102 protein-coding genes and 3 tRNA genes are annotated in these 113784 nt (G+C 65.6%); 42 read left to right on the forward strand and 63 right to left on the reverse strand.

The features are described from left to right. Positions 1-449 (forward strand): 4Fe-4S dicluster domain-containing protein (locus tag FAZ69_RS28830; protein ID WP_169708795.1); only part of this gene is annotated, 449 nt, incomplete at its 5' end. Between the two features lie 122 nt (positions 450-571). Here the strand turns inward: FAZ69_RS28830 and aroC are convergent. The 3 genes from aroC to FAZ69_RS28845 all read right to left on the reverse strand — a co-directional run bounded on the left by aroC (position 572) and on the right by FAZ69_RS28845 (position 4413). Further along, positions 572-1681, reverse strand: coding sequence for a chorismate synthase (aroC, locus tag FAZ69_RS28835; protein WP_136898503.1), 1110 nt, complete (start codon positions 1679-1681; stop codon positions 572-574). Between the two features lie 96 nt (positions 1682-1777). Beyond that, entirely contained in the window at positions 1778-3715 is a 1938-nt protein-coding gene (locus tag FAZ69_RS28840) for an MFS transporter (RefSeq protein WP_136898504.1), read from the reverse strand. A gap of 236 nt (positions 3716-3951) precedes the next feature. Next, positions 3952-4413, reverse strand: coding sequence for a CBS domain-containing protein (locus tag FAZ69_RS28845; RefSeq protein WP_136898505.1), 462 nt, complete (start codon positions 4411-4413; stop codon positions 3952-3954). Between the two features lie 192 nt (positions 4414-4605). Between FAZ69_RS28845 and FAZ69_RS28850 the strand changes: the two genes are divergently transcribed. From FAZ69_RS28850 to FAZ69_RS28860, 3 genes are all read left to right on the forward strand, one after another. Further along, positions 4606-5928: an O-acetylhomoserine aminocarboxypropyltransferase gene (locus tag FAZ69_RS28850; protein WP_136898506.1), complete on the forward strand. Its 1323-nt coding sequence runs from the start codon at positions 4606-4608 to the stop codon at positions 5926-5928. Beyond that, positions 5925-6779 (forward strand): alpha/beta fold hydrolase, encoded by an 855-nt coding sequence (locus FAZ69_RS28855; RefSeq protein WP_136898507.1) that lies wholly within the window; start codon positions 5925-5927, stop codon positions 6777-6779. Before FAZ69_RS28850 ends, FAZ69_RS28855 begins: the two co-directional genes overlap by 4 nt. 174 nt (positions 6780-6953) lie before the next feature. Next, positions 6954-7274, forward strand: a complete 321-nt coding sequence (locus tag FAZ69_RS28860; RefSeq protein ID WP_136898508.1) for an Mpo1-like protein — start codon at positions 6954-6956, stop codon at positions 7272-7274. A 34-nt stretch (positions 7275-7308) separates the two neighbouring features. Here FAZ69_RS28860 and FAZ69_RS28865 read toward each other — a convergent pair whose 3' ends face one another. After that, on the reverse strand, positions 7309-8625 hold the full coding sequence (locus FAZ69_RS28865) for a YihY family inner membrane protein (protein ID WP_240702509.1): 1317 nt from the start codon (positions 8623-8625) through the stop codon (positions 7309-7311). Between the two features lie 125 nt (positions 8626-8750). Here FAZ69_RS28865 and wrbA point away from each other — a divergent pair, with 125 nt between their 5' ends. The 4 genes from wrbA to FAZ69_RS28885 are packed head-to-tail and all read left to right on the forward strand — an operon-like array spanning position 8751 to position 12077. Further along, a complete protein-coding gene (gene wrbA / locus FAZ69_RS28870; protein WP_136898509.1) occupies positions 8751-9353 on the forward strand; it encodes an NAD(P)H:quinone oxidoreductase in 603 nt (200 codons plus the stop codon). An 8-nt stretch (positions 9354-9361) separates the two neighbouring features. Then, entirely contained in the window at positions 9362-9766 is a 405-nt protein-coding gene (locus FAZ69_RS28875) for a DUF2069 domain-containing protein (protein ID WP_136898510.1), read from the forward strand. Between the two features lie 26 nt (positions 9767-9792). Then, positions 9793-11229, forward strand: coding sequence for an FAD-binding oxidoreductase (locus FAZ69_RS28880; RefSeq protein WP_136898511.1), 1437 nt, complete (start codon positions 9793-9795; stop codon positions 11227-11229). Positions 11230-11261: 32 nt separating this feature from the next. Beyond that, positions 11262-12077: a metallophosphoesterase gene (locus tag FAZ69_RS28885; protein ID WP_136898512.1), complete on the forward strand. Its 816-nt coding sequence runs from the start codon at positions 11262-11264 to the stop codon at positions 12075-12077. Positions 12078-12081: 4 nt separating this feature from the next. Here the strand turns inward: FAZ69_RS28885 and FAZ69_RS33460 are convergent, their stop codons facing one another. Together FAZ69_RS33460 and FAZ69_RS28890 are read right to left on the reverse strand one after the other, a co-directional pair. Continuing rightward, complete coding sequence (locus FAZ69_RS33460) at positions 12082-12234, reverse strand: hypothetical protein (RefSeq protein WP_169708796.1); 153 nt, start codon at positions 12232-12234, stop codon at positions 12082-12084. Between the two features lie 168 nt (positions 12235-12402). Next, positions 12403-13341: a LysR family transcriptional regulator gene (locus FAZ69_RS28890; RefSeq protein ID WP_136898513.1), complete on the reverse strand. Its 939-nt coding sequence runs from the start codon at positions 13339-13341 to the stop codon at positions 12403-12405. A gap of 158 nt (positions 13342-13499) precedes the next feature. Between FAZ69_RS28890 and FAZ69_RS28895 the strand changes: the two genes are divergently transcribed. Genes FAZ69_RS28895 through FAZ69_RS28910 form a run of 4 tightly spaced genes read left to right on the forward strand, consistent with a single transcriptional unit; the run spans position 13500 to position 18426 of the window. Next, positions 13500-15119, forward strand: a complete 1620-nt coding sequence (locus tag FAZ69_RS28895; protein WP_136898514.1) for an efflux transporter outer membrane subunit — start codon at positions 13500-13502, stop codon at positions 15117-15119. A 12-nt stretch (positions 15120-15131) separates the two neighbouring features. Then, on the forward strand, positions 15132-17351 hold the full coding sequence (locus tag FAZ69_RS28900) for an FUSC family protein (protein WP_136898515.1): 2220 nt from the start codon (positions 15132-15134) through the stop codon (positions 17349-17351). Continuing rightward, complete coding sequence (locus tag FAZ69_RS28905; protein WP_169708801.1) at positions 17338-17541, forward strand: DUF1656 domain-containing protein; 204 nt, start codon at positions 17338-17340, stop codon at positions 17539-17541. Before FAZ69_RS28900 ends, FAZ69_RS28905 begins: the two co-directional genes overlap by 14 nt. Positions 17542-17565: 24 nt before the next feature. Beyond that, positions 17566-18426: an efflux RND transporter periplasmic adaptor subunit gene (locus FAZ69_RS28910; RefSeq protein WP_136898517.1), complete on the forward strand. Its 861-nt coding sequence runs from the start codon at positions 17566-17568 to the stop codon at positions 18424-18426. 87 nt (positions 18427-18513) lie between these two features. On the opposite strand, the gene FAZ69_RS28915 is transcribed toward FAZ69_RS28910, so the two are convergent. Next, complete coding sequence (locus FAZ69_RS28915) at positions 18514-20190, reverse strand: methyl-accepting chemotaxis protein (protein ID WP_136898518.1); 1677 nt, start codon at positions 20188-20190, stop codon at positions 18514-18516. A gap of 351 nt (positions 20191-20541) precedes the next feature. Between FAZ69_RS28915 and FAZ69_RS28920 the strand changes: the two genes are divergently transcribed. Then, positions 20542-21801, forward strand: coding sequence for an MFS transporter (locus FAZ69_RS28920; RefSeq protein ID WP_136898519.1), 1260 nt, complete (start codon positions 20542-20544; stop codon positions 21799-21801). A 265-nt stretch (positions 21802-22066) separates the two neighbouring features. After that, complete coding sequence (locus FAZ69_RS28925) at positions 22067-23965, forward strand: propionate--CoA ligase (RefSeq protein WP_136898520.1); 1899 nt, start codon at positions 22067-22069, stop codon at positions 23963-23965. Between the two features lie 44 nt (positions 23966-24009). On the opposite strand, the gene FAZ69_RS28930 is transcribed toward FAZ69_RS28925, so the two are convergent. Together FAZ69_RS28930 and FAZ69_RS28935 are read right to left on the reverse strand one after the other, a co-directional pair. After that, positions 24010-24792 carry a 5'-methylthioadenosine/adenosylhomocysteine nucleosidase gene (locus tag FAZ69_RS28930; protein ID WP_439654811.1) on the reverse strand — a complete coding sequence of 261 codons (783 nt, stop codon included), beginning with the start codon at positions 24790-24792 and terminating at the stop codon, positions 24010-24012. 2 nt (positions 24793-24794) lie between these two features. Continuing rightward, positions 24795-27161: a UvrD-helicase domain-containing protein gene (locus FAZ69_RS28935; RefSeq protein WP_136898522.1), complete on the reverse strand. Its 2367-nt coding sequence runs from the start codon at positions 27159-27161 to the stop codon at positions 24795-24797. Between the two features lie 255 nt (positions 27162-27416). On the opposite strand from FAZ69_RS28935, the gene FAZ69_RS28940 reads away from it, so the two are divergent. Then, positions 27417-30293, forward strand: a complete 2877-nt coding sequence (locus FAZ69_RS28940) for a valine--tRNA ligase (protein WP_136898523.1) — start codon at positions 27417-27419, stop codon at positions 30291-30293. A gap of 51 nt (positions 30294-30344) precedes the next feature. After that, positions 30345-31226 carry a UTP--glucose-1-phosphate uridylyltransferase GalU gene (gene galU / locus FAZ69_RS28945; RefSeq protein WP_136898524.1) on the forward strand — a complete coding sequence of 294 codons (882 nt, stop codon included), beginning with the start codon at positions 30345-30347 and terminating at the stop codon, positions 31224-31226. Positions 31227-31372: 146 nt separating this feature from the next. Here the strand turns inward: galU and FAZ69_RS28950 are convergent, their stop codons facing one another. The 5 genes from FAZ69_RS28950 to FAZ69_RS28970 form a co-directional block, all read right to left on the reverse strand. Then, positions 31373-32026 carry a hypothetical protein gene (locus FAZ69_RS28950; RefSeq protein ID WP_136898525.1) on the reverse strand — a complete coding sequence of 218 codons (654 nt, stop codon included), beginning with the start codon at positions 32024-32026 and terminating at the stop codon, positions 31373-31375. 321 nt (positions 32027-32347) lie between these two features. Next, on the reverse strand, positions 32348-32575 hold the full coding sequence (locus tag FAZ69_RS28955; RefSeq protein WP_136898526.1) for a sulfurtransferase TusA family protein: 228 nt from the start codon (positions 32573-32575) through the stop codon (positions 32348-32350). Positions 32576-32767: 192 nt separating this feature from the next. Continuing rightward, a complete protein-coding gene (locus FAZ69_RS28960; RefSeq protein ID WP_136898527.1) occupies positions 32768-33802 on the reverse strand; it encodes a Gfo/Idh/MocA family oxidoreductase in 1035 nt (344 codons plus the stop codon). 20 nt (positions 33803-33822) lie between these two features. Next, a complete protein-coding gene (gene iolG / locus FAZ69_RS28965; RefSeq protein WP_136898528.1) occupies positions 33823-34857 on the reverse strand; it encodes an inositol 2-dehydrogenase in 1035 nt (344 codons plus the stop codon). After that, on the reverse strand, positions 34850-35731 hold the full coding sequence (locus FAZ69_RS28970; RefSeq protein ID WP_136898529.1) for a MurR/RpiR family transcriptional regulator: 882 nt from the start codon (positions 35729-35731) through the stop codon (positions 34850-34852). Before FAZ69_RS28970 ends, iolG begins: the two co-directional genes overlap by 8 nt. 297 nt (positions 35732-36028) lie before the next feature. Here FAZ69_RS28970 and FAZ69_RS28975 point away from each other — a divergent pair, with 297 nt between their 5' ends. From FAZ69_RS28975 to iolB, 7 genes are all read left to right on the forward strand, one after another. Further along, positions 36029-37081 (forward strand): sugar ABC transporter substrate-binding protein, encoded by a 1053-nt coding sequence (locus tag FAZ69_RS28975; protein ID WP_136898530.1) that lies wholly within the window; start codon positions 36029-36031, stop codon positions 37079-37081. Between the two features lie 171 nt (positions 37082-37252). Further along, a complete protein-coding gene (locus FAZ69_RS28980) occupies positions 37253-38413 on the forward strand; it encodes an ABC transporter permease (RefSeq protein ID WP_136898531.1) in 1161 nt (386 codons plus the stop codon). Between the two features lie 12 nt (positions 38414-38425). Beyond that, complete coding sequence (locus tag FAZ69_RS28985) at positions 38426-39232, forward strand: ATP-binding cassette domain-containing protein (RefSeq protein ID WP_136898532.1); 807 nt, start codon at positions 38426-38428, stop codon at positions 39230-39232. 44 nt (positions 39233-39276) lie between these two features. Continuing rightward, entirely contained in the window at positions 39277-41292 is a 2016-nt protein-coding gene (locus FAZ69_RS28990) for a bifunctional 5-dehydro-2-deoxygluconokinase/5-dehydro-2-deoxyphosphogluconate aldolase (RefSeq protein ID WP_136898533.1), read from the forward strand. Continuing rightward, positions 41289-43256 (forward strand): 3D-(3,5/4)-trihydroxycyclohexane-1,2-dione acylhydrolase (decyclizing), encoded by a 1968-nt coding sequence (gene iolD, locus FAZ69_RS28995; RefSeq protein ID WP_136898534.1) that lies wholly within the window; start codon positions 41289-41291, stop codon positions 43254-43256. Before FAZ69_RS28990 ends, iolD begins: the two co-directional genes overlap by 4 nt. Positions 43257-43345: 89 nt before the next feature. Then, a complete protein-coding gene (gene iolE / locus FAZ69_RS29000; RefSeq protein WP_136898535.1) occupies positions 43346-44260 on the forward strand; it encodes a myo-inosose-2 dehydratase in 915 nt (304 codons plus the stop codon). Beyond that, on the forward strand, positions 44257-45063 hold the full coding sequence (gene iolB / locus FAZ69_RS29005) for a 5-deoxy-glucuronate isomerase (RefSeq protein ID WP_136898536.1): 807 nt from the start codon (positions 44257-44259) through the stop codon (positions 45061-45063). Before iolE ends, iolB begins: the two co-directional genes overlap by 4 nt. A gap of 120 nt (positions 45064-45183) precedes the next feature. Here iolB and FAZ69_RS29010 read toward each other — a convergent pair whose 3' ends face one another. From FAZ69_RS29010 to FAZ69_RS29050, 9 genes are all read right to left on the reverse strand, one after another. Then, on the reverse strand, positions 45184-45891 hold the full coding sequence (locus FAZ69_RS29010; RefSeq protein ID WP_136898537.1) for an ABC transporter ATP-binding protein: 708 nt from the start codon (positions 45889-45891) through the stop codon (positions 45184-45186). Further along, positions 45888-46640 (reverse strand): ABC transporter ATP-binding protein, encoded by a 753-nt coding sequence (locus tag FAZ69_RS29015; protein ID WP_136898538.1) that lies wholly within the window; start codon positions 46638-46640, stop codon positions 45888-45890. Before FAZ69_RS29015 ends, FAZ69_RS29010 begins: the two co-directional genes overlap by 4 nt. Beyond that, entirely contained in the window at positions 46637-47986 is a 1350-nt protein-coding gene (locus FAZ69_RS29020; protein ID WP_136898539.1) for a branched-chain amino acid ABC transporter permease, read from the reverse strand. Before FAZ69_RS29020 ends, FAZ69_RS29015 begins: the two co-directional genes overlap by 4 nt. Next, a complete protein-coding gene (locus FAZ69_RS29025) occupies positions 47979-48917 on the reverse strand; it encodes a branched-chain amino acid ABC transporter permease (RefSeq protein ID WP_136898540.1) in 939 nt (312 codons plus the stop codon). The genes FAZ69_RS29020 and FAZ69_RS29025 overlap by 8 nt, the downstream gene beginning before the upstream one ends. Positions 48918-48920: 3 nt before the next feature. Then, positions 48921-49382, reverse strand: coding sequence for an acyl-CoA thioesterase (locus FAZ69_RS29030; protein ID WP_136898541.1), 462 nt, complete (start codon positions 49380-49382; stop codon positions 48921-48923). Between the two features lie 48 nt (positions 49383-49430). Continuing rightward, positions 49431-50579 carry a 4-hydroxybutyrate dehydrogenase gene (gbd, locus tag FAZ69_RS29035; RefSeq protein ID WP_136898542.1) on the reverse strand — a complete coding sequence of 383 codons (1149 nt, stop codon included), beginning with the start codon at positions 50577-50579 and terminating at the stop codon, positions 49431-49433. 78 nt (positions 50580-50657) lie between these two features. Then, a complete protein-coding gene (locus FAZ69_RS29040; protein ID WP_136898543.1) occupies positions 50658-51188 on the reverse strand; it encodes an NUDIX domain-containing protein in 531 nt (176 codons plus the stop codon). A gap of 235 nt (positions 51189-51423) precedes the next feature. Next, the gene (alaS, locus tag FAZ69_RS29045) at positions 51424-54048 is read right to left on the reverse strand and encodes an alanine--tRNA ligase (RefSeq protein ID WP_136898544.1); all 2625 of its coding nucleotides are present in this window, start codon (positions 54046-54048) and stop codon (positions 51424-51426) included. Between the two features lie 131 nt (positions 54049-54179). Continuing rightward, positions 54180-54731: an RBBP9/YdeN family alpha/beta hydrolase gene (locus tag FAZ69_RS29050; protein ID WP_136898545.1), complete on the reverse strand. Its 552-nt coding sequence runs from the start codon at positions 54729-54731 to the stop codon at positions 54180-54182. Positions 54732-54923: 192 nt separating this feature from the next. On the opposite strand from FAZ69_RS29050, the gene FAZ69_RS29055 reads away from it, so the two are divergent. Together FAZ69_RS29055 and FAZ69_RS29060 are read left to right on the forward strand one after the other, a co-directional pair. After that, positions 54924-56633 (forward strand): glutamine--tRNA ligase/YqeY domain fusion protein, encoded by a 1710-nt coding sequence (locus FAZ69_RS29055; protein ID WP_136898546.1) that lies wholly within the window; start codon positions 54924-54926, stop codon positions 56631-56633. 77 nt (positions 56634-56710) lie between these two features. Then, positions 56711-57628 (forward strand): transporter substrate-binding domain-containing protein, encoded by a 918-nt coding sequence (locus tag FAZ69_RS29060; protein WP_136898547.1) that lies wholly within the window; start codon positions 56711-56713, stop codon positions 57626-57628. Between the two features lie 14 nt (positions 57629-57642). Here the strand turns inward: FAZ69_RS29060 and FAZ69_RS29065 are convergent, their stop codons facing one another. Genes FAZ69_RS29065 through FAZ69_RS29075 form a run of 3 tightly spaced genes read right to left on the reverse strand, consistent with a single transcriptional unit; the run spans position 57643 to position 59920 of the window. Further along, entirely contained in the window at positions 57643-58092 is a 450-nt protein-coding gene (locus FAZ69_RS29065) for an NUDIX hydrolase (RefSeq protein WP_136898593.1), read from the reverse strand. 5 nt (positions 58093-58097) lie between these two features. After that, a complete protein-coding gene (locus tag FAZ69_RS29070) occupies positions 58098-58487 on the reverse strand; it encodes an RT0821/Lpp0805 family surface protein (RefSeq protein WP_136898548.1) in 390 nt (129 codons plus the stop codon). A gap of 41 nt (positions 58488-58528) precedes the next feature. Next, the gene (locus tag FAZ69_RS29075; protein ID WP_136898549.1) at positions 58529-59920 is read right to left on the reverse strand and encodes a cytochrome-c peroxidase; all 1392 of its coding nucleotides are present in this window, start codon (positions 59918-59920) and stop codon (positions 58529-58531) included. 217 nt (positions 59921-60137) lie between these two features. Between FAZ69_RS29075 and FAZ69_RS29080 the strand changes: the two genes are divergently transcribed. After that, positions 60138-61727, forward strand: a complete 1590-nt coding sequence (locus FAZ69_RS29080) for an acid phosphatase (protein WP_136898550.1) — start codon at positions 60138-60140, stop codon at positions 61725-61727. Between the two features lie 168 nt (positions 61728-61895). Further along, positions 61896-62165 carry a hypothetical protein gene (locus FAZ69_RS29085; protein ID WP_136898551.1) on the forward strand — a complete coding sequence of 90 codons (270 nt, stop codon included), beginning with the start codon at positions 61896-61898 and terminating at the stop codon, positions 62163-62165. Positions 62166-62177: 12 nt separating this feature from the next. On the opposite strand, the gene FAZ69_RS29090 is transcribed toward FAZ69_RS29085, so the two are convergent. Together FAZ69_RS29090 and FAZ69_RS29095 are read right to left on the reverse strand one after the other, a co-directional pair. Beyond that, positions 62178-62252 (reverse strand) — tRNA-Arg (locus tag FAZ69_RS29090). A 115-nt stretch (positions 62253-62367) separates the two neighbouring features. Continuing rightward, the gene (locus tag FAZ69_RS29095; protein ID WP_136898552.1) at positions 62368-63198 is read right to left on the reverse strand and encodes an undecaprenyl-diphosphate phosphatase; all 831 of its coding nucleotides are present in this window, start codon (positions 63196-63198) and stop codon (positions 62368-62370) included. A gap of 632 nt (positions 63199-63830) precedes the next feature. Here FAZ69_RS29095 and FAZ69_RS29105 point away from each other — a divergent pair. Next, the gene (locus tag FAZ69_RS29105; protein WP_136898554.1) at positions 63831-64748 is read left to right on the forward strand and encodes an aldose epimerase family protein; all 918 of its coding nucleotides are present in this window, start codon (positions 63831-63833) and stop codon (positions 64746-64748) included. A gap of 162 nt (positions 64749-64910) precedes the next feature. Next, complete coding sequence (locus tag FAZ69_RS29110) at positions 64911-65642, forward strand: peptidoglycan DD-metalloendopeptidase family protein (RefSeq protein WP_169708797.1); 732 nt, start codon at positions 64911-64913, stop codon at positions 65640-65642. Here the strand turns inward: FAZ69_RS29110 and FAZ69_RS29115 are convergent. Beyond that, the gene (locus tag FAZ69_RS29115) at positions 65624-65917 is read right to left on the reverse strand and encodes a hypothetical protein (protein WP_136898556.1); all 294 of its coding nucleotides are present in this window, start codon (positions 65915-65917) and stop codon (positions 65624-65626) included. The genes FAZ69_RS29110 and FAZ69_RS29115 overlap by 19 nt on opposite strands. Positions 65918-66471: 554 nt before the next feature. Between FAZ69_RS29115 and FAZ69_RS29120 the strand changes: the two genes are divergently transcribed. The 3 genes from FAZ69_RS29120 to FAZ69_RS29130 are packed head-to-tail and all read left to right on the forward strand — an operon-like array spanning position 66472 to position 69943. Beyond that, a complete protein-coding gene (locus FAZ69_RS29120; protein WP_136898557.1) occupies positions 66472-68112 on the forward strand; it encodes an acyl-CoA synthetase in 1641 nt (546 codons plus the stop codon). Between the two features lie 56 nt (positions 68113-68168). Next, entirely contained in the window at positions 68169-68489 is a 321-nt protein-coding gene (locus tag FAZ69_RS29125) for a DUF2288 domain-containing protein (RefSeq protein WP_136898558.1), read from the forward strand. A 23-nt stretch (positions 68490-68512) separates the two neighbouring features. Continuing rightward, on the forward strand, positions 68513-69943 hold the full coding sequence (locus FAZ69_RS29130; RefSeq protein ID WP_169708802.1) for an MATE family efflux transporter: 1431 nt from the start codon (positions 68513-68515) through the stop codon (positions 69941-69943). A gap of 5 nt (positions 69944-69948) precedes the next feature. On the opposite strand, the gene FAZ69_RS33465 is transcribed toward FAZ69_RS29130, so the two are convergent. Continuing rightward, positions 69949-70110: a hypothetical protein gene (locus FAZ69_RS33465; RefSeq protein ID WP_169708798.1), complete on the reverse strand. Its 162-nt coding sequence runs from the start codon at positions 70108-70110 to the stop codon at positions 69949-69951. A gap of 200 nt (positions 70111-70310) precedes the next feature. On the opposite strand from FAZ69_RS33465, the gene FAZ69_RS33470 reads away from it, so the two are divergent. Next, on the forward strand, positions 70311-70481 hold the full coding sequence (locus FAZ69_RS33470) for a hypothetical protein (protein ID WP_169708799.1): 171 nt from the start codon (positions 70311-70313) through the stop codon (positions 70479-70481). 271 nt (positions 70482-70752) lie between these two features. After that, on the forward strand, positions 70753-71742 hold the full coding sequence (locus FAZ69_RS29135; protein WP_136898560.1) for a sulfonate ABC transporter substrate-binding protein: 990 nt from the start codon (positions 70753-70755) through the stop codon (positions 71740-71742). 95 nt (positions 71743-71837) lie between these two features. Here FAZ69_RS29135 and FAZ69_RS29140 read toward each other — a convergent pair whose 3' ends face one another. The 4 genes from FAZ69_RS29140 to FAZ69_RS29155 all read right to left on the reverse strand — a co-directional run bounded on the left by FAZ69_RS29140 (position 71838) and on the right by FAZ69_RS29155 (position 74798). Further along, positions 71838-72128: a hypothetical protein gene (locus FAZ69_RS29140; protein ID WP_136898561.1), complete on the reverse strand. Its 291-nt coding sequence runs from the start codon at positions 72126-72128 to the stop codon at positions 71838-71840. A gap of 182 nt (positions 72129-72310) precedes the next feature. Continuing rightward, positions 72311-73750: a glycosyltransferase family 2 protein gene (locus FAZ69_RS29145; RefSeq protein ID WP_136898594.1), complete on the reverse strand. Its 1440-nt coding sequence runs from the start codon at positions 73748-73750 to the stop codon at positions 72311-72313. Between the two features lie 74 nt (positions 73751-73824). Continuing rightward, positions 73825-74436: a cytochrome b gene (locus FAZ69_RS29150; protein WP_136898562.1), complete on the reverse strand. Its 612-nt coding sequence runs from the start codon at positions 74434-74436 to the stop codon at positions 73825-73827. Between the two features lie 285 nt (positions 74437-74721). Then, positions 74722-74798, reverse strand: a tRNA-Pro gene (locus tag FAZ69_RS29155). Positions 74799-74951: 153 nt separating this feature from the next. Between FAZ69_RS29155 and FAZ69_RS29160 the strand changes: the two genes are divergently transcribed. Continuing rightward, a complete protein-coding gene (locus FAZ69_RS29160; RefSeq protein WP_169708803.1) occupies positions 74952-75413 on the forward strand; it encodes a SixA phosphatase family protein in 462 nt (153 codons plus the stop codon). Positions 75414-75534: 121 nt separating this feature from the next. Continuing rightward, positions 75535-76356, forward strand: a complete 822-nt coding sequence (locus tag FAZ69_RS29165; RefSeq protein WP_136898564.1) for a GNAT family N-acetyltransferase — start codon at positions 75535-75537, stop codon at positions 76354-76356. Between the two features lie 109 nt (positions 76357-76465). Here FAZ69_RS29165 and ppx read toward each other — a convergent pair whose 3' ends face one another. After that, positions 76466-78055: an exopolyphosphatase gene (ppx, locus tag FAZ69_RS29170; protein ID WP_136898565.1), complete on the reverse strand. Its 1590-nt coding sequence runs from the start codon at positions 78053-78055 to the stop codon at positions 76466-76468. Between the two features lie 200 nt (positions 78056-78255). Between ppx and ppk1 the strand changes: the two genes are divergently transcribed. Continuing rightward, on the forward strand, positions 78256-80319 hold the full coding sequence (gene ppk1, locus FAZ69_RS29175) for a polyphosphate kinase 1 (RefSeq protein ID WP_136898566.1): 2064 nt from the start codon (positions 78256-78258) through the stop codon (positions 80317-80319). Positions 80320-80350: 31 nt separating this feature from the next. Here ppk1 and phoR read toward each other — a convergent pair whose 3' ends face one another. From phoR to FAZ69_RS29235, 11 genes are all read right to left on the reverse strand, one after another. After that, complete coding sequence (phoR, locus tag FAZ69_RS29180; RefSeq protein WP_136898567.1) at positions 80351-81667, reverse strand: phosphate regulon sensor histidine kinase PhoR; 1317 nt, start codon at positions 81665-81667, stop codon at positions 80351-80353. 120 nt (positions 81668-81787) lie between these two features. After that, positions 81788-82489 (reverse strand): phosphate regulon transcriptional regulator PhoB, encoded by a 702-nt coding sequence (gene phoB / locus FAZ69_RS29185; RefSeq protein ID WP_136898568.1) that lies wholly within the window; start codon positions 82487-82489, stop codon positions 81788-81790. Between the two features lie 18 nt (positions 82490-82507). Next, on the reverse strand, positions 82508-83212 hold the full coding sequence (gene phoU / locus FAZ69_RS29190) for a phosphate signaling complex protein PhoU (protein WP_136898569.1): 705 nt from the start codon (positions 83210-83212) through the stop codon (positions 82508-82510). 28 nt (positions 83213-83240) lie between these two features. Then, positions 83241-84089: a phosphate ABC transporter ATP-binding protein PstB gene (pstB, locus tag FAZ69_RS29195; RefSeq protein ID WP_136898570.1), complete on the reverse strand. Its 849-nt coding sequence runs from the start codon at positions 84087-84089 to the stop codon at positions 83241-83243. Between the two features lie 15 nt (positions 84090-84104). Then, positions 84105-85001 carry a phosphate ABC transporter permease PstA gene (pstA, locus tag FAZ69_RS29200; protein ID WP_136898571.1) on the reverse strand — a complete coding sequence of 299 codons (897 nt, stop codon included), beginning with the start codon at positions 84999-85001 and terminating at the stop codon, positions 84105-84107. Beyond that, the gene (pstC, locus tag FAZ69_RS29205; protein ID WP_136898572.1) at positions 85001-85987 is read right to left on the reverse strand and encodes a phosphate ABC transporter permease PstC; all 987 of its coding nucleotides are present in this window, start codon (positions 85985-85987) and stop codon (positions 85001-85003) included. Before pstC ends, pstA begins: the two co-directional genes overlap by 1 nt. A 138-nt stretch (positions 85988-86125) precedes the next feature. Continuing rightward, positions 86126-87157 carry a phosphate ABC transporter substrate-binding protein PstS gene (gene pstS, locus FAZ69_RS29210; protein WP_136898573.1) on the reverse strand — a complete coding sequence of 344 codons (1032 nt, stop codon included), beginning with the start codon at positions 87155-87157 and terminating at the stop codon, positions 86126-86128. 400 nt (positions 87158-87557) lie between these two features. Next, positions 87558-88916 carry a phosphoglucosamine mutase gene (gene glmM, locus FAZ69_RS29220; protein WP_136898574.1) on the reverse strand — a complete coding sequence of 453 codons (1359 nt, stop codon included), beginning with the start codon at positions 88914-88916 and terminating at the stop codon, positions 87558-87560. Positions 88917-88943: 27 nt separating this feature from the next. Further along, positions 88944-89837 carry a dihydropteroate synthase gene (gene folP / locus FAZ69_RS29225; RefSeq protein WP_240702511.1) on the reverse strand — a complete coding sequence of 298 codons (894 nt, stop codon included), beginning with the start codon at positions 89835-89837 and terminating at the stop codon, positions 88944-88946. An 88-nt stretch (positions 89838-89925) separates the two neighbouring features. Continuing rightward, complete coding sequence (gene ftsH / locus FAZ69_RS29230) at positions 89926-91815, reverse strand: ATP-dependent zinc metalloprotease FtsH (RefSeq protein ID WP_136898575.1); 1890 nt, start codon at positions 91813-91815, stop codon at positions 89926-89928. A gap of 179 nt (positions 91816-91994) precedes the next feature. Further along, positions 91995-92666 carry an RlmE family RNA methyltransferase gene (locus FAZ69_RS29235; RefSeq protein ID WP_136898576.1) on the reverse strand — a complete coding sequence of 224 codons (672 nt, stop codon included), beginning with the start codon at positions 92664-92666 and terminating at the stop codon, positions 91995-91997. Positions 92667-92866: 200 nt separating this feature from the next. Between FAZ69_RS29235 and FAZ69_RS29240 the strand changes: the two genes are divergently transcribed. Then, positions 92867-93394 (forward strand): YhbY family RNA-binding protein, encoded by a 528-nt coding sequence (locus FAZ69_RS29240; RefSeq protein ID WP_136898596.1) that lies wholly within the window; start codon positions 92867-92869, stop codon positions 93392-93394. 119 nt (positions 93395-93513) lie between these two features. On the opposite strand, the gene FAZ69_RS29245 is transcribed toward FAZ69_RS29240, so the two are convergent. The 6 genes from FAZ69_RS29245 to gloB form a co-directional block, all read right to left on the reverse strand. After that, entirely contained in the window at positions 93514-93987 is a 474-nt protein-coding gene (locus FAZ69_RS29245; RefSeq protein ID WP_136898597.1) for a DUF4149 domain-containing protein, read from the reverse strand. 51 nt (positions 93988-94038) lie between these two features. Continuing rightward, the gene (gene greA, locus FAZ69_RS29250; protein ID WP_136898577.1) at positions 94039-94515 is read right to left on the reverse strand and encodes a transcription elongation factor GreA; all 477 of its coding nucleotides are present in this window, start codon (positions 94513-94515) and stop codon (positions 94039-94041) included. A 141-nt stretch (positions 94516-94656) separates the two neighbouring features. After that, positions 94657-97911: a carbamoyl-phosphate synthase large subunit gene (gene carB / locus FAZ69_RS29255; RefSeq protein WP_136898578.1), complete on the reverse strand. Its 3255-nt coding sequence runs from the start codon at positions 97909-97911 to the stop codon at positions 94657-94659. A 172-nt stretch (positions 97912-98083) separates the two neighbouring features. Next, positions 98084-99238: a glutamine-hydrolyzing carbamoyl-phosphate synthase small subunit gene (gene carA, locus FAZ69_RS29260; protein WP_136898579.1), complete on the reverse strand. Its 1155-nt coding sequence runs from the start codon at positions 99236-99238 to the stop codon at positions 98084-98086. 533 nt (positions 99239-99771) lie between these two features. Further along, entirely contained in the window at positions 99772-101442 is a 1671-nt protein-coding gene (locus FAZ69_RS29265; protein WP_136898580.1) for a transglycosylase SLT domain-containing protein, read from the reverse strand. Between the two features lie 159 nt (positions 101443-101601). Further along, positions 101602-102405: a hydroxyacylglutathione hydrolase gene (gene gloB / locus FAZ69_RS29270; protein WP_136898581.1), complete on the reverse strand. Its 804-nt coding sequence runs from the start codon at positions 102403-102405 to the stop codon at positions 101602-101604. A gap of 18 nt (positions 102406-102423) precedes the next feature. Between gloB and FAZ69_RS29275 the strand changes: the two genes are divergently transcribed. The 4 genes from FAZ69_RS29275 (at position 102424) to FAZ69_RS29290 (ending at position 104651) form a co-directional block, all read left to right on the forward strand. Next, a complete protein-coding gene (locus FAZ69_RS29275; protein ID WP_136898582.1) occupies positions 102424-103269 on the forward strand; it encodes a class I SAM-dependent methyltransferase in 846 nt (281 codons plus the stop codon). Then, complete coding sequence (gene rnhA / locus FAZ69_RS29280) at positions 103259-103705, forward strand: ribonuclease HI (RefSeq protein ID WP_136898583.1); 447 nt, start codon at positions 103259-103261, stop codon at positions 103703-103705. Before FAZ69_RS29275 ends, rnhA begins: the two co-directional genes overlap by 11 nt. Before the next feature lie 60 nt (positions 103706-103765). Further along, positions 103766-104503, forward strand: coding sequence for a DNA polymerase III subunit epsilon (gene dnaQ, locus FAZ69_RS29285; RefSeq protein WP_136898584.1), 738 nt, complete (start codon positions 103766-103768; stop codon positions 104501-104503). A gap of 73 nt (positions 104504-104576) precedes the next feature. Beyond that, positions 104577-104651, forward strand: a tRNA-Val gene (locus FAZ69_RS29290). Between the two features lie 140 nt (positions 104652-104791). Here FAZ69_RS29290 and FAZ69_RS29295 read toward each other — a convergent pair. From FAZ69_RS29295 to FAZ69_RS29340, 11 genes are all read right to left on the reverse strand, one after another. After that, positions 104792-105076 carry a hypothetical protein gene (locus tag FAZ69_RS29295; RefSeq protein ID WP_240702513.1) on the reverse strand — a complete coding sequence of 95 codons (285 nt, stop codon included), beginning with the start codon at positions 105074-105076 and terminating at the stop codon, positions 104792-104794. Beyond that, the gene (locus FAZ69_RS29300; RefSeq protein WP_136898598.1) at positions 105073-105555 is read right to left on the reverse strand and encodes a DUF2778 domain-containing protein; all 483 of its coding nucleotides are present in this window, start codon (positions 105553-105555) and stop codon (positions 105073-105075) included. Before FAZ69_RS29300 ends, FAZ69_RS29295 begins: the two co-directional genes overlap by 4 nt. 136 nt (positions 105556-105691) lie before the next feature. Next, positions 105692-105970, reverse strand: coding sequence for an H-NS histone family protein (locus tag FAZ69_RS29305; protein WP_136898585.1), 279 nt, complete (start codon positions 105968-105970; stop codon positions 105692-105694). Positions 105971-106114: 144 nt separating this feature from the next. After that, positions 106115-106969, reverse strand: coding sequence for a tyrosine-type recombinase/integrase (locus FAZ69_RS29310; protein WP_136898586.1), 855 nt, complete (start codon positions 106967-106969; stop codon positions 106115-106117). A gap of 83 nt (positions 106970-107052) precedes the next feature. Next, complete coding sequence (locus FAZ69_RS29315; RefSeq protein ID WP_439654812.1) at positions 107053-107970, reverse strand: rolling circle replication-associated protein; 918 nt, start codon at positions 107968-107970, stop codon at positions 107053-107055. A gap of 948 nt (positions 107971-108918) precedes the next feature. Further along, positions 108919-109251 carry a hypothetical protein gene (locus FAZ69_RS29320; protein WP_136897471.1) on the reverse strand — a complete coding sequence of 111 codons (333 nt, stop codon included), beginning with the start codon at positions 109249-109251 and terminating at the stop codon, positions 108919-108921. An 8-nt stretch (positions 109252-109259) separates the two neighbouring features. Further along, positions 109260-110627, reverse strand: a complete 1368-nt coding sequence (locus tag FAZ69_RS29325; RefSeq protein ID WP_136898588.1) for a type II secretion system protein GspD — start codon at positions 110625-110627, stop codon at positions 109260-109262. Then, positions 110624-111568: a zonular occludens toxin domain-containing protein gene (locus tag FAZ69_RS29330; protein WP_136898589.1), complete on the reverse strand. Its 945-nt coding sequence runs from the start codon at positions 111566-111568 to the stop codon at positions 110624-110626. Before FAZ69_RS29330 ends, FAZ69_RS29325 begins: the two co-directional genes overlap by 4 nt. Before the next feature lie 8 nt (positions 111569-111576). Continuing rightward, positions 111577-111855 carry a DUF2523 family protein gene (locus tag FAZ69_RS29335; protein WP_136898590.1) on the reverse strand — a complete coding sequence of 93 codons (279 nt, stop codon included), beginning with the start codon at positions 111853-111855 and terminating at the stop codon, positions 111577-111579. Positions 111856-111979: 124 nt separating this feature from the next. Then, positions 111980-112108, reverse strand: coding sequence for a hypothetical protein (locus FAZ69_RS34280; protein ID WP_255451588.1), 129 nt, complete (start codon positions 112106-112108; stop codon positions 111980-111982). Further along, on the reverse strand, positions 112105-113559 hold the full coding sequence (locus FAZ69_RS29340; RefSeq protein WP_169708800.1) for a virulence factor TspB C-terminal domain-related protein: 1455 nt from the start codon (positions 113557-113559) through the stop codon (positions 112105-112107). Before FAZ69_RS29340 ends, FAZ69_RS34280 begins: the two co-directional genes overlap by 4 nt. Positions 113560-113784: the final 225 nt, after the last annotated feature.

Raw genomic sequence — 113784 nt, forward strand, 5'->3', positions numbered from 1 at the left:
CGCTGATGGTGGGCATCGAGCAGAAGCTGTTGGGCGGCAACGTGCCGTGGACGCTGCACCACCAGCACTGGGACCACGAGATGCTCAAGCCCGCCTCGCAATGCAAGCCGATCGCGTATCCGAAGCCGGACGGCAAGCTGACGTTCGACCGTTTGTCCTCGGTGTTCATCTCGAACACGAACCACGAGGAGAACCAGCCGGCGCATCTGACGCTCAAGGACGCGTCAGTGCCGGTGAGCGTGAACCTGCGCACCTATGCGGGGCCGGAGGGGCGCTTCTGCCCGGCGGCGGTCTACGAGTTCGTGAAGCACGACGACGGCAGCGACCGCCTGCAAATCAACGCGCAGAACTGCGTGCACTGCAAGACCTGCGATATCAAGGACCCGACGCAGAACATCGTATGGGTCACGCCCGAGGGCGGCGGCGGGCCGAACTATCCGGGCATGTGACGCGGACCGCGGTCAGCTTTGCATGGGACCCGAGTAAGCGCTAAAGCGCTAACTCGGGCCGACACGAAAAAAATGGGCGCTCTTTGCAGCGCCCATTTTTATTGCGGCCCTCGCCTTATCGCTTACGCTCCCGGCGGCGCGCTTGCGGCAATCTTCGGCGTCGCCACGACCACGTCACCGCATTGCGCCCGATGGCGCAGCGCGTGATCGATCAGCACCAGCGCGAGCATCGCCTCGGCAATCGGCGTCGCGCGAATGCCGACGCACGGGTCGTGTCTGCCGAACGTCTCGACGACAGCCGGCTCGCCCGCCTTGTCGATCGAGCGGCGCGGCGTGCGGATGCTCGAGGTCGGCTTGATCGCGATCGACACAGTAACGTCCTGCCCCGTCGAAATACCGCCGAGCACGCCGCCGGCATGGTTGCCGACGAAGCCAGCCGGCGTCAGCTCGTCGCCATGCTCCGAGCCGCGTTGCGCAACACTCGCGAAGCCCGCGCCGATCTCGACGCCCTTCACCGCGTTGATGCCCATCATCGCGTGCGCGATGTCGGCGTCCAGGCGATCGAACAGCGGCTCGCCAAGGCCGACCGGCACGCCCGACGCCACCACCTTGATGCGTGCTCCGATCGAGTCGCCATCCTTGCGCAGAGCATCCATATAGGCTTCCAACTGCGGCACGATGTCAGCGTTCGGCACGAAGAACGGGTTCTCGCGCACGTGCGCCCAATCGACGAACGGCACGTCGATCTCGCCGAGCGCGCTCATGTAGCCGCGCACTTCGACGCCTAGACGCTCGCGCAGCCACTTCTTCGCGACTGCGCCCGCGGCAACCGTCGGCGCGGTCAGGCGCGCCGACGAGCGGCCGCCGCCGCGATAGTCGCGCACGCCGTATTTCTGCCAGTAGGTGTAGTCGGCGTGGCCAGGGCGGAAGGTCTCGGCGATGTTGCCGTAGTCCTTGCTGCGCTGGTCCGTGTTGCGGATCAAGAGGGCGATCGGCGCGCCGGTCGTCACGTTCTCGAACACGCCCGACAGGATCTCGACCTTGTCCTCCTCCTGGCGCTGCGTCACGTGGCGCGACGTGCCGGGCTTGCGGCGGTCGAGTTCGATCTGGATGTCTTCAGTGGTCAATGCCATGCCCGGGGGGCAGCCGTCGATCACGCAGCCGATGGCGGGACCATGCGATTCACCGAACGTCGTGACGGTAAAAAGCGTACCGAGAGTATTGCCGGACATGAGCGTCGTCCAAAAGGAAATCGGGGAGACCGTTACTATACCAGCCGGTTAATCTCGCCGCGCCCTCGCACAACCGGCCCCCGGCTCATGACGGCCTCATTTGCGCGCCCCGCGCAGCTCGCCGACGATGCGCTGCAGCACCTCCGGCGTGGCCGCATGCGGCTCGAGCGGCTCCGCCACGGCGAGCGTCAGGCGGCTCATCACGCCCTTCCTGACCGGCCGCGGCCAATGCGCGTCTTCCGCGCGCGAGAACACGCTGCCCCACAGGCCGCGCAGCGCCATCGGCACGACCGGCACCGGCGCGCGCTGGACGATCTCGCTCACCCCGTGACGGAACGGATTGAGCTCGCCGGTCTTCGTCAGCTTGCCCTCGGGAAAGATGCAGACGAGCTCGCCCTCGGCCAACGCATCGGCGCATGCATCGTAAGCACGTGCGAGGAGCGCCGCGTCCTCGTGCGCCGGCGCGATCGGGATCGCTTTCGCATGCCGGAACAGCCAGCCCGTAAATGGCGTGCGGAAGATGCGGTGGTCCATCACGAAGCGGATCGGCCGCGGGCTCTCGGCCATGATGACGACCGCATCGACGAAGCTCACGTGATTGCAGACCAGCACCGCGGCGCCTGTCTCCGGAATGCGCTCCGAATGCACGAGGCGGATGCGATAGAACGTATGCACGAGCACCCAGGCGATGAACCGCAGCAGGAACTCCGGCACGAGCGAGTAAATGTAGCCCGCGACCACGACGTTCAACAGCGCCGTGGTCAGGAAGATGCCGGGAATGCTCACGCCCAGCGACGTCAGCGCGATCGCCATCAGCGCCGACACGATCATGAAGAACGAGTTCAGGATGTTGTTCGCGGCGATGATGCGTGCGCGATGCGTCGGCTGGCTGCGGCTCTGGATCAGCGCGTAAAGCGGAACGCTGTAGAAGCCGCCGAACATCGCAAGCAGAAACAAGTCGGCAAGGATGCGCCAGTGCCCGAGCCCAGCAAGAAATTCGCCGACCGATAGCAGATGACCCGCCAGCGGCAGCGCATGGCTCGCGAAGTAGAGATCGATGGCGAACACGCTCATGCCGATCGACCCGAGCGGCACGAGCCCGATTTCGACGCGCCGCTTCGACAGCCGCTCGCATAGCAGCGACCCGATGCCGATGCCGAACGAGAACGTGGCGAGCAGCACCGTGACGACGTCCGGGTTCGCCGAGAGCACGTCTTTCGCGAAGTTGAAGAACGAAGTGAGAAACGTCGCGCCGACGAACCAGAGCCAGGAAATGCCGAGCAGGCTCAGGAACACCGTGCGGTTTTCGCGCGCAAGCGAGAGGTTGCGCCAGGTCTCGGTGACCGGGTTCCAGTTGATCCGCAGATCCGGCTGCGGCGCCGGCGACACCGGCACGAACGCCGATACCGTGCGCCCGGCAAGGGCGATCGCGACGCAACCGAAGGCGAGGATCACGGCGCCGTGCGCAGCGAACCCGGCCGCCGCGCCGCCGATGATCGTGCCGATCAGGATCGCGACGAAGGTTCCCATCTCGACGAGGCCGTTGCCGCCCACCAGTTCCCGATCGCCCAGATGCTGCGGCAGGTACGCGTACTTGACGGGGCCGAACAGCGTCGAATGGACACCCATCAGGAACGTGCAGAGGTAGAGCAGCGGCGCGCTGTGCATCCAGAATCCCGCGCCGCCCACCGCCATGACGGCGATTTCGAAGGTCTTCACAAAGCGCGTGAGCGTCGCCTTGTCGTATTTGTCGGCGATCTGCCCGGAGGTCGCCGAGAAGAGCACGAACGGGACGATGAAAATCGCCGAGATCAGGAATGCCGCCGTTTTCGCATCGACGCCGGAAAAGCGCGCCGTCTGATACGTCACGAGCGACGAGAAGCCGACCTTGAACACGTTGTCGTTGAGCGCGCCGAGAAACTGCGTCCAGAAAAAAGGCGCGAAGCGGCGCTCGCGCAGCAGGCCGAACTGGGAGTGATGTTCACGTTCGGCGCGGCGCGCCGGTTGCGCAGCAGGCATGGGTTGATCGCTCATGCGGTCGGGGAATTATTGGGGGAAGCCGTCGCCGGCCGCGTTAGTGGCCTTCGTAGTTTGGCGCAATGGTATGGCACTGATGCGAAACGATCCGGCGCGGGCGTTGCATGGGACCCAAGAAAAAGCGCGCCTCGAGTGCGCGCTTATTTCCCGGATAGCTTCTCTCTGCATCACATCATGCCGCAATGCAACATGGTGGTTTGGCAGACGCGCCCACCCCTGCATCTCGCGGCGGGTCAACGCGTTTCCCGTTGCTCCTGCTCTTGCTCCGGCCAGTCGCGAATATAGGCCTTCAGCATGCGGTTCTCGAAGCCCTGCTCTTCGACCACGGCCTTCGCCACGTCGTAGAACGAGATCACGCCCATCAGCGTGCGGCTTTCGAGCACCGGCAGATAACGGACGTGATGCTCGAGCATCATCCGGCGCACTTCGTTGACGTCGGTTTCCGGCGTGCAGGTGATCGGATGGTCGTCCATCACCTTGCGAATCGACGAGGTGCCGACGCTCCCCGCATTCCTGTGCAGCGTCATGATGATTTCGCGGAACGTCAGCATGCCGACCAGCTCGCCATACTCCATCACGACGAGCGAGCCGATGTCGTGTTCGGCCATCGTATCCACTGCCTCATGCAGCGACGTATCGGGCGTAACCGTAAACAGGGTGTTGCCCTTGACTTTTAGAATGTCGCTGACTCGCATAATTTGTCTCCCGATAAAGCACAACTGATTTTTGATCGTAACGGAAAGCCCCTCAAAAGGAAAGCGAGGGCACCCGCTCGCGGCCCTCCGGGTTTGCCCGCGACCGGCTCGAAGCCAAGCCGCGCAGTGATACGATGGCCGGCACTTCAACCTTCGCGGGCGCCGTTCGAGAAAAACGGCCCGCCGATTCCGATGTCCGCCAATCGTTTCGACACGCTTGCGCTGCATGCCGGCGCTGCCCCCGATCCCGCAACCGGCGCGCGCGCCACGCCGATCTACCAGACCACATCCTTCACGTTCCGCGACACCGACCATGCCGCCGCACTCTTCAACATGGAGCGCGCGGGCCATGTCTACTCGCGGATTTCGAACCCGACCGTGGCCGTCTTCGAAGAGCGCGTCGCCGCGCTCGAGAACGGTGCGGGCGCGATCGGCACCGCGAGCGGCCAGGCCGCGCTGCACCTCGCGATCGCGACGCTGATGGGCGCGGGCTCGCACATCGTCGCATCGAACGCGCTGTACGGCGGCTCGCACAACCTGCTGAGCTATACGCTGCGGCGCTTCGGCATCGAGACGACCTTCGTCAAGCCAGGCGACCATGACGCCTGGCGTGCGGCGCTGCGCCCAAACACGCGCCTCCTGTTCGGCGAGACGCTCGGCAACCCGGGGCTAGACGTGCTCGACATCGCCGCCGTCGCGCAGATCGCCCATGAGCACCGCGTGCCGCTCCTTGTCGACTCGACCTTCACCACGCCGTATCTGCTGAAACCGTTCGAGCACGGTGCCGATTTCGTCTACCACTCGGCGACGAAATTCCTCGGCGGCCACGGCACGACGATCGGCGGCGTACTAGTCGATGGCGGCACGTTCGACTTCGTCGCTTCGGGCCGCTTCCCGGAACTCACCGAGCCCTACGACGGCTTTCACGGCATGGTGTTCGCCGAGGAGAGCACCGTCGCGCCGTTCCTGCTGCGCGCACGCCGCGAAGGCTTGCGCGACTTCGGCGCCTGCCTGCACCCTCAGGCCGCCTGGCAACTGCTGCAAGGGATCGAGACGCTGCCGCTGCGCATGGAGCGGCACGTCGCGAACACGCGCCGGGTCGTCGAGTTTCTGGCGGCGCATCCCGCAGTCGAATCCATCGCCTATCCGGAGCTCGACTCGCATCCCGATCACGCGCTCGCCAAGCGGCTGCTGCCGCGCGGCGCGGGCGCCGTGTTCAGCTTCAACCTGCGCGGCGATCGCGCCGCGGGCCGCCGCTTCATCGAAACGCTCACGCTGTTCTCGCATCTGGCGAACGTCGGCGATGCGCGCTCGCTCGTCATCCATCCGGCCTCGACTACACACTTCCGGATGGACGCCGCGGCGCTCGCCGGCGCCGGCATCACGGAGGGCACGATCCGGCTGTCGATCGGGCTCGAAGATGCCGACGACCTGATCGACGATCTCAAGCGTGCGCTCAAGGCGGCGGTGAAGGCGCAGTCCGGAACGGCTGGCGCAAACAAGGGAGCATCGTGATCCTCGACATCAACGGCGCCGCCGCCTACGCCTACACCGGCGGCAAGGCCTTCGACCGCGCCCGGCCCACCGCCGTCTTCATTCACGGCGCGCAGCACGATCACAGCGTGTGGGGCCTGCAAAGCCGCTACTTCGCCCATCACGGCTTCAACGTGCTGGCCGTCGACCTGCCCGGCCACAGCCGCAGCGCCGGCCCGGCGGCGGCGACCATCGGCGAGCTCGCGGACTGGCTCGCCGCGTTGTTCGACGCAGCCGGTGTCGATGCCGCGTTCGTCGCCGGACACAGCATGGGCTCGCTCGTGGCCCTCGACTTCGCCGGCCGCTATCCGGCGCGCGCCGCCCGCGTGGCGCTCGTCGCGACCGCCGTGCCGATGACCGTCTCCGACGCGCTGCTCGACGCGGCGCTCAACCGCGAGAGCGTGGCGATCGAACTCGTCAACCGCTGGTCGCATTCGACGCTCGCCGCCAAGCCGTCCGCCCCCGGCCCGGGCTTCTGGCTGCACGGCATGAACCAGCGCCTGATGGAGCGTGTCGCGGCACGCGGCGAACCACGGCTCTTCCATACCGACTTCACGGCGTGCAACCAATATGCCGACGGGCTCGCGCGCGCGGCGCAGGTGCGTTGCCCCGTGCGCCTCGTTGTCGGCAAGAAGGACGCGATGACGCCCCCACGCGCCACGCGCGCGCTCGCCGATGCGCTGGCCGCGGCCGGCGCCGCCGTCGACACGGTGACGCTCGACGGCGGCCACGCGCTGATGACCGAGCAGCCCGACGCCACGCTCGATGCGCTGTTCGGCTTCGCCGCGCCGCTTCGCAACGCGCCTCGGCCGATCCAGGATAGCCCGGCGTGAGCGAACGCACCATCTGCCGAATGGCCGAGTTGCAAGCCCGCATCGATCGCAGCAAAATGAATCTAACTACTTGACGCGATTGAATTTGCTCGATTGCTCACGCGAGCTTGCGCAACCGGCCGGCGCGCGGAAGCCCGCCACGGGGCGAAGAGCAAAAGGGAAACGGAGGCGACGATGGCACACACCGCTCACACCGAACACTTCGCGAATTTCGCGGAGTTCTATCCGTTTTATCTCGGGGAGCATCGCAACGTGATGTGCCGCCGGATGCACTTCGTCGGCTCGCTGGGCGTGATCGGCTGCCTGGCCATGGCGATCGCGACCGGCGACTGGCTCTGGCTGCCGGCCGCCATCGTCTGCGGCTACGGGTTCGCCTGGGTCGGCCACTTCGCGTTCGAGAAGAACCGCCCCGCCACCTTCCGCCACCCGGTGTACAGCCTGATGGGCGACTGGGTGATGTTCAAGGATATTTGCGTGGGGAAGATATCCCTGTAGCGCGCCGGGCCGAAACCGGCCAAGCCGCGTCGCGTCACAGGCCCGCGGCGTGGTGCTGCATCGATTGCGCGCCGCTGGCATCGGCCGCGGCCCGCGCTGCCAGCGCATCGCGCGCGGCCAGCAATGCCGCCAGCGAAACGTTCAATTTCTCGTTGTCGAGCGCACCCAGCAGCGTCGCGCAATCGACCCGCGTCGGCTCGAGCCTCAACTGATACTCGAGCTCGGCCTTGTCGATTACGAACAGGTCGAACAGACGCCCGACGGTGATCTGCGACGGATTCGCGAGCAGCACGTAGCGCGCCGGACCACCGCGACCGTCGTTCTCGAGGCGCGCCACCCACTCGCGCTTGCCGAGCTTCGCAATGAGGTCCGTGGCGGTATCCATGTCGCAGCGGAGCATGCGCGCGAGCTCCGTGACCGTGTGTCCCGGCTTGCCGGCCTCGCGTGCTTCGTCGAGGCGCGCGAGCAATTCGAGCGCGTCGAGCAGGTCGCCGCCCGGGTAGCGCTGCCGGTGAAACTGGCCGATGCGGATGGCGGGCAGCGCCGACGCGATCATCGCCCCCGCCAGCGTGATGAACCAGCACAGGTACATCCAGAGCAGGAACATCGGCACGGTGGCGAACGCGCCGTAGACCGCCGTATAAGTCGGAATGCGGCGCACGTAAAAGCCGAAGCCGCGCTTCGTCAGCTCGAACGCCACCGCGGCGCAAATGCCGCCGACCATCGCATCGCGCCATTGCACGATGCAGTTCGGCATGTAGACGTAGAGCATCGTGAACGCAAGCGCCGTGAGCGGCAGCGCGGCCCCGGTCAGGGCCCAGTCGATCAGCGCCGAAACACGCAAGCCGGCGAAGATGGGCGAGCGCGTGAACAGGTACGACGAGATCGACAGGCTCACGCCGATCAGGAGCGGCCCGAGCGTCACGATCGACCAATAGACGAGCACGCGCTGCGCGAACGGCCGCGGCTTGGTCACGCGCCAGATCACATTGAACGCCGATTCGACCGTCATCATCGTCATCACGGCGGTGACGAACAGCACGATCATCCCCATCGTCGTGAGGCCCTTGGCCTTGGTCGCGAACTGGTTCAGGTAGCGGAAGATCTGATTGTTGATCTGGTCGGGCATCAGGTGTTCGGCCAGGAAACCCTGCAGCGAAGCCTGGAACGACGAAAAAATCGGGAACGCCGTGAACAGCGCGAACGCCACGGTCGCGAGCGGCACGAGAGCGAGCATCGTCGTGAACGTGAGGCTGCCGGCCACCTGCGGAATGCGATCCTCGCCGCTGCGCTTCGCGGCGAACTGCGCAAGGCGCTTGATCGTGTCGAAATTGAAGCTCAGCTTCGGCAAAAACCTTCTCCTTCTCCGGCTGGCGCCGGGCAGCGGCGACCTCAGCCCCCTATAATAGCCGCTCACCAAAAAGCGCCCCAACCCTGTCGCTGTGCGGGGCAGTCCGGCGTTTTCTTGAGAGGTTTATGAAAGACGTTCTCGTACTCTATTACAGCCGTCATGGCGCCACCCGCGAACTCGCACTCGCGATCGCGCAAGGCATCGACAGCGTCCCCGGCATGCAGGCGCGCCTCCGCACCGTCCCTCCCGTATCGACCGTCTGCGAAGCGACGCAGCCCGACATCCCCGCCGACGGCCCGCCCTACGCGGAGCTGCGCGACCTCGAGGAATGCGCCGGCCTCGCCCTTGGCTCGCCGACCCGCTTCGGCAACATGGCCGCCTCGCTCAAATACTTCCTCGACGGCACCACGCCACAGTGGCTGTCGGGCGCGCTCGCCGGCAAGCCAGCGTGCGTGTTCACGTCGACGGGAAGCCTTCATGGCGGACAGGAATCGACCTTGCTGTCGATGATGCTGCCGCTCTTGCATCACGGCATGCTGATCGTCGGGATCCCGTACACCGAGAGCACGCTCACCACGACGCAAAGCGGCGGCACGCCGTACGGCGCGTCGCATCACGCGCGCGCCGGCGCAAGCGAAAGCGGCATCACCGCCGACGAAAAGACGCTCGCGATCACGCTCGGCGTGCGCGTCGCGCGCGCGGCCGCCCAGCTCAACGAGCGGCTGTAGGCGCACCCGTGACGCAAACGAAGCAGGCAAGCCCCGAAGTGATCCCGCGCCGCGGCTGCGCGCTTGGCGCGGCGGTGTCCCTCGTCGCGCTGATCGCGCTCGCGGTGGCCTGGGAGGGCTGGCTCGCGCCGCTGCACCCCGGCGGCTCGGCGCTCGTGCTCAAGGCGGTGCCGCTCCTGCTGCCGCTTCTCGGCGTACTCAAGCGCCGCGTCTATACGTTCCAATGGGCGTCGATGCTGATCCTCCTCTATTTCGCCGAGGGCATCGTGCGCGGCATGACGGATGCCGGATGGTCCGCGCGGCTCGGCTGGATCGAGGCCGCGCTCGCCATGGCGTTCTTCGTTTGCGCGCTGGGCTATGTCGCCCCGTTCAAGCGCGCCGCCCGCGCGGCGAGGCGCGACGCCAGCACATAACGACTATCGAGAGACTGGAGACACCCATGACCGACTCCGCCAACGCCACCGGCCAAACTTTCGTCGCGGCATGCCGCGAAGCGATCGGCGCCGCGCACGTGCTGACCGACGCGCACGACACCGCCCCCTTCCTGACCGACTGGCGCCGCCGCTACCAAGGCGCCGCCTGTGCCGTGCTGCGGCCCGCCACGACCGAGGAAGTCGCAGCCATCGTCCGGCTTGCGCTCGAGCATCGCGTCGCGCTGGTGCCGCAAGGCGGCAACACGGGGCTCGCGGGCGGCGCGACGCCCGATGCGAGCGGCGCGCAAGCGCTCGTGAGCCTCGCGCGCCTGAACCGCGTGCGGGAGCTCGACGCGCACAACAACACGATCACCGTCGAAGCCGGCGTAATCCTCGCCGAAGTCCAGGCGCGCGCGCAGGAAGCCGGCCGGCTTTTCCCGCTGTCGCTGGCGGCCGAGGGCAGCTGCACGATCGGCGGCAATCTCTCGACGAACGCGGGCGGCACCGGCGTGCTGCGGTACGGAAACACGCGCGAGCTCTGCCTCGGCCTCGAAGTCGTGACGCCGCAAGGCGAGATCTGGAACGGCCTGCGCGGCCTGCGCAAGGACAACACCGGCTACGACCTGCGCGATCTCTACATCGGTGCGGAAGGCACGCTCGGCATCATCACGGCGGCCGTCATGAAGCTGCATCCGCAGCCGGCCGCGCGCGTGACGGCACTCGCCGCGCTCGAGTCGCCGCATGCGGCGCTCGATTTCCTTGCGCTCACGCAGCGCTTCACCGGGCCGCTTCTGACCGGCTTCGAGTTGATGTCCGATTTCTGCCTGCGGCTCGTCGGCAAGCACTTCCCGCAGCTGCGCTATCCGTTCGGCGCGGCGCACGGCCAGATCGTGCTGCTCGAGCTGTCCGACAGCGAGAGCGAAGAACACGCGCGCGCGATCTTCGAGCGTCTGATGGAGACCGCGCTGGAGGATGGCCTCGTCGCCGATGCGGTGGTCGCCGAGAACCTCGCGCAATCGCGCGCGTTCTGGGACTTGCGCGAGCACATCCCGCTCGCGCAGGCCGAGGAAGGGCTGAACATCAAGCACGACATCGCGGTGCCGATCTCGCGCATCGGCGCATTCATCGACACGACCGACGCGGCGATCGCACAGGCAGTCCCGGGTGCGCGCATGGTCACGTTCGGCCATCTCGGCGACGGCAACCTGCATTACAACGTGCAGGCGCCCGAAGGCGGCGATGCGAAAGCGTTCCTCGCGCAGCACCAGGCCGGAATCAACCGGATCGTCTACGACAGCGTGCACGCGCACGGCGGCAGCATCAGCGCGGAGCACGGCCTCGGGCAATTGAAGATCGACGAAGCGGCGCACTATAAATCCGCCGTCGAAGTGCGGCTGATGCAGGCGGTGAAGGCGGCGCTCGATCCGGCGGGCCTGATGAATCCCGGCAAGGTGCTACGCTAAGGCATCGCCACCGACCAGCAGGAGATGCGCCCGTGAAAATCCGCGTGCTGTCCGATCTGCACCTCGAATGCGACGAGCCGGAAGTGATTCCGCACGCGGGCGCGGATCTGGTCGTGCTGGCCGGCGACATCCACAACCACGCCGAAGGCCTGCGCTGGGCCGCGGAGGCGTTCGACGCGCAGGTGCCCGTGGTCTATGTGCCCGGCAATCACGAGTATTACGACGGCGAATTCGGCGCGCTGGAGACGGCGATGCGCGACGCGGCCGGCTGCATCGACAACGTGCACTACCTGAACAACGGCGTGCTCGTCGATCCGGAGGGCCGCTGGCGCGTGCTCGGCACGACGCTGTGGACGGATTTCGAGCTGTTCGGCGCAACCGGCGACGCGCGGGCGCAATCGATCGCCGCAGCCAGGAAGGTGATGCTGGATTTTCGCGGCCTGATCCAGGTGGCGTGGCCCGAGGCCGGCGCGCCGGATGCCGGCGCGACGCGCGACTTCACGCCGGCCGATACGCTCGCGCTGCACCGTCATGCGCGCGCCTGGCTGGAAGCGGAACTGGCGAAACCTTTCGAGGGGAAGACGATCGTCGTGACGCACCACGGGCCGCACCGGCTGAGTCTCGCGGCGCGCTATGCGAACGACCTGGTGTCGGCGGGCTTCATCAGCGATCTGGAGGAGCTCGTCCGCGAGCCGGTCGCGCTCTGGATCCATGGACACACGCATACCGCGTTCGACTATACGGTCAACGGCACGCGCGTCGTCTGCAATCCGCGCGGCTATGTCGACCGCCGGACGCGCCGGCTGGAGAACCCGGACTTCGCGTGGGACAAAGTCGTCGAGATTTGAGCGCTCAGCGCTCGGCGCGTGCGGGCCTGGCTGCGCGATTCACGGGAACCGTTACGAGCTGCGTCTGGATTTTCAGCCGGCGCAACAGGTCGCGCGACGCGGCGAAACCGATCAGACCGAACATGACGGCAACGCCGATCAGCAGATGCGTATTCATGAATTCCCTTCTTTCGATGTCGTTGCAATGACGACACGGTAGCAAATCACCCGTCGGCGAGGCGTAAAGAAGTGTTGCCGCACCGCCAATCTGTAACAGCGATCGCCAGGCGGCGCGTTCGGCGCATCGACCGGCGCCGCGCCGCCGGGAGTTTCATCGCCGTGCCGCTCAAGTCCGCGCAAACTGGCGCAATGCGGCCTGATCGGCGGCGAGCGTGGCGGGTAGTTCCTCGCGCAGGAAGTCGACCCAGGTGCGGATCTTCGCATCGAGATACTGGCGCGACGGATACAGCGCATACACGTTCATCGGCTGCGAGGTGTACTCCGGCATGACCCAGACGAGCTCGCCGCTCTTGAGCCATTGAATCGCCGAATACGTCGGCAGGATGGAGACGCCCATGCCTTCGCGCACCGCCACGGCCATCGCCTCGGCGACGTTGACCTGGAACGTCGACGGCGGCAGGGTGAAGGTCTCCTGCCCGTTCGGGCCGTCGAAGGTCCATTTGCCGGCCGCGAGCGTCGGCGCGGCCATGTGCAGGCAAACGTGATGTTCGAGATCGGAAGGAACCTTCGGCACGCCGCGCGCCTCGAGATACGCCGGCGCGGCGCACGCCACGCTGAACGCGCTGCCGAGCCGGTGCGAGACGAGCCCCGAGTCCGGCAGGTCGTAGCCGAGCACGAGCGATACGTCGTAGCCCTCGTCGAGCAGATCGGGAATGCGCTGCGCGAGCGTCAGGTCGATGTCGACGTCGGGATAGCGCTTCCGGTAGCGGCCGATCGCCGGCACGACGTAATGCATGCCGAAGCTGCTCATTGCGTGGATCTTGAGCTTGCCCGACGGATGCGCGTGAGCGTCGCTCGCCTCGGCCTCGGCCTGGTCGACGTAGGCGAGGATCTGCTCGCAGCGCTGCAAGTAGCGCTCGCCGGCCTCGGTGAGCGCGATGCGGCGTGTCGTGCGGTTCAGAAGCCGCGTGCGCAGGTGCGCTTCCAGATCGGATACGGCGCGCGACGCGTAGGCGGTGGTGGTGTTCAGGTGCTGCGCGGCGGCCGTGAAGCTCCCCGCTTCGACGACACGGACGAATACGCGCATGTTTTGCAGCGTGTCCATACTACGTTCCCTTCTTGAGTTCGGCCGATTGTTACACGATCTGAAATATCTATTGTCTCAGTTTTCGTAAATAACCATTACATCTTTACTGGTTATTCGATAATCTCTCAAAAAATATAATCCCAAGCAGGTTTATATAGTCATTTAAGGAGAGAATCGTGCAGTCTCCGGTCATGAAAGGTAGTATCGCGCTCGCCTTTCTTGCATTCTCAACAATAATTACCGGATGTGCCAGTACCGGAGGCATTGCCCCGCAAAGCAAAGCGGCCGACCCGTCCGCATTCGATATCGGCCAGGCCGTGCGCGCGGCCGACGCCAATGCCCAATGGCCCGCAGCCGATTGGTGGCGCGCCTACGGCGACCCGCAATTGAATACGCTCGTCGAAGCCGCGAGCGCCGGCAGCCCGACGCTCGCGGCCGCGCAGGCCCGCGTGCGCGAAGCGCTGGCGATCGCCGGCCGGGCCCAGGCGGCTCTCGCGCCGCAGGTGAACGGCAGCCTGTCGCTGCAGCGCCAGCACTGGGCGGACAACCCGCTCTACTACGGCCCGGGCACGCTCGCGAACGAGAACACGTACAACAACACCGGGACCATCGGCCTGTCTTACCACCTCGACCTTTGGGGCGGCGACGAGAACGCCCTCGAGCGCGCGCTCGACACCGCCCACGCCCAGGCCGCCGACGCGCGCGCCGCGCAGCTCGAGCTAGAAGTGAACGTCGTGCGCGCCTATGTCGATTTGTCGAAGGACTACGCGCTGCTCGATATCGCCAAAGAGACGCTCGAGCAGCAGAAGCAGCTCGTGGCGCTCGCGCACCGGCGGCTCGCCGGCGGCCTCGGCACGCAACTCGAAGTGAGCCAGACAGAAGCGCCGGTTCCCGAATACGAGCGGCAAATCGACGCCCTCGAAGAATCGATCGCGCTCGACCGCAACCAGCTTGCCGCGCTCCTCGGCAAAGGCCCGGGAGCGGGCGATTCGATCCTGCGCCCCACGCTGTCGCTGGCCGCGCCCGCCAGCCTGCCGTCCACGCTGCCGGCCGACCTGATCGGCCATCGCCCGGACATCGTCGCCGCCCGCTGGACCGTGGCGGGGGAGGCGCGCGGCATCGACGTCGCCAAGGCGGCGTTTTATCCGAACATCAACCTGGCCGCGTCGCTCGGCGGCTATGCGGTCGGCGGCCCGCTCTTCGAATTCCTGAGGGCGCAGAACGGCAGCTGGACCGCGGGCCCCGCGCTGTCGCTGCCGATCTTCGACGGCGGCGCGCTGCGCAGCCAGCTCGGCGCGGCGGCCGCAGGCTACGACCAGGCCGTCGAGAACTACAACCGGACGATCGTCTCCGCACTCAAGGACGTCTCCGACCAGGTCGTGCGGATGCGTTCGCTCGGCACGCAGGCGCAGGATGCGCAACGCTCGGTCGCGGCGGCCAAGAAGAGCTTCGACCTCTCGCGCGAAGGCTACCGGCGCGGGCTCACCGACTACGTCAACGTGATCGTCGCCCAAACGCAGTGGCTCAACGCGCAGCAAGGCGTCGCGCGCATCCAGGCCGAGCAGCTGGTCGCCCATGCGTCGCTGATGGCTGCGCTGGGCGGCGGGCTCGACGACCCGGCCAACGGCCCGGCCGCCGCCGATACCCGGCCGGGCCACACGACCACCGCGCAGCGGGCAGTCTCGGCGGCGGCAGAGGCGGTGTCGTCGACCGCGGCGAAAGCGGTCCACGCGGTGTCGCCAACCGCGGCAGCGGCGCCGGCGAACGCCGCGTCCGGCGCCAGCCCTGCACCCTGAGGCACAGCCGCCATGTCCTCCCCCGCTTCCTCCACCCCGCAGACGCCGCGCACGCTGCAAGACTGGTACGCGATCGTCGCCGATTGGGCGCGCACCGATGGCGCCACCTGGATCTATCTGTTCAAGGCGCTGCTGGCCGCGTTCCTCACGCTCCTGATCGCGATGCGGCTCGAGATGTCGCAGCCGAAGACGGCCATGGCGACCGTCTTCATCGTCATGCAGCCGCAAAGCGGCGCCGTGCTCGCCAAGAGCTTCTACCGCTTCTGCGGCACCCTGGTCGGGCTCGTCGCCACGCTGACCCTGGTCGGGCTCTTTGCGCAGCGTCCCGAGCTCTTCATGACCGCGCTCGCAATCTGGGTCGGCATCTGCACGGCCGGCGCGGCGCGCAACCGCAACTTCCGCTCGTACGGCTTCCTGCTCGCCGGCTACACCGCGGCGCTGATCGGCCTGCCGGCGGCGCAGGCGCCGAACGGCGCGTTCCTGTCGGCGCTCACGCGGGTGTCGGAGGTGTCGCTCGGCATCGCCTGCGCCGGCATCGTCAGCGCGCTGGTCTTCCCGCAGCACACGGGCGAGCGGATGCGCACCACCGTGCGCGCGCGCTTTTCCGCGTTTGTCGAATACGTGTCGGCGGCGCTCGCGGGGCGCACCGACCGCACCTACATCGAGCAGACCAACGCGCGCTTTCTCATCGACATCGTCGGCTTCGAGGCGATGCGCAGCCTCACGGAGTTCGAAGGCCCCGACGCGCGCCAGCGCAGCGGCCAGCTCTCGCGCCTGAACAGCGAATTCATGACGGCCTCCACGCGCTTTCACGCGCTGCATCAGCTGATGAACCGCCTGCACGACGCCGGCGCGGCCGATGCGATCCAGGCGATCGAGCCGTACTTCAAGGAAATCGCCCCGCTTTTGAACCCCAAGGGCGCGACGGTCCTGACCGCCGTCGAGGCCGGCTACGCGGCCGACGAGCTGGAAGCCTACAAGGCCGCGCTGCCGCGCCGCGTGCGCGAGCAGCGCGCCGCCTTCGAGAACCGGCCCGGTTTCCCGCTGCTCGACTTCGACACCGCCTCCGAGCTGCTCTACCGCTTCGTCGACGACATGCTCAAGTACTCGCGGACCTACGCGTCGCTCGCCGCCGTCGAGGCGCAACCGCGCGAACGCTGGATCGAGCATTACGAGCCGAAGACCAATCTCGTCGCGACGATCGTCGCCGGCCTGCGCGGCGCGATCGTGATGGCCGCGCTCAGCTGGTTCTGGCTCGCCACGGCCTGGCCGAGCGGCACGATGCTGGTCTCGACGGCCGCGGCCGTGTGCGCGCTGGCGTCGTCCGCGCCGAATCCGACGCGCACGTCGAACCAGATGGGCCTCGGCATCGCGCTTTCGGTGGTCGCCGCCTTTATCGTCGAATTCGGCGTGTATCCGCACATCGACGGCTTTGCGCTGCTGTGCATCGCGCTCGTGCCGTTTCTCGCCTTCGGCATCTTCCTGTCGACGCGTCCCGCTCTGGCCGGCTACGGCGCGGGCTACCTGATCTTCTTCTGCAACCTCGCCGGCCCGGACAACGTGATCAATTACGACCCCTCGGGGTTCATGAACGACGCGATCGCACTCGTGCTGTCGACGAGCGTCGCGGCGATCGCGTTCTCGATCCTGCTGCCGCCCGCCACGCCGTGGCTGCGCAACCACCTGTTCGCCGACATGCGCCGCCAGGTCTTGATGGCGTGCCACGCGGGTCTCGAACGGGTGCGCTCGCGCTTCGAGAGCGGCACGCGCGATCTGGCGTTCCAGGCTCACCAGCTCGCGGAGCGCGAGCCCGAGGTGCGGCGCGACACGCTGCGCTGGCTGGTCTCCGTGCTCGAAGTCGGCAATGCGATCATCGACTTGCGCCAGGAGCTCGCGATGCTGCCGCCCGATCCGCGCTACGCGGCGACGATGCCGTGGCGCAAGACGGTGGCGAAGACGCGCGAAGCGATCACCTCGCTCTTCTCGCGCCCCGACGCGAAGCGCCTCGACACCGCGCTCGCCGCCACCGGCGACGCGATCGCGGCGGTCCAGCAGACGCTCGTCGCGTTCGCGCCGCCGCGCGAGGAGCGGCGCCAGCTGCAGCGCATCCTGAGCCATCTCCACTTCATCCGCACGGCGCTGCTCGATCCGCAGTCGCCGCTCGAAACTTTCGTGGGCAACGGCCGCGGCGCGGCTGCCCCGCCCCCATCGGGAGCGCATCATGCCTCGTGAAATCGCCCTTCTCGACGCCTATGTGCCGGCCATCGTGCTGCTTTGCGTGATCGGCGCCGCGTTCACCTGGATGCTCGATCTCGTCCTGGCCCGGACCGGCCTCTACCGCTTCGTCTGGCATCCCTCCTTGTTCCGGGCGAGCCTGCTCGTCTGCGTGTGCGGCCTCCTCGGGCTCGCCGTTTACCGTTGATTCAGCGTTGATAAGAGTCACATCATGATCATCCGAAAACTCTTCGGCTTTCTCGCGACCGCCGTCATCTGCATCGTCGCAATCCTGATCGGCTACAAGCTCTGGTTCTACTACATGGACGAGCCATGGACCCGCGACGGCCGCGTGCGCGCCGAAATCGTCAACATCGCACCCGACGTATCGGGCGAGGTGGTCGAGCTGCCGGTCAAGGACAATCAATTCGTCAAGAAGGGCGACCTCTTGATGCAGATCGACCCGTCGCACTACCAGATCGCGGCCGAGCAGGCGCAGGCCGCCGTCGCCGCGCGCAAGGCCGAGCTGCAGATGCGTCTCGACGACGCCAAACGCCGCGCCGACCTGGACAGCCTCGTCGTGTCGAAGGAAAACCGCGAGAACGCCACGCACACTGCGTCGAGCGCCGAGGCGCAGTACCAGCAGGCGCTCGCCGCGCTCGACGCCGCCAAGCTGAACCTGGCGCGCACGCGCGTGGTGGCGCCGGTCGACGGCTACGTCACCAACCTGAGCGTGTTCAAGGGCGACTACGCGACGGTCGGCGCGGCCAAGCTCGCGATCGTCGACAGCCACTCGTTCTGGGTCTACGGCTACTTCGAGGAAACCAAGCTGCCGCGCGTGAAGGTGGGCGCCAAGGCCGAGATGCGGCTGATGAGCGGCGGTGTGCTGAAGGGCCACGTCGAGAGCATTTCGCGCGGCATCTACGATCGCGACAACCCGGCGAGCCGCGACCTCGTCGCCGACGTCAACCCGACCTTCAACTGGGTGCGCCTCGCGCAGCGCGTGCCGGTGCGCATCCACATCGACGAGGTGCCGGACGGGCTGGTGCTGGCCGCGGGCACGACCTGCACGGTGATCGTGAAGCCCAACTGAGCGGCTGAACGAGCCACCGCCGAATGACAAACGCGCCGCGCCGGTCTCCCCGGCGCGGCGCGTTTTCTTGTGGCGCGGCGGTGCGCCTCAGTGCAGCTTGAACTTGCCGACGAGCCGCTTCAGCGTCTTCGCCTGATCGTCGAGCGAGCGGGCCGCTGCCGTCGCCTCTTCGACGAGCGCCGCGTTCTGCTGCGTGCTGGAATCCATCTGCGTGACGGCCCGGCCGATCTCGTCGATGCCGGCGCTCTGCTCCGAGGATGCCGCCGAGATCTCGCCCATGATGTCGGTCACGCGCTTCACGGCCTTCACGACTTCGTCCATCGTCTGGCCGGCGTCCTGCGCGAAGTGCGAGCCGTTGGCGACGCGCTCGAGCGACGCGTTGATCAGCCCCTTGATCTCCTTGGCGGCTTGCGCGCTGCGCTGCGCGAGGCTGCGCACCTCGCCCGCCACCACCGCGAAGCCGCGGCCCTGCTCCCCCGCCCGCGCCGCTTCGACCGCGGCGTTGAGCGCCAGGATGTTGGTCTGGAACGCGATCCCTTCGATCACGCCGATGATGTCGCCGATGCTCTTGGCGCTGTCGTTGATCTCGTTCATCGTCGAGACGACGCGCGACACGACCTCGCCGCCCTTCTCCGCGATCTCCGACGCGTTGTTCGCGAGCGTGCTCGCCTGCTTGGCGTTGTCGGCGTTCTGGCGCACGGTCGAGGTCAGCTCTTCCATGCTCGTGGCGGTCTTCTCGAGCGACACCGCCTGCAGCTCGGTGCGCTGCGACAGGTCGAGGTTGCCCATCGCGATCTCGCCCGCCGCCAGCGCGATCGCCTCGGCGCTCGCGGTGATTTCGCCGACCGTCGAGGCAAGGCCGGTTTGCATGTCGCGCAACGCGAAGAGCACGCTCGACGTGTCGCTCTTGCCGACCGTGATCGAATGCGACAGGTCGCCCGCCGCGATGTGGCTCGCGATGTTCTTCGCATAGGCCGGCTCGCCGCCCAGCTGCTTCGTGAGGCGCCGCACGACCCATTCGCCGATCACGAACGCCAACACGAACAGCGCGGCCGTCATCGCCGCGATCATCACGAACGACGACTTGAAGATGAATCCGGACGCCTCGATCGTCGCCTTCGCGGCCGTGCCGCGCGACGCGACGAGTTCGTCGACGAGCTTCTCGAGCTTGCCCGTCTCGACGAGCAGCGAGACGTCCTGCGTGCCGACCTGCCAGTTCATCTGCGACAGGTCGAGCGGCTGCGCCTTCACGAGCGTCACGAACGCGCGCAGGTGGTCGCTCCACGTCGAGACCGCCGCGGTGAACTTCTTCTGGCGCTCGGGCGCATCGCCATCGGAGGCGTCGGTGTATTGCTGGAGCGTCGAGAGCTCGGTCGTGATCGCGCCGAGCCCCTTGTCGATGTCGCCGCCGAGATCGTCGCGCTCCTTGGCGGTGGTGGCGGTCAACAGCATCTTCTGCGCGCGGCTCGCGCGCAGCACGTCGGCCCGCACTTCCTCGGCGGCGCGGCTCGCGACGTGGCCCTGATCGTAGATCGATTGCGTCGAGCCGTTCAGGCGGCTGATCTGGGTCAGCGAAAAGACGCCGATCGCGACCGTGCCGGCGAGCAGCACGGCAAACGCCAGCCGCAGCGTTGCCTTGACCGACAAGCTGTTGAGCCGGCTCGCGGCCGCGCGCTTGCTGCTGCCGCGCGAACGGCCGCCGGCCGGCCCGTCATCCGGTACGAATCCCGCGCCCGAACGGCGGCCTAGCGAAACTGCCTTCATAGTGGTGTATCCCCGCTTCTTTTGAAAACGTGCTGCCGCGCCTGTGAGGTTCACAGACGCGCCTAGTGATGTCCGGGTCAACGGCAGCGAACCGCAGTTCCTTTAGCGTCATGCGCCCTGATGTAAACCCGGCTTGCCGAGACGCTCGCGTGGTCTGTCGCGATGCGCTCCGGACGGGTTATAACCGGCCAAAAATCCGCGCACCTGTACCGGATTCGTCTGATTCGCGACAAAACTTGTCCTTACAACTCACTCGCGCCACACTACACTTCTTCAACGATTACCGAAAACCCGCTGCGCACGGCCCGACGGCGCGGCGCCCTCCCCAACTTTTCGACCCTCGCAACTCCCATGGAAACGAGCCTCGACAAAGGCGCCCTCGCCGCCTCGGCCGCCGGCCAGGCCAACGGCGCGGCACAGCCCGCCGCCGCCAAAGTTCAGCGCACCGCCTATTCGGTGCTGAGCGCGATCAGCTTCGCCCACCTGCTGAACGACATGATCCAGTCGCTGATTCTCGCGATCTACCCGATGCTGAAGGCGGAGTTCGCACTGACGTTCGGGCAGATCGGACTCATCACGCTGACTTACCAGATCACCGCGTCGCTGCTGCAGCCGCTCGTCGGCTTCTACACCGACAAGCGCCCGCAGCCCTATTCGCTGCCGATCGGCATGGGCTTCACGCTATCGGGGCTCGTGCTGATGTCGATCGCGCCGAACTTCGGCGTGCTGCTCGTCGCCGCGGCGCTCGTCGGCTGCGGCTCGTCGGTGTTCCATCCGGAGTCGTCGCGCGTCGCGCGCATGGCCTCGGGCGGACAGCACGGCCTCGCGCAGTCGCTGTTCCAGGTCGGCGGCAACGCCGGCTCGTCGCTCGGGCCGTTGCTCGCCGCGCTGATCGTGATCCCGCACGGACAACGCAGCATCGCGTGGTTCTCGGTCGCCGCGCTCGTCGCGATCGTCGTGCTCTCGCAGATCGGCCGCTGGTACAAACGGCATCCCGCGACCAGGAAGGCGAAGAGCGCGCAGGCGTCCCACGCCACGCTGCCGCGCGGCCGCGTGATGTTCGCGATGAGCGTGCTGGTGCTGCTCGTGTTCTCGAAGTACTTCTATCTCGCGAGCATCAACAGCTACTTCACGTTCTATCTGATCGACAAGTTCCACCTGCCCGTGCAGGCCGCGCAGATCCATCTGTTCGTGTTCCTCGCAGCCGTCGCGGCGGGCACGATCATCGGCGGGCCGGTCGGCGACCGCATCGGCCGCAAGTACGTGATCTGGGTGTCGATCCTCGGCGTCGCGCCGTTCACGCTGCTCCTGCCGTACGCGAACCTGTTCTGGACCAGCGTGCTGACGGTCGTGATCGGCGTCGTGCTGGCCTCGGCGTTCTCCGCGATCCTGGTTTATGCGCAAGAACTCATCCCCGGCAAGGTGGGGATGGTCGCGGGACTGTTCTTCGGTTTCGCGTTCGGCCTGGGCGGCGTCGGCGCGGCCGTGCTCGGCCAGCTCGCGGATGCGACGAGCATCAACTTCGTCTACAAGGTCTGCTCGTTCCTGCCGTTGATCGGCATCCTGACGGTGTTCCTGCCCGACCTCGAAGGCAGGCGGGCGAAGCCTTGAGCATAGGGATTCAAACCAGCCGTAGCCCCAAAGCGCCGCACACCGCGGCGCTTTTGCTTTTTTGGGTTGCGCTTTCGGATCGCGCCGACCCAATCCGAATAAGCCGATGCGAAACCTCGTACGCACAGCAGCACGGTCATGGTGAACCCGGGTTGTGAGACGCTCGCGACGGGCCCTATGCTGTACTGCGGCACGCTCCAATTCGCACGTGCCAGCCTGCGCCATCCATCGTCGCCGCCCATGCCACCGAAGGGGGATCGCCGTCATGACCCGCTACCGCGATTTCCATCGCCGCTCGATCGATGCGCCCGACGAATTCTGGCGCGCCGAAGCCACCCGCATCCATTGGGAGACGCCGTTCCAGACGGTGCTCGACCGCAGCAACCCGCCCTTCACGCGATGGTTCGCCGGCGGCCGCACGAACCTGTGCCACAACGCGCTGGACAGGCATCTCGCGACGCGCGCGCAGCAGAACGCGCTAATCAGTGTCTCGACGGAGACCGGCATCGAGCGCCGCTTCACCTATGCCGAGCTCTATGACGAAGTGAACCGCATGGCCGCGGTGATGCGCTCGCTTGGCGTCGCGCGCGGCGAGCGCGTGCTGATCTACCTGCCGATGATCCCCGAGGCCGTGTTCACCGTGCTCGCCTGCGCGCGGCTCGGCGCGATCCACTCGGTCGTGTTCGGCGGCTTTGCCGCGGCGAGCCTCGCCGCACGTATCGACGACGCGAAGCCCGCGCTTATCGTCACAGCCGACGCCGGCGCGCGCGGCGGCAAGGTGATCGACTACACGCCGCTCGTCGACGAAGCGCTCGCGCGCGCCTCGCACCAGACGGCGCGCGTGCTGCTGATCGACCGGCAGCTCGCGCCCGAACGCCTGAACGCGAGCTACCTGGTCGCCTACGAGCCGCTGCGCGAGCAGTACTTCAACGCCCACGTGCCGTGTGAATGGCTCGAATCGAACGAACCGTCCTATGTGCTCTACACCTCGGGCACGACGGGGCGGCCCAAGGGCGTGCAGCGCGACGTCGGCGGCTATGCGGTCGCGCTCGCGGCGTCAATGGAGTACATCTTCCAGGCCCAGGCGGGCGACACGATGTTCACCGCATCGGACATCGGCTGGGTGGTCGGCCATAGCTACATCATCTATGCGCCGTTGATCGCCGGGCTCACGACCGTGCTGTACGAAGGCACGCCGGTTCGTCCGGACGGCGGCATCTGGTGGCGGCTCGTCGAGCAGTACGGGATCAACGTGATGTTCACCTCGCCGACCGCGCTGCGCGTGCTGAAGAAACAGGACCCGGCCTTGATGAAGGCCGCCGATCTCTCGAGCCTGCGCGCGCTGTTCCTGGCCGGCGAGCCGCTCGACGAGCCCACCGCCGCGTGGATCCAGGACGCGCTCGGCAAGCCCGTCGTCGACAACTACTGGCAGACCGAGACGGGCTGGCCGATCATCGCGATCCAGCGCGGCATCGAGGCGCTGCCGCCGAAGCTCGGCTCGCCCGGCGTGCCCGTGTACGGCTATAACCTCGTGGTGCGCAACGAGGTGACCGGCGAGCCCTGCGCGCCCGGCGAGAAAGGCGTCGTCACGCTCGGCTATCCGCTGCCGCCCGGCTGCATGGCGACGGTCTGGGGCGACGGCCGGCGCTTCGTCGATACCTACTGGTCGGAGATGGCGGGCGCCCAGGTCTACTCGACGTTCGACTGGGGTATCCAGGACGACGACGGCTACGTGTCGATCCTCGGCCGCACCGACGACGTCATCAACGTCGCGAGCCACCGCTTCGGCACGCGCGAGATCGAGGAGGCGCTATCGAGCCATGCGGCCGTGGCGGAGGTGGCGGTCGTGGGTGTGACAGACGAGCAGAAAGGCCAGGTGCCGCTCGCGTTCGTCGTGCTGCGCGATGCGCAAGCGGCTGCCGCGCCCGACGATCGCAGGAAGCTCGAAGCGGCGTTGCTGGCGACGGTCGACCGGAACCTCGGCGCGATCGGCCGTCCCGCGCGCGTCCATTTCGTCGCGATGCTGCCGAAGACGCGCTCCGGCAAGCTCTTGCGCCGCGCGATCGCGGCGCTCGCCGAAGGACGCGATCCCGGGGATCTGCCGACGATCGAAGATCCGGCGGCGTTGCAGATGCTGCGCGCGGCGCTTGGCGAAACGGGCTGAGACACCATCAAGCCATCGCGAGCGCCGGATCGCCGGAGCGCGGATCAAGCGCGGGCACGCGCCGCGAAGAACCGCTTAAGGATGCCCGACGAATACGCGTGGGCGATATCGGTAAGAAACGACGTGAACGACGCGGTCGCGTGATCGTCGGCGGTATCGGAGAGGGTCCGCACGATCGCGCACGGCACGTCGTGCTCGTAGCAGACCTGCGCGATCGCCGCGCCTTCCATCTCGACCGCCAGCGCCTCCGGCAGCGCGGCGCGCAACGCGCCGACCTCCTCCGAGCTCGACACGAAACGGTCGCCGCTGATCACGAGCCCGCGATGCACGCGCGCGCCGCTCAAACGGAACTGCTCGGCAAGCGCCGCGCCTTCGTCGGCAACGAAACGCTCGCAGGCGGCGGCCAGCTCGTCGGCGAGCGCGGCATCGGCGGCGAAGCGCGTGACGCCGAGCAGCGGCACCTCATAGCGCGGAAAGAGCGGCGACGCATCGAGATCGTGCTGCAGCAGCGCGTTCGCAACGACGATGTCGCCGACGCGCATCTGGCTCCCCACCCCGCCCGCGACGCCGGTGAACACGATCGCCTCGACACCGAACACGTGAATCAGTGCACTGGCCGTCGCCGCGGCCGCCACCTTGCCGACGCGCGCGAGCGTGACGACGCACGGCACGCCCCGCACGGTGCCGACGTGGTAGTCGCGCTGTCCGAGCGTGACCGTGCGCAAGCCGCCGTCGGCGCGCATCGCGTCGACGAGGTCGCCCAGTTCCTGCGGCAAGGCCGCGAGCACGCCGAGCGGCCGTTGCTGGTTGTTTTCCATCGTTTCCATGCTCATTCGACCGCCTGCAATTTGGCTACGGCCAGCGCGAGCCACTTCTCGCCGTGCCGCTTGAACTTGACCTGGGCGCGCGCATCGGCGCCGCTGCCTTCGAGCGCCGTGACCGTGCCTTCCCCGAACTTCGTGTGAAACACTGCCTGGCCGATCTTGAAACCCGTTTCGGCGGCACGCTGCGTGTTGGCGAACGCGGGCAGCGGCGCTTGCTCGACCGCCGCGCCGCCTGCATAACCGCCGGCCTGACGGTCAGGACGGGCGAACCAGTCGCGCCCCCAGCCCGCGTTATCCGATCTGCCGCCCCAGCGTGCGCCCGCTTCGACCTTGGGCGTGAGCCACTTGAGCGTTTCCTGCGGCAACTCATCGAAAAAGCGCGAGCGGATGTTGTAGCGCGTCTGCCCGTGCAGCAGCCGGCTCTGCGCGAACGACAGATAGAGCCGCTCCTTCGCCCGCGTGATCGCGACGTACATGAGCCGCCGCTCTTCCTCCAGGCCGTCCTGCTCGAGCGCGCTGTTCTCGTGCGGGAACAGCCCCTCTTCGAGACCCGTGATGAAGACCGCCGTGAACTCGAGGCCCTTGGCCGCGTGGACCGTCATCAGCTGCACCGCGTCCTGGCCCGCCTGCGCCTGGTTGTCGCCCGCCTCGAGCGAGGCGTGCGAGAGGAAGCCGGCGAGCGGCGTCATCGTGTCGGGGTTCTGCGCAGGGCCGGCAATGCCCGCGGGATCGAGCACCACGGATGCCGCGTCGTCCGGCAAGGCGGCGATCTCGGGCGCCGACGTGGCGCCGGGCCGCAGCGGGATCGAGCGCGCCGGTGTGTCGAGCCCGTAGCCCTCCTCGCTGAGGAAGGCCGTCGCCGCGTTCACCAGTTCCTGCAGGTTTTCGAGCCGGTCCTGGCCTTCACGCTCGCCCTGGTAGAACTCCGCGAGACCGCTCGCGCGCACCACGTACTCGACCGTTTCCGGCAGGCTCATCTGCTGCGTCTCGGCGCGCATCTTCGCGATCAGGTTCGCGAAGCTGCCGAGGCTCGAACCGGCCTTGCCGGTCACATAGGGAATCGCCGCAGCCATCGAGCAGTTGTAGAGGCGCGCCGAATCCGCGAGCTGCTCGAGCGAGCGCGCGCCGATGCCGCGCGCCGGGAAGTTGACGACGCGCGCGAAGGCGGTGTCGTCGTTGGGGTTATCGATGAGGCGCAGATAGGCGAGCGCGTGCTTGACTTCCTGCCGCTCGAAAAAGCGCAGGCCGCCATACACGCGGTAGGCGATGCCCGCGTTGACGAGCGTGTGCTCGATCGTGCGCGACTGCGCATTGCTGCGATAGAGCACGGCGACCTCGCCGCGCGCGAGCCCCGTGCTGATGAGCGCCTTGATCTCCTCGACGATCCAGCCCGCTTCCTGCGAATCGGTGGCCGCCTCATAGACGCGAACCGGCTCGCCGTGGCCCGCGTCGGTGCGCAGGTTCTTGCCCAGGCGCCGCGAGTTGTTGGCGATCAGCTGGTTGGCCGCGTCGAGAATATGGCCATGCGAGCGGTAGTTCTGCTCGAGCTTGATCAGGTGCCGCACCTTGAACTCATGCTCGAAGTCGCGCATGTTGCCGACGTTCGCGCCGCGGAACGCGTAGATCGACTGGTCGTCGTCGCCGACCGCGAAGATCGCGTTCGATTCACCGGCGAGCAGCTTGAGCCACGCGTACTGGAGCTTGTTGGTGTCCTGGAACTCGTCGACGAGGATGTGCTTGAAGCGCGCCTGATAGTGCGCACGCAGCGGCGGGTTGTGCGCGAGCAGCTCGTAGCAGCGCAAGAGCAGCTCCGGAAAATCGACGACGCCCTCGCGCTGGCACTGCTGCTCATAGGCCTGATAGAGCTCGACGAACTTGAGGTTGAAGCTGTCGGTCGCGTCGACGTGCTGCGGCCGCAGCCCCTGCTCCTTCGCGTTGTTGATGAAGTACTGAAGGTTCTTCGGCGGATATTTCTCGTCGTCGACGTTCAGGCCCTTCATCAGGCGCTTGATCGCGGAGAGCTGGTCCGCGGTATCGAGGATCTGGAACGTCGCGGGCAGCCCGGCGTCGCGGTGATGCGCGCGCAGCATGCGGTTGCACAGGCCGTGGAAGGTGCCGATCCACATGCCGCGCGTATCGATGGGCAGCAACGCGGAGAGCCGCCCCATCATCTCGCGCGCGGCCTTGTTCGTGAAGGTGACGGCGAGCACGGTGGCGGGCGACGCGAGCCCATGCTGGATCAGCCACGCGATGCGGGTGATGAGCACGCGCGTCTTGCCGCTGCCGGCCCCGGCCAGGATCAGCGCGGGCTCGTTCGGCAACGTGACGGCAGCGTGTTGTTCGGGATTCAGGTTCGCAAGCAGTTCGGGCATGGGAGAGCGGGAATGGAAAAGCGTGGCGGCCGGGACGGCGCGGGCGGCGTGGCCTGCGCGCGCATGTCGGCAATGACAGCGAGCCGGACATTATAAGTCGCGAGCAGCGGACGTACCGGCGCGATGCAAGAGCAAATCCGGCTTGCGCCCGGACGGGCGCCGCCCAGGCCCCGAGCAGCCCTCCTCCTCCACCGACCCTTTATAATCGAACGTTTCGAAGCATTCCTCCACGCATTTCTCGGCAGATTCCCCACCATGAGCGACACCACGCTTGCAAAGAGTTTCGAACCCCAGACCATCGAGGCCCAGTGGGGCCCGGAATGGGAAAAGCGCGGCTACGCGGCGCCAGCGTTCGCGCCCGAAGCCAAGGATTTCTCGATCCAGCTGCCGCCGCCGAACGTCACGGGTACGCTGCACATGGGCCACGCGTTCAACCAGACGATCATGGACGGCTTGACGCGCTATCACCGCATGCTCGGCGAGAACACGATGTGGCTGCCCGGCACGGACCACGCGGGCATCGCGACGCAGATCGTCGTCGAGCGCCAGCTCGATGCGCAAGGCGTGTCGCGCCATGACCTCGGCCGCGAGAAGTTCGTCGAGCGCGTGTGGGAATGGAAGCAGCAGTCGGGCTCGACCATCACGCGCCAGGTGCGGCGCCTGGGCGCGTCGATCGACTGGTCGCGCGAATACTTCACGATGGACGACAAGATGTCGGCGGTCGTGTCGGAAGTCTTCGTGCGGCTCTATGAGCAAGGCCTCATCTACCGCGGCAAGCGGCTCGTGAACTGGGACCCGGTGCTGATGACCGCCGTGTCCGATCTCGAAGTCGCGAGCGAAGAGGAAAACGGCTACCTGTGGCACATCCACTATCCGCTGTCCGACGGCAGCGGCCAGCTGACCGTCGCGACGACGCGCCCCGAGACGATGCTCGGCGACGTCGCCGTGATGGTCCACCCGGAAGACGAGCGCTACGCGCGCCTGATCGGCAAGACCGTGAAGCTGCCGCTCACGGACCGCGAAATCCCGATCATCGCCGACGACTACGTCGACCGCGAATTCGGCACCGGCGTAGTGAAAGTAACGCCCGCGCACGACTTCAACGACTATCAGGTCGGCCAGCGCCACAAGCTGCCGCAGATCGAGATCCTCACGCTCGAAGCGAAGATCAACGGCAACGCGCCCGAAAAGTACCGCGGCCTCGACCGCTTCGAAGCGCGCAAGCAGGTCGTGGCCGACCTCGAGGCGCTGGGCCTGCTCGAATCGGTGAAGCCGCACAAGCTGATGGTGCCGCGCGGCGACCGCACGAACGTCGTGCTCGAGCCGATGCTGACTGATCAGTGGTTCGTCGCGATGAGCAGGCCGGCGCCTGATGCCACATTCGGCACATTCAATCCGGGCAAGTCGATCGCGGAAACCGCGCTGAACGTCGTACGCGACGGCCGGATCAAGTTCGTCCCCGAGAACTGGACGACCACCTACTACCAGTGGCTCGAAAACATCCAGGACTGGTGTATCTCGCGGCAACTCTGGTGGGGCCACCAGATTCCGGCGTGGTACGGCGAGAACGGCGAAGTGTTCGTCGCCAAGAGCGAAGCCGACGCGCGCGCGCAGGCCGGAGCGAAGGGCTACACCGGTGCGCTCAAGCGCGACGAAGACGTGCTCGACACCTGGTTCTCGTCGGCGCTCGTGCCGTTCTCGTCGCTCGGCTGGCCGAACGAGACGAAGGAATTGCAGCACTTCCTGCCGTCCTCGGTGCTCGTCACGGGCTTCGACATCATCTTCTTCTGGGTCGCGCGCATGGTCATGATGACGACCCATTTCACGGGCAAGGTGCCGTTCCACACGGTCTACGTCCACGGCCTCGTGCGCGACGCCGAAGGCCAGAAGATGAGCAAGAGCAAGGGCAACACGCTCGACCCGATCGACATCGTCGACGGCATCGATCTCGAATCGCTCGTCGCGAAGCGCACCTCGGGCCTCATGAACCCGAAGCAGGCCGCGACGATCGAGAAGAAGACGCGCAAGGAGTTCCCGTCCGGCATCGCGGCGTTCGGCACCGATGCGCTGCGCTTCACGATGGCGTCGATGGCCACGCTCGGCCGCAACGTCAACTTCGACCTCGCGCGCTGCGAGGGCTATCGCAACTTCTGCAACAAGCTCTGGAACGCGACGCGCTTCGTGCTCATGAACTGCGAAGGCCACGAGTGCGGCTTCGACAAGCCCGAGCTCTGCGGCGCGGGCGACTGCGGCCCCGGCGGCTACCTCGACTTCTCGCAGGCCGACCGCTGGATCGTGTCGCTCCTGCAGCGCGTGGAATCCGAAGTCGAAAAAGGCTTCGCCGACTATCGCTTCGACAACGTCGCGAACGCGATCTACAAATTCGTATGGGACGAGTACTGCGACTGGTACCTCGAACTCGCCAAGGTGCAGATCCAGAACGGCACGCCCGCGCAGCAGCGCGCGACGCGCCGCACGCTGCTGCGCGTGCTGGAGACCGTGCTGCGCCTCGCGCACCCGGTCATCCCGTTCATCACGGAAGCACTCTGGCAAAAGGTCGCGCCGCTCGCGAAGCGCTACCCCGAGGGTGCGGCCGAAGGCGCCGCATCGATCATGGTGCAGCGCTACCCCCTCGCCGATCCGAAAAAGATCGACGAAAGCGCCGAACGCTGGGCGGCCGATCTCAAGGCGGTCATCGACGCCTGCCGCAACCTGCGCGGCGAAATGAACCTGTCGCCGGCGACGAAGGTGCCGCTCCTGGCAACGGGCAACGCGGAACAACTGCACTCGTTCGCCCCGTATGCGCAAGCGCTTGCACGGCTCTCCGAGGTCAAGATCATCGCCGATGAAGCGGCGCTCGACGCCGAAGCGCACGGCGCGCCGATCGCGATCGTAGGCGGCAACAAGCTGGTGCTGAAGGTCGAGATCGACGTCGCGGCGGAACGCGAACGCCTTGGCAAGGAAATTGCTCGCCTGGATGCGGAGATCGTGAAGTGCAATGCCAAGCTCGGCAACGAAGCCTTCGTCGCCAAAGCCCCGGCCGCGGTTGTGGAACAGGAGCAGAAAAGGCTGGCAGAATATCGCGATACGATCGCCAAGCTGAGCGCACAGCTCGCGCGGCTGCCCGCGTGATCCTTACCGTCCATCGGCAAAATTTTCTGAGCAATTAGAGACGCAGATCCCATGCTAAAAGTCACCAAAGCAGTCTTTCCGGTCGCGGGTCTCGGTACCCGCTTCCTCCCTGCGACCAAGGCGAGCCCGAAGGAAATGCTGCCCGTCGTCGACAAGCCGCTGATCCAGTACGCCGTGGAAGAGGCGATGGCCGCCGGCATCACCGAGATGATCTTCGTCACGGGCCGCAGCAAGCGCGCCATCGAGGACCACTTCGATAAGTCGTATGAAATCGAAGCCGAGCTCGAAGCGCGCGGCAAGGACAAGCTGCTCGAGCTCGTGCGCAGCATCAAGCCGAGCCATGTCGACTGCTTCTACGTGCGCCAGCCGGAAGCGCTCGGCCTCGGCCACGCGGTGCTGTGCGCCGAGAAGCTCGTCGCCGACAACCCGTTCGCCGTGATCCTCGCGGACGACCTGCTCTACGGCGAGCCGCCCGTCATGCAGCAGATGATCGAGGTGTTCGACCATTATCACAGCTCGGTGATCGGCGTCGAAGAGATCCCGCCGTCGGACACGAAGTCGTACGGCATCGTCGACGGCAAGGAATGGGAAGACGCGATCATCAAGATGTCGGGCATCGTCGAGAAGCCGGCGCCGGAAGTCGCGCCGTCGAACCTCGGCGTGGTCGGCCGCTATGTGCTCAAGCCGCGCATCTTCGATCACCTGCGCGCACTGAAGCCGGGCGCGGGCGGCGAGCTGCAGCTGACCGACGCCATTCAGTCGCTGCTCGCCGACGAGCAGGTGCTGGCGTACAAGTACCACGGCACGCGCTTCGACTGCGGCAGCAAGCTCGGCTACTTGAAGGCGACGGTCGAGTTCGCGCTGCGCCACCCCGAAGTCGCCGCCGACTTCGAGCACTACCTGCGCACGCGCCAGCCGACGATGGACAGCTAAGACGCCGTCCCGCCGGCCGCCGTCAGCCAATACCCGACGAAAAAAACCGCCTGCGTGTCCGCTCGTTTTCAGCGGCACGACAGGCGGGAGAATGAACTACAGGGTAATTCGAAGCGGCAGAGCCTCTGCCGCCCTAAAGGCTTCGCTTAAAACCGGTACGTCACGCCAATCTTCACGATCGGATAGAACTTCCAGTTGTTCGCCTTGTTCTGCAACTCCTGCTCTTCCGCGTTGACGTTCGCCTGCCCCGCCTCCGCGACGATGTCGGCCGGCACGTTGAAATCGACATGCGGCTTGCCGTAGGCCACGCCGGCATCGAAGAACATCGAGAAGCCCTTCTTGGCGAGCGGCGAATGGCCGAAGCCGAAGCCGATGTACGGCCGCACCGCCGGATACTTCACCTTTGCATGGATCTGCTCGCCGAGCGACGAATAGGTCGTGCCGTTGATCGTGTAGGTGCCGGACATCGCGGTCGCGGTGGCGTCGAGATTGTCGCCGCCGAGCAGGACGCCCGCCGTCAGACGGAAAGGCAGGATGGTCGGCGCCGGGAAGAAGTCGCCGTAAAGGCCGCCGTGATAGAGGTTGAGCGTCGCGTCGTACTGCAAGCCGCCAGCGGTGAAGCTATGCGAAAAACTGAAGCCGTTGAATTCCGCGCGAACGTTTGCCATCGAAGCAAACGAGTAACCGTAGCCGATGCCGAAGCCTTCGGTGCCGACTTGCCCATACACCTCGGAAGCCCGCGCCATCGATCCGGAGCAGGCGGCGAACGCCGCGATGAGCGAAACAACCAACTTCTTCATCGTTGAAATCCTTGTTTGACGGAATGACCCAAACGTTTGCGCTTTCAAGCGCGGATGGAGGAAACGTGCCCGCATCGGCTCGACGCCAATACCTCCGCTCAAGCAGGTTTACGGCGTAGACAAATCGGTCTTTAGGGGCTTTTCCGGCGCAGAAGCCGCACGGCACGATATTGGCGGACCAGGCCGGCATCTCGGCGGAATCAGACAGGTTGAGTAAGGATTCGGCAGTGATCCGCAAACGAAACAGCCCCGCCGGCGCAAGGCTTGACGGGGCTGTGTTCGAAGCGCTGGAAAGAGCGCGCGGGCGGGTGCGCGACGGGCTTAGCGGCGGCGCATCAGGAATACGAACGTCTTGTCCTGCATGGAGCTTTCGACGATCTCGTTGCCCGTCTGCTTCGCGAACGCGGCGAAATCGCGTTGCGAGCCGGGATCGGTCGCGAGGACCTTGAGGATCTGGCCGCTCTCCATGTCGGCGAGCGCCTTTTTCGCGCGCAAGATGGGCAGCGGACAGTTCAATCCGCGCGCATCGACTTCCTTGTGAATTTGCATCGGCAATCGACCTTCCAATAGAACGCCCCCAGATCTGGCGCTACGCGCCAGGCCCCCCAAGGGGGTCAAGAAACCTTGGGGCGGCCCGGCGGTTTCTTGAGAGGGCCAAATTCTACCGCACGCGTTACGGAAGCGCCGGACGCCGGGCATTCGCCCGGGTCCGGCGGCCTCGCGCGCAGGCCGAAACCGCGCTCACAGCTCGACCGGCTGCCCCGTCGCCAACGCTTCGCGCAGCGCGCTGCCGATGCGCGTCGCTTCGAGCGCATCGGCCAGCGTCGCGCCCGACGCCTTACCGCCCCTTACCGACTCGACGAAGGCTTGCGCCTCGTGCAGGAACGCGTCCTCGAAACGCTCGAAGAACGTCGGCGTGCATTCGTTGCGCACGCCGTGCTCGTCGTAGATCTCGACGCGGCTCGCGCGCGGAATGTGGCCGATCGCAAGCGCGCCCGCCGTGCCGATCACCTCCGTGTGCGTGTCGTTGCCGTGCGCCATCGTCCGCGACGCGTAGAACACCGCGAGCCGCCCGTCCTCGAACTCGCAGACCGCCACGCCGTTGTCGACGTCGCCGCATTCCCGCAGGCCCTCGTGCAGCGCGATCGTGCCGGTCGCGAACACGCGCTTGGCGCGCGGGTTGCCGAACAGCCAGCGCGTGACGTCGATGTCGTGCACCGTGCAGTCGAGGAAGATGCCGCCCGAGGTCGGCGCGAAACGCACGAAGAAGCCTTCCGGATCGTTCTTGTCGGTGGTCTGCGAGCAGATCATGAACGGCCGGCCGATCGCGCCGCGCCGGATCTTCTCGTACGCGTCGCGATAGCTCGGGTCGAAGCGGCGCATGAAGCCGATCGTCGCCTGCAGATGCGGCGCGCGCTGCGCCTCTTCGAGCACGCGCTCGCACTCGGCGACATCGAGCGACAGCGGCTTTTCGCAGAACACATGCTTGCCGGCGCGCAGCGCGGCGACGATCTGGTCGGCGTGCAGCGACGACGGCGTCACGAGCCAGACGGCGTCGACGTCCTGGTCGGCGAGCAGCGCTTCGTATTCGGCGTAGAGGCGCGGCGCGGGCAGCGCGTCGCGCGCCCACGCGCGCTCTTCCTCGACGGGGCTGCATGCGGCGACGAGCGCCGCGCCCGGCACGCGGTACGCGAGATTCTGCGCATGACGCTTGCCGAGCCGCCCAAGGCCCACCACGCCGATCTTCACCGGCGCGCGATTGGCGACATTGGTCATCGGAACTCTCCCCTCGCCCGTCACGCGTCGCCGCCGACACGCACCGCGCGGCCCTCGCGCCACGAGCGTGTCGCAGCCTCGGCGAGCTCGAGCGCCTTGAGGCCGTCGGCGACCGTCGTGCGCACCGGCAAGCCCCGCGTCACCGCTTCGAAGAAGTGCGCGATTTCGAGCGCATAGGCCGCGCGATAGCGCTCGAGGAAGAACGCCTCCGGCACGTCGCTCGACACCGCCTTGTTCGAATACGCGACGACCTCGGTCGGCCGCACGTTGCCCGCCTGCAGCATGCCTTCGCTGCCGAGCACTTCGAAGCGCTGGTCGTAGCCGTAGGCGGCGCGCCGCGCGGTGTTGATCTGGCACAGGCGCCCGCGCCTGGTGCGGATCGTGACGGCGGTCGAATCGATGTCGCCCGCATCGGCGATCGCCGGGTCCGACAGGACGCTGCCCGTCGCATGCAGCGTCTCGGCCTCGTCGTCGAGGATCCAGCGGAAGATGTCGAAGTCGTGGATCAGCATGTCCTTGAAGATGCCGCCCGAGCGCAAGATGTACTCGACGGGCGGCGCGCCCGGATCGCGGCTCGTGACGACCAGCATCTCCGGCGTGCCGATCTCGCCCGCGTCGATGCGCGCCTTCACGGCGGCGAAGGTCGGATCGAAGCGGCGCTGGAAGCCGATCATGCAGACGACGCCCGCACGCTCCACCGCCGCCGCGCAGGCGCGCGCGCGCTCCACCGTGAGGTCGACCGGCTTCTCGCAGAACACGTGCTTCTTCTGCGCGGCCGACTGCTCGATCAGGCCGGCGTGCGTATCGGTGCTCGAGCAGATGACGGTCGCGCCGATCGACGCGTCGCCCATCGCGCCGTCGACGTCGGCGACCTGCGCGCCGTGCTCCGCGGCGAGCGCCGCGGCGGCCTCGCGGTTCACGTCCACCACGTACTTGAGCTTCACGCCCGGCTGGCGTGCGAGGTTGGCCGCGTGAATGCGGCCGATGCGGCCGGCGCCGAAAACGGCAACGTTGATCGGCGTGCTGCGTACTGCCGGGCTTGCTGCATTAGTCATCGTATCCTCCAAGATCTTTCGACTCTTCCACGGTTAATTCCAGCTTGTACGCGAGCGCGACGAAAAGCGCCTGGCACAGGCAGATGGTGCTGGTCAGCGAGCGGAACGCGAACGCGCTCCCCTCCTTCACAAAGAGTTGCGTGGTGGCGTAGCGCGCGAGCGGCGAGAGGCGGCTGTCGGTGATGACGAGCGTCTTCGCCTGATGATGGTGCGCGACGCGCAGGCAATACTGGGTCTCCTTGCCGTAGGGCTCGAAGCTGATCGCGATCACCACGTCGCCCTTCTTCACGCTGCGGATCTGCTCGCGGAACATGCCGCCGAAGCCCGATACCAGATGCACGCGCTTGGGCGTGTGCTGCAGCGCGTAGACGATGTAGCTCGCCACGGCAAACGAGCGCCGCACGCCGACCACGTAGATGTTCTCGGCCTGCTGCAGCATCTTCACGGCGGCGTCGAACTCCTGGTCGTCGAGGCTCTCCTCGAGCTCGTCGAGGCCGCTCCTGCACGCGGCGACGAATTCGCGCGCGACCGAGCCGCCCGAGAGCTGCCCCGGCTTCTCGTCGATGAGCTTGCGGATGCGCTGCTTGTAGGTCTGCCCCGAGGCGCCCGGCCCCGCATACGCCTGCTTGAAGATCTCCTGCAGGTCGGAGAAGCCGGAAAAGCCGAAGCGCTGCGCAAAGCGCACCACGGCCGACGGATGCACGCCGCAGCTCGATGCGATGTCGCTCGTACGGTCCACCATCACGCTCGAGCGGTGCTGTTCCAGGTAGGACGCCACGCTCTTCAACTGACGCGGCAGCGTGTCGTAGGAGTCGGCGATGCGCTGCATCAATTCGTCGACGCTCGGCAGTTCAGCGGTGCTGTCGTCTTGCATGGCCCAAACCCTCCCTAAATTGCTGCGGTGCGGCGCAAACCCAAGCCGGATAAGGCTCGACGGGCTTTGCAACGGCACGCCGGACGGTGCTGATTATAGGCACGCGCCACGCCAATTTGGAACGTATTTTCCATTTTTATTTGCAATGAAATTTTCTTTGCAATCTCGTAAAAGTTGGCCTAATCTTGCTCGTGAGCGACGGCTGCAAGCTTGCGCACGCCGCTCCCCCTCCCCGGGGATGTCCGGTTTCGACGCTCAGGGGAGATCAATAACGACATAACCCGAATAGGTGGAGACATGAGACTTTGCACTGGCAAGGCCGCACTGAGGACGTTCGTTGCGGCATTCGCACTGGCCTTGGGCAGCGGGTTTGCCGCAACGGCCGCACAGGCCGACCCCGCGGGCCACTTCGTCCTGATCAGCCACGCTCCCGATTCCGACTCGTGGTGGAACACGATCAAGAACGCCATCAAGCAGGCCGACGAAGACTTCAACGTCCAGACCGACTACCGCAACCCGCCGAACGGCGACATCGCCGACATGGCGCGTCTCATCGAGCAAGCCGCCGCGCGCAACTACGACGGCGTCGCCGCGACGATCGCCGACTTCGACGTGCTGAAAGGCTCCATCGCCAAGGTCACCGAGAAGCACATCCCGCTCGTCACGATCAACTCCGGCACCGCCGAGCAAAGCGCGCAGCTGGGCGCGATCATGCACATCGGCCAGCCTGAATACGAGGCGGGCAAGGCGGCCGGCGAAAAGGCGAAGGCCGCCGGCATCAAGTCGTTCCTGTGCGTGAACCACTACGCCACGAACCCGGCCTCGTTCGAGCGCTGCCGCGGCTTCGGCGAAGCGCTCGGCGTCGACTACAAGGCGTCGACGCTCGACGCCGGCCAGGACCCGACCGGCATCCAGTCGAAGGTCAGCGCCTACCTGCGCAACCACCCGGATACCGGCGCCGTGCTCGCGCTGGGCCCGACCTCGGCCTCGCCGACGATCAAGGCGCTGCAGCAGATGGGCCTTGCAGGCAAGATCTGGTTCGCGACGTTCGACTTCTCCGACGACATCGCCAAGGCGATCCAGGACGGCACGATCAAGTTCGCGATCGACCAGCAGCCGTACCTGCAGGGCTACATCGCCGTCGCCGTGCTGGCGATCGCGAAGAAGGACCACACGACCGACGCGGCCAAGATCCAGGCCGCGCTGAAGGCGAATCCGAAGTTCAAGGCGCGGCTCGACGCCTACGGGCTCGCCCCGGTCTACGGCGCGCGCAACATCGGCTCCGGCCCGGGCTTCATCACGAAGGCCAATATCGACAAGGTGGTCAAGTACGCAGGACAGTACCGCTGAGCATGTGACGGAGAACCTGCCGGAGCGTGACGCCGCGTTTGCGGAAGCACGCTCCGGCAGCGCAGGAAGTTTGCCCCTCCCCTCGCAGCACTGATTTGCATTCCTACGCTTCATAGCGCCGCGCGGCATTCCAGGTCAGGGCCCGCCGCAACGCGCATCAAGGAGACTTTGATGGGTGTCGTCGATCATTTCCACCTCGGTTCGCGCAAGCACGACGCTGAACAGCCCGCTCAACCGTCCGGCGCATCGGACGAGCGTGTGCGCAAGGAGTCCTGGTTCAAGCATCTGCTCTCCCGTCCCGAGTTCGCCGCGCTGGCCGGCACCGTGATGGTGTTCATCGTGTTCGCCGTGGGCGCCGGCAATTCCGGCATGTTCAACCTCGACGGCATCATGAACTGGTCGCAGGTCGCGGCCTATCTGGGGTTGATCGCGGTCGGCGCCTGTCTCTTGATGATCGCCGGCGAGTTCGACCTCTCGATCGGCTCGATGATCGGCTTCGCCGGCATGATGGTCGCGCTGCCGACCATGTACTTCCACTGGCCGATCGAGCTTTCCATCGTGTTCGCGTTCGTCGGCTCGATGGCGCTCGGCGCGCTGAACGGCTACCTCGTGATGCGCACGCGGCTGCCGTCGTTCATCGTCACGCTCGCGTTCCTGTTCATCCTGCGCGGCTTGACGCTCGCGCTCTCGGTGATGTTCGCCGACCGCACGATCATTTCCGGCGTCGGCGACGTCGCCGCGCAAAGCGGCTTCGCCCATGCGCTGTTCCAGGGCGTCGCGTTCCACGGCCTCTTCAAGTGGCTCGGCCATGTCGGGCTCGTCAAGCTGCTCGACAACGGCGAGCCGCTCGTGCCGGGCGTGCCGAAGGTCATCGTCTGGTGGTTCGCGCTCGCAGCGGTCGGCGCGTTCACGCTCGCCAAGACCCGCTTCGGCAACTGGATCTTCGCCGTCGGCGGCGATGCGAACGCCGCGAAGAATGTCGGCGTGCCGGTGCGCCGCGTGAAGATCTCGCTGTTCGTGCTGACCGCGTTCTGCTCGTGCCTGTTCGCGGTGCTGCAAGTGTGCGACATCGGCTCGGCCGCCGCCGACCGCGGTCTGCAGAAGGAATTCGAAGCGATCATCGCGGCGGTGATCGGCGGGTCGCTGCTCACGGGCGGCTACGGCTCGGTGATCGGCGCCTCGTTCGGCGCGCTGATCTTCGGCGTCGTGCAGATCGGCATCACCTATACGAACATCGATTCGGACTGGTTCCGCGTGTTCCTCGGCGTGATGCTGCTGTTCGCCGTGCTGTTCAATCACTATGTGCGCAGCCGCGTGGCCGCTTCGCGCTGACAGGAGTTCATGATGTCCGACACTCAACAACCCGCCGACGACTACATCCTCGCGCTCGAAAACGTCAGCCGCTACTTCGGCAACGTGATCGCACTGAAAGACGTGACGCTGCGGCTGCGGCGCGGCGAGGTCCACTGCCTGCTCGGCGACAACGGCGCAGGCAAGTCGACGCTGATCAAGACGCTCGCGGGCGTGCATCCGCCGAGCGAGGGCGCCTACCTCGTCGACGGCAAGCCCGTCCACTTCGCCTCGCCGAAGGAGGCGCTCGACCTCGGCATCGCGACCGTCTACCAGGATCTGGCGCTCGTGCCGCTGCTCTCGGTCGCGCGCAACTTCTTCATGGGCCGCGAGCCGCAGAAGAAGCTCCTCGGTCTCGTCAACGTGATGGATATCGAAACGGCCGCCAAGATCGCGCGAGAGAAGCTCGCCGAAATGGGCATCAACGTGCGCGACGCGAACCAGCCGATCGGCACGATGTCGGGCGGCGAACGGCAGTGTCTCGCGATTGCCCGCGCGATCCACTTCGGCGCACGCGTGCTGATCCTCGACGAGCCGACCGCCGCGCTCGGCGTGAAGCAAAGCTTCAACGTGCTGAAGCTGATCCACAAGGCGCGCGCCAAAGGCATCTCGGTGATCTTCATCACGCACAACGTGCACCACGCCTACCCGATCGGCGACTCGTTCACGCTGCTCAACCGCGGCAAGTCGATGGGCACGTTCACGAAGGAAACCATCACCAAGGACCAGGTGCTCGACATGATGGCGGGCGGCGCGGAAATGCAGAAGATGATCAGCGAGCTCGAAGGCGCGACGATCTAGAACGCAGCACTCACGAAGCACGACCCGGACATCCAGGAAATACCATGGCACTCACCACCGACTCCACCACGCCATCGAGCCGCTTCGCGGCCGGCCGCCCCCGCGACATCATCTGCCTGGGGCGGCTCGCGGTCGACCTCTACGCGCAGCAAGTCGGCTCGCGTCTCGAAGACGTGACGAGCTTCGCCAAATACCTCGGCGGCTCGTCGGCGAACATCGCGTTCGGCTGCGCGCGGCTGGGGCTGAAATCGGCGATGCTCGCGCGCGTCGGCAACGACCACATGGGGCGCTTTCTCACCGAAACGCTCGAAAACGAAGGCTGCGACGTCAGCCATACGCGCATCGACCGCGACCGGCTGACCGCCCTCGTGCTGCTCGGTCTCGAAGACCGCGACACCTTCCCGCTCGTGTTCTATCGCGAGAACTGCGCCGACATGGCCGTCGACGAGGCGGACTTCGACGAGGCGTTCATCGCGTCGGCGAAGGCGCTCTTGATCACCGGCACGCACTTCTCGACCGAGCAGGTGAACCGCACGAGCCGCCGCGCGCTCGAGTACGCACGCCGCAACAACGTGCGCACCGTGCTCGACATCGACTACCGGCCGGTGCTCTGGGGCCTGACCGGCAAGGCCGACGGCGAGACGCGCTTCGTCGCCAACGAAGGCGTGACCGCGCACATCCAGCGCATCCTGCCGCTTTTCGATCTCGTGATCGGCACGGAAGAGGAGTTCCGCATCGCCGGCGGCAAGGACGAGCTGATCGACGCGCTCAAGATGGTGCGCGCCGTGACGAGCGCGACGCTCGTCGTCAAGCGCGGCCCGCTCGGCTGCTCGATCGTCGAGGGCGCCGTACCCGCGTCGATCGACGATGCGCCGATTCACGGCGGCGTCCAGGTCGAGGTGCTGAACGTGCTCGGCGCGGGCGATGCGTTCGCGTCCGGCTTCCTGTCGGGCTGGCTGCGCGATGCGCCGCTCGAAGCGTGCGCGCGCGCGGCCAACGCGAGCGGCGCGCTCGTCGTCTCGCGCCACGGCTGCGCGCCCGCGATGCCGACGCCCGCCGAGCTCGACTACTTTCTGAAGGCCGCGGCCGCCGATCCGGAGCGCATGCGCCGTCCCGACAAGGACGCGCAACTCGCGCGCCTGCACCGCGTGAGCCCGGCCCGCAAGCAATGGGACGAAGTGCTCGGCTTTGCCTTCGACCATCGCAACCAGTTCTTCGAGCTGGCCCAGCAGACCGGTGCGAGCGAAGCGCGCGTCGAGAAGCTGAAAAGCCTGTTTGTCGAGGCCGTCGCGCAGACGGAAGCCGCGCTCGCGCTGCAAGGCCGCACCGGCGTGCTGATCGACGACCGCTACGGCCAGGACGCGCTGAACGCCGCCACCGGCCGCGGCTGGTGGATCGGCCGCCCGGTCGAGCTGCCGGGCTCGGTGCCGCTCGAGTTCGACCATGGCCGCTCGGTCGGCACGTCGCTCGTCAGCTGGCCGCGCGAGCACGTGGTCAAGTGCCTCGTCTACTACCACCCCGACCATCCGGTCGAGCTGCGGCTCGAGCAGGAATCGCAACTGCGCGCGCTCTACGACGCGACGCAGGCGAGCGGCCACGAACTGCTGCTCGAAGTGATCCCGCCCAAGCTCGGAGATCGGCCCAACGAGCCCGATACCGTGTTCCGCGCGCTCAAGCGTCTCTACAACATCGGCATCTACCCGGAGTGGTGGAAGCTCGCGCCGCTCGACGCCGCGCAATGGCAGGCTGTCGATGCGCTGATCGCCGAGCGCGATCCGTATTGCCGCGGCGTGGTGCTGCTCGGCTTGTCGGCGCCGGCCGAGCAGTTGATCGAGGGCTTCCGGGCGGCAGCGGCGTCGGCGAGCTGCAAGGGCTTCACCGTGGGCCGCACGATCTTCCACGAGCCGAGCCGCGCGTGGCTGGCCGGCGAGATCGGCGACGCCGAAGTGATCGCGAGCGTGCGCAAGACGTTCGAGATGCTGATCGGCGCGTGGCGGGCCGCGAAAGGGAAAGGCAATGGCGCAGTGGCGCATCACGACGTACGGCAGGAGGCAGCATGAATCGACGCGCTGTGCATCATGAAGCAGCAGCAACGACCACCGCCGCTGCGGGCCAATCTGCTACGGGCGCCACGATCCGTCTGACCGCCGCGCAGGCGCTCGTGCGCTATCTCGCCGCGCAGCGCGTCGCCGCCGAGGACGGAAGCGCTCTCACCGAGCCGCTCTTCGGCGGCGTCTTCGCGATCTTCGGCCACGGCAACGTAGCCGGGATCGGCGAAGCGCTCTATCAGCACCGGCACGAGCTGCCGACCTATCGCGCCCACAACGAGCAGGCGATGGCGCACTCGGCGATCGCCTACGCGAAGGCGCATTTCCGCCGGCGGATGATGGCGGTCACGACCTCGATCGGCCCCGGCGCGACCAACCTCGTCACCGCCGCCGCGCTCGCGCACGTGAACCGCCTGCCGGTCCTGCTGCTGCCGGGCGACGTGTTCGTCTCGCGCGCGCCCGATCCGGTGCTGCAGCAGGTCGAGGATTTCCACGACGGCGGCATCTCCGCGAACGACGCGTTCAAGCCGGTGTCGCGCTACTTCGACCGCATCGTCCATCCAGCACAACTCTTGACCGCCCTGCCCCGCGCGCTGCGCGTGCTGACCGACGCCGCGCTCTGCGGCCCCGTCACGCTCGCCATGCCGCAGGACGTACAGGCGATGGCCTATGACTATCCGAGCGAGTTCTTCGAGCCGCGCGTCGTCACGTTCCATGCGGGCGCACCCGTCGAGGAAGAGCTCGACGCCGCGCTCGCGCGCCTCATGCAGGCGAAGCAGCCGATGATCGTCGCGGGCGGCGGCGTGCTCTACAGCCGCGGCGCCACGGACACCCTGCGCGCCTTCGCCGAACAGCACGGCATCCCGGTCGGCGAGACGCAAGCAGGCAAGAGCGCGCTGCCCTGGGATCATCCGTTGAATGCGGGCGCGATCGGCGTGACGGGCTCGTCGGCCGCGAACGAACTCGCGCACGAGGCGGACTGCGTGCTCGCCGTCGGCACGCGTCTGCAGGATTTCACGACCGGCTCCAACACGCTCTTCACGCAAGCGGACGTAATCGGCATCAACGCCAACGCGTTCGACGGCCTCAAGGCCCGCGCACAGATCGTGCAGGCCGACGCGCGCCGCGCCCTCGACGCGCTAGGCGCGCGCCTGGCAGACTGGAAAGCGAATGCCGACTGGACCTCGCGCGCCCAATCGCTCGCCAACGCCTGGCGCGACACGGTGACTACGCGCACGAACACCCCGCAGTCGGGCGCGCTGCCCTACGACGCCGACGTGATCGGCGCCGTCCAGCGCTCCGCGCCAGGCGCGCTCGCGCAATCGGCCGAGGGCGACATCGTCGTCTGCGCCGCCGGCACCCTGCCCGCCGAGCTGCACAAGCTGTGGCGCGCGGGCCGGCCCGGCGCATACCACGTCGAGTACGGCTACTCGTGCATGGGCTACGAGATCGCGGGCGGCCTCGGCGCGAAACTGGCGCGCCCGGAGCGCGAAGTGATCGTGATGGTCGGCGACGGCAGCTACCTGATGATGAACAGCGAGATCGCGACCTCGGTGATGCTCGGCGCAAAGCTCATCATCGTCGTGCTCGACAACCGCGGCTACGGCTGCATCAACCGCCTGCAGCAGGCCTGCGGCGGCGCACCGTTCAACAATATGTTCGACGACTGCACGCAAGGCCCGCTCGGCGCGCCGGCGATCGATTTCGCGGCGCACGCGCGCTCGCTCGGCGCGCAGGCCGAGCACGTCGCGAACGTCGCCGAGCTCGAGGCGGCGATGCGGCGCGCCCGCGCGGCCGACCGCACCTACACGATCGTGATCGACACGGACGCCGCCCGCACCACGGGCGACGGCGGCTGGTGGTGGGAGGTCGCAGTGCCGGAAGTGTCGACGCGCGAGGCGGTGCGCGCGGCGCGTAAAGCGTACGACGAGCAAGTGGCTCGACGCGCCGATTGGAACGAATTGGGAAACGGCTGACGATGCATTGAAACATCGTCGCGCCAAGCCTCGCCAATCCAATCGCAACCGCTTGGCGCAATCGTCGGAAAAATTAGAGGATCGCTCGCATGAACGCATTCGAAGTACGCATCGGCATCAATCCGTTGTCTTGGATGAACGATGACCTGCCGTCGCTCGGCGGCGAAACGCCGCTCGAAGTCGCGCTGACCGAAGGCCGCCAGATCGGCTACGCCGGCTTCGAGCTCGGCAACAAATTTCCGCGCGAGCCGCAGGCGCTGAAGACGCTGCTCGCGCAATACGACCTCGCGCTCGTCTCGGGCTGGTACTCGGGGCGCCTCGCGCGGCGCAGCGTCGAGGAGGAAATCGAGGCGGTGGGCCCGCATCTGGAGCTGCTGGCGAAAAACGGCGCGACGGTGATGGTGTACGGCGAGGTCGAAAATTCGATCCAGGGCGCGCCGCAGCCGCTCTATCAGCGCCCGCGCTTCTTCACGGATGCGCAATGGGACGCCTACGCCGAGCGCCTCGAAAAATTCGCGCGCTACACGCTTAGCCACGGCGTGCGCGTCGCCTATCATCATCACATGGGCGCCTACGTCGAGACGGCCGACGATGTCGACCGCCTGATGGCGCGCACGAGCGATGCCGTGGGCCTGCTGTTCGACGCGGGCCACATCACGTTCGCGGGCGGCGACCCGCTGGCGATGCTCGACAAGCACATCGCGCGCGTCTGCCACGTGCATTGCAAGGACGTGCGGCCGGCCGTCATCAAACTCGCGCGCAACCGCAACTGGAGCTTTCTCGACGCCGTCATCAACGGCGCCTTCACGGTGCCGGGCGACGGCACGGTGGATTTTCCGGCGATCATCGCCAGGCTGAAACGGCACGGCTATCGCGGCTGGCTCGTCGTCGAGGCCGAGCAGGATCCGGTGATCGCGCCCAGCTACGAATACGCGCAGAAGGGCTATCGGACGTTGCGCGCGCTTGTCGATGCGCCGTTCGATGCCAGCACGGAGGCAGCATGAGCTTATTGGTCAAAGCACAGCGCGAAGGTCAGACGATCGCGCGCGTCACGCCCGAAACGGCGATGTGGCGGTACGTCGGGTTCGCGGCGTACCGGCTCGGCAAGGATGAGGTCGTGTACGTCCACGAGACGGCGCGCGAGTCGTGCATCGTCGTGCTCACGGGCGCGGTGTCGATCGAGACCGCCGACGGCGCCAAATGGACGAGCCTCGGCTCGCGCGACAGCGTCTTCGAAGACAAGGCGCCCTACGCCGTCTATCTGCCGCCGAACGTGCGCACGACGGTGCGCGCGGAGCGCGACGCCGAAATCGGCGTGGCGAGCGCGCCGGCCGAAGGACGCTATCCCGTGCGGCTCATCGAGCCCTCGCAGATGAAGCGCTCGGTGCGCGGCAAGAGCCTCAATACGCGCTACGTCTGCGACATCCTTCCGCAGACCGAGCCGGCCGAGTCGCTGCTCGTCGTCGAGGTGCGCACGCCGGGCGGGCATGCGTCGAGCTATCCGCCGCACAAGCACGACACCGACAACGTCCCGCTCGAGAGTTCGCTCGAAGAGACGTACTACCACCGCCTCGACCCGCCGCAGGGGTTCGCATTCCAGCGCGTCTACACGGACTTGCGGGACATCGACGAGTCGATGGCCGTCGAGGATCACGACGTCGTGATGGTGCCGCGCGGCTATCACCCGGTGGTCGTGCCCTATGGCTACGATTCCTATTACCTGAACGTGATGGCGGGCCGCGAGCGGGTCTGGCACTTCAAGAACGATCCGGCGCACGAGTGGATCATCGAGAAACCCGCCACCTGAAAAGCGCATTCCGCGCGGAGTTCGCGCGGAACGTCGAGCAAACGCTCGAACGCTGCCGGCGAGATTCGTTGCCGCGCCTGCTCGCAGTGCTGAAGTAGGCGGAGCGCCGCCCGGACGGACTCAGCCGACAGCCAGCCAGGTCTCGATGATCGCGGGGTCGAGCGCGTCGAAGCGCCCCTCGCAGACGATGCGCCCGCCGCCGATCACCGCCGCGCGCGTCGCCAATTCGCGCGCGAACTGCATCCGCTGCTCGATGAGCAGGATCGCCACGCCTTCTTCGCTCAACCGCCGCAGGCACGCGCCGACGCGCTCGGCCGCTTGCGGCGCGAGCCCTTCGGCCGGCTCGTCGACGATCAATAGCGCTGGCTCCCCCATCAACGCGCGCGCGAGCGCGAGCATCTGCTGCTCGCCGCCCGACAGCGTCCCGGCGCGCGCCGAGCGGCGCTCCGCCAGGATCGGGAAGAGCGCGAACGCGTCGGCGGCGCCGAAGCGGCGCCTCGTCCGGCTCGTGCCCGGCATCACGCCGAGCTGCAGGTTCTCGTCGACGGTGAGCGCGGGAAACACGTCGCGCTGCTCGGCCACATAGCCGATGCCGAGGCGCGCAATGTCGAACGTGCGCATGCCGGCGATCTCGCGCCCCTTGAAGCGGATCGTCCCGCTGGCGCGAACCAGTCCGACGATCGATTTCGCGAGCGTCGAGCGGCCCGAGGCGTTGCGTCCGGCGAGCGCGACGACATCGCCCGCGTCCACCTTCAAGTCGATGCCGTGCAATACCCGGGTCGCGCCATACCCCGCGCATAGATTCCGGATTTCCAGCAGAGCGTTCATCGAAGCGTCTCCGGTCCGAGATACGCGGCGCGCACGGCCGAATTCGCGCGAATGGCGTCCGGCGTGCCGGTCGCGATGATCCTCCCGCCCACGAGCACCGAAATGCGGTCGGCGAGGCCGAAGACGGCGTCCATGTCGTGCTCCACCATCACGACCGTCTTGCCGGCCGTCGCCACGCGGATCAGCGCCAGCGCCTCGCGCGCCTCGTCGCGGCTCATGCCGGCGGTCGGCTCGTCGAGCAGCAGCGTGTGCGCGCCGCTCGCGAGCGCCATGCCGAGATCGAGGGCGCGCTGCTGCGCGTAGCTCAGCGCGCCCGCGAGCGTGTCCCCGCAAGCGGCCAGCCCGACGGCCTCGAGCACGCTGCGGGCCCGCTCGTCCACGGCGCGCGAGCCAAGCAGCAGATGGCGCCAGCGCGCGCCTCTCGGCTCGGCGCTCAGCGCGGCGCAGCGCAGGTTGTCGCAGGCGTTCAGACGCGGGAACACGCTCGTCGTCTGGAAACTTCGCGCGAGACCGAGACGGCTGATGGCGTAGGGCGCGCGGCCGGTGATGTCGCGGCCGTTCAGCGCGATGCGCCCGGCGCTGGGCGCGAGCGCCCCCGCGATCAATTGGAACAGCGTCGACTTGCCCGCCCCGTTGGGGCCGATCAGCGCGTGGCGCTCGCCGGCCTCGATCGCAAGATCGACGCCGCACACCACTTGCGTCGCACCGAAGCGCTTCTCGACGCCCTGCAAGACGAGCGCGTGCGTCATCGCCCGGCCTCGCGGTCGGCGGATCGACGCGGGTCATCGGTGGTGCTGACGCAAACGTCGTTGCCTGCGACTCGCGGGTGCGCAGCGGTGCGCCGCGCGAGCCACGCGGCGAGCCCCCCCGCCGCGGCCATCGTGAGCACCGCCGCCCAGACGGCCGGCGAGTCCGCCTGCAACGTCAGCATGCCGAAGCGAAACACGCCGCCCGTGTCGGCCGCGAACTGCCGCGCGTAGATCGCCTCGACCGCCAATACCAGCGCCGCCACCCACGCCAGCGCCGCCGCGGCCCGCCAGCGCCATTCGCGCAGGCACGCGCGCCAGCCGATGTCTTCGAGCCGCGCGGCGCACCGCGCCGTCAAGCCGGCAAGCCCGTCCGGCGCCGCCATCACCACGGCGGCGAACAACAGCCCGAGATAGAGCTGCCACGCCCGCGTGACGCTCGCGATCGCGACGCTGAAGAACGTGAGCGTCACGGCGCCGAGCACCGGTCCGAAAAACGCGCCGCTGCCGCCGATCACCGTCGCGATCAGCACCGCCCCCGAGCGCGCCATGCCGACGCCTTCCGCCGACGCCAACTCGATATTGACGAGCCCGAGCGAACCCGCCACGCCCGCAAAAAACGCCGACAGCACGACCATCGCGTAGCGGATGCGGCGCGGATCGGCGCCGAGCGCGGCGACCCGCACCGGGTTGTCGCGCACCGCATTCGCGAGCCGCGCGAGCGGCGTGCGCGACAGCGCGAACATGGCGGCGCTCGCGAGCACGCACCAGAGCGCGATGACCCCATACGCCTCGCTTGCGGGTCCGAAGCTCCACGCGCCCCAGTGCATGCCGGCCGCGCGGTCGATCGGCACGCCCGCTTCGCCGCCGAACCAGTCGGGCAGCGTCCAGGCGGCCGCGGCGGCGAGCTCGCCGATGCCGAGCGTGATCATCGCGAACGCGGTGCCGGCGCGCCGCGTCGCCACAAAGCCGAACACGACGCCCAAGAGAGCGCCCGCCGCCCCGCCGACGAGCGGCAGAAACGGCAGAAGCGGCAGCGCCATGCCGAAGCGATTGAAGATCTGCGCGGCGGCGAACGCCGCGAGCCCAGCGAACGCCGCGTGTCCGAACGACAGCAGGCCCGTCTGGCCGAGCAGCAGGTTGTACGAAAGCGCGAAGACGATCATCGTCGCGGTCTGCGCGAGAAACGCGAGCAGCCAGCTTGCGTGGGAGACGAGCGCCGGCACGCCGAGCAACGCCACGAGCGCGAGCCAGGGCAGCGCGCCGCGCCCGCGCGAGAGCCGTAGCGGCGCGGCGAAGGCGGCAACGGCGCGGCGTTTTCGCGCCCTCTCTTTCCGCGCGCTACGCATCGTCGCCGCGCTGCCCGAAAAGCCCGCGCGGACGCACGGCCAGCATCGCGACGAGGAGCCCGTACGGCACGAGCGGCGCAAGCTGGGCCAGCGTGAGCCTGGCCCATTCCTGCGGCAACGAAGCCCCCGCGAACCCGGCCAGCGTCCCGAACGACGCGCTGCTGCCCACCGCGAACGTCTGCAGGCACCCGACCAGGAGCGACGCCGCGAGCGCCCCGCCCAGCGACCCCAAGCCGCCGATCACCACGACGACGAACGCCACCGACCCCATCGATTCGGCCATGGCCGGCTCGATGACGAAGAGCGGCGCTCCGATCACGCCCGCCGCGGCGGCGAGCGCGGTGCCGACGGCGAAGACCAGCGTAAACACGCGCGGCACGTTGTGGCCGAGCGCTTCGACGGCATGCGGATGCGTCAGCGCCGCCCGCACGACGAGCCCGGTCTTCGAAACGCGCAGCACGGCATAGAGCACGGCCAGCATCGCCAATGAGACGGTCATCATGAACGCGCGGTAGCGCGAAACCGCAACGCCGTACACGGTGAAGAGGGTTCCGTCGAGCACCGCGGGCACGCACGCCGACAGCGCGCCCAAGCCCCACACGAGCTTGACGGCCTCGGCCAGCAAATACGCGACGCCAAAGGTCAGCAGCAATTCATGCAACGGCCCGTGCGGGCGCACGCGCCGCAACAGCCACCGCTCGAGCGCCGCGCCGGCGAGCCCGACGACGAGCGGCGCCACGGCGAGCGCCGCCCAGAACCCCGCATGCGCCGCAACCGAATAGCCGACATAGGCGCCGAGCATATAGAAGCTCGCATGGGCGAAGTTCAGCACGCCGAGCATGCTGAAGATCAGCGTGAGCCCCGCCGCCAGCATGAAGAGCAGCAATCCGTAGCTGACGCCGTTCAGCGCGCCGATCACCAGCGACTGCACGTCCTAGCGCTCCAGCGCGGGCGTGTCCGGCGACGCGGCCAGCGGCTCCAGCGCGGTGCGCAGCGCAGCCGGCAACGCCGCGGGCCGCCGCGAGACCCGGTCGACATACACGTGCACGAAATGCCCCTGCGCGCACGCCTCGCCGCCGCCCTCCTTGAAGAGCCCCACTTCGTAGCGCACGCTCGACGACCCGAGCCGCGCGACGCGCAACCCTGCCTCGACGCGGTCCGGAAACACGAGCGGCGCAAAGTAATTGCACTGCGTCTCGACGACGAGCCCGATCGTCTCGCCCGCCTCGAAATCGAGCACGCCGGCGCGAATCAGGTACTCGTTCACGACCGTATCGAAGTAGCTGTAATAGACGACATTGTTCACGTGCCCGTATACGTCGTTGTCCATCCAGCGTGTCGGGATCGTCAGGAAGTGGGGATAGGCGGAACGCGGCGCCGCAGCGGGTTTGGTCATGGCTTCGTGTGCCGGGATGGGTTCGTCGAGCTTTCTCGGGTTCAGCGCTCAAAGCGATTCGGTCAGCATGCGCCGGTAGTCCTCAGCGCTCGCCTCGCGCGGATTGGTCTTGTGGCAATGGTCGACGAGCGCGCCTCGAATAACCTTGTCGAACACGCTCGCATCGACGCCCATCTGCGCGAGCCCGGTCGGCAGCTTGAGACGCGCGGTCATGTCGAAGAGCGCCTGCGGCAGGTCCGCATGGGCGTCGAGCCCCATCACGCGGCGCATGCGCGCATAGCGGCGCTCCGCCACCACCGATTCCGCCGTCGCGTTGAAGCGCAGCACGGCCGGCAGCACGACCGCATTGAGCGTGCCGTGATGGAGCGAGGTGCGGCCGTTCACCTCGACGCCGCCCAGCGGATGCGACAGCGAATGCACGCAGCCGAGCCCCTTCTGGAACGCCATCGCCCCCTGCATCGACGCGCTCATCATGTTCAGGCGCGCCGCGCGGTCGCCGCCGTCGTGCGTCGCGCGCTCGATATGCGCCCAGGCGCGCTCGAGCCCGTCGAGCGCGATGCCGTCGGCGGGCGGATTGAAGGCCGGCGAGAGAAACGTCTCGATGCAATGCGCGATCGCGTCCATGCCCGTGGCGGCAGTCAACATCGGCGGCAAGCCAAGCGTCAGGCCTGGATCGCAGATCGCCGACTTCGGCAGCAAGTGCCACGAATGGAAGCCGAGCTTGCGGCCGTCGTTCAAGATGATGATCGCGCCGCGCGCCACTTCGCTGCCGGTGCCCGCCGTAGTCGGAATCGCGATCAGCGGCGCGGCGGCTTCGGTGATCCGGCCGCTGCCGCCCTCGATCGTCGCGTAGCGGGTCAGGCCGCCTTCGTGCGTCGCCGCGATCGCGACGCCCTTCGCGAGATCGATCGACGACCCGCCGCCGACCGCGATCAGCCCGTCGCAGCCCTCGTCGCGATAGCGGGCGGCAGCCGCGAGCACCATCGCCTCGGTGGGGTTCGAAGGCGTGTCGTCGAAAACGGGCGCCGTGCCGAGCTTCGACGCATCGAGCGCGCGCTCGACGAGCCCGGCCGCGGCGACGCCCTTGTCGGTCACGACGAGCGGCCGCTTGATGCCGGCGCGCGCGCATTCCGCGTCGAGCATGGCGAGCGCGTCGTAGCCGAGATGGATGTGGGTCAGGTAGTAGATGTAAGCCATGGCGAGTCTGCCCTCCTCCTCGTGATGCCGATGCCGGCCCGCACGATGCCGACGCAGCCGGCTGCTGCCTGCGCCGCGCTACTGCCCGGGCCTTTCGACGAATTCGAACGGCAAGCCGCGGCGGCGCATCCATTCGCCGAGCGCCTGCCCGGTGCCCGCCCGCCACGGACGCAGCTTTGCCGGTTCGACCAGCCGATATTCGAGCAACTCGGGCGACAGCGCAATCGTCCCATGCGCACGCACGTGATACGCGATGATCAGCTCGTTCTTCCTGATGAATTCATAGACACCGATCAGCTCCGTGGTCTCGACATGCAGCGACGTTTCTTCGAGCACTTCGCGCGCGATGCCTTCCTCGGGCGTCTCGCCGTTCTCGAGGAAGCCGGTGATCAAGGCGAACACGCCTTCGGTCCAGGCAGCATTGCGTGCGAGCAGGATCTTGCCTTCGTATTCGACGATCGCGGCCACGACCGGCACCGGATTGTTCCAGTGAACAAAGCCGCAGGTATCGTCGGAACATGCCTGCCGCGGCCGGCCACCGTCCGTGTCGACATCGGCACGGACGATCAAGGGCTTGGCGCAGCGCGGACAGAATTGGTAATCGGTCATGGGCGGATGGTGGGTAAGGCGATCGGGTACGCAGGCGGGCCTGGCGATGCGTATCGGCGCAGGCGAGCCTATCGGCCAGTCAGCCAGCGCCGGCGAGCGAACATTCTAGCGGCTTTATGTCGCATACGCCGCTGGCGCCGTAGGCGCATAAAAAAGCCGCGAGCATCGATGCCCGCGGCTTATTTACTGCGTCTGCGGCGGGCTGCTCACGCAACCCGCGATGCTGTTCGCCGCTTTACAGCTGCGCAGCCACCCAGCCCTGCACGCCGGCGAGCGCCTTCGGCAGATTCGCGGGCTCGGTGCCGCCGGCCTGCGCCATGTCCGGCCGGCCACCGCCCTTGCCGCCCACTTGCTGCGCGACGAAGTTGACGAGCTCGCCCGCCTTTACCTTCTTGCTCGCATCGGGTGTCACGCCGGCGATCAGGCTGACCTTGCCGCCTTCCACCGACGCCAGCACGATCGCCGCATGCTTGAGCTTGTCCTTGAGCTTGTCGACAGTTTCGCGCAGCGTCTTCACGTCCGCGCCTTCGAGCGTCGCCGCGAGCACCTGCACACCGGCCACCTCGATTGCCTGGCCGGCGAGCTCGTCGCCCTGGCTCGACGCAAGCTTCGACTTCAGCGCGCCCAGCTCCTTCTCGAGCGACTTCACCTGATCCTGCACCTGCGCGATGCGCTGCGTGAGCTCGGCCGGCTGTGCCTTGAGCGCCGCCGCTGCCGCATTGATGCGCGCGTCGAGCTCCTGGACATAGCGCACCGCGTTGTCGCCGGTGATCGCCTCGACGCGGCGGATGCCGGCCGCGACGCCGCCTTCCATCACGATCTTGAAGAGGCCGATGTCGCCGCTGCGGTGCACGTGCGTGCCGCCGCACAGCTCGCGCGAGAAGCCCAGATCGAGCACGCGCACCTCATCGCCGTACTTCTCGCCGAAGAGCGCCATCGCGCCGCCCTTCACCGCTTCGTCGAACGGCATCACGCGCACGATGCCCGGCGCGTTCGCGAGCACTTCCTGGTTGACGATCGCTTCGACGCGGCGGATTTCGTCGTCCGTCATCGGCGCGTTGTGCGCGAAGTCGAAGCGGGTCTTGTCGGCGTCGACGAGCGAGCCCTTCTGCTGCACGTGCGAGCCGAGCACTTCGCGCAGCGCCTTGTGCATCAGGTGAGTGGCCGAGTGGTTGCGCGCCGTGCGGGCACGGCGGATCGCGTCGATCTCCGCCTTCACGACGTCGCCGACCTTGAGCGTGCCCTGCTCGAGCGTGCCGTGATGGCCGATCACGTCGGCCTGGACCTTCAGCGTATCGGCGACCGCAAAACGCAGGCTCGCGTTGCCGATCACGCCCTGGTCGCCGACCTGGCCGCCCGATTCCGCATAGAACGGCGTGTGATCGAGCACGACCACCGCCTGCTGGCCCTTCGCGACCTCATTGACGGCCGAGCCGTCGACGTAGAGCGCGACCACTTTCGCGTCGTCGAAGATCTGCTCTTCGTAGCCGTGGAACGTGGTCTTCGCGCCCGAATATTCGAGGCCCTGCGCCATCTTGAACTTGCCGGCCGCGCGCGCCTGCTCGCGCTGGCGCGACATCGCCTCGTCGAACGCAGGCTCGTCGACGCTCATGCCGCGCTCGCGGCAGACGTCCGCAGTCAGATCGAGCGGGAAGCCGTAGGTGTCGTGCAGCTTGAACGCGATTTCGCCGTCGAGCGTCTTGCCGCCCTTCGATTCCAGATCGGCCAGCGCCGCATCCAGGATCGACATGCCGTGCTCGATCGTCTCGAAGAAGCGTTCTTCTTCCTGGCGCAGCACATCGGTCACGCGCTGCTCGGCGTCCCCGAGCTCGGCGTACGCGCCACCCATCTGCTCGACGAGGTCTGCCACGAGCTTGTGGAAGAACGCGCTCTTGCTGCCAAGCTTGTAGCCGTGGCGGATCGCGCGGCGCACGATCCGGCGCAGCACGTAGCCGCGCCCTTCGTTGCCGGGAATCACGCCGTCGACGATCAGGAACGAGCAGGCGCGGATGTGATCGGCGATCACCTTCAGCGAATTGTTCGACAGGTCGGCGACGCCCGTTTCGCGCCCGGCCGCCTTGATGAGCGCCTGGAACAGGTCGATTTCATAGTTGCTGTGCACGTGCTGGAGCACGGCGGCGATCCGCTCGAGGCCCATGCCGGTGTCGACGCACTGCTTCGGCAGCGGCGTCATGTTGCCCTGCGCGTCGCGATTGAACTGCATGAACACGAGGTTCCAGATCTCGATGTAGCGGTCGCCGTCCTCTTCGGGCGATCCCGGCGGACCGCCCCAGACGTCCGGGCCGTGATCGTAGAAGATTTCCGAGCACGGGCCGCACGGGCCGGTGTCGGCCATCTGCCAGAAGTTGTCGGACGCGTAGCGCGCGCCCTTGTTGTCGCCGATGCGGATGATGCGCTCGGCGCGCACGCCGACTTCCTTCGCCCAGATGTCGTAGGCCTCGTCGTCTTCCTTGTAGATCGTGACCCAGAGCTTGTCCTTCGGCAGCTGGTAGACGGCGGTCAGCAGCTCCCATGCGTAGTGGATCGCGTCGCGCTTGAAGTAGTCGCCGAACGAGAAGTTGCCGAGCATCTCGAAGAACGTGTGGTGGCGCGCCGTGTAGCCGACGTTCTCGAGGTCGTTGTGCTTGCCGCCCGCGCGCACGCTGCGCTGCGCGGTCGTGGCGCGCGAGTACGGACGCGATTCGGCGCCGAGGAAGACGTCCTTGAACTGCACCATCCCCGAATTGGTGAAGAGCAGCGTCGGGTCGTTGCCGGGCACGAGGCTCGACGAACGGACGATCATATGGCCCTTCGATTCGAAGAACTTGAGGAATTTCTCGCGGATTTCGGCGGCTTTCATAAGCGTGCTGGAGACGTTTTGGCTGGATCTGGCGCCGCCGCCCCGATCAGCTCGGGTCAAGCGGGCGGGCCCATGGTTATTGGCTTAAACGATTGATTATACGGGATTGCCGCAGGTGCGCCGCGCCCCGGTCAATCCAGCAGCGAAGCCAGCAAACGCCGTCCTTCTTCCCAATCGCCCAGCCCGCTTTCGGCGTTGATATGGCCGCGCGGACCAATGTTCACGAAGCGGCTGCCCCACGCGCCGGCGCAGCGCTGCGCGAATTCGATGCGGCAGTATGGGTCGTCGGTGCTGGCGACGACGATCGTCGGGAACGGCAGCGGCACGAGCGGCACATTCGCGAAACCGTGCGCTTCGCTCGGAAACGAGACGCTCGCCGGATCGGGCACCGCGACGAACAGCGCGCCGGCGATCTTGGCGAGCTGATCGGGCGTCGCACAATGCGCCGCCCAAAACACCGTGGTCAAACAGCCGAGGCTATGCGCCGCGATCAGGATCGGATCTTCTTCCGCGGCGTCGACCACCACGTCGAGCGTGTCGCACCAGGCCTCGCAAACCGCATTGTCCCAATCGGGCATCGACACCCGCACGAACATCGGGTCGGCGTCTTCCCAGCGGCTTTGCCAGTGATCGGGTCCCGAATTGGCGTACCCCGGCAGCACGCACACTCGTCTTGTATCCATTTTGTGTTATCCCTGATTCCTTGCCGGTAGAGCCCGCCATCTTGCCGAACGCGAACCGTTCACGCAAGGCGCGCGACGACGCGGCCCGCCCGCGCAAGCGCCAGGGCGCGCCCGCGCGCGGCCGCTCAGGTAGAATTGGCGGATCAAGCGGGCGCAATGGCGCGTCCATTTAGCCGACTCTCTCCTTCTCGCATGAACACCGAACGCAACGACGCACCGGCGGCATCCAATTTCATCCGCAACATCATCGACGACGACAACCGCACCGGCAAATGGGGCGGCCGCGTGGAAACGCGCTTCCCGCCCGAGCCGAACGGCTATCTGCATATCGGTCACGCGAAAAGCATCTGCCTGAATTTCGGCGTCGCGCGCGATTACGGCGGCGTGTGCCACCTGCGCTTCGATGACACCAATCCAGAAAAGGAAAGCGTCGAGTACGTCGATTCGATCGTCGACGCCGTGCGCTGGCTCGGCTTCGATTGGAACAAGGATGGCGCCGAGCACCGCTACTACGCGAGCGACTATTACGACAAGCTCTACCAGTTCGCCGAGCTCCTGATCGAGCGCGGCCGCGCCTACGTCGACAGCCAATCGGCCGAGGAGATGCGCGCGAACCGCGGCTCGCTGACCGAGCCGGGCAAGCACTCGCCCTGCCGCGACCGCTCGCCCGAAGAAAACCTCGACCTGTTCCGCCGCATGAAGGCCGGCGAGTTCAAGGAAGGCGAGCACGTGCTGCGCGCAAAGATCGACATGGCTTCGCCGAACATCAACATGCGCGATCCGGTGATCTACCGGATCCGCTTCGCGCATCACTACCGCACCGGCGACCAATGGTGCGTGTACCCGATGTACGACTACACGCACTGCATCTCGGATGCGCTCGAAAACATCACGCATTCGCTGTGCACGCTCGAATTCGAAGACCACCGGCCGCTCTACGACTGGATCCTCGACGAGCTCGCCGACGCCGGCGTCTTCACGCGGCCGCTGCCGCAGCAAATCGAGTTCTCGCGGCTGAACCTCACCTATGCGATCACGAGCAAGCGCAAGCTGCTGCAGCTCGTCACCGAAGGGCACGTCGACGGCTGGGACGACCCGCGCATGCCGACCATCGTCGGCGTGCGCCGGCGCGGCTTCACGCCGGACGGCATCAAGCTCTTCTGCGAGCGCATCGGCGTGACCAAGGTGGATTCCTGGATCGACATGAGCGTGTTCGAAGGCGCGCTGCGCGACGATCTCGACGACAAGGCGCCGCGTACAGCCGCCGTGCTCGACCCGCTCAAGCTCATCATCGACAACTACCCGGCCGATCTCACCGAGGAATGCTGCGCGCCGGTGCACCCGCACCATCCGGAGCACGGCGTGCGCACGTTCCCGATTTCGCGCGAGCTGTGGATCGAGCGCGAGGACTATAGCGAAACGCCGCCGAAGGGCTATTTCCGCCTCTTCCCGGGCAACAAGGTGCGACTGCGCTATGGCTACGTGATCGAATGCACGGGCGCGGACAAGGACGAGAACGGCAACGTGACCGCCGTCCACTGCAACTACTACCCGGACAGCAAGTCGGGCACGGAAGGCGCGAACAACTACAAGGTGAAGGGCAACATCCACTGGGTCAGCGCGGCGCATGCGGTCCCGGCCGAAGTTCGCATCTACGACCGGCTCTTCAAGGAAGCCCAGCCCGACGCGGGCGGCCGCGACTTCCTCGAAGCGCTGAATCCGGATTCGAAGCGCGTCGTCAGCGCCTACCTCGAACCGGGCGCCGGCAACGCCGAGCCCGAAGAGCGCTTCCAGTTCGAGCGGCACGGCTACTTCGTCGCCGACCGCTACGACTCGAAGCCGGGCAAGCCGGTGTTCAACCGGATCGTCGGTTTGCGCGACACTTGGGGCAAACCGGCCTGATCTCGCCTTTGCTCGTCGTTGCTGCCGTTGCATTAAGCAATTCGAAACTTGTCGAGTGGTTCACGCAGAGAGGACCGATGAAGCTTGCCGCTCGATTCACGCCGCTCGCAGGCGCGGCGGCGATGCTGCTCGCATTCGCCGCGCCAGCCGCCCAAGCCCAGGGCGGCGATCCCGAAGGCACGCTCAAGAAAATTCGCGACGACGGCGCGATCTCCCTGGGCGTTCATGAATCGTCGGTGCCGTTCGCCTATGCGGACAGCGCCGGCCACACGACCGGCTACTCATACGCGATCGCGCTGCTGATCGTCGACGAGATCAAGCGCGAGCTGAACCTCCCGGGCCTCGTCGTGCGCGAGGTGCCGATCACGCCGCAAAACCGCATTCCGCTGATGACGAGCAGTCAGATCGATCTCGAATGCGGCTCCACGACGCATACGCATGCGCGCGACGATCAGGTCGCGTTCTCCGACAGCTTCTTTCAATACGCGGTACGCATGCTCGTCAAGAAGACGTCGGGGATCGCGGACTATCGCGATCTCGCGGGCAAGCCGGTCGTTACGACGGCGGGCTCGTCCGACGAGCGCCTGCTGCGCAAGCTCGATAGCGACCAGCACCTGAACATGCGCATCATGAGCGTGAGGGATCATCCCGAAGCGTTCGAAGCACTGCGCACCGACCGCGCGGTCGCGTATGTGATGGACGAACCGCTGCTCTATGGGAACAAAGCCGAGGCGGCGCGTCCGGGCGACTATGCGATCGTCGGCCCGCCGCTGCGCCACGAGGTCTATGCGTGCATGCTCAGGAAAGGAGATGCGCCGTTCAAGAAGCTCGTGGACCGCGTGATCGACCGCCTCGAAACGTCCGGCGAGGCGCAAAAGCTCTACGACATGTGGTTCACGCAGCCGATCCCGCCGCGCGGGCTCAATCTCGATTATCCGATCCCGGATGAGATGAAGGCGCTGTTCGCGCATCCGAACGACAAGCCGCTCGACTGAGCCGGCGCGCCGGTCTACAGCGACCGATGCAGCTCGGCGAGCGAAAGCGTCGTCTGAAAGAGCCGGTTGAGGCTGCGGCTCGCGTAGTGCCCCACTTCCCCTGGCTCGACCCAGCGAAAGGCGTCCATCTCGGGGATCATCACGCCATCCGAGCGGCGCGGAAACATCGAGGTGCAGACGCAGCGGCTCAGGTCGAGCTCGTCGTCCGCCGCGCGCGCCGCGAACAGGTGCAGGTCTTTGTCGCGGCGGTAGACGAAGCGCCCGAGGTCGTTGAGCCGCTGGGCCGCAAGCACGATGCCGGTCTCTTCGACAAGCTCGCGCAACGCCGCGGCGATCGGCGCTTCGCCTGGCTCGCCGTGGCCTTTGGGGATGTCCCAGTGCGTCGTGTCGGTTGCGTGCGCGAGCAGCACGCGGCCGCTGCCGTCTAGCAGCACGACGCCGCAGGAAGTCACGCGCTCGATCATCGCCGTCACTTCTGCTTCTGAAATTGCCATTGCCCGTTGCCGGTCTTGCAGTATTGCGGACGCAGCGTCATCGACTGCCTCTTCGCGCTCAGCACGGCCGTCATGCTCCGGCACGTGCGGCCGCCGTCCGTCGTCGTCTGGCTGATCGTGAGCATCGCATCGATCTTGACGCTGTTGCCCGTGCCCTCGTTCGTCCAGGTGGCCGTCTCGCCGTCGCGCTTGGCATCGAGCGCATGGTCGGCGGCCTTCAACAGCGAATCGATGTCGCGCTGGTGCATGTAGCTCATCGGGGTATCGTTCAAGAAGCTGTAGTTCGAGGCGTGGGCAGCGGCAGCGCCCGAGAGCAGCAGGCAGCAGGCAAGCGTGCGCAGCAGGGCGGAGGATCGCGTCGACATCGAGTTTTTCTCCTTGAGCGGTCGAGAGAATAGCACGCAGGTTACAGCGAGCCGGCCGACGTGAGGGCCGGCTCGCGATCGCTAGAGCGTGGCGCGGCCTCATGCCCGGCGACGGGCGCATCGGGCTCGTAGCCGTCGGTCAGCGTGTTCAGGAATGCGATGATGTCCTTGATCTCGGTCTCGTTCAGCGCGGGCTTGTCGCCCGGCTTGCGGTCGAACGGCGGGTCGGTGTTCAGGTTGGCCCAGTAGCGCTCGGGCAAGTCGTCGAACTTGCGGACCTTGCCCTTCACCACCGGATAGAACTTTTCCGGGTTGGTATCGCGCTCGGCATAAAAGCGCATCACCTCTTCGAGCGAGTGGTAGATCCCGTTGTGAAAGAACGTCTTGCGCAGCGCGACGTTGCGCAGCGTCGGCGTGCGGAACAACCCGCAATATTCGTCCCGGCCCTTCAGGTCGGTGCGCTCCGGGCCGCAGGCGCCCAGGTCGAAGAAACGCGGGTCCTGATTCACCTTCAGCGCGCGATTGCGCGGCACGCCGACGGCGATCAGGCCGAAATCGCTGAACTGCGGCGGCGAGCCGTCTCTCGCCGGCTTGCTCAGGTGGCAGCTCGCGCAGTTGCCCTTGCGCTCGTCGTCGAAAAGCTGCAAGCCACGCTGCTCGGCGGGCGTGAGCGTTGTGCGGCCGGCGAGGTACGCGTCGTATTTGCTCGTGTACGGATAGAACGTCCCTGGCGTCTGCTCGAAAATGCCGATCGCTTCGAGCACGGCGTCGAAGGCGGCGCGGTCGTCGTCGAGGACATGTGCGCCGAATGCCGCGCGAAACGCGTCCGCATACGGCGCGGCCCTCACGGCGGACGCCACGTGCGCAGGAGAACTGTGCATCTCGAACGGCGACAAGAGCGGGATGCGGGCCTGCTCGGCTCCCGTATCGACGCGGCCGTCCCAGGTCAGGCCGCCGGTCGGGCCGTTGTCGATGCTTTCGTCGCCTTCGTCGTCGGAATCGTGGAAGTGCTCCGTGAAGGCCGGCACCGACTGCAGGTACTTGAGCGTCGGCACGGCGCGGAAACCGGGCTGGCGCATGTCGGCGCCGCCTAGCTGCACGTCGAGCGCATTCGGCGGCCCGAACGCATGCGCGGGGCTGTGGCAGGTCGCGCACGCCTGCTTGCCCGAGCCCGACAGCGACGGGTCGAAGAATAGCTGCTTGCCGAGCGCCGTCTTCTGTCGCACGGCCTCGTAGACCTGGGCGCGCGTTTGTCCGCCCGCTTGGCCATCCTTCGATGAAGTCGGCACGGACAGCCCGTCGGCAGCGCTCATGGCTGAGCCAGGCGCATCGCAGGCAGCAAGACCGAAACACAGCAACGCCGCAGCAAGCGCGCCAGCTGGCCAGGCGAGCCTACGCGAAAGCCAAGCAGGAGAGCATCGGGGGAGTTTCATTTCAGCACGACCCAATCCGCGAAACCGGCAAGCATAGGCCATCCAAACGGCTGGCGGGCCACCTTGACGGCCCGCCGCAACACGGCCGCCAGTATTGCATTCGCTTCCATGATTCTGTCAAATCACTTTGCCACACTGCACTGTCGTCAACGCGGCCGGCCACGCCCGCATCGAAAACAACGAGGCCCCGGCTCCCACGTAAAGAGAGAGATCACGCATGAACAACAAACGGATCGGCGCGACGCTGCTGGCGCTCGCAGCGGCAGCCACCTTCGCAGGCTGCACCAGCCCGAGCGCCACGAAGCCGACGTTGATGGACGTCAAGACGGTGGTCGTCATCTACGCCGAAAACCGCAGCTTCGACAATCTATACGGGCACTTCCCCGGGGCCAACGGCCTGCAGAACGTCACGGCCGCGAGCGCGCGGCAGCTCGACCGCAACGGCGCCGCGCTGCCGACGCTGCCGCCCGTCTGGAACGGCCTCACGCAAACGGGCCTGACGCCGGCCGTCACGCAGGCGATGACGGTCAGCCTGCCGAATGCGCCGTTCGCGATCAACGATCCGAACGGCTTCAACACGCCGCTGTCCACGACGACGCGCGACCTGTGGCACCGCTTCTACGAGAACCAGATGCAGATCGACGGCGGCAGGAACGACAAGTTCGCCGCCTGGGCCGACTCCGGCGGCCTCGTGATGGGCTACTACACGATGAACGAAGCGTCGCTGCCGCTCTGGAAGGTCGCGCAGAAGTACACGCTCGCCGACAACTTCTTCATGGGCGCATTCGGCGGCTCGTTCCTCAATCACCAGTGGCTCATCTGCGCGTGCACGCCGGTCTATCCGAACGCGGACAAGAGCCCGGCGGCCACTTCGATCTCGGCGGTCGAGGCGGACGGCGTCACGCTGAAAACCGCGCCCAACTCGCCGGCGTCGGCGCTCGGCGGCCCGCCGAAGTTCGTGAACGACGGCAACCTGACGCCCGATTTCTACGCGGTCAACACGATGCAGCCCGCGTATCAGCCGAGCGGCAACAAGCCGGCGGCGGGCGGCGACAAGGCCTACGCGGACCCGCAGACCCCGACCACGCTGCCGCCGCAGACCCAGACCCATATCGGCGACCTGCTCAACGACGCGCACGTCTCGTGGGCCTGGTACGGCGGCGCATGGGGCGACGCGCTGGCCGCGGCCCAAAGCGGCCAAGCGGGCGTGATCAACGGCAAGAACCTGACGGCGCCGAACTTCCAGCCGCATCACCAGCCGTTCAACTACTTCGCCGACCTCGCGCCGGGCACGCCGAACCGCGCGCAGCACCTGCGCGACGGCGGCCTCGACGGCGCGGAGTTCATCAAGGCGATCGACGCGGGCACGCTGCCGCAGGTCGCGTTCTACAAGCCGCAGGGCAACCTGAACGAGCACGCGGGCTATACCGACGTCGCCTCGGGTGACCGCCACATCGCGGACCTGATCGCGCACCTGGAAAAGAGCCCACAGTGGAACAACATGGTCGTGATCGTCACCTACGACGAGAACGGCGGGTTCTGGGACCACGCCGCGCCGCCGAAGGCCGACCGCTGGGGGCCGGGCTCGCGGGTTCCGGCGCTCGTGATCTCGCCGTTCGCGAAGCAGGGGTACGTCGATCACACGCAGTACGACACGACGTCGATCCTGCGCTTCGTCACGCGGCGCTTCGCGCTGCCGGAGCTGCCCGGCCTCGTGGTGCGTGACAAAGCGCTGGCCGCGAACGGCCAGAAGCCGATGGGCGACCTGACGAACGCGCTCGATCTCAGAAGCGGCGCAGCGGAGTAAGCCGGCGTTGCATCAGGCGCGATGCAAAAGGGGCAGCCGAGGCTGCCCCTTTCTCATTGGCTCTGCGAGGAATGACGCCAATGCCCGCTGTGCCCGGCGCCGCCCATGTCAAAATCGCGCCTTCGCCGCCGCCCCAGGCGCGGCAAAACATCGAAACAAGGAATCGTCATGGATATCGACAAGCAGCTCGCAGCCCTAACCACGTCGGAATTGCAGACCGCCGGCGCCAGCCAGGCGACGGCCATCGCGCTCAGCGTCGTGCTGCGGCACTTGAACTCGCCCGAACTCGCGAAGCTGCTCTCAACGGCGTTCGAGAATCACCAGGCGACGATGCTGCAACGACCCTGGCCGGAGCAGATGCTGCAATCGTTCGAGGCGACCCGGCGCTTTCTGGAGGGTGCGGCCCAGCCGGGCGCGGGAACGGATAAGCAGAACTGAGAGGAAATGGAGTGGCCCCCCCACGAGGAATCGAACCTCGATTTCAGGTTTAGAAGACCCGTGTTCTATCCGTTGAACTATGGGGAGGCGAAACTGAAATTTTAAAGCGGACCGGACATTTGCACCGGGGGCCGCGATTATAACCGATCCCCCGCCCGGCCCGCGGCGGCCCGCGCAAAGGGCGAACCGCCGGACGCAGCGCTTACGCGGGTTGCGCGTGCAGCATGAACCATCCGAAGCACAGTGCGCCCGCGGCGATGCAGTAGATGCCGAACGTCGCCAGCCGGCCACGGCCTTCGAAATAACGCATCAGGAAGCGCACGCTCAGATAGGCGGCAATGGCGGTCAGCACGCCGCCGAGGATCGCATCGGCAAGCTGCGAGGGCGCGTGAAAGAGCTTCGGCACCTCGAGCAGGCCCGCCGCGAAAATGATGGGCGTGCCGAGCAGGAACGCGAATTCGGCGGACCTCTCGGCGGTCAGCCCCGCTGCGTTGCCGGCGATCATCGTGAGGCCGCTGCGCGAAAAGCCCGGAATCAGCGCGCCGACCTGCGCGAGGCCAACCAGGAACGCCTGCTTGAACGTGAGCCTTTCCGGCGCTTGATTCGCACGCGCACGTTGCAAGCGGTCGCCAAGCCACAGCAGCACGCCGTTGACGACCAGCGCCAGCGCGACGATGCGCAGATCATGGAAGATCCGCTCGAGGCGCTTTTCGAGGATCAGGCCGACGAGCCCGGCCGGTATCGTGCCGATGATGAGCGCCCACATCATGTGGCCGTCGTCGCTGCGGCGTCCGGCGAAGGTGCCGAACCAGCCGCCGATCAGCGCGATCCAGCGCTTGCGGAAGTACCACAGCAGCGCAAACGCGGTGCCCAGGTGCAGCGCGACGAGAAACGGCAGCAGTTGGGGCGCGTGCTTGTCGATGTGCATGCCGAACAGCGCGGGGGCGAGCAACGTATGTCCGAGGCTGCTGACGGGGAACAGTTCCGTGACGCCCTGCAGCACGCTCAAGAAGATCAAAAACCAGAGACTCACGCGTCGGTCCTTTTCGGTGGGAAGGTTGCAAAAGCGAGACGCGGACGGGTGAAGCCAGCGCCCGGCGGCGCACCCGATTATGCCTACCGGAAACCGGCACGCCAAGTTTTCAGGATTTTTTTGCGGCAGTGCGACAGCGCTCGGCTGCGCAAAAAAGGAGAAAAAAATCGAACCAGCGGTGGCCGAACGCAGGGACGCGGGCGGCGCAAGCCGCGGGGAGAGGCGGAAGAGGGAAACGCAGGCGGGCAAGCGCCCGGCCTGCCGGGCTAGGGCCTGTTCACACTAATAACAGGCTTGCGAACGGGCGAGCCGCCACGCGTCGTTATCGAGCGAGCTTGTAGAAGAAAACGACCGTACTGCCGGCGAACATGCCAAACAGCGCTAGACCCATTGCCATGGCGAGATCCATGCGTCCTCCTTCCCTTTGAAAGTGACAGGCTCGGCGGCGAGAAAATGCCAGCCCAGAGTGGGCATTATCCGCAACGCATTCTGTCGCGACACCCGCAGTTTCCCGATCAAGGGTTTCTCCGTAACATAGGGCGTCGCAAAATCGGCCTGTCGACATTTTTATCTTTTTTTCTCTTTTTTTGTTCCACGCCGCCCTTACGCGGCCTTACCCGATCCACTCGACCATGCCTCAATTCCAGCAGCAGGACATCCTCGAAATCGCGCAAGGCGAGGCGCTCTTGCGCATCGCGCCCCAGGCCGGCGGCCGGCTGCTGTCCTGGCACATCGGCGGCGAGCCGGTCATCCATTGGCCCGACGCTCCCGACTGGAGCCAGCCGGCCCGGATCCGCGGCGGCAATCCGCTGCTGTTCCCGTTTCTCGGCCGCCATCGAGTGGACGGGCGGATCGGCGAATGGCGCGATCAGGCGGGCGTGGTGCGCGTGCTGCCGATGCACGGCTTCGCGCGCGACCTGCCGTTTGCCTACGCGCTCGATGCGGACGGCCACGGTGTACGCATGACGCTGACCGACAGCGAGGCCACCCGCACCGCCTACCCGTTCGCGTTCCGCTTCGAGGCGGCCTACCGCCTCGCTGACGCGCACACGCTCGACGTCGAATTGACCGTCTCGAACCTCGGCGATGCGCCGCTGCCCCACTACGCCGGCCACCATTTCTACTTCACGCTGCCGCACGCGCTGCGCGGCGAGACGGTCGTGGAGCTGCCGCCTGCCTCGCGGCGGCATCAGGAAAGCGACGGCTCGATCAGCGCGCCCGTGCCCGGCGAGCCGTCCTACACGCTCGACGATCCGCGCATCCATGATCGCTTCCATTGCCTGACGGGCGTGCCTGTGCAGCCAGTGCGCCTGGTGAGCCCAAGCCTCGACCGTGCGATCGAGATCGATCTGCAGCGCCCGGGCTCGGCGCCCTGGTACGCGGTCACGACGTGGACGGAAGCCGACACCTCGGATTTCTATTGCGTCGAGCCGTGGCTCGGCCTGCCCGACGCGATCCACAACGGCCTCGGGCTGCGGTGGCTCGCGCCCGGCAAGAGTGAGACAGCCGCGCTGCGCATCACGGTCGCCTACGGCAAGTCCAGCCGTTAGAGGCCATACACGTACTGCCGCCGCACGCGGGGGCCGCCATGCGGCAGCGCGCCTTGCCTGCCCAAATCGGGCACGCGATCCGAAGCCGTTAAAATCAAACGTTTTGTACCCGCTGCCCGCGGCCTGGGAGGCTTTGTGCACGGCAGCGCTTTGCGAGGTTCAATGTTGAGAAGAAAAATGGGGCGGCTCGTGTGCGCATCGCTGGTCGCAGCACTCGCCGCGTGCGGTTCGGCCCCCGTCGGACCGGGGTTCTATCGAGTCGAGCGAGGCGACACGGTCTCGAAGATCGCCCGCGCCAACCGGCAATCGGTCCAGAACATCGTCCGCTGGAACAATCTCTCCAAGCCCGACGCCATCGAAGTCGGCCAGGTGCTGCGCGTCGCACCGCCCGCCAACTCGGCGACGGCCAGCCAGTCGAGCGCCTCGGCCGGCAGCGCTTCGAGCGGTGCTTCAGGCAGCGGCCCGCGCACGGGCGGCGCGGAGGCGCCGTCGAGTGCGGCAGATGCGTCCACGGTGAAGCCCGCGACCAGCATCGCGCTCGTCTGGCCCGCGCCGGGCAAGGTCGCGCGCGGGTTCGACGGCGTCAACTCGAAAGGCGTCGATATCGTCAATGCGCCGGGCACGCCGGTCGTCGCGGCCGCGGCCGGAACCGTCGTCTACGCGGGCAATGGCTTGCGTGGGTACGGCAACCTGCTGATCGTCAAGCACAACGCCGACTTCCTGACGGCCTACGCGCATAACCGCACGCTGCTCGTCAAAGAAGGTCAGCAAGTGTCACAAGGCGAGAAGATCGCGGAGATGGGCGACACCGACAACGACCGCGTCGCGCTGCACTTCGAGTTGCGCTACGGCGGGCGCTCGATCGACCCGGCGCGCTACCTGCCGGCGCGCTGAGGCAAGCCTGCGCCGGCCTCGCCGGCGCGGCTCGGCGGATCGGACAGCGCCCGAGGCCAAGCGCCGTCTCGCCTGACCTGGCGACGCCCGGCGTCGCTACGCCGGGCGTCGCCACGCTTGCTCAGCCGCCCGGACAGCGGATCGACGCGCCGCGCGAACGCGACCAGCACAATCAAAGCGAACGGGCACAGTCCGGCGAAGATCAAAAGCAGGTGCATGGCGATCTCGAACTTGGTATCCGCCGCATCATACGCGCGTCCCGAAAAGAGCATCATTTCGCACGCTAGGGATCTTCCACTAGCGGATGCAGCAAAATCCGCCCCTCCCCGCCGACCGCCCGCAGGCAGACAAAAAAAGCCCGGCGTGGCCGGGCTAACGGGGGTTCGGCGCATATAGGCAAAGGACCGGTTCACCATGCGCCGAGAACCAATCTAACAACGCTCGAAAGCATCGGCAATGGATTAACGACCGATATTCGCGAATAGGCGCATGAAGCAGGAGGAATGTCCGAGAAATGCGATTCGATTATCGATATGACGGATCGATAGACAGGATGAGCGGAAGGTTCCTCAGAACAAACATCGTCCGGAGGCATTGACGGCGGGTGATTTGGCGACGCGTCGGCACACGCGTAAAATCTGACGGATCGAGTTTGACGACGCGCATCGCGATTATTTATGCCTTCACCAGCGGATTTAATCCCGATTCAACCCCGGAATTTCCTCGGATTATTGGCAAGGCAATTCACGAATTCAACTGATATTCAGCGGCGCGATCTTCTTCATTCAATTCAAAATAACCGATAAAAAGACGAGACAAGGTGACACCCATGCTCCGCCCAAGCGACAGCTACAAACAGCTCATCGAAGGCTTCTCGTGGCAGATCCCCGAGCGCTACAACATCGGCGTCGACGCCTGCGACAAGTGGGCCGACGGCAACGCGCGCCTCGCCCTGATCTACGAGCGCCACGACGGCTCGCAAACCCGCTACACGTTCGACGAGCTCAAGCCGCTGTCGAACCGGCTCGCGAACAGCTTCGCGAAGCACGGCGTGGCGCGCGGCGAGCGCGTCGGCATCTTCCTGCCGCAGACGCCCGAGACCGCCCTCGCCCACCTCGCGGCATACAAGCTCGGCGCGGTCGCGGTGCCGCTCTTCGCCCTCTTTGGCGTCGAGGCGCTGCAGTACCGGCTGTCGAACAGCGGCGCCGTCGCGCTCGTGACCAACAAGCAGGGGCTCGAGAAAATCGCGGCGATCCGCGCCGAGCTGCCGGAACTGAAGAGCATCTACTGCATCGATGCCGACTCCGCCGATCCGGCTCCCGGCGCATCCGGCGTGCACGCGTTCTGGCCTGCGCTGCAAGGCGAATCCGACATGTTCGAACCCGTCGACACATCCGCCGACGACCCGGCCGTCATCATCTACACCTCGGGCACCACGGGCAAGCCGAAGGGCGCGCTGCACGGCCACCGCGTGCTGCTCGGCCACCTGCCGGGCGTCGAGATGCCGCAGGCGTTCTTCCCCGAAGGCGCGAAGCTGTTCTGGACGCCCGCCGACTGGGCGTGGATCGGCGGCCTGCTCGACGTGCTGCTGCCCGCCTGGCACCACGGCGTGCCGGTCCTCGCGCGGCGCTTCGAGAAGTTCGACGGCGACGCCGCGTTCGACCTGATGGCGCGCCACGGCGTCACCCACACGTTCCTGCCGCCGACCGCGCTGAAGATGATGCGGACGGTCGAGCGTCCGGCCGAGCGCTACCGCCTTGCGCTCTCCGCAGTGGCAAGCGGCGGCGAATCGCTCGGCGCCGAGCTGATCGACTGGGGCCGCGCGGCGCTCGGCGTCACGATCAACGAGTTTTACGGGCAGACCGAATGCAACGTCGTCCTGAGCTCGTGCAGCACGCTGTTCGAGCCGCGCATCGGCTCGATCGGCAAAGCAGTGCCGGGCCACGAGGTCGAGATCGTCGACGACGCCGGCCGCGTGCTGCCGCGCGGCACCGAAGGCAACATCGGCGTGCGCGCGCCAGACCCGGTGATGTTCCTCGGCTACTGGCGCAACCCCGAGGCGACGCGCGAGAAGTTCGCGGGCGACTACCTCGTGACGGGCGACGTCGGCGTGATGGACGAAGACGGTTTCGTGCGCTTCGTCGGCCGCAACGACGACGTGATCACGAGCGCCGGCTACCGGATCGGCCCCGGCCCGATCGAGGACTGCCTGCTCGGCCATCCGGCGGTGCGGATGGCGGCCGTGGTCGGCATGCCGGACGCGACGCGCACCGAGATCGTCAAGGCCTTCATCGTGCTGAACCCCGGCTTCGAGCCCGGCGACGCGCTCGTGCGCGAGATCCAGACGCACGTGAAGACGCGGCTCGCCGCGCACGAGTATCCGCGCAAGATCGCCTTCGTCGACAGCCTGCCGATGACGGCGACCGGCAAGATCATCCGCCGCGAGCTGCGCAGCGTGAAGGCGGAATGACCGCCGGGATCGATGGTTTATAGTTACGCCCGCTCGCTTTACACCACATCCATTCCATGACGTCCTCCGACACCTCAGCCCAAGGCTCCCACAGCCCGCTCTACATGAAGCTGCTCGCCGAAACCGCCAAGATCGGCTGGTCCGAGCTCGAACGGTTCTTCGCGCGCGGCGTGCTGCTGCGCGTGGCGCGCGATCTCGATCTGGTGAGTGTCGCGGAAGCCGTCGCCAACGACGACACGGCGCAAGTCGCGCAATGGCTGTCGGCCGGGCTCCTCGAGCGCGTGCAGGCCGAGACCGCCGCCGACTTCGCGGCGCGCGACCCGGACCTCTGGGCGGTCGTGGTCTCGCCGTGGGTCTGCGTGCAGGAACGCGGCTAGGCCGTTACCGCGTGAATCCGCGCGTGAACCCGGCGTCCGGTCCAGCACAGGCTACCGACAACCCAGCGCCCGAGTCCGCTCAGGGCGCGGCGGAGCACGCCGCCCACGCCCTGCCGGCGCACTGGCACCGCCGCGTGCTGACGCTCGCCTTTCCGATCGTCCTCGCCAATCTCACGCAGCCGCTCCTGTCGGCGGTCGATACCGCCGTCGCCGGCCATCTGGACGGCGCGGCCTATCTCGGCGGCGTGGCGCTCGGCGGCCTCTTCTTCAGCTTCGTCTTCTGGGGCTTCGGCTTCCTGCGGATGGGGACGACCGGACTCGCCGCACAAGCGTTCGGCGCACAGGATCACGCCGGCCTGCGCGCGAACGTCGTGCGCGCGCTCCTGCTGGCGTTCGCGATCGGCGCAGCCGTGCTCGCACTGCAAACGCCGCTGATCCGCGTGGCGCTCGCCGCCCTCGGCGGCAGCGAGGCCGTACAACAGAACGCGCGCGCCTATTGCCATGCGCGCATCTGGGCCGCGCCGCTCGCGCTCGGCAACTACGTCGTGCTCGGCTATCTGCTCGGCACGCAGCGCGTGCGTCTCGCGCTCGTGACGCAAGTCTTCATCAACGCCGTCAACATCGTGGCCGTGCTGCTCTACGTCTACGTATTCGGCTGGGGCGTCGCCGGCATGGGCGCCGCCACCGCGACGGCCGACGCCTGCGGCTTCGTGCTCGGCGCGTTCATCCTGTGGCAGCTGCGCCCGCGCGGCCTGGCGGCGCTCGACGGCGCGTCGCTGATGAACGCGGCCGCGCTCAAGCGCCTCGTCGCGATCAACCGCGACATCTTCATCCGCACCCTCTGCCTGCTCTCGGCGTTCGGCTGGTTCGCGCACGCCGGCGCGGCGCAAGGCGATGCGACGCTCGCCGCCAACGCGCTCCTGCTCAATTTCCAGACCTTCATGGCATTCGGGCTGGACGGCTTCGCGCACGCCGCCGAAGCGCTCGTGGGCGCGGCGCTCGGCGCCCGGAACCGCGACTCGTTCCGGCATGCCGTCAAGGTGACGCTCATGTGGTCGGTGCTCGGGGCGCTCGTTTTTTCGGCGGTCTATTGGAGCGCGGGCGCGTGGATCGTCGAGCGGCTGACCGACCAGAGCGCCGTGCGCGCCGCAGCCGAACGCTATTTGCCGTGGGCGGCGCTGTCGCCTGTGGTCTCGGTCTGGGGTTTTCTGCTCGACGGCGTGTTCATCGGCGCGACGCAAACGCGTGAGCTGATGAAAGGGATGGCGATCTCGTTCGCGGTCTTCATGATCGCGTCGTGGCTGCTCGTCGGCCCGCTGGCGAACCACGGCCTGTGGCTCGCGCTCACGATCTTCATGGCCGCGCGCGGCGCGACGCTCGCCGCCTTCCTGCCGCGTCTGGCCGCGAGCTTCGGCTCATCAGGCAGCCGCGCTCGCGCGGCGGCGCCGTCCTGACGCCGTCATTGCGGCGCAACCGGCCCATCGACCATCGGCGGCGGCCGGTCGTCGGTCGGCACGCCGTGATAGTCCGGCGGGTCTTGAGGCGGCGCGTGGTGATGCGGGGCGTCGGCGCACGCAGCGAGTGTCGCCGCGAGCAGAATTGCGATGGCGATGCGCGTCATGAAGGCTCTCGTAGCAGTGAGGAACGGGAAAAAGAACGCGCAAGTCTAAATGAAAACACCGGCGCGGTTCGCTTCCACGGTCCCGCCCTTACTAAGCGCCGACAGCGGCCGGCGCACTGCGCAAAATCGAACGCGATCACGAATTTCCCGCGCATGTCCTACTATGTACGAGTGGCTGCAATCGCGAAAAGGAGACTGCCATGGATGCTGAATCGATCGCTGGGCTGGTCGGGCTCGGAGTAGGTCTCTTGGTGCTATTGGCGCTGACGATCTTCGAATCGCGGTCGTACAAGCGCGAGCACAACGGTGAAGGGATGGTGCATCACTGGCTCGCGGAGCATCACATGCTCAATTGGCGGCGCAAGCACTGACGTTGCAACGTCTCGAACTCATCAGGGGTTGCAGGCGCAGGCCTGCAACCCCTTCTTCGTCATGCCGCGACGCCGCATGCGCTGGCACGCAAAGTCGCCGGGCGCAATGGTTTGCGCCGGGACCCGCCGGCGCAAGCCATCGCCTCGATGCGGCGGCCGCGCATGCGCTTAGCGGCGTTTCGTAATTCCATATCGGAAATCGTTGGTTTTCGGCGAGGCCGGCTCGCCGTAGATTCGGTGCTTTCGACATCCCACCCGAAACCACCGAACGATGAAACACGACACCCCCTCTAGCCTCGAGCGGCGCGCCTTGCTGAAGGCATCGCTGGCGGCGGCTGCCGGCACCGTGATCGCGGGAGCCGGTGCGCTCACGCCCTTCGCCGCCGCGCGCGCCGACAGCGGCAAGGTACTGCGCGTCGGCTACCAGAAGTACGGCACGCTGATCCTGCTGAAAGCGCGCGGCACGCTCGAGAAACGGCTCGCGCCGCTCGGCGTCAAGGTGGAGTGGCGCGAATTTCCGGCCGGCCCCCAACTGCTCGAGGGACTGAATGCCGGCGCGGTCGACGTCGGCACTGTCGGCGAGACGCCGCCGATCTTCGCGCAGGCGGGCGGCGTCGATTTCGTCTACATCGGCAACGAGCCGCCCGCCCCCGCCGCGGAGGCGATCGTGGTGCCGCACGATTCGCCGGTCAAGACCGTCGCCGACCTGCGCAGCAAACGCGTTGCGCTCAACCGCGGCTCGAACGTCCATTTCCTGCTCGTGCGCGCGCTCGAAAAAGCCGGCCTCAAGTACACCGACATCCAGCCGAACTACCTCACGCCGTCCGATGCCCGCGCGGCGTTCACGCAGGGAAGCATCGACGCGTGGGTGATCTGGGATCCGTACCTCGCCGCGATCGAGCGCCAGCAAAACGCGCGCGTGCTGACCGACGGCACGGGGCTCGTGAAGAACCTCCAGTACTACGTCGCGACGCGCAGCTACGCGAGCGCGCAGCCGGCCATCGTGAACGCGCTGCTCGACGAGATCGCCGCGCTCGATGCGTGGAGCACGCAGCATCTCGCCGACGTCGCGGGGTTGTTGGTGGGGCAAACGGGTCTGGACGGCGCGACGATCGAGCTGGCGGTCAAGCGCACGACGTTCGGCGTCACGCGCATCACGGAGGCGACGCTCGCCTACCAGCAGCAAATCGCCGACACGTTCAACGACCTCAAGCTGATTCCGAAGCCGCTGACCGTGGCGGACGCGCGCTGGAAAGCATGAGCGCGGCGATGGTCTGAAGATTGGAACTGGGAAAAGATCGGTTGCGAATGCAACCGATCAACAACCGGAGAGCCATTGACAAGCCGTCCCGCGAATCACTGCTGCTGCCAGCGCGGCACGCACTCGAAGCGCAGGTCGGCTTCGCGCGGGCTGAATCCGCGCACGCCAAAGGTGCCGATATCGACCTGGTGCATGGCCTTATCCTCCTGCTCGCAGAACTCCGCCGCGTGCCCAATGCTCACGTTCATCAAATGACGCCAGGAAACGATCGGGTTGCTGGTCCTGGCCGTCACCGAGTAGCGCTCGCGAGCGTCCCGCTGGATCGGGGAGACGCTGGTACAGCTGCACAGCAGCAAAGTAATGGAGAGCGCGGTATAGATTCTCATCGGCGAACAGCGGTTGGAGTTGGGCGATTCTGTCGTGCGGCCTGCATTCGCGCAAGCATCGGAAAACAATGACGGGCGCTGCCGCGCCCGCCCGAAAGCCCAATTTATATATCCAACCGCCAAATCCGAGCCATAGGAGAAATCCTATACTCGCGCGCCATTCATGACGCGCCTGCGCCGCCTCACTCGTTGGCAATGAGCCCCGTGCGCTGCTGCGCGCCCCAGCTCCGGCGTCCGCTCAGGAAATGCAGCCAGCCGAGCGCCGCCCCCATATGCCGTAAGAGTTGGAAAGAGAAAGGCTCGGCGAGCGCCGCCAGAATCGCCATCGACAAATGCGAGCCTTGACGATCGGCCGTCCAGCGCCGGTACAGATGCACTGACCAGAGATGAAACGCGAGATCCACCACGATCTTTGCGAGAATCACGCCCGACACCGACAGCGCAATCGCGAACCGCCCGGTGAAGAGAAACATCAGCAGCAGCACGAACGCCGTCAGCCCGTAGATCGGCTGGACCGTATCGATCGCCTTGACCGGCATCATCAAGAGGCCAAGCGCGCCGTAGCGGCGATTGCCCGTGATGTCGCGATTCCAGTATTGCGTCTGCAGGAAACCCGCGAACCAGCGCCGCCGCTGACGCAGGAAGCTCGCGAGCGTGCCGGGCGCGTCGGTGTGGGCGCGCGCGTCGCCGATCACGCGCACGCGCCAGTCCTGGCCGTGCTCGACCGCATAGCGGCGCAGGCGATGGATCAGCTCGTAGTCTTCGACGAGGCACTGCGGATCGAAGCCGCCGACCTTCAAGAGCGCGTCGCGCCTAAAGCACGCGAAAGCGCCCGACACCAGCAGCAAGCTGTCCGCGCTCATCCACGCAAAGCGCGAGATGAAGTTGCGGATGTACTCGTAGGTCTGGAACCACTGGAAGAAGCGGCCGGTCGCGTCCTTCGCGCACAGCGGCGTGAGAATGCCCGTCGCCGCAACCAGCTCCGGCTCGGCCGCGAACGCCCGGCACATCGCGGCGCACGCGTCGGGCGCGACGCGCGTGTCAGCGTCAACGGTCAGCACGGCGCCGGTGTCGAGCGCCGTGATCGCGGCGTTCAGCGCGCGCGCCTTGCCGCCATGCGGCACGCGCAGCCAGCGCAGCGACGGATATGTCCCGCTTGGCGCGCTCAATTGCCCTTCCTCGGGCTGGACCAGGCCGTATTCGCCGGCGAGCAAGGCGGCGGTGCCATCGGTCGAGCCGTCATCGGCGATGACGATCTGCGCCGGCGCGACGGTCTGCTCGAGCAGGCCCTTGAGCGTCACCGGCAGCACCGCCGCTTCGTTGTAGGACGCCACCACGACGCCGAGCGTCGGCAACGGCGCATCGCCCGGCGCGTCTGGCCGGCGCTTGAGCAGCGGCAAGGTCTTGAACGTGACAAAACCCAGCAGCAGCGTGTCGTAGATCACGTAGGCGATGCCGACCGACCACGCCACCACGCCATGCAGCATGAACGCACGCGCAAAGAGCGTGATCCACAGGATGAGCACGCCGCCGTGAATCAGCACGCTGGCCGGCGATGTGCCGCGCGGCGACATGCGCGGCGACATGCGCGCGAAGGCTTCGTCGAGCGCCTCGGGCTCCATGCCCGCACGCTTGCGCGGGTTGGCGTGCGGCGTACGCTGCCGCTTCGGCGCGAAGGCCGGATGCGTAGGCGAGCTCATGGCAGCATCCGGCGCAAGACGGATTCACGGTCGATCAGCTCATGCTTGAGCGCCCCGCCGATGTGCAGCGCGAGCACTGCGTAAAGCACGTAGCCGAACCAAGTGTGCACGGCGCCGAACACGTCGTGCAGATGCTCCTTGAACGCCGGATCGAGATTCATGACGGAACTGAAGCGCGGCCACGGCACGAGGTGGAACAACACCAGCGGATGCGTCGCCGCGTCCTTCCACGCCGAATCGTGCAACCAGCCCGATAGCGGCAGGCCGATCATCAACACATAGAGCAACAGATGCGCGGCATGGGCGCTCGCGCGTTCCCACGCGGGAAACGCCTTCGGCAGCGGCGGCGGCCGATGTCCGGCGCGCCACAGGATGCGCAGCAGCACGAGGCCGAGCACGGTGATGCCGATCGACTTGTGCGTGTCGATGACGGGGCGGATCCAGTCGTCGGGGAGTAAATCGACAGAGAGGGCGAGCGCGACGTTACCGATGATGCCCACGGCGATCAGCCAGTGGAGAATCATCGCCGTACGGCTGTAACGTGAAGCAGGCTCGGCTCTATGTGGCGAGCCCGGCGGGGAGGCGGGGATTTCTGCTGGCGTGGTCATCGGTGGCTGATCTGGCGTTGGCTGTCTTCAAAACATCGAGTAGCGTCGCGTGCAGCGCGTTTGCCGCCGCTCGCGTATACCCAAAACAGGGAGACGGCGTAGTTTATTCCCTGGATAAATTACGCGCAGAGCGAAGCCCCGAAGGAAATGCGCGACAGGCGAAGAACGTAGAGGAGCGACGCGCCGGGAGAGCCGAACCCGGCCCGGGTCCGCCGTCAAATCACGAGCGACGGCTGGAAAAAGAAAAAGGACTTACGGCGTGAGCTCGTAAGTCCTTGAATTCGTTGGTCGGAGCGATAGGATTCGAACCTACGACCCTCTGATCCCAAATCAGATGCGCTACCAGGCTGCGCTACGCTCCGACGAATCGGCGATTCTATCGCGCACAGCTATCATCGGTCAATCGCAAATTCCGCCTTCACTGCCCGCCCATCGACCGATATAGTCTCTGCCCATCCATCCCTGGTCCGCGCAGCGCAGCGCACTGGATATGGCAACGCAAGCAAACGGAGACGATCATGAATCTCATCCTGTGGCGCCACGCAGAAGCCGAAGACACCGCCTCGAGCGATCTCGCCCGCCAGCTCACGCCGCGCGGACGCAAACAGGCGCTCGCCGTCGCCAAATGGCTACGCAGCCGTCTCGAGCCCGACGCCGTGATCCTCGTCAGCCCGGCCGCCCGCACGGTGCAGACCGTCGAACCCCTTACCGACCAATACCGCGTCGTGAAGGAGATCGCGCCGGGCGCCAGCGTGAGCGACGTGCTCGAAGCCGCGGGCTGGCCCGACGGTGTCGCGCCGACGGTCGTCGTCGTCGGCCACCAGCCTACGCTCGGACGCGTGGCGTCGTTCCTGCTCACCGGCCAGGAAACCGAATTGGCGCTCAAGAAAGGCGGCCTCTGGTGGCTCTACAAGCGCGAGCGCAACGGCGACGACCAGGTCATCGTGCGTGCTGTCATAACACCGGACCTTGCGTGAAACGGGTGTGTCGGGATTACAACTTGTCATCCCATGGACACGGATTTGCCACGTAAAAGTCATCCCTGGTTACTACATTGGCGGGAACGTTGCATCCCACCAATCTCGATCAGGAAGACTCATGCGAGAACTGCCGACGCCTGACCTGTCCCTCGTCTCGATTTCCCTCGATTCCCGCCGCCGCCTGCCGCGCGCCGAGGAAACCGTCACCGCGCAGCACCGTCTGCAAGTGGCCTGGGCGCGTACCGAGGAGGAGCTGCGCGAAGCCCAGCGGCTGCGCTACCGCGTCTTCGCCGACGAAATGGGCGCGCAAGTCGCCGGTCCCGCCGGCCTTGACGTCGATTCGTTCGACGCCTACTGCGACCATCTGCTCGTGCGCGATCTCGACACGCTCAAAGTGGTCGGCACCTATCGCGTGCTGCCGCCGCACCAGGCCGCCCGCATCGGCCGCCTCTACGCGGAAGGCGAGTTCGATCTGTCGCGCCTCACGCACTTGCGCTCGAAGATGGTCGAAGTCGGCCGCTCGTGCGTGCACCCGGACTACCGCAGCGGTGCGGTGATCATGTCGCTGTGGGGCGGTCTCGGCGCGTACATGACGCAAAACGGCTACGAGACGATGCTCGGCTGCGCGAGCGTGCCGATGGCCGACGGCGGCCACTTCGCGGCCAACCTCTATGCCTCGTTGCGCGACCAGGCGCTGACGGCGCCGGAATACCGCGCGTTCCCGCACACGCCGCTGCCGGTCGAAGAGCTGCAAACCGGCGCGACGGTCGCCCCGCCGCTGCTGATCAAGGGCTACCTGCGTCTCGGCGCGAAGATCTGCGGCGCGCCGGCCTGGGATCCCGACTTCAACTGCGCCGATTTCCTGACGCTGTTCCGCCTGTCGGACATCAACGCGCGCTACGCCCGCCACTTCCTCGGCGACACGGTAGCCGCGCGCTGACGTTCCGCGCGCAGGACGCAAGCAAGACGCAAGAAAAAGCCCGATTGCGGTAACGCCAATCGGGCTTCTCTTTTTGGGGTCGCTGCTACCGCAGCGTAAAGTCACTGCCTCATTGCTCGTCCGTATAAACCACACGATACGGAATGCCAACCTTCTCCCATTCCGCCGCTTCCTGGATCAGGCTGTAGTCGGTCAGCGGATTGTTCGCGACCCACTCGTTCGGCACCCTTACCTCATAGCCGCCGTTCGCCTGCGAGACGAGAATCCCCGGCAGGCCGACATCGGTGCGCCGGCGGCACAGCAACGCCGCGAGCCGCAGGCAGAACAGCAGCGGCCATTCGACGTCGCGCGATTGCGACAGCTTGCCGAGCTTGCCCGCGTGGCCGAGCACGAGCGCGGCGAGCCGCGCCTGGTCGGTGCGCGAGAAGCCAGGCATGTCGGCGTTGCTGGCGATGTAGGCCGAGTGCTTGTGATAGGCGCTGTGCGAAATCGACAGCCCGATCTCGTGCAGCGAGGCCGCCCAGCCGACGAACATCCGGTTTTCCTCGGCGGTTTCCTGATCGGGCTCGCCGAGCTGGTTGTAGAAGGCGACGGCCAGGTCGCGGATGCGGTCGGCTTGCGGCCGATCGACGCCATAGCGCCGCATGAAGCCCTCGACCGTCACCGCGCGCATGTCCTCGTGCTGCGAACGCCCCAGCAGGTCGTAGAGGACACCCAGGCGCAACGCGCCGTCCGTGGTGTCGACGTAATCGACGCCAAGCTCCTCGAACACGGCCAGCATGATCGACAAGCCGCCCGCCAGCACCGGCACGCGGTCCGGCTTGAGCGCGATGAGCTTGAGGCGGTTGACGTTCTCGGCCTTGATGAGCGCGCGTTTGAGCCGCTCGAGGCCGCCGCGCGAGATGCCGTGCGTGATGCCGGGGTCGTTGAAGCCGTTCGCCTCGACCAGCTCGGCCAGCGCGCGCGCCGTGCCCGATGAGCCGATCGCCTGGTCCCAGCCGGTCTGCTTGTACTCGCGCGAGATGATCTGGATTTCGCGCTTGGCGGCGAGCTCGGCCTGCCGCATCGTGTACTCGTCGACGTTGCCCGCCGGGAAAAACGCGCGGCTGTGGCTCACGCAGCCGATATAGAGACTCTCCATGATGAGCGGCGTGTAATGCGAGCCGATGATGAACTCGGTCGAGCCGCCGCCGATGTCGACGACGAGCCGCTTGCCCGAGATCGCCGGCACCGAATGCGCGGCTCCGGCGTAGATGAGGCGCGCCTCTTCGCGGCCCGCGATCACTTCGATCGGAAAGCCCAGCGCCGCTTCGGCTTCGACGAGAAACTCGCGCGCGTTCTTCGCCACGCGCAGCGTGTTGGTGGCGACGGCGCGCACGTGGTCGGGATGAAAATCGCGCAGGCGCTCGCCGAAGCGCTTGAGTGCGTCCCATGCGCGCACCTGCGATGCGCGATCGAGCATCTTTTCCGCCGACAAACCCGCAGCAAGCCGGACCGGCTCGCGCAGTGCATCGACTTGGTAGATCTGGCTGCCGGCTGGGGTCTCCTCGACACGTCCGACGATGAGCCGGAAGCTGTTCGAGCCGAGATCGACGGAAGCCAGAAGATGTGGTGTTGTGACCATCGGGTGAAGAGGCTCCGTTCGCGAACGCGATTTTGCCCGCGAGATGGGGGCAGTAGCGCGGTTCAAAGACGCCATTTTAAGCATAGAGCCCTCGCAGTGCCATTCATTGACAACCCGATGAACAGCGCACGTCCGATACCGACCTCACTGTCTCAAATTAGATGAAATACCGCGTAGAATTGATGACAACGCGTACGTCACGACACTGTCACCCAATTTTGAGACCCTCCGAGCGAATTTTCGAAACCCCATCCGAACCCTCCCTATCCCAGCCGATGGCCCAGCGCTACCCGCTTCTGAACCGCGAACTGGGCATCCTGGGCTTCAACGAGCGCGTGCTCGCCCAGGCCGCTGACCCTTCCGTCCCGCTCCTCGAGCGCCTGCGCTTCATCTGCATCACGAGCAGCAACCTCGACGAATTCTTCGAAGTCCGCATGGCCGGGCTCCAGGAGCAGATGCGCGACAACCCCGGCTCGCTGTCGCCTGACGGCATGTCGCTGCAGCACGTCTACGACCTCGTCGTCGAGCGTGCGCAAAAGCTCGTGCACCGTCAGTACGCGATGCTGCACGACACCGTGCTGCCCGCCCTCGAGCAGGAAGGCATCTACTTCCACGGCACCGACATGTGGAACGAGGCGCAGACCGAATGGGCGCGCCACTACTTCTTCAACGAGCTGCTGCCGGTGCTGACCCCGATCGGCCTCGATCCTGCACACCCGTTCCCGCGCGTGCTGAACAAGAGCCTGAACTTCGCGATCGAGCTCGAAGGCAAGGACGCCTTCGGCCGCCAGGCAGTGATGGGCATCGTGCAAGCGCCGCGGGCGCTGCCGCGCCTCGTGCGCATGCCGCAGGAGCTCTCGGGCTTCGCGCACGGCTTCGTGCTGCTGAGCTCGCTGATGCAGCGCTTCGTCAACGAACTGTTCCCCAACCTCGTCGTGCGCAGCTGCAACCAGTTCCGCATCACGCGCAACAGCGAGCTGTTCGTCGACGAGGACGAAATCACGAACCTGCGCGTCGCGCTGCAGGGCGAGTTGCCCGCGCGCCATCTCGGCAACGCGGTGCGGCTCGAAGTGTCGGCGGAAACCCCGCCCTATCTCGTCAAACGTCTGCTCGACGAGAGCGGCCTCACCGAGAAGGACTGTTATCGCGTCGATGGCCCCGTGAATCTCGTGCGGCTCATGCAGCTGCCCGAGATGGTCGACCGGCCCGATCTCAAGTTCGTACCGCACATTCCGGCGATTCCCTCGTCGATCGCCAATTCGCCGAATCTCTTCGATGTGATCGACCGGGGCGACGTCCTGCTGCACCACCCGTACGAGAGCTTCCAGCCGGTGCTGGAGTTGCTGCTGCAGGCCGCCAAGGACCCCAACGTGGTCGCGATCAAGCAGACCATCTACCGCACCGGCACCGATTCGCCGCTGATGGACGCGCTGATGCAGGCTGCGCGCAACGGCAAGGAAGTGACGGTGGTGGTCGAATTGCTGGCGCGCTTCGACGAGGAGACCAACATCAATTGGGCCGCGCAGCTCGAAGCCGTGGGCGCGCACGTGGTGTACGGCGTGGTCGGCCACAAGTGCCACGCGAAGATGATGCTGATCGTGCGGCGCGTGACCGCCGGCGGCAAATCGGTGCTCAAGCGCTACGCGCACCTCGGCACCGGCAACTACCATCCGCGCACGGCGCGTCTGTACACCGACTACGGCCTGATGACCGCCGACCAGAAGATCTGCGAGGACGTGCATCACGTGTTCCAGCAGTTGACGGGCATCGGCGGCGAGCTTGCGCTGCATGAGCTGTGGCAGTCGCCGTTCACGCTGCACCCGCGGCTCGTCGAAGCGATCCGCGCCGAAGCGGAACACGCGCGCGCCGGCAAGAAGGCGCGCATCGTCGCGAAGATGAATGCGCTGCTCGAGCCGACCGTCATCGCGGAGCTCTACGAAGCGTCGCAAGCGGGCGTGAAGATCGATCTGATCGTGCGCGGCGTGTGCTCGCTGCAGCCGGGCGTGGCCGGGCTCTCGGAAAACATCACCGTGCGCTCGATCGTCGGGCGCTTTCTCGAGCATCACCGGATCTTCTATTTCTACGCGGACGGCGCCGAAAACGTCTATCTGTCGAGCGCCGACTGGATGGACCGCAATTTCTTCCGGCGCGTCGAAGTGGCGTTTCCGATCAAGAACCGGCGCCTGAAGCGCCGCGTGATCGCCGAAGGCTTGTCGGCATTCCTCGGCGACAACCAGTGCGCGTGGCTCATGCAAAGCGATGGGCACTACCGGCGCCGCCGTCCCGGCAAGTCGATCCGCAACTCGCAGCTCAACCTGCTCGCCAAGTTCTGTTCATAGGGTAAAGGCCGGCGCGGCCTGCAGGCCGCGCTTACGCCGCGTGCGTTGCCTGCTGGCGAATCGAGCGCTGTTGCGGGAACCGCACCGTGAACGTGCTGCCGCGCCCTTCCTCGCTCTTCACATCGAGCACCGCATCGTGCCGTTGCAGCACGTGCTTGACAATCGCGAGACCGAGCCCCGTGCCGCCCGTGTCGCGCGAGCGGCTGCGGTCGACGCGATAGAAGCGCTCCGTCAAACGCGGAATGTCCGCCGCGGGAATGCCGAAGCCGCTGTCCGTCACCGAGAAGACCGCGTTGGCGCCGACGATCCGCCAGTGAATATGGATCGCGCCGCCGTCCGGCGTATAGCGGATCGCATTGATGACGAGATTGCCGAGCGCACTCAGGATCTCCGTCTCGACGCCCTTGACGGTCAGCGTCTCGTCGACGTCGAACGTGATCCGGTGCCGCTCGCCGGAGAGCGTCGCCGCGTCCTCGCGCAAATGCCGCACCACCGAGCCCATGTCGATCAGTTGATCGCTGGGAGGCTTGTTGTCGCCTTCGAGCTTGGCGAGCACGAGCAGGTCGTCGACGATATGCCGCATGCGCGAAGCCTGCTGCTCCATCAGCTCGAGATAGCGTGCGCGCTCGTCTTCGGCGAGTGGCAGCTCGCGCATCGTCTCGAGAAAACCCGACAGCACGGTAAGCGGCGTCTTCAACTCGTGCGAGACGTTCGCGACGAAGTCGCGCCGCATCGAATCGGTCCGCTCCAGCTCCGTGATGTCCTGCGACAGCACGAGCTTGCGGTTCTCGCCATACGGAAACACCTGCACCGACAGCACGTTCTGGCGCTTCTCGCCCATGCCGCGCATGATGAGCATTTCTTCGTACCGTTGCGAATTCAGATAGCGGACGAACTCGGGACGGCGCACCAGATGCGTGACGTGCTGGCGCAAATCGCGCTTCGCATCGAGCCCGAAATGCTGCTCGGAGATCTCGTTGCACCATTCGATCTGGTCGTGGTCGTCGAGCATCGCGACGCCGTTCGGCGACGCTTGGATCGCCTGGATGAAACGCGAGTGCTGTTGCTCGACCTGCCGCACCTGCGCGTGCCAGCGCTTCGCGAGCTTGTGCAGCCGGTAGTAGATCTCTCCCCAGACGCCGGGCGCGCTCGGCACTTCGCCGTACACCGGCGCATCGAGCAGGCGCCACAGGCGCTGCGTGTGATAGAGCGCGAACATGCCCTGCGCGACCAGCACGACAACCGCGAGAATCAACGCCGCCTTGACGCCGGCGAATGCGCCGAGCGCCACGCACAGAACAGCAAGCAACACGAGCGACACAATGGAGCGCGCCCAGATGATGTTCATGTGTGAAGGAATCCTGCGATCGAAAGAAACATGCGCACGCCGTGACGGGATATCACTGCGGATGAAACAGCCGCCGGCTTACGCGTTGCCGACGGCTCGAATCGACGCAAGGCAGTGCGTTCAGGCGCTCTTTGCGAGCCGGTAGCCGCTGCCGCGCACGGTCTCGATCATAGCATCGCAGCCGGCGGGCTTGAGCGCCGCGCGCAAGCGCTTGATGTGAACGTCGACAGTGCGCTCCTCGACGAACACGTGATCGCCCCACACCTGGTCGAGCAACTGCGTGCGGCTGTGCACGCGCTCCGGATGGGTCATGAAGAAATGGAGCAAGCGGAATTCGGTCGGGCCGAGATCGAGCTTGATCTCGCTGCCGTCCGCGTGCGCGGCGACGCGATGCGTGGCCGGATCGAGCTTCAGCCCGTTGATTGCGACGACGTCCTCGGTCAGCTGCGGCGCGCGGCGGCGCAACACCGCCTTGATGCGCGCCATCAGTTCCTTCGGCGAGAACGGCTTGGTGACGTAGTCGTCGGCGCCGATCTCGAGGCCGAGCACCTTGTCCTGCTCATCGCCGCGCGCGGTCAGCATGATGATCGGGATGTGCTTCGTGCGCTCGTTGTTGCGCAGATCGCGTGCGAACGCTATGCCCGATTTGCCCGGCAACATCCAGTCGAGCAGGACGAGATCAGGCAGCACGTCGCTGATCAGGGTCTGCGCCTGCTCGGCGTTGTACGCGCGGATCGCGCAATGTCCCGCATGCTGAAGATTGACCGAAATCAGTTCGGAAATCGCGGGCTCATCTTCAATGACGAGAATGCTGCTGGGCATCGGCACCTCTGGACCTTTTTAGCTGAGAGCTTCACGTTCGAGCGTGTCGCGCGACTTGTGCCGCACGTCGGTGCCCTTCACGATATAAATGATGAACTCGGCGATGTTCTTCGCGTGATCGCCGATCCGCTCGATCGCCTTGGCGATGAACAGGAACTCGAGCCCCGCCGAGATCGTGCGCGGGTCTTCCATCATGTAGGTGACGAGCTTGCGCACGAAAGCGCGGAATTCCTCGTCGATCGCCTTGTCGTCGCGCACGATCTGCGCAGCGGCCACGGTGTCGAGGCGCGCGAACGCGTCGAGCGCGCGGCGCAGGATCGACACAGCCATGTCGCCCGACAGCTTGATCTCGGCGATGTTGACCGTGCGCGACGCGCCGTCTTCAGTCAGGCGCTTCACGCGCTTGGCGATCTTCTCGGCTTCGTCGCCGGCGCGCTCGAGGTTGGTGATCGTCTTCGAGATCGCGAGCAAGAGGCGCAAATCGCGCGCGGCCGGCTGGCGGCGCGCGATGATGTTGCTGCACTCTTCGTCGATCTCGACTTCCATCGTATTCACGCGGTCTTCCGCGGCGATCACCCGATCCGCAACCTCGACGTCGAACTCGTTGAGGGCTTGCATCGCGTGGGTGATCTGCGATTCGATGAGGCCGCCCATTTCGAGCACCTTCGACGAAACGAGGTTCAGGTCGGCGTCGAACTGGCTCGACAGGTGTTTATCGGACATGATGAGCTCCCGCAGTCTTGTTTGTTGCTCAGCCGAAGCGGCCGGTAATGTAATCCTCGGTTTCCTTGCGGACCGGCTTGATGAAGATCTTTTCCGTATCGCCGAACTCGATCAGTTCACCGAGGTACATATAGGCAGTGTAGTCCGAACAACGCGCCGCCTGCTGCATGTTGTGCGTCACGATCACGACCGTGTAGTCGCTCTTCAGCTCCGCGATCAGTTCTTCGATGCGGCCCGTCGAGATCGGGTCGAGCGCCGAGCACGGCTCGTCGAGCAGCAGCACTTCGGGACGAATCGCAATGCCGCGCGCGATGCACAGACGCTGCTGCTGGCCGCCCGAGAGGCCGTAGCCGCTCTGGCCGAGCTTGTCCTTCACTTCGTTCCACAGCGCCGCCTTGGTCAGCGCCCACTCCACGCGATCATCCATCTCCGAGCGCGGCAGCGTCTCGAACATCTTCACGCCGAATGCGATGTTGTCGTAGATCGACATCGGGAACGGCGTCGGCTTCTGGAACACCATGCCGATGCGCGCGCGCAAAAGCGAGATGTCCTGCTTGGTCGTCAGCAGGTTCTCGCCGTCCATCACGATCGCACCCTCGGCCCGCTGTTCCGGGTAGAGCGCGTACATCTTGTTGAACGTGCGCAGCAACGTGGACTTGCCGCAGCCCGACGGGCCGATGAACGCCGTCACCTTCCCTTCCGGAATGTGCAGGTTGATGTTCTTCAGCGCGTGGTACTTGCCGTAGAAGAAGTTCAGGTCCTTGACTTCGATCTTCGGCGTGATCGGGGCGAGCGGACGACCGTCGGCGGCGTTGTCGAAACCGGCCGGCGCCGTGGCGCGCTCGATGGGGTTCAGGTGGCTCTCTGCCATATTCATCGGATCGCTCCGCCGTTACTTTTTCGAAAACATCGCACGCGCGAGGATGTTCAATCCCAGCACGCCGAGTGTAATGAGGAACACGCCGGCCCACGCCAGCGACTGCCACTGGGCGAACGGGCTCATGGCGAACTTGTAGATCGTGACCGGCAGGTTCGCGATCGGCTGATTCAGGTTCAGCGAGAAGAACTGGTTCGACAGCGCCGTGAAGAGCAGCGGCGCCGTTTCGCCTGCGATCCGCGCGACCGCGAGCAGCACGCCCGTCACGATGCCGCCTATCGACGCCTTCAGCGTGATCGACAGGATCATCTTCCATTTCGGCGTGCCGAGCGCGAACGCCGCTTCGCGCAGCGCATTCGGCACGAGCTTCAGCATGTTCTCGGTCGTGCGGATGACGATCGGGATCTGCAGGAGCGCGAGCGCGATCACGCCGGCCCAGCCGCTGAAGTTGCCCATCTTCGCGACGACGATCGCATAGACGAACAGGCCGACGACGATCGACGGCGCCGACAGCAGGATGTCGTTGATGAAGCGCGTGATGTTCGCAAGCCACCCCTTCTGCCCATATTCGGCAAGGTAGACGCCCGCGAGGATGCCGATCGGCGTGCCGACGAAGGTCGCGATCACGACGAGCATCAGGCTGCCGACGATCGCATTGGCGAGACCGCCGCCGTCGGTGTTGGGCGGCGGCGTGGATTGCGTGAAGAGCTCGACCGACAGGCCGCCGACGCCGAGGCGCAGCGTCGTGTAGAGAATCCACACGAGCCAGAGGAGGCCGAAGGCCATCGCCCCAAGCGACGCCGCGAGCGCGACGGCGTTGGTCGCGCGGCGCCGTTTCTGCAGGCGGTTGCGCACCGCTTCGAGCTGCTCCGGGCTCGCCGAGCCCGGCATCTTGAGAGTCGGCTGGTTCATTATTTCGCCCCCTCGCTCTTTTCGAGGCGCAGAAGCATCAGCTTCGAGATCGCCAGCACGATGAACGTAATCACGAAGAGGATCAAGCCGAGCTCCATCAGCGCCGAGGTATGCAGGCCCGGGCTCGCTTCGGCGAACTCGTTGGCGAGCGCCGAGGTGATGCTGTTGCCGGGCGAGAAGAGCGACACGTTATCGAGCAGGTTCGTATTGCCGATCACGAACGTGACGGCCATCGTCTCGCCGAGCGCGCGGCCGAGACCCAGCATCACGCCGCCGATCACACCGGTCTTGGTGAACGGCAGCACGATCTTCCACATCACTTCCCAGGTCGTGCAGCCGATTCCATAGGCGGACTCCTTCAGGAGCACCGGCGTCACTTCGAACACGTCGCGCATCACCGAGGCGATGTACGGAATGATCATGATCGCGAGAATCACGCCCGCGCACAGGATGCCGATGCCGATCGGCGCGCCCTGAAAGAGCGCGCCCAAGACCGGAATCGGCCCGAGCACGTGGCCGATCGGCTTCTCGAAGTACTGCGCGAAGATCGGCGCGAACACGAGCAGGCCCCACATGCCATACACGATCGACGGAATCGCCGCGAGCAGCTCGATCGCGATGCCGAGCGGCCGGCGCAGCCAGGCGGGCGAGAGCTCGGTCAGGAAGAGCGCGATGCCGAAGCTGACGGGCACCGCGATGATAAGCGCAATGATCGACGTCGCAATCGTCCCGTAGATGGGTACGAGCGCGCCGAAGGTGTCGCTGGGAGGATCCCAGTCGGAGGTCCACAAGAAGGCGAGGCCGAACTTATGGATGGTGGGGAGCGACGCGATGATCAGCGACACGATGATGCCGCCGAGCAGCAACAAGGTCACGATCGCCGAAAGACGGGTAAGGCCGCCGAAGAGAATGTCGCCGGCCGGACTTGGCGCGCGCTGCACACCCTGGCTGGCAGGCTGCGTCGACGCGAGGTTGATGTCGGACATTTGACCTGTTTCCTGATGCCGCGCGGCGCGTGCCGTGCGGCCGATACCGCAAGCCGCCCAGTCTCTTGCGAGAACTGGGCGGCGGATCACGATATGCCGCGGCGCCGGTTCAACTGGCGATGCGGCCAGCCGGAAGTCTTACTCGGCAACCGACTTGCCCGAAGCGTCCTTGACCCTCGCCTTCCACTGCGTGCGGATTTCCGTCACGACCGATTCCGGCAGCGAGATGTAGTCGAGGTCGTTTGCCGCTTGCGTGCCGTTCTTGAACGCCCAGTCGAAGAACTTCAGCGTTTCCGTGCCTTGAGCCGGCTTGTCCTGCGTCGTGTGCAGCAGCACGAACGTCGCGCCGACGACCGGCCATGCGTCCTTGCCCGGCTCGTTCGTCAGGATCTGGTAGAACGACTTCTTCCATTCCGCGCCGGCAGCAGCGGCCTTGAAGGTTTCCGTGTCCGGCTGAACCACGGTGCCCGCCGAGTTCTTCAGGGCGACGTAGGTCATGTGGTTCTGCTTGGCGTACGCCCACTCCACGTAGCCGATCGCGCCCGGCAGACGCTGTACGAACGCCGCAACGCCGTCGTTGCCCTTGCCGCCCGTGCCCGTCGGCCAGTTGACCGTCGAGCCTTCGCCGACCTTCGACTTCCACTCGTCGTTCACCTTCGACAGGTAGTTCGTCCAGATGAAGCTCGTGCCCGAGCCGTCGGCGCGGCGAACCACCGCGACGTCGGTGTCTGGCAGCTTCGCCTTCGGGTTGAGCGCGGCGATCGCCGGGTCGTTCCACTTCTTGATCTTGCCGAGGTAGATGTCGCCGAGCACCTCGCCCGACAGAACGATCTCACCAGCCTTCACGCCCGGCACGTTGATCACCGGCACCACGCCGCCGACGACCGTCGGGAACTGGAACAGGCCGTTCTTGGCCAGGTCGTCGTCCTTGAGCGGCGCGTCCGAGCCGGCGAAATCAACGGTCTTCGCCTCGATTTGCTTGATGCCGCCCGACGAACCGATGCCTTGGTAGTTGACCTTGCCGCCGCCCGACTTCTGGTAGGCGTCCGCCCACTTCGTGTAGATCGGTGCTGCAAAGGTGCTGCCCGCGCCGGTGATGTCGGCGGCTTGCGCTGCGATCGCGAAGAGCGCGCCAGCCAAGCCAGCAAACGCGGTTTGCATCAATTTCATGAGACAACCTCCAGTGGTGTGAGCGGATTTATGCGACACCGCGAAGGTTAGGGCCTCTTTGTGACAGTAACATGACTGTCGGTGAAGGATCTGTGACAGAAACTTTACCGACATGAAAGGAAATTGGCCGACGTTGGGCTAATGTAAGGCGAAGTTAGCCGCTGTCCATAGAGACTAGACGAAAAATCGCGTGGCGGAAAATATGACGGCGTTGGAGGGGGCAATCCATGTGGGCAAGGTTTTGTCCGTTACCGCCGTGACCGTGTGACACGACCGGCGCGTTTCGAAGAAGCCTGACGTACTGGCTAAAGCTTCCGGGGCCGGGGTGCGACAGTCTGGCGCACCCCGGCCCCGCGTTTGGCCCCTTTGCAGCGTGCGAGCAAACTGCCGCGACGCGCAATCAAGCGGTGGCGTCCCTCACCACCCGTGCGATGTCCTCCGCGTGCCGCAGCGCGTCCTTGGCCTGCTCTGCCTCGACCATCACGCGCAGCACCGGCTCGGTGCCGGATGCCCGAATCAGCACGCGCCCCGCGCTGCCGAGCTCACCTTCGGCCTCGCCGATCGCGTGCTTGATGGCCTCGCTACCCTTCCAGTCGGCGCCCGGTTTCATGCGGACGTTGATGAGCGTCTGCGGAAACAGCGTGACGCCCTCGAGCAGGTCGGCGAGCGACCGGCCGCTGCGCTTCATCGCGGCCAGCACGAGCAGCGCCGAGACGATGCCGTCGCCCGTCGAATGCCGATCGAGCGACAGGATATGCCCTGAGCCCTCCGCGCCGAGCTGCCAGCCGTGCTCGCGCAGTTTCTCGAGCACGTAGCGGTCGCCGACCGCCGCGCGCACGAACTTCACGCCTTCGCGCTCGAGCGCAACTTCGACCGCCATGTTGGTCATCAGCGTGCCGACCGCGCCAGGGACGCTTCCATGCGTCGCAATGCGGTCCTTGACCAGCACGTACAACAGCTCGTCGCCATTGAAGAGCCGCCCCGCCGCATCGACGACTTGCAGACGGTCCGCGTCGCCGTCGAGCGCGATGCCGAGATCCGCGCGATTCGCCCGCACCGCGCGCACCAGCGCATCGGGCGCGGTTGCGCCGACGCCGTCATTGATATTGAAGCCGTTCGGCGCCACGCCGATCGGGATGACATCCGCGCCCAGCTCGTGGAACACGTGCGGCGCGACGTCATACGCCGCACCGTGTGCGCAATCGACGACCAGCTTGACTCCACGCAGATCGAAAGCCGCCGGGAACGTGCTCTTGCAGAACTCGATGTAGCGGCCGGCTGCGTCGTCAAGCCGGCGCGCCTTGCCGAGACGCTCGGACGGCGCGCAATCGAGCGGCTCGTCGAGCTGCTTCTCGATCTCCAGCTCGACGTCGTCCGGCAGCTTGTTGCCGTCGGCCGAGAAGAACTTGATGCCGTTGTCGTAATACGGGTTGTGCGAAGCACTGATGACGACACCCGCCGCAAGCCTCAGCGCCCGCGTCAGGTACGCGACGCCCGGTGTCGGCATCGGGCCGGCCAGCATGACGTCGACGCCCGCCGCCGAGAAGCCCGATTCGAGTGCGGCTTCGAGCATGTAGCCCGAGACGCGCGTGTCCTTGCCGATCAGCACCGTGGGACGCGTGCCCGTCTTGGCCCAGTTGTCCGCGCCGGCAAGCACCTTGCCCGCCGCATACCCAAGCCGCAACACGAAGTCCGGTGTGATGGGCGCCTCGCCGACTTTGCCCCGGATGCCGTCTGTACCGAAATAACGACGTGCCATATTGAAATATTCTCCTGATCGACTGACTCAGCCGCGGCGCGTCGCATCGCGCACAGCGGCCCATACCTTCATTGCGTCCACGGTCTGCGCGACATCATGCACGCGCACGATTGCCGCCCCCCGTTCGGCTGCGCACACTGCAGCGGCGATGCTCGCAGTGACGCGCTCCTGCGCGGCCCGCCCCGTCACGGCGCCGAGCATCGACTTGCGCGACATGCCGGCGAGGATCGGAAACGCCCTCGCGCCGGCGGGCGGACGCGGCGCCGTCTGCGGCAATTGTGCGAGCAACGCGTAGTTGTGCTCGACCACCGCCTTGCCGAAGCCGAAGCCGGGGTCGACACTGATACGCTCCCGAGCGATGCCCGCCTCCATCAATGTGCTGACGCGAGCCTCAAGAAACGTCCGCACGTCGTCGACCACGTCGCCGTATGACGGTTCACCGCGTTGCATCGTCTGCGGCTCGCCGAGCATGTGCATCACACAGAGCCCGCAGCGGCTGTCGCGCACCGCATCGACGGCTCCCTCCTGCCGGAAGCCCCAGATATCGTTGATGAGGTCGGCTCCGGCAGCGAGCGCCTCGCGCATCACTTGTGGCTTATAGGTATCGACCGAGAGCGGCACGTTGGCATCGCGCAGCGTCTCGATGAGCGGGATCACCCGCTCGAGTTCCTCGTCGAGCGGCACCGGCGGCGCCCCCGGACGAGTCGACTCGCCGCCGATATCGATGATGTCCGCCCCATCCATCAGCATCTGCTCCGCCTGCCGCAGCGCATCGCCGCGCGCGGCAAAGCGGCCGCCATCGGAAAACGAATCGGGGGTGACGTTGAGGATGCCCATCACGAGCGGGCGCTCGAAAGACAGCGTGAACCGGCCGCACTGCAGCGGCTCGGGAACGGCAAGAGAGAGATCGGCTGGTGACACGAAGGGACAAACGGATGGGAAGTCTGAAAAACGAAAAAACGGGCCGGTGTGGAACCACACCAGCCCGTCATTCAAATTGTGCGGAAAATCACGCCGGTGCGGTGGCGCTGCCTGGCTTGACCTCGGTGCCGGTGTTGCTGCCGCTGCTACCTGACGAGGTGTCGGTCGGCACGCTCTTCGGCGAGCGCGGTGGCCGGCCTTCCATGATGTCGTTGATCTGATCGGCGTCGATCGTTTCCCACTCCATCAGCGCAGCGGTCATGGCCTCGACCTTGTCGCGGTTCTCGTCCAGCAGACGGCGCGCCAGGTTGTATTGCTCGTCGAGCACGCGGCGGATTTCGGCGTCGACCTTCTGCTGCGTCGCTTCGGAGATGCTCCGCGTGAAGCCGCGCCCAAACGGCGACGCGTCGTTCTCGTCGTCGACGTAGACCATTGGTCCGAGCGCGTCGGTCATGCCGAAGCGCGCCACCATCGCCCGAGCAGTCTGGGTCGCCTTGTTGAAGTCGTCCGATGCGCCCGTGCTGATCAGATTCAGAAACAGCTCCTCAGCAACACGGCCGCCGAACAGGATCGCGAGACGGTCCAGCAGGTAGTCCTTCGAGTAGGTCTCGTTGTCGTGCTCCGGCAACTGCCACGTCACGCCGAGCGCCCGGCCACGCGGAATGATCGTGACCTTGTGAACCGGATCGGCCTTTGGCAGCAGCTTTGCGATGACCGCGTGGCCCGATTCGTGATACGCCGTCGCGCGCTTCGCCTCTTCGCGGATCACCGCCGACTTGCGCTCCGGCCCCATGAAGATCTTGTCCTTGGCGTCTTCGAAGTCCTGCATTTCGACGATGCGCTTGCCGCGGCGGGCTGCAAAGAGCGCCGCTTCGTTGACGAGGTTCGCGAGATCGGCGCCTGAGAAGCCAGGCGTGCCGCGCGCAATCACTGCGGCATCGACGTCGTTCGCGATCGGCACCTTGCGCAGATGCACCTTCATGATCTGCTCACGGCCGCGGATGTCAGGCAGGCCGACGTACACCTGGCGGTCGAAGCGACCCGGACGCAGGAGCGCCTTGTCGAGCACGTCCGAACGGTTGGTTGCCGCGATCACGATGACGCCCGAGTTCGCCTCGAAGCCGTCCATCTCGACGAGCATCTGGTTCAGCGTCTGCTCGCGCTCGTCGTTGCCGCCGCCCATGCCGGCGCCGCGATGACGGCCGACCGCGTCGATTTCGTCGATGAACACGATGCAGGGCGCGTGCTTCTTCGCCTGCTCGAACATGTCGCGCACGCGGGCCGCGCCCACGCCGACGAACATTTCGACGAAGTCCGAACCCGAGATCGAGAAGAACGGCACCTTCGCTTCGCCGGCGATCGCGCGGGCAAGCAGCGTCTTACCAGTACCCGGGGGGCCGACGAGCAGCACACCGCGGGGGATGCGGCCACCGAGCTTCTGGAATTTCTGCGGGTCGCGCAGGAAGTCGACCAACTCCGACACTTCTTCCTTTGCCTCGTCGCAGCCGGCGACGTCGGTGAAATTGATGGCGTTGTTGTTCTCGTCGATCAGGCGCGCACGGGATTTGCCGAACGAAAAGGCCCCGCCTTTTCCGCCGCCCTGCATCTGCCTCATCATGTAAAACCAGAATCCGATGATCAGGATCGTCGGCCCGAGGTAGTACAGCGCGGACACCAGCGCGTTCGGCTCTTCGTCAGCCTTGCCACTCACCTGCACGCCATATTTCATCAGGTCGCCAACCATCCAGATGTCGCCGGGCGACACGATCTGGTACTTCTGGCCGTCTGCCGGAGTAACCGTGAGGTTCCGCCCCTGGACGATGACGCTCTTGACCTTGCCGTTCTTGGCGTCGTCCATGAACTGCGAGTACGAGACGCCTTCCTGGACGCGGGGCTTGTCGAACTGCTTGAACACTGTAAACAGCACCAGTGCGATCACCAGCCACACTGCCGCCTTCGAAAACATATTGTTGTTCAAAGCCCACTCCTTCACTGAAGACTATGCGCCTACATTTACCTTGCGGCGCTATCAAGCCATTCTAATCCAGACCCGGGGCCCCTGCCATAACGTTTATCTACCGCTTACATAGCCGAAAGAAGCGTTGCGACGGCGTTTTTACGGCGATTTCCGTTTGTGGCAGAACCTCGACCTGCACCTCAGGCCCGTTCGGCGGGTCGCTTCAGGTGCTTACCCAAAATAAACGTTTCCGACGACTTATCCCGCGACGCTTTCGGCTTGCGCGCGGCCACCGTCCTGAATTGATGCTTGAACTTTTCGACGATCTGGCTATAACCGCTGCCGTGAAAGCACTTGACTAAAAGGGCGCCATCCGGCTTCAAGTGGTTTTGGGCAAATTCGAGCGCGAGATCGCAGACATGCTCGATCCGCGCCGCATCGGCCACCGCCACGCCGGACAGATTGGGCGCCATATCGGAAATTACAAGATCCACCTGGCGATCGCCGACAATTTCTTCCAATTGGCCGAGCACACTGTCTTCCCGGAAATCGCCCTGGATGAAATGCACGTCGGCGATCGGCTCCATCGGCAGCATGTCGAGCGCAATGATCGTGCCGTCGATGCCGCCCTCGCGGACCGTGTCTCGCCGCACGCCCTGCGCCAGCTTGTTGCGCGCGTACTGGCTCCAGCTTCCCGGCGCCGAACCGAGGTCGACGATGACCTGGCCCGGACGGATCAGCTTGTCCTGCTCATCGATTTCCTTCAGCTTGTAAGCGGCGCGCGCGCGATAGCCTTCCCGCTGCGCCATCTTCACGTACGGATCGTTGATGTGGTCATGCAGCCACGATTGATTGAAGCGGTTTTTTGCCATTAATAGTTGAACTCTTGCTGCGTGATGCCGCGCTTTTAGCGGATAATACGCGTCTCATTGGCGCGGCTGCCGGCTCTCGAGCGGCAATCCGCGATTCTACGTTGTTCCGATGTACCACCGCGCCGCGTATAAATTCGTGCGGCCTTCCGCCATCCCGCCGTGCGGGCGCCATCATTTTAGTCGAGTCGTCCAGTTTCCCTATGCCAGCCCTCAAAGTCTCTCCCGCCGAACGCGCGGACTTGCGTTCCCAGGCCCACGCGCTCAAGCCGGTCGTGCTGATCGGTGCCGAAGGACTGACCGACGCCGTGCTGGCCGAGATCAAGGTTCACCTCGCCGCTCACCAGCTGATCAAGATTCGTGTATTCGGCGACGATCGCGAAGAACGCGTCGAGATCTACGAGCAGATTTGCGATCAATTGAACGCCGCGCCGGTTCAGCATATCGGCAAGCTGCTCGTGATCTGGAAGCCGGAAGCGGTCGAGCCGGTGGCAAAGACCAAGCGAGCAGGCGGTTTGCCGAGCGCGCGCGAAGCGGCCGATGAAAAGCCGACCCGCGGCGCCGCGCCGCGGGTCGTCAAGGTCGTGAAGCAAACTGATAATCCGGTACGCCGTCCGCGCCCGCAAAAGGTGCTGGTGCGCGGCAACGAACGCGTGACGGCAGGCGGCAATATCAAGCGCGCGAAAAAGCGCCAAGCCAGCGCCAAGCGCCAGCATCAGACTGTGAAGTAAATCGAGGCTCGAGCGGTGCGCGAAATGCGCACTGCGCCTGCGATGACAACGGCACCACGATCAACCTTCCACCGCGGCTTGCCGCCAGCCCCCGGCCGGTAATGCGCAACCGCGCTCGATTAGCGGACCGCGCTCTTCGGCACGCCCGCCTCTATCGGCTCGGACACCCCATCTCCTGCGGGCAGCTTCCACACCAGAACTAGGCCAAGCAGGCTTTCGATCAGGTAAAACAGGCTCGACACCCCATGCAGCATGCCGAAGCGTGCGGCGTAAGCCGAATGGCCGACGTCAGTGCCTTCGGAAAGCGCCGCGACACGCAACGCATTCATGAACGGCTGTAGCGCAAAGTACCCGACCAGCACACAAAACAGCATGCCCGCCAGCACCCAGCGCAGCCGCCGGTAGGCGGTCGCGCCACGGCGCACCAGCACGTTGCTCAACGCGAGCAGCAAGACACCGCACAGCACGCCGACGATCGCCTCAATGCGAAAGAGTTGTGCCGCGACCGCGCCCGCCGAGATCCGGTCGAGCATAGCGAACAGCGTGGGCGCCGCCGCGTAGCCGATCGTCAGCAAGCTGCCGACCCAGATCATAGCCAGCAGCCGGAATACGCGATGAGGTACAGAAGACACGAACGCGCGCCCTCAAACGTAGCGCACGGCGATGATTTCGTACTCGCGCACGCCGCTCGGCGCCTGCACCGAAGCAACGTCGCCTTCGAACTTGCCGATCAGCGCCCGCGCGATCGGCGAGCTGATCGAGATCAGGCCGTGCTCGAGATCGGCTTCGTCGTCACCGACGATCTGGTACGTGACCGTTTTGCCCGAATCGAGATCCTCGAGCTCGACGGTCGCCGCGAACACGACGCGGCCTTCCGCGTCGAGGGCGGACGGGTCGATCACCTGCGCGGCGGCCAGCTTCGATTCGATCTCCGCGATACGGCCTTCGATGAAACCCTGCTTCTCCTTCGCGGCGTCGTACTCGGCGTTTTCCGACAAGTCCCCTTGCGCGCGCGCCTCAGCGATGGAATTGATGACTGACGGGCGCTCGACCGATTTCAGTCGTTGCAATTCGTCACGCAGCTGGTCCGCGCCACGCTTCGTCAATGGAATCGTGCTCATAGAAATCAGTAGCAAAAAAACGGCAATAAAAAAGCACCGCGGTTAAGTGCATCCCGCCAGGCGCCGCATGCGGACTCGCGCTGCAGCCAGGGGGACGCCGCTTAACCGCGGCATCGATTGATTGGACAGATTGTCGAAGCCTTAGTTTAGGCGAGCATGGAGTCCTTGTAAATCATAGACTTCCAGGTTCTTCAGATACCTCAGCCCCTCCACCGCGGCGCGCGCGCCCGACATCGTCGTGTAGTAGGTGACCTTGTTCGCCTGCGCGCTCATGCGGATCGAACGCGAGTCGGCGATCGCCGCGCGCGTTTCGTCGACCGTCGTGAAGACGAGTGCGATCTCGCCGTTCTTGATCATGTCGACGATGTGCGGACGGCCGTCCTTTACCTTGTTCACGACCTTCACCGGCACGCCCGCGGCCTCGATCGCCGCCGCCGTGCCCTTGGTCGCGACGAGCGGATAGCCAAGTTCGTGCAGCATGCGCGCGACTTCGACGGCCTTCGGCTTATCGGCGTCCATCACGGTCAGGAGCACTGTGCCCGACTCGGGCAAGCGCGAGCCGGCCGCGAGCTGTGACTTGAAGAGCGCTTCGCCGAACGTCTGGCCGACGCCCATCACTTCGCCGGTCGAACGCATTTCCGGCCCGAGCACCGGGTCGACGGTCGGGAACTTGACGAACGGGAACACCGCTTCCTTCACGCTGAAGTATGGCGGCTCGACTTCCTTCGTTACGCCCTGCTCCGCGAGCTTCTGGCCGACCATCGCGCGCGCCGCGATCTTCGCGAGCGGCAGGCTCGTCGCCTTCGAGACGTACGGCACCGTGCGCGATGCACGCGGATTCACTTCGAGCACGTAGATCACGTCCTTCACGGAGCCGTCGGCCTGGGGAACCTGCTGGATCGCGAACTGCACGTTCATCAGGCCCACGACGTTCAGCGCCTTCGCCATCGCGCCCGTCTGGCGCTTGAGCTCGGCGACGGTCTCCTTCGACAGCGAATACGGCGGCAACGAGCAAGCCGAGTCGCCCGAGTGCACGCCCGCCTGCTCGATGTGCTCCATCACGCCGCCGATAAACACCGTGTCGCCGTCGGAGATGCAATCGACGTCACACTCGATCGCGTCGTTCAGGAAGCGGTCGAGCAGCACCGGCGAATCATTCGACACCTTCACGGCCTCGCGCATGTAGCGCTCGAGGTCGCGCGGCTCATGGACGATTTCCATCGCACGGCCACCCAGCACGTACGACGGACGCACGACGAGCGGATAGCCGATTTCGTCGGCGAGCTTGAGCGCCTCGTCCTCGGCGCGCGCGGTGCGGTTCGGCGGCTGACGCAAGTTGAGGTCCTGCAGGAGCTTCTGGAAGCGCTCGCGGTCTTCGGCGGCGTCGATCATGTCCGGCGACGTGCCGATGATGGGCACGCCGTTCGCCTCGAGATCGAGCGCGAGCTTCAGCGGCGTCTGGCCGCCGTACTGGACGATCACGCCGAGCGGCTTTTCCTTGTCGACGATCTCGAGCACGTCTTCGAGCGTGAGCGGCTCGAAGTACAGGCGGTCGGAGGTGTCGTAGTCAGTCGAAACGGTCTCGGGGTTGCAGTTGACCATGATCGTTTCATAGCCGTCCTCGCGCATCGCAAGTGCGGCATGCACGCAGCAGTAGTCGAACTCGATGCCCTGCCCGATCCGGTTCGGACCGCCGCCCAGCACCATGATCTTCTTGTTGTTGGTCGGCTGCGCCTCGCACTCTTCTTCGTACGTCGAGTACATGTAGGCGGTCTTCGTGGCGAACTCGGCGGCGCAGGTGTCGACGCGCTTGTACACGGGGCGCACGTTCAGCTCGATGCGGCGTTTGCGGACATCAGCCGGCGCAGCGCCGAGCAGCTTGGCGAGACGCCGATCCGAGAAGCCGCTTTGCTTGAGATAGCGCAGCTCTTCCTTCGTCAGGCTGCCGAGCGTGCGGCCGGCGAGCGCCTTTTCCTTCAGCACGATCTGCTCGATCTGCGCGAGGAACCACGGGTCGATCGAGGTTTCCTCGAAGACTTCTTGCAGCGTCATGCCGACGCGGAACGCATCGCCGACGTACCAGATCCGATCCGGGCCGGCTTCGCCGATCTCGCGGACGATCTCGTCGCGGCTCGCGGTCTTCTCGTCGAGACCGTCCACGCCGACTTCGAGGCCGCGCAGCGCCTTCTGAAAAGACTCCTGGAACGTGCGGCCGATCGCCATCACTTCGCCGACCGACTTCATCTGCGTCGTCAGGCGCGGATCGGCTTCGCGGAATTTCTCGAAGGCGAAGCGCGGAATCTTCGTGACGACGTAGTCGATCGTCGGCTCGAACGACGCCGGCGTCTGGCCGCCCGTGATCTCGTTCTTGAGCTCGTCGAGTGTGTAGCCGACGGCGAGCTTCGCCGCGACCTTGGCGATCGGGAAGCCAGTCGCCTTCGAGGCCAGCGCCGACGAGCGCGACACGCGCGGATTCATTTCGATGACGATCACGCGGCCGTCCTGCGGATTGATCGAGAACTGCACGTTCGAGCCGCCCGTATCGACGCCGATCTCGCGCAGCACTGCGAGCGACGCATTGCGCAGCAGCTGGTATTCCTTGTCGGTGAGCGTCTGCGCGGGCGCGACGGTGATCGAGTCGCCCGTGTGGATGCCCATCGGGTCGAGGTTCTCGATCGAGCAGACGATGATGCAGTTGTCCTTCTTGTCGCGGACCACTTCCATCTCGTACTCTTTCCAGCCGAGCAGCGATTCTTCGATCAGGAGCTCGCGAGTGGGCGACAGATCGAGGCCGCGCTTGCAGATCTCTTCGAATTCCTCACGGTTGTAGGCAATGCCGCCGCCCGAGCCGCCCAGCGTGAACGACGGACGGATCACGACCGGGTAGCCCATGCCGCCCGTCGCCGCGGCGATCTCGTTTTGCACCTTCAGCGCTTCTTCCATTGAATGCGCCGTGCCCGACTTCGCCGAGCCGAGGCCGATCTTCGTCATCGCGTCCTTGAACTTCTGACGGTCTTCAGCCTTGTCGATCGCTTCCGGCGACGCGCCGATCAGCTCGACGTCGTACTTCTTGAGCACGCCGTTATGGTGCAGGTCGAGCGCGCAGTTCAGCGCGGTCTGGCCGCCCATCGTCGGCAGGATCGCGTCCGGGCGCTCCTTCGCGATGATCCGCTCGACCACCTCCCAGGTGATCGGCTCGATGTAGGTGACGTCGGCCGTGTTCGGGTCGGTCATGATCGTCGCCGGATTGCTGTTGACGAGGATGACCTTGTAGCCTTCCTCGCGCAGCGCCTTGCATGCCTGCGCGCCCGAGTAGTCGAACTCGCACGCCTGTCCGATGATGATCGGACCCGCGCCGATGATGAGGATGCTCTTGATGTCTGTCCGCTTGGGCATAACGCTCTCGCTAATGAATTCCTGAGTTCTTTCTGTTGGCGCGCCGCGGCGCCGCGCGCTCGCACGCGCTTGGACTTGCTTACGCGGCGCTGGGCGCTGTCGCATGACTCGCCATCTCGCGCCGCGCTGCCGACGCCGCCGAATGCGCCGCCGTTATCGGTTGATGATTCCGTTACGCCGCTCCGCTGCTGCCGGCCCGCTTCGCGTCCATCAATGCGGTGAAGCGGTCGAACAGGTAGCCGATGTCGTGCGGCCCGGGCGACGCCTCCGGGTGACCCTGGAAACAGAACGCAGGCTTGTCGGTCAATTCGAAGCCTTGCAACGTGCCGTCGAAGAGCGAGATGTGCGTCGCGCGCGCGTTGGCGGGCAGCGTCGCGGCATCGACCGCAAAGCCGTGGTTCTGCGACGTGATCACGACACGGCCGTCGGTCAGGTCCTTCACCGGATGGTTGGCGCCATGGTGGCCCGTCTTCATCTTCATCGTCTTCGCGCCGACGGCCAGCCCCATGATCTGGTGGCCCAGGCAGATGCCGAAGGTCGGCACGCCGCGCTCGATAAAAGTCCTCGTCGCCGCGATCGCGTAGTCGCACGGCTCAGGATCGCCGGGACCGTTCGACAGGAACACGCCGTCCGGATTGAGCGCCAGCGCTTCGGCGGCGCTCGACTGCGCAGGCAGCACGGTCACGTGGCAGCCACGCTCGGCCAGCATGCGCAGGATGTTGTGCTTGACGCCGTAGTCGAACGCGACGACGCGATACTTCGGCGTGCGCTGCGCGCCGTAGCCGCCCTCGAGACGCCATTCGGTCTGGGTCCATTCGAACGGCTTGGTCGTCGACACGACCTTCGCGAGATCCATCCCTGCGAGGCCGGGGAACGAGCGCGCGAGCTCGATGGCCTTCGCTTCGTCGTCGCTGCCCGCGAGGATGCAGCCGTTTTGCGCGCCCTTGTCGCGCAGCACGCGCGTGAGCTTGCGCGTATCGATGCCGGCGATCGCAACGACGCCTTCATCGTGCAGGTAATCGGAGAGCGTGCGCTCCATCCGGAAGTTCGACGCGAGGACCGGCAGGTCGCGCACGATCAGGCCAGCGGCATGGACTTTCGTCGCTTCGACATCCTCGGCGTTGACGCCGACGTTGCCGATATGCGGATACGTGAGGGTGACGATCTGGCGCGCGTAGCTCGGGTCGGTCAGGATTTCCTGATAACCGGTGATCGCGGTGTTGAACACGACTTCGCCGATCGTATGACCGGGCGCCCCGATCGAATAACCACGAAAGACCGTGCCGTCGGCAAGCGCAAGGATGGCGGGGGAAAAAGACGGCAACACGGGAGGCTCCTTGGGGGAACACCCTGATGCCGACCTGTCTCTCCGACCGCGCGGGCTCTCGCTTGAAGCACGGCACTCGCGGCTATCGCAAAAATGTGCGTGCGGAAAGCCCGCTCGCTTTCGCGGCCGACGCTGGAGGGCTCGATGAAGTCCGGGCACGGACGCCTCGGCGGCACGGCTCCAGTCACGCTGCGCGCGGCGGATAAACGGTATGGGGAAGGTAGGCGCTAGGGTGCGGGTTGATTAGTGCAAACTTTCAAATTATAGCTTGAAATGGGGCTTCCCTCAATCGCGAAATGGTGACGGATAGCCGTTGGAGAAACAACTGAAGAGACCATCGCCGATGGTTGCTCAGCGGCGCGCCATGCGCCATGCGAACCCGCGCTGCCGCGATCGTACACCCGCCGAACGTCACGGAGCACAAATGAAAACGCCGCCACACACGTGACGGCGCATGAAAAAAACGAGAGGTGATCGGAGCGCCCTTCATGCGCTGCCCCCGCAGCACATGGGTTCACCTTCGTAGAAGCCGCTTATTGTTGCTTGTGCTTCTGCGTCCCGGCCGCAGTCTTCGGGCGGCTAGCTGCGGCCTTCGACGCCTTGTTGGTCGAGCTCGACGATCCGCCGGCCTTCGACGACTTGGACTTGCCGGCCGAGTCCGCCACCTTGACGGCCTTGGCCGTCGCCTGCCCCCGACCCATCTTGCTATCGTAGCGCGAATTGGACTTGGCGTCCGGCGCCTGGGCGTCGACCTTCTCGATTCGGCCGCCGGCCGGGATCGACGTCGCGATCTTCTGCGGACCAGGTTCGGCCGGCATCGCCTTGCCGACCGGCACGTGCAGTACGATGACCTGCCCAGGCATCACGACGTCGCGGCGGGTCTTGTTCCACCCCTTCAACTGCGCGATCGACACACCGTAGCGGCTCGCGATCGCCGACATCGGCTGCTTGCGGCGCACGCGGATCAGCATCTTGCGCGTATCGGGGACATCGGGCTCCATCGCGAGCACCGCGCTTTCGGCGACGTCGGCGCTGATGTCCTCGTCGTCATCGTCGGCGCGAGGCACGACGAGCGTCGAGCCCGACTTCAGGCGCATGCCCGCTGGAATCTTGTTCACCGACATCAGCGTGTCCGCGTCGACACCGATCTTCTCGGCAAGCGCCGCGGGCGTCGTGCGCTCACTGACCGTGTAGGTGGTCCACGAGGACAGCGAGCCACTATACGACTTCAGGTTGCGCTCGAATGCGCTCGCGTTGTCGAACGGCAGCAGGATCTGCGGCTGCGTGGCGCCGAGAATCACGGGCTTCGAGAACGACGGATTGAGCGAGCGGAACTCGTCGGTCGTCATGTCCGCGAGCTTCGCGGCCGTGGTCACGTCGATGTCGTGCGCGGTCGTCACGGTCACGAAATAGGGGTGGTTCGGAATGTCCGGCAGCGCGAGGCCGTACTGCTGCGGGTTCATCACGATGTTCTTGACCGCCTGCAGCTTCGGCACGTAGTTGCGCGTCTCGTTCGGCATGCGCAGGCTTTGGTAGTCGGTCGGCAGACCCGCTGCCTGATTGCGCGCGATCGCGCGCTGCACGTTGCCCTCGCCCCAGTTGTACGCCGCGAGTGCCAGGTACCAGTCGCCGAACATGTCGTGCAGGCGGGACAGGTAGTCGAGCGCGGCGCTCGTCGACGCCAGCACGTCGCGGCGCTCGTCCTGCCACATGTTCTGCTTGAGGTTGTACGTCTTGCCGGTGCCAGGCACGAACTGCCACATCCCCGCCGCCTTCGCGACCGACAGCGCCTGCGGGTTGTACGCCGATTCGATGAACGGCAGGAGCGCGAGCTCAGTCGGCATGTGCCGCGCCTCGAGCTCCTCGACGATGTGATACAGGTACTTCTGCGACCGCGCGGTCATGCGCTGCACGTAGTCCGGGCGCTGCGCATACCAGCTCGCCTGCATGTCGACGAGGTCGCTCTGCAAATCGGGCATCTGGAAACCGCGGCGAATCCGGCCCCACAGATCTGTGTCCTGGCTCTTCAGCTGATCGACCGAGCTGTTGTCGACATCGATGGTTTCGTTGGCGGCGGCGGTCTTGCGGAGGGTATCGGATACGGCTTGAGGGTCGGATGCTGCAGTGGAATTGGACGCTGTCGGGCCTTGGCTCGCGCACGCGGCGAGCAATAGAACCAACAGCGCGCTGAAAATAAATCGCATGGAACGTCTCGGCTTCCAAAGGCTGGAAATTGCAGGCGATGGTACGGAAGTGCGTCCTGTGCGTCAATAAGAAAAAGATGAAAAAAAACCTGCGAAATCCGAGGGTTGGAGCGCGTTCTCTAGTATTGAGATGAGCTTGTCCCTCAATTCTTCATGTGTTCAGCGGAATCGATTTTTCCACTCCCGCATCAGCGTGAACGAGGTCAGGCGATCCGGCACCGTTTCGTGCAGCTGCTCGGCGAGCGTGTCCCGGACCGCCACGACATCGGCGCGAAGGAACGGATTCACGGCGCGCTCGTGGGCGATCGTGGTCGGCAAGGTCGGTTCGTTGCGCGCGCGAAGCGCGAGCGCTTCGTCGCGCCACGCTTGCAACTCGGCATTGCCCGGTTCACAGGCAAGCGCGAACTTGATGTTCGACAGTGTGTACTCGTGCGCGCAATGCACCTCGGTCGCGCCGGGCAAGGCCGCGAGCGAATCGAGCGAGTCCAGCATCTGCGCCGGCGTGCCTTCGAAAAGGCGCCCGCATCCGCAGGCGAAGAGCGTGTCGCCGCAGAACACGTGCGGCGTGCCGCGCGGGTCCGCGGCCTGGAAGTACGCGATGTGGCCGCTCGTGTGGCCGGGGACGTCGAGCACCGCGAACTCGGCTGCCGGCGACTCGACGCGCACGCGATCGCCGCCGCGCAAGCGCTTGGTCAAACGGTCGATCGACTCGCCGGCCGGGCCGTAAACCTCAAGTGGTTCCGATGCCGGCTGCGTCCGCAACAGCTCGACTACTCCGCCGACGTGGTCCTGATGGTGGTGCGTGAGTAAAATAGCGGTCAGTCGCCAGCCCCGCTTCGCGAGATAGGCGCGAACCGGAGCGGCGTCGCCTGGGTCTACCGCAAACGCGTCGCGCCCGTCGGACACCAGCCAGATATAGTTGTCTTCAAATGCCGGCACCGGCACGTATTCCAGCGAATTCATAGGCGACGCCTTATTCATATGCCTGATCGATCGATTATAGACTGGCCCGCCTGGACCGATTCCCCGCCTGGGCGCTACGTGCTCGCGTGGGAGCAGGCGCAGCTCGATCGCGTCGTCTCCAACGTGTTCGGCTACCACGCGCTGCAGCTCGGCCTGCCTCAGCTCGACGCACTGCGCGAGAACCGGATGCCGTGCCGCGGGCTCGTCCTTGACGCGGCAAGCAGCGCGAGCGCGCCCTACGAGTACCCGCGCGCGAACTCGCCTGCCGGCAATGGCGAAGCGGCCACGCCAAGCGACCGCAACGCGCCCGACGGCCGCGCCACAGTCTGGTGCGACCTGCTCGACTTGCCGTTCGAAGCGCAGAGCGTCGACTTGATCGTCATGCCGCACACGCTCGAGTTCACGAGCGACCCGCACCGCCTGCTGCGCGAAGCCGAGCGCGTGCTGATGCCCGAAGGCCAGTTGATCATCCTCGGCTTCAATTCGCTGAGCCTGTGGGGCGCGCGGCAATCGTTCGGCAAGATGGCGGGGCGACCGTTCGTGCCGGCCGCCCACGACCTCATCGCGTTCACGCGCCTCAAGGACTGGATCAAGCTGCTCGGCTTCGAGCTTGAACGTGGACGCTTCGGCTGCTATCGTCCGCCGCTCGCCACCGAACAGTGGCTCGCGCGCTATGCGTTCATGGAAGCCGCCGGCGACCGCTGGTGGCCGATCTTCGGCGCGTCCTACATGGTCACCGCGATCAAGCGCGTGCGCGGCATGCGGCTCGTCGGCGCCGTGAAGGTGAAAAAGCCAGTTCTCGCGCCGGGCCTGACGCCCGCGGCCACGCAGAAAACCCATATCACCCGGAAATATGACACCTGAGCTCATCGAAATCTTCACCGACGGCGCCTGCAAGGGCAATCCCGGCCCCGGCGGCTGGGGCGCGCTGTTGCGCTATGGCACGCAAGAAAAGGAACTGTTCGGCGGCGAAGCGTCGACGACCAACAACCGCATGGAGCTGATGGCGGTGATCGCCGCGCTCGAAGCGTTGAAGCGTCCGTGCAAGGCGGTCGTGCACACCGACTCGCAATATGTGCAAAAAGGCATCAGCGAGTGGATCCACGGCTGGAAGAAAAAAAACTGGATGACCGCGGCAAAGACTCCAGTGAAGAACGCCGATTTGTGGAAGCGGCTCGACGCGCTCGTCGCGCAGCACGAGATCGAATGGCGCTGGGTCAAGGGCCATGCGGGACACCCGGAGAACGAGCGCGCCGACGCGCTCGCAAACCGCGGCGTGGCTACGCTTGCCGAAGGCTGAGCCCGTCCCGCCCTTTCTCGCGTCCTCCACTGAAACTGAATCACCGGGCTATCCGACACCATGCGCCAAATCGTCCTCGACACTGAAACCACCGGCCTCAACGCGCGCACGGGCGACCGCATCATCGAAATCGGCGGCGTCGAACTCGTGAACCGCCGCCTGACCGGCAACAACCTGCACTTCTACATCAACCCGGAGCGCGACAGCGACCCGGGCGCGCTCGCCGTCCACGGGCTGACGACCGAGTTCCTGAGCGACAAGCCCAAATTCGCGGAGATCGCCGACCAGTTGCGCGATTTCCTGCAGGACGCCGAGCTCATCATTCACAACGCGCCGTTCGACCTCGGCTTTCTCAACGCCGAGTTCGCACTGCTCGGCCTGCCGCCGTTCACCGAGACCTGCGGCGAAGTGATCGACACGCTCGTCAAGGCGAAGTCGATGTTCCCTGGTAAGCGCAACTCGCTCGACGCGCTGTGCGACCGCTTCGGCATCAGCAACGCGCACCGGACGCTGCACGGCGCGCTGCTTGACTCGGAACTGCTCGCCGAGGTGTATCTGGCGATGACGCGCGGTCAGGAGAGCCTCGTCATCGACATGCTCGGGGAGACGCAGACTGCGGGAGGCGATGCCTCTGGTCCGCGTGTCGCCCTTGAATCGCTGTCGCTGCCGGTGCTCGCCGCCAGCGACGACGAGCTTGCGGCGCATCAGGCCGTGCTCGACAACCTCGACAAGGCAATTAAGGGGACGAGCGTGTGGCGGCGCGAGCCGGCCCCGGCGGAGGCCGCCGACGCCGCGTAGGCGCTCAGGCACGCAAGCCGCTTAAAAAGTGCTTTACGAGTCCGCGAAGCTCTGACATAATTCGAGGCTCTTCGGGTGGTTAGCTCAGCGGTAGAGCACTGCCTTCACACGGCAGGGGTCACTGGTTCGATCCCAGTACTACCCACCAGAATTTGGCCGAAGACTTCTGAAACGCCTCATGGGCTGGTTTAACCGGCTCATCCGGCCAACAGGATGTTTTTGCTAGTGCAGTAACGAAAAAGCCCCGATTCGTCGGGGCTTTTTTTGTGGCAAATGGGGATATCCAACCTACAGACGCCGAACACTCCACCGCTTGCGAACAACTAGATTCGCTACCGCCACCAACACGCCGACCAAGATCCACGAAAGCACAAGGATCAGCATCAGCGCCAGCGCTGGCATATCGTCCGGGTTGGCTAGCTCGGAGTGCCCGACGAGTCGCAGCACGGCCCGTAGCCCGTCATCGAGGAAATCAGGCATCGCGATAGGCAACGCAGCGACTAGGTGCGCGAGAACCCAACCGCCCACAAGCGTTAAGAGCACATTCAGCGTAATCAACGCAGTTCGTTTCATTGCACGTCAACCGTTCCGTACGCTTTCAGAGTAGTCCCTGGGACCGATATATCCGCCCCGCTCTTCCGCAGCGCGTCGGCAAACTGAGCGAACTTCGGCGGACTCATCACCGTAATGCATCCATCGCTCAACCGCATCCGACCGACCGGATGCAATCGAAAACTACCGCGCTTAACCCGTCCGACATATGTACTGTCACCAGTCCTGCCGTTCCAAAGCATGAACCATTGCGTATGGTCGGTTGATCCGTACCCATACTTGCCCCACAGGTCGTAAAACCAACCGAAACGCCCGCCCGACTGGCGATCGACAATATAGTAGGTGCCTCTCGGGATCGGCCCGACATCTTCCCTGCCCGTGGCATTCGGATTATTGCGTCCGGCCCCATGCCCCGAGAATGCAGCCATAACGCCTACGCCAGGACATTTTAAAAAAGAAGTGCTTTGGCCGTTGAGAGCAAATGTGCAGCGAAGGGGCATGGCATTCATTTTTTGTATGAAGATTAGCCAGAATACCATCCCCTCCCGTCTTTCCGGCACAATATCGAATTGCACCATCCACCCCGACGAAAGCAGCGCCGAGTTCGCGGACTACGACAACGCGCCAATTCCTGAGCTACTTCTTAATGACAAACAACGCGAGATCCTTTCCTTTGAGCCACTTTGGACGCGGCCCGCGACCGCCCCAAGTCGCGCCGGTTTCAGGATGGCGATAGAGAGCGATGCTGCTAATGAATTTTTTGTTACTTCGTCCGAAAATTTCGGCCGACGTGAAGCCAAACGCAGCGACAGTTTCGCGCACTTTCGCTAACGTGGACTCATATTCAGCGTCTTTTGCACGCTCGATTTCCTGGTCCAACCGTTTGAGCTCAGCTTGCAGATCACGATAATTCAAGATATGTCTCCACTAATAACCCTACGGGACAATCTTAGCTGAAATGGATATAAATCGCGATGCAATACACCCTAGACAGAAAGCCCTGACAATCAGCGCTTTCTTTTCGCATGCGAATACAGTATGCAGGACAGCAATTGCGCGCTAGACATCCAGCAGCAACTGAACTGCCGACCGCCCGACGTGCGGCGCTAAATGTGCATACCGCTCTGTCACAGTAATCGAGGAATGCCCGAGCAGTTCTTTTACGACATATAGTGAGACACCGGCCATCACCAGCCAGGAAGCAAAGGTGTGCCGCAAGTCATGCACTCGAAAATCCTCAATGCCTGCGCGGTCGCATGCCGCCTGAAAGCCCTTCTGAATGGTTGTCAAACGAGCATCACCATTGACGGCGAACACCCAATTCGCCCGAGGGACGTTGACCGACAGCCATCGCCGCTGATCTCGAAGCGCGACTACAGCAGCTTCGTTGAGCGGCACCGTTCGCCGCTTCGCGTTCTTCGTGTGCTCTGGCTCGAACCATAGTATCGACTTCTCTAGATCGACCCTGGACCACTCCAGGCGCAACAGCTCATTTTTCCGACAGCCCGTGTTCAAGGCCAAGCGGATGAAGTTTGCCAAGTGCGGCCTACGCGCAAACTGGGAAGCGGCAACAATCAGGCCGTCTGACTCCCGGCGCGTGATCCATCGCACCCGGCCAGACGCTTCCCCCAGGCCAAGACGAGCAACAGGGTTCGGAAGGTCGTTCCGGTCATGCTCCAGCCGGACAAAATTGATCGCAGCAGAAAAAAAGCGCAGTTCGCGATGAATCGTCGCCTGCGATACACCCTCGCCCTGGCGCAGCGTTACGTACGCCCTGACATCCGCCCGCCGCAGCTCGACCAGCCTACGGCCACCAAAATACGGCTGCAGGCGCTTCAACGAATACAGATCACGCTGTTTGCTCCGATGGCTCTTCGCCGCCAGATAGATGCCGACCACTTCCTCAAACACCATGTATGACGCCCCACATGCCGGGTTGAATATGCGTAATAACGTCAGACAATTAGTAAGACTTTAAACGGCCGTTTACCGACCACTCAACTATCCACGTTCCCCGTTGCCATCCAGAAAACGCCTATGCCCTGGTTCCAATAGAACTGAGCGCCGTCACACGTTGCGCCGTTCCCCAGCACGCACCGATGCGCCGCCACCACAGCATCCCGCGCCTGATACTCGGGGCCGAGGTGCACGTACGTCGTCACTTCCGGCACCACGATGCCCCGGCTTGTCCAATACCGTTTCTTGTTGAACGTCGACACGTCAGAGTCTTTGCCGACGTACTTGGCGATATACGTGGCGATCCGGTGTCGCATCGCACGACCCTTGCCGCCTATCTTCTTCATGAGCGCCTGGAGCTTTCGGTTGCCAGAGCTATCGTTCACCGCGCCATCCGTGCCGAGCTTGCTAATAACCGACAGCCAAATCGAACGCAGCAGCTTCCAGTTCTGCCGACCGCTCACCGCCACGTGCATATGCCATCCGCCGCGCTCATGCCGCTCAGGCACCGCCACGTAGTGAAAATCCTGCAACCGATTCAGCCGCCGCCTGAATTCGTCCCAGGCCTTCGCCCATACCTCAATCGACGCCTCATTGCGCCGCATTGTTAGCGTCAGCATGCGATCCGCGCGGATCGCCTTGCAGCGCTTGCGAATCATGCGCTTGGATCGCTCTACGGACGTTTTGAGCGACTTCGCCGCCTTCTCCGACACATCGTCGCCAGTCTCGCTTTCCAGCTTTTCGCGCTTGCCACGCATCCCCCGGGGCCGCAGCCGCAACTCGTGAAAGCGACGTTGAATGGCAACGCTGAACGCAACGACCTCTTGCTGACCGTCTTCGAACCGCTGCGAACGAATGATGTACTCATCGCTGAACGGCCCCTCAGACTCGTATGCCGGAATCGGCTCGCCGCGCAGCGATGCTGCGTTCAATGCTTGGGGAGAGTCGTACTGATTCAGAACGCTTTGATAAGACAGCGTTTTTTGACCTACAATGCCATCACTCACGTTGGATACCTCGTATATCCGATGTTTGTCACCGCCCGGGATCGCGCCAACGATCGCCGGGTTTTTCTTTTTGCCACTCGCCCCGAACCTGATATCTTTCGCATCCGGCGGGAAACCCCAGGCTGGTGTTTTCTCAACTGGTCCACCAGCCGTCCGCCGTCTTGTCGTCCCGGGCATCCACCCCACGCATGGATACCCGGGATTTTTTTCGTCTGAGCCCTTCTCTACCTCCTGATAGAGCCTGGCTTCGTCTGCATTTCCGTTAAGTGTTAGAGGTACAAGTTTAGGCGCGCTGCGCGCGCCGGCCTCTGCGGCCTGCGGCTCGCCGTAGGCCTGCGCGCCCCCGCGCCCCGCTCACACCCCACCGCACCACCGGCAAGCCCGCCAGCGCGCTATACGCCAGCCCAACCGCACCCCGCGCGCCCGACAAAACCCGCTTGGCATGGAGGAGTCGCCGCGTTCTGGCGCGCTGCCTCCGTTCAGCCTGCCTGCCGATACCCGCTACTCGGTCCCGCAGGCCGCGCTGAGCCGCGCGGCAACCGCCACACTCCGCAGGCCCGCCATCGCTCTACCTCGCTTCGGCCACGGCGGGACACTCCTGACGCTAGACGCCTCACACCAATTACCGACTGGTAAAATCCCGCCCACAACAAACGACACCCCGGGGAAAACCAAATGAGCTTGGACGACCGCGATTGGTACAAAGAGGAAATGAGGCGTCGCGCCAGCCCAAAGCCGCCCCTACGCGGTTACGTCCACCCTGCCCTAAGGCACCTACATAAGCCTCGCTCCCACCAGCTACGCGAATTCGCCGAACCAGCCATCCTGTGGTCACTCATTTTCACGGCGACGTACTTGGTAATCGACCGCCTCATTCACACCAACAACTTCTGGACCTGACTACAGGCCGGAACGCAATTCATCCACACGCCGACGCAGACGCTTCACCTTACGTCCGAGGTCGAGATAGGCGGAGCGAATGAAAAACGCCGTCAGTACCGCAATCAAGACCATCGCAAAGATCAGTCCGCAACACACGGCGACAAGTCCATCCATCGGCAACGCACCAAACGAGGAAATCGGTGCTCCCTTCGCATGCTCGCCAGCCGATTCGAACAACTCAAAGACCGACCACGCAAACACCAGCATCGTCACAAACCACACACCCGACCTCAAAGCATCAAGCGCCAACTCACGAGCAACTGCATCCGCCTTAATCCGCTCCCGCTCCATAACGCCCCCTAGACTTTCTGAACCTGCAACACAAGCACGACCTCAGTACGCCCACTCGAGTGGGTATGACCGCCCAGGAACGCGGGCAAGAACCGCTCACGGCCATGCGTCTCGCTGTCGCTGTCCTGAATCAATCCGCCGAGCACAATCACCTCGCCATCCTTGAGCGCCGCGACCGTTTGCAATGACCTGGTGCTTTTCGTCGGCGAGTTGTTGACGCCGGTCGTCGTCGCTTCGAAGCTCGATATCTCCTCATCGATTGCGAGCTGGATAGCGTCCTGCAATACCGTTGGCGTGACGTTGAAGATGACACCCGCGTCTTGATACTCGACCGATTGAACCGGCGTGCCGCTGGTGCCCTGATAACTCACGCTTGACACCGTAGGCACCCGCTGCCCCACATTGAGCTTCACTTGCTGGCCCGACACGCAGCGCACGTTCGGCGAACTGACCTCATGAAAGCGTGAGTCAGACGCAAGCGCCGATATCGTGAAGCCCAACCGGCCTGCGCCAAACTGCAACGCCGTCGAATCCGTCTGAGTCGTGCCGCTACCGAGCTGGACGCCGACGCCGAGCAGCTTCGACACGATGCTGAAACCGGTATTACTGCCGTCCGTGTCGTCAACCTCATAGGCCCAGCCGCGAACCACGACCTCGCCCACCGCCGTATCCAGTTGCGGCAACAAGGCTTTGAGTTGCTTCACGTCGCTCACAGGCCCCGCGAAGACCAACTGATCCGCAGCCGACGCCGCCGGTGCCCGATTCACCGGCATCACGTCCGACGCCGCGGTTGGAGCACCCGCAGACACTCCCGACGCAGGACTAGCCGTGGTTGACGGCAACGGCATTTCCGCCATGCTCGACACACGATCACCGAACAGCGGTTGCACGAGCTTCAGCAGGTAATCAGCGCTGCGATAGCGCGGCGTATACACGTAGGTCTCGCGATCGACCGGCGTAGCACCGCTTTTCTTCGAGACGAAATCGACGCCGTTTCGCGTGTTGACCTCAAACCCCTGCGAATCCAAGAACACCTTCACGAACGCCCGAAGGTCTGCTGCTTTACCGTCGTACTGGAACGACACCTGACGCGTGTCCTGCAACACCTCCGAGCTGATGACGTGCGGTACATGCATCGCCTCGCCGTACAGCAGATCCACCAGTTGCCCGACGTTCACGAACCGCAGATCGAACGCCCCGCCATTGACTCGCGGAAGCGGCCGCAACGGCACCGAAGGAAGAGGCTCAACAACCACTGGCGCCACGAGACCCGACGCCGACGAGACCGGCAACGTTGGAATCGGCGGCACCGCCTCCGCCGCAAGTACCGACCACGACAACAGCAGACCACACCCTACGCGCGCCACATGTTTCATTTGCGCACCCCGCCGTCGATACCGTCACCGACCGGCCCGCCCGTCCACACCGCCACCCGCTCGCCGTCGACCATCCCCGTCACCCCAAGCCTGTCGCCCCTAAAGTCAGACGCCGACTCCCGCCGGAAACGCCCCCTGTTGTCGGCCAGCAGCACATACCCCTGCCCGTCGATCGCGAACTGACCCGCCACGTGCCACTCCTCCGATGCCTGCGAGGCCTGTGCCCTCGACGGCGACGACGAAGCACCCGGCACAGACGCGCCGAACGCACCGCCCGCACCGAACAACCCGCCACCCGACTCCGCACCCTTCGGCTTGCCGATCGCGGAGACGCCCATGAAGCCCTTCCACGCAAACACCACGGCGAAGATCAGCGCCACCGGCAGCACGAACAGCGCCTTCGGAATCACCGCCTTCGGCTTCGTGTGGAGCTCCGCGCTGGTGTACAGCTCGAAGACCTTCTTCGGGTAAAACCACGGCGTCTTGACCGCGTCTTTCAAGCCGCTGTTCGGGTTGTGCGTGTGGTCCCACTCGTACAGCATCGCCTTATGCCCGCCAAACAGGCGCTTGACGTGAACATGCCGCCCAACGAGGTCACGAATGACCTTGTTCATGCGATTCGGATGCTGCGTGATGAGCACAATGTCCACGCCGAAATGCCGATGCACGTGCAGCTTCTCGATATCCTCCGTCGGCTTCACCGAGGCCGACACGGGCGGCCAAATGCGCTGCACCTCATCGATCACAATCACGTCATTGGGCTGACAGTGCTTGTGCCACTCGCGCACCATGTCGTCGTCCCACAGCTCGTGATCAATCGCGAGATCGCGAATGCCATTCGCAACGATGCGCCGCCCTGCCTTGATCTCCTTGGGCAGCTGCGAGACCGCGAACAGCGTTTTCCCACTGCCCGGCACCCCCGTGATCAGTTGGATCGCCATCGTGCCCCCTACTTCAAAAAGAACTTCTTCATGCTCGACGCCCCGGCCATCGCCACCCGCGCACTGATCGCACCGCCGATGTACCCGAAGCCCTGAAAGACGCCGCCCATCGCCAGCACGTTCACCAGATCGGACGCAAAGCCACCGACCGAAGACGTCAGCCAGGACATCGCCGTGTTGACCGCCAGATCAATGCCGGTCACGGTCAGCACGCCGACGCCCAACGCCACCAGCGCATTGAAGATGATCGGCTGAACCAAGCTCAGAAGAAACGTCGCCCATGTCATCGTCACCACCCCAGCGTGTGCCCAGCTCGAAGGAAGACGTGCACCGCCCGCGACACCAACAAGCAGTCGATTGCCAACAGCACCGACAACACCGCGACCTCACGCCGCATCAGACTGCGCCCCCTCATTTCCCGACCCTCGCGACCAGTTGATCGACCGCATCCGTCGCCCTCTCGGTCTGATGCACCATCGACGAAATCATGTAGACAAAAAAAGCAAACATCACCGCGCCACACACCACGAGCACCTTCATGCCTTCACCCCCATTGCAACGATAAGCGCCGCCGCCAGCGCACACAGCGCCAGCACCAGCGGACGGAGCTTCTGCACAGCCGTGCAGAGCGGGTCGTACGCGAACGCGTACGGCGAACCGAGGATCGTCACCGACAACGGAGCCGGACACGTCCCGTTAGGGGGACCGATATTCCACGGCGACATCGAAACGCTGACCGAGCTCGCGACCAACGAAGGCGCAGCCGGTGCCGTCCCAAGCGACGCACACGCCGATGCATTCGGATCAGTCACACACGGATCACTTGCACTTGTCGCAGCCGTCGCCGAGGCAGAAGAAGAACCCGTACTGGTGCTCGTGCCGGTGCTCGTACTCGTACTCGTACTCGTGCCAGTGCCCGTGCTGCTGGACGGATTAACCCCAGACGTCGGATCACTCGATCCAGGCGTCGCCGAGATCGGCAACGACCCAAGCGAACCGCCCGCACTCGTGCCCTGAGTGCCAACGCCCGCCCCCGTGCCAACCGCATCGCCAACCGTTGGCGTGTAGCTCGGATTCGCGTTCTGCCACGTCGTCGCATCCGCCGTCGTAATCGGATTCGCCGCGTTATATGGAACGCCTGCATAGCCGGGCGCTTGAGACGCTGTTTTCCACAACGCATTAACCGAATCCGCCGCCAGCTCGGGATTAATCGGCTGCGCCAGCTCCGACGACGGGATGCCACCGACCGCCGTGGCAATATCCGTCGTCGTAGTCGTCGTGCTCGACACCGCCGTATAGCCCTGAAGCGGCGGGACCACGGTGTAACCCTGAGCGCTCACATCGGACGCCTGATCCTCAATAAACGTCACCGTGTTCTGCCCCGTGTTGCCGTTGAACGTGAACGACTCAGTAGCCGAGCCCTGCGCGAATCCCGCTGCGTTGCTTTCCGACAACGACACCGCCGAAAACGTGGAGGTCGACATCCCCTCATACGCCGCGTACACGTTGTTTAAGGCCGCTACATCCGCCTGCGCCAGCGCATTCGGATCGACACTGCAATCCGTACCCGTCGTCAACGACCCCGAGCTATTCAGCCTCCAGACATTGCTGTAACACCACATCCACGTTGTGGGATTCGCGGACGGTCCCGTCGCCGTCACGCTATCGCCCGAGCCAAACAGCCACGTGACCAGCTTGTCGAGCCCAAGCGCGATCGCCGCTTGCGTGATCGCCGTAATCACCCCCGAGACGACGACACCCAACCACCCCCCACCGTATCCCGCGCGAGCACTATTCACCGCACTCACCGCCACCGACTCGACGCCCTGAACAGTCTTCACGACCGCCGCGTCCGAACCCTCAAGCCCCATCGAAAGCAGCTTCTCGTAGAGCAGCCCGGACGTTTCAGTCTGCATCTTTCCGTACGTGTAGGGCGTAGTCGAATCGACATAAGTCGAAACCACGTTCCCGCCTGCACCGAACACCAGCACCGTGCCCGCCTCCGCACGCGACATGACACCGACAATCAGCGCTAGACACACCAGCCCCTTACATCGCATAGCAGCCCCCAGCCGCGAAACGACCATCACCCGAAGATGATGTAACCGGCAACCAAACAGGTCGCCACCACAACGCCGAACGACTCGTAGAACCACGTCATCGCTAACCCTCGCACGTCGAATTCAAGAAATCGCGTAGAGCACGCACGCACCACG

Source organism: Trinickia terrae (genome assembly GCF_005144415.1).
In the GTDB taxonomy this organism is placed as follows: Bacteria; Pseudomonadota; Gammaproteobacteria; order Burkholderiales; family Burkholderiaceae; genus Trinickia_A; species Trinickia_A terrae.

What these genes read in the sequence shown, in the direction of transcription:
- FAZ69_RS29275 (WP_136898582.1), top strand. Translation starts at nt 102,424, where the DNA reads ATGCCTGATCGATCGATTATAGACTGGCCCGCCTGGACCGATTCCCCG.
- FAZ69_RS29320 (WP_136897471.1), bottom strand. Translation starts at nt 109,251, where the DNA reads ATGGAGCGGGAGCGGATTAAGGCGGATGCAGTTGCTCGTGAGTTGGCG.
- FAZ69_RS29335 (WP_136898590.1), bottom strand. Translation starts at nt 111,855, where the DNA reads ATGACATGGGCGACGTTTCTTCTGAGCTTGGTTCAGCCGATCATCTTC.
- alaS (WP_136898544.1), bottom strand. Translation starts at nt 54,048, where the DNA reads ATGAAAGCCGCCGAAATCCGCGAGAAATTCCTCAAGTTCTTCGAATCG.
- FAZ69_RS29150 (WP_136898562.1), bottom strand. Translation starts at nt 74,436, where the DNA reads ATGACCACGCCAGCAGAAATCCCCGCCTCCCCGCCGGGCTCGCCACAT.
- phoU (WP_136898569.1), bottom strand. Translation starts at nt 83,212, where the DNA reads ATGTCCGATAAACACCTGTCGAGCCAGTTCGACGCCGACCTGAACCTC.
- gbd (WP_136898542.1), bottom strand. Translation starts at nt 50,579, where the DNA reads ATGGCTTACATCTACTACCTGACCCACATCCATCTCGGCTACGACGCG.
- iolE (WP_136898535.1), top strand. Translation starts at nt 43,346, where the DNA reads ATGAACGCATTCGAAGTACGCATCGGCATCAATCCGTTGTCTTGGATG.
- FAZ69_RS29295 (WP_240702513.1), bottom strand. Translation starts at nt 105,076, where the DNA reads ATGAAACGAACTGCGTTGATTACGCTGAATGTGCTCTTAACGCTTGTG.
- FAZ69_RS28845 (WP_136898505.1), bottom strand. Translation starts at nt 4,413, where the DNA reads ATGCGAGTCAGCGACATTCTAAAAGTCAAGGGCAACACCCTGTTTACG.
- FAZ69_RS29070 (WP_136898548.1), bottom strand. Translation starts at nt 58,487, where the DNA reads ATGTCGACGCGATCCTCCGCCCTGCTGCGCACGCTTGCCTGCTGCCTG.
- FAZ69_RS29300 (WP_136898598.1), bottom strand. Translation starts at nt 105,555, where the DNA reads ATGCCCCTTCGCTGCACATTTGCTCTCAACGGCCAAAGCACTTCTTTT.
- FAZ69_RS28980 (WP_136898531.1), top strand. Translation starts at nt 37,253, where the DNA reads ATGGGTGTCGTCGATCATTTCCACCTCGGTTCGCGCAAGCACGACGCT.
- phoR (WP_136898567.1), bottom strand. Translation starts at nt 81,667, where the DNA reads ATGAACATCATCTGGGCGCGCTCCATTGTGTCGCTCGTGTTGCTTGCT.
- FAZ69_RS29065 (WP_136898593.1), bottom strand. Translation starts at nt 58,092, where the DNA reads ATGATCGAGCGCGTGACTTCCTGCGGCGTCGTGCTGCTAGACGGCAGC.
- FAZ69_RS29085 (WP_136898551.1), top strand. Translation starts at nt 61,896, where the DNA reads ATGGATATCGACAAGCAGCTCGCAGCCCTAACCACGTCGGAATTGCAG.
- FAZ69_RS29235 (WP_136898576.1), bottom strand. Translation starts at nt 92,666, where the DNA reads ATGGCAAAAAACCGCTTCAATCAATCGTGGCTGCATGACCACATCAAC.
- dnaQ (WP_136898584.1), top strand. Translation starts at nt 103,766, where the DNA reads ATGCGCCAAATCGTCCTCGACACTGAAACCACCGGCCTCAACGCGCGC.
- FAZ69_RS29075 (WP_136898549.1), bottom strand. Translation starts at nt 59,920, where the DNA reads ATGAAACTCCCCCGATGCTCTCCTGCTTGGCTTTCGCGTAGGCTCGCC.
- FAZ69_RS28975 (WP_136898530.1), top strand. Translation starts at nt 36,029, where the DNA reads ATGAGACTTTGCACTGGCAAGGCCGCACTGAGGACGTTCGTTGCGGCA.
- FAZ69_RS29125 (WP_136898558.1), top strand. Translation starts at nt 68,169, where the DNA reads ATGACGTCCTCCGACACCTCAGCCCAAGGCTCCCACAGCCCGCTCTAC.
- FAZ69_RS29020 (WP_136898539.1), bottom strand. Translation starts at nt 47,986, where the DNA reads ATGCGTAGCGCGCGGAAAGAGAGGGCGCGAAAACGCCGCGCCGTTGCC.
- aroC (WP_136898503.1), bottom strand. Translation starts at nt 1,681, where the DNA reads ATGTCCGGCAATACTCTCGGTACGCTTTTTACCGTCACGACGTTCGGT.
- pstA (WP_136898571.1), bottom strand. Translation starts at nt 85,001, where the DNA reads ATGAACCAGCCGACTCTCAAGATGCCGGGCTCGGCGAGCCCGGAGCAG.
- galU (WP_136898524.1), top strand. Translation starts at nt 30,345, where the DNA reads ATGCTAAAAGTCACCAAAGCAGTCTTTCCGGTCGCGGGTCTCGGTACC.
- FAZ69_RS29110 (WP_169708797.1), top strand. Translation starts at nt 64,911, where the DNA reads ATGTTGAGAAGAAAAATGGGGCGGCTCGTGTGCGCATCGCTGGTCGCA.
- FAZ69_RS28850 (WP_136898506.1), top strand. Translation starts at nt 4,606, where the DNA reads ATGTCCGCCAATCGTTTCGACACGCTTGCGCTGCATGCCGGCGCTGCC.
- pstB (WP_136898570.1), bottom strand. Translation starts at nt 84,089, where the DNA reads ATGAATATGGCAGAGAGCCACCTGAACCCCATCGAGCGCGCCACGGCG.
- FAZ69_RS29120 (WP_136898557.1), top strand. Translation starts at nt 66,472, where the DNA reads ATGCTCCGCCCAAGCGACAGCTACAAACAGCTCATCGAAGGCTTCTCG.
- FAZ69_RS28960 (WP_136898527.1), bottom strand. Translation starts at nt 33,802, where the DNA reads ATGACCAATGTCGCCAATCGCGCGCCGGTGAAGATCGGCGTGGTGGGC.
- FAZ69_RS29135 (WP_136898560.1), top strand. Translation starts at nt 70,753, where the DNA reads ATGAAACACGACACCCCCTCTAGCCTCGAGCGGCGCGCCTTGCTGAAG.
- FAZ69_RS33465 (WP_169708798.1), bottom strand. Translation starts at nt 70,110, where the DNA reads ATGACGCGCATCGCCATCGCAATTCTGCTCGCGGCGACACTCGCTGCG.
- FAZ69_RS29050 (WP_136898545.1), bottom strand. Translation starts at nt 54,731, where the DNA reads ATGGATACAAGACGAGTGTGCGTGCTGCCGGGGTACGCCAATTCGGGA.
- FAZ69_RS34280 (WP_255451588.1), bottom strand. Translation starts at nt 112,108, where the DNA reads ATGAAGGTGCTCGTGGTGTGTGGCGCGGTGATGTTTGCTTTTTTTGTC.
- carB (WP_136898578.1), bottom strand. Translation starts at nt 97,911, where the DNA reads ATGCCCAAGCGGACAGACATCAAGAGCATCCTCATCATCGGCGCGGGT.
- FAZ69_RS33460 (WP_169708796.1), bottom strand. Translation starts at nt 12,234, where the DNA reads ATGAATACGCATCTGCTGATCGGCGTTGCCGTCATGTTCGGTCTGATC.
- FAZ69_RS28880 (WP_136898511.1), top strand. Translation starts at nt 9,793, where the DNA reads ATGACCGACTCCGCCAACGCCACCGGCCAAACTTTCGTCGCGGCATGC.
- FAZ69_RS28935 (WP_136898522.1), bottom strand. Translation starts at nt 27,161, where the DNA reads ATGCCCGAACTGCTTGCGAACCTGAATCCCGAACAACACGCTGCCGTC.
- FAZ69_RS28940 (WP_136898523.1), top strand. Translation starts at nt 27,417, where the DNA reads ATGAGCGACACCACGCTTGCAAAGAGTTTCGAACCCCAGACCATCGAG.
- FAZ69_RS29015 (WP_136898538.1), bottom strand. Translation starts at nt 46,640, where the DNA reads ATGACGCACGCGCTCGTCTTGCAGGGCGTCGAGAAGCGCTTCGGTGCG.
- FAZ69_RS29010 (WP_136898537.1), bottom strand. Translation starts at nt 45,891, where the DNA reads ATGAACGCTCTGCTGGAAATCCGGAATCTATGCGCGGGGTATGGCGCG.
- FAZ69_RS28915 (WP_136898518.1), bottom strand. Translation starts at nt 20,190, where the DNA reads ATGAAGGCAGTTTCGCTAGGCCGCCGTTCGGGCGCGGGATTCGTACCG.
- FAZ69_RS28860 (WP_136898508.1), top strand. Translation starts at nt 6,954, where the DNA reads ATGGCACACACCGCTCACACCGAACACTTCGCGAATTTCGCGGAGTTC.
- FAZ69_RS29105 (WP_136898554.1), top strand. Translation starts at nt 63,831, where the DNA reads ATGCCTCAATTCCAGCAGCAGGACATCCTCGAAATCGCGCAAGGCGAG.
- FAZ69_RS28900 (WP_136898515.1), top strand. Translation starts at nt 15,132, where the DNA reads ATGTCCTCCCCCGCTTCCTCCACCCCGCAGACGCCGCGCACGCTGCAA.
- FAZ69_RS28920 (WP_136898519.1), top strand. Translation starts at nt 20,542, where the DNA reads ATGGAAACGAGCCTCGACAAAGGCGCCCTCGCCGCCTCGGCCGCCGGC.
- FAZ69_RS29060 (WP_136898547.1), top strand. Translation starts at nt 56,711, where the DNA reads ATGAAGCTTGCCGCTCGATTCACGCCGCTCGCAGGCGCGGCGGCGATG.
- FAZ69_RS29145 (WP_136898594.1), bottom strand. Translation starts at nt 73,750, where the DNA reads ATGGAGCCCGAGGCGCTCGACGAAGCCTTCGCGCGCATGTCGCCGCGC.
- FAZ69_RS28925 (WP_136898520.1), top strand. Translation starts at nt 22,067, where the DNA reads ATGACCCGCTACCGCGATTTCCATCGCCGCTCGATCGATGCGCCCGAC.
- FAZ69_RS29240 (WP_136898596.1), top strand. Translation starts at nt 92,867, where the DNA reads ATGCCAGCCCTCAAAGTCTCTCCCGCCGAACGCGCGGACTTGCGTTCC.
- glmM (WP_136898574.1), bottom strand. Translation starts at nt 88,916, where the DNA reads ATGGCACGTCGTTATTTCGGTACAGACGGCATCCGGGGCAAAGTCGGC.
- iolB (WP_136898536.1), top strand. Translation starts at nt 44,257, where the DNA reads ATGAGCTTATTGGTCAAAGCACAGCGCGAAGGTCAGACGATCGCGCGC.
- pstC (WP_136898572.1), bottom strand. Translation starts at nt 85,987, where the DNA reads ATGTCCGACATCAACCTCGCGTCGACGCAGCCTGCCAGCCAGGGTGTG.
- greA (WP_136898577.1), bottom strand. Translation starts at nt 94,515, where the DNA reads ATGAGCACGATTCCATTGACGAAGCGTGGCGCGGACCAGCTGCGTGAC.
- FAZ69_RS28910 (WP_136898517.1), top strand. Translation starts at nt 17,566, where the DNA reads ATGATCATCCGAAAACTCTTCGGCTTTCTCGCGACCGCCGTCATCTGC.
- ppx (WP_136898565.1), bottom strand. Translation starts at nt 78,055, where the DNA reads ATGGCGTCTTTGAACCGCGCTACTGCCCCCATCTCGCGGGCAAAATCG.
- FAZ69_RS29325 (WP_136898588.1), bottom strand. Translation starts at nt 110,627, where the DNA reads ATGAAACATGTGGCGCGCGTAGGGTGTGGTCTGCTGTTGTCGTGGTCG.
- FAZ69_RS29030 (WP_136898541.1), bottom strand. Translation starts at nt 49,382, where the DNA reads ATGACCAAACCCGCTGCGGCGCCGCGTTCCGCCTATCCCCACTTCCTG.
- FAZ69_RS29310 (WP_136898586.1), bottom strand. Translation starts at nt 106,969, where the DNA reads ATGGTGTTTGAGGAAGTGGTCGGCATCTATCTGGCGGCGAAGAGCCAT.
- FAZ69_RS33470 (WP_169708799.1), top strand. Translation starts at nt 70,311, where the DNA reads ATGGATGCTGAATCGATCGCTGGGCTGGTCGGGCTCGGAGTAGGTCTC.
- FAZ69_RS29115 (WP_136898556.1), bottom strand. Translation starts at nt 65,917, where the DNA reads ATGATGCTCTTTTCGGGACGCGCGTATGATGCGGCGGATACCAAGTTC.
- iolD (WP_136898534.1), top strand. Translation starts at nt 41,289, where the DNA reads ATGAATCGACGCGCTGTGCATCATGAAGCAGCAGCAACGACCACCGCC.
- FAZ69_RS29330 (WP_136898589.1), bottom strand. Translation starts at nt 111,568, where the DNA reads ATGGCGATCCAACTGATCACGGGGGTGCCGGGCAGTGGGAAAACGCTG.
- phoB (WP_136898568.1), bottom strand. Translation starts at nt 82,489, where the DNA reads ATGCCCAGCAGCATTCTCGTCATTGAAGATGAGCCCGCGATTTCCGAA.
- FAZ69_RS29080 (WP_136898550.1), top strand. Translation starts at nt 60,138, where the DNA reads ATGAACAACAAACGGATCGGCGCGACGCTGCTGGCGCTCGCAGCGGCA.
- rnhA (WP_136898583.1), top strand. Translation starts at nt 103,259, where the DNA reads ATGACACCTGAGCTCATCGAAATCTTCACCGACGGCGCCTGCAAGGGC.
- FAZ69_RS29265 (WP_136898580.1), bottom strand. Translation starts at nt 101,442, where the DNA reads ATGCGATTTATTTTCAGCGCGCTGTTGGTTCTATTGCTCGCCGCGTGC.
- wrbA (WP_136898509.1), top strand. Translation starts at nt 8,751, where the DNA reads ATGAAAGACGTTCTCGTACTCTATTACAGCCGTCATGGCGCCACCCGC.
- ppk1 (WP_136898566.1), top strand. Translation starts at nt 78,256, where the DNA reads ATGGCCCAGCGCTACCCGCTTCTGAACCGCGAACTGGGCATCCTGGGC.
- FAZ69_RS29245 (WP_136898597.1), bottom strand. Translation starts at nt 93,987, where the DNA reads ATGATCTGGGTCGGCAGCTTGCTGACGATCGGCTACGCGGCGGCGCCC.
- FAZ69_RS28970 (WP_136898529.1), bottom strand. Translation starts at nt 35,731, where the DNA reads ATGCAAGACGACAGCACCGCTGAACTGCCGAGCGTCGACGAATTGATG.
- FAZ69_RS29140 (WP_136898561.1), bottom strand. Translation starts at nt 72,128, where the DNA reads ATGAGAATCTATACCGCGCTCTCCATTACTTTGCTGCTGTGCAGCTGT.
- FAZ69_RS29165 (WP_136898564.1), top strand. Translation starts at nt 75,535, where the DNA reads ATGCGAGAACTGCCGACGCCTGACCTGTCCCTCGTCTCGATTTCCCTC.
- FAZ69_RS28930 (WP_439654811.1), bottom strand. Translation starts at nt 24,792, where the DNA reads ATGGAAACGATGGAAAACAACCAGCAACGGCCGCTCGGCGTGCTCGCG.
- FAZ69_RS28840 (WP_136898504.1), bottom strand. Translation starts at nt 3,715, where the DNA reads ATGAGCGATCAACCCATGCCTGCTGCGCAACCGGCGCGCCGCGCCGAA.
- FAZ69_RS28950 (WP_136898525.1), bottom strand. Translation starts at nt 32,026, where the DNA reads ATGAAGAAGTTGGTTGTTTCGCTCATCGCGGCGTTCGCCGCCTGCTCC.
- FAZ69_RS29055 (WP_136898546.1), top strand. Translation starts at nt 54,924, where the DNA reads ATGAACACCGAACGCAACGACGCACCGGCGGCATCCAATTTCATCCGC.
- gloB (WP_136898581.1), bottom strand. Translation starts at nt 102,405, where the DNA reads ATGAATTCGCTGGAATACGTGCCGGTGCCGGCATTTGAAGACAACTAT.
- FAZ69_RS28985 (WP_136898532.1), top strand. Translation starts at nt 38,426, where the DNA reads ATGTCCGACACTCAACAACCCGCCGACGACTACATCCTCGCGCTCGAA.
- pstS (WP_136898573.1), bottom strand. Translation starts at nt 87,157, where the DNA reads ATGAAATTGATGCAAACCGCGTTTGCTGGCTTGGCTGGCGCGCTCTTC.
- iolG (WP_136898528.1), bottom strand. Translation starts at nt 34,857, where the DNA reads ATGACTAATGCAGCAAGCCCGGCAGTACGCAGCACGCCGATCAACGTT.
- FAZ69_RS28990 (WP_136898533.1), top strand. Translation starts at nt 39,277, where the DNA reads ATGGCACTCACCACCGACTCCACCACGCCATCGAGCCGCTTCGCGGCC.
- FAZ69_RS29040 (WP_136898543.1), bottom strand. Translation starts at nt 51,188, where the DNA reads ATGACCGATTACCAATTCTGTCCGCGCTGCGCCAAGCCCTTGATCGTC.
- FAZ69_RS28890 (WP_136898513.1), bottom strand. Translation starts at nt 13,341, where the DNA reads ATGGACACGCTGCAAAACATGCGCGTATTCGTCCGTGTCGTCGAAGCG.
- FAZ69_RS28955 (WP_136898526.1), bottom strand. Translation starts at nt 32,575, where the DNA reads ATGCAAATTCACAAGGAAGTCGATGCGCGCGGATTGAACTGTCCGCTG.